Source organism: Bacteroides sp. 214 (assembly GCF_010501015.1).
Lineage (GTDB): Bacteria > Bacteroidota > Bacteroidia > Bacteroidales > Bacteroidaceae > Bacteroides.
Window position 1 is genome coordinate 57,672 of the sequence record NZ_QVML01000003.1, and the last position, 115,343, is coordinate 173,014.

83 protein-coding genes and 1 pseudogene (1 of these 84 only partly in view) are annotated in these 115,343 nt (G+C 41.1%); 49 read left to right on the top strand and 35 right to left on the bottom strand.

From position 1 onward, the window contains the following. Positions 1-142 precede the first annotated feature (142 nt). The 3 genes from D0T50_RS04140 (at position 143) to D0T50_RS04150 (ending at position 3,402) form a co-directional block, all read left to right on the top strand. Positions 143-913, top strand: coding sequence for a TlpA disulfide reductase family protein (locus D0T50_RS04140; RefSeq protein ID WP_163222243.1), 771 nt, complete (start codon positions 143-145; stop codon positions 911-913). Positions 914-1,064: 151 nt separating this feature from the next. Beyond that, positions 1,065-1,550, top strand: coding sequence for a dihydrofolate reductase (locus tag D0T50_RS04145; RefSeq protein ID WP_163222244.1), 486 nt, complete (start codon positions 1,065-1,067; stop codon positions 1,548-1,550). A gap of 16 nt (positions 1,551-1,566) precedes the next feature. Beyond that, positions 1,567-3,402, top strand: coding sequence for an ABC transporter ATP-binding protein (locus tag D0T50_RS04150; RefSeq protein ID WP_163222245.1), 1,836 nt, complete (start codon positions 1,567-1,569; stop codon positions 3,400-3,402). On the opposite strand, the gene D0T50_RS04155 is transcribed toward D0T50_RS04150, so the two are convergent. Continuing rightward, positions 3,399-4,019, bottom strand: coding sequence for a viroplasmin family protein (locus D0T50_RS04155; RefSeq protein ID WP_163222246.1), 621 nt, complete (start codon positions 4,017-4,019; stop codon positions 3,399-3,401). The genes D0T50_RS04150 and D0T50_RS04155 overlap by 4 nt on opposite strands. A gap of 111 nt (positions 4,020-4,130) precedes the next feature. Between D0T50_RS04155 and D0T50_RS04160 the strand changes: the two genes are divergently transcribed. Together D0T50_RS04160 and D0T50_RS04165 are read left to right on the top strand one after the other, a co-directional pair. Further along, on the top strand, positions 4,131-4,733 hold the full coding sequence (locus tag D0T50_RS04160; RefSeq protein ID WP_163222247.1) for a nitroreductase family protein: 603 nt from the start codon (positions 4,131-4,133) through the stop codon (positions 4,731-4,733). Between the two features lie 30 nt (positions 4,734-4,763). After that, a complete protein-coding gene (locus D0T50_RS04165) occupies positions 4,764-5,288 on the top strand; it encodes a shikimate kinase (RefSeq protein WP_163222248.1) in 525 nt (174 codons plus the stop codon). Between the two features lie 251 nt (positions 5,289-5,539). Here the strand turns inward: D0T50_RS04165 and mnmA are convergent, their stop codons facing one another. Further along, a complete protein-coding gene (gene mnmA, locus D0T50_RS04170; RefSeq protein WP_163222249.1) occupies positions 5,540-6,589 on the bottom strand; it encodes a tRNA 2-thiouridine(34) synthase MnmA in 1,050 nt (349 codons plus the stop codon). 52 nt (positions 6,590-6,641) lie between these two features. Here mnmA and D0T50_RS04175 point away from each other — a divergent pair, with 52 nt between their 5' ends. From D0T50_RS04175 to D0T50_RS04185, 3 genes are all read left to right on the top strand, one after another. Next, the gene (locus D0T50_RS04175) at positions 6,642-9,467 is read left to right on the top strand and encodes a DEAD/DEAH box helicase (protein ID WP_163222250.1); all 2,826 of its coding nucleotides are present in this window, start codon (positions 6,642-6,644) and stop codon (positions 9,465-9,467) included. A 72-nt stretch (positions 9,468-9,539) separates the two neighbouring features. Continuing rightward, a complete protein-coding gene (cysS, locus tag D0T50_RS04180) occupies positions 9,540-11,015 on the top strand; it encodes a cysteine--tRNA ligase (RefSeq protein WP_163222251.1) in 1,476 nt (491 codons plus the stop codon). Positions 11,016-11,022: 7 nt separating this feature from the next. Then, complete coding sequence (locus D0T50_RS04185) at positions 11,023-11,427, top strand: PaaI family thioesterase (RefSeq protein WP_163222252.1); 405 nt, start codon at positions 11,023-11,025, stop codon at positions 11,425-11,427. On the opposite strand, the gene D0T50_RS04190 is transcribed toward D0T50_RS04185, so the two are convergent. From D0T50_RS04190 to D0T50_RS04200, 3 genes are all read right to left on the bottom strand, one after another. Next, entirely contained in the window at positions 11,417-12,310 is an 894-nt protein-coding gene (locus D0T50_RS04190) for a DUF3108 domain-containing protein (RefSeq protein ID WP_163222337.1), read from the bottom strand. The two genes, D0T50_RS04185 and D0T50_RS04190, sit on opposite strands and share 11 nt — an antisense overlap. Continuing rightward, the gene (locus tag D0T50_RS04195) at positions 12,231-14,192 is read right to left on the bottom strand and encodes an Ig-like domain-containing protein (protein ID WP_163222253.1); all 1,962 of its coding nucleotides are present in this window, start codon (positions 14,190-14,192) and stop codon (positions 12,231-12,233) included. Before D0T50_RS04195 ends, D0T50_RS04190 begins: the two co-directional genes overlap by 80 nt. Positions 14,193-14,273: 81 nt before the next feature. Beyond that, on the bottom strand, positions 14,274-14,915 hold the full coding sequence (locus tag D0T50_RS04200) for a carbohydrate-binding family 9-like protein (protein ID WP_163222338.1): 642 nt from the start codon (positions 14,913-14,915) through the stop codon (positions 14,274-14,276). Positions 14,916-15,334: 419 nt separating this feature from the next. Here D0T50_RS04200 and D0T50_RS04205 point away from each other — a divergent pair, with 419 nt between their 5' ends. Continuing rightward, positions 15,335-16,276, top strand: coding sequence for a tRNA-dihydrouridine synthase family protein (locus D0T50_RS04205; RefSeq protein WP_163222254.1), 942 nt, complete (start codon positions 15,335-15,337; stop codon positions 16,274-16,276). Here the strand turns inward: D0T50_RS04205 and D0T50_RS04210 are convergent. Next, entirely contained in the window at positions 16,257-16,769 is a 513-nt protein-coding gene (locus D0T50_RS04210) for a DUF4348 domain-containing protein (protein WP_163222255.1), read from the bottom strand. The genes D0T50_RS04205 and D0T50_RS04210 overlap by 20 nt on opposite strands. A 22-nt stretch (positions 16,770-16,791) precedes the next feature. After that, on the bottom strand, positions 16,792-18,057 hold the full coding sequence (locus D0T50_RS04215; protein ID WP_163222256.1) for a DUF2851 family protein: 1,266 nt from the start codon (positions 18,055-18,057) through the stop codon (positions 16,792-16,794). Between the two features lie 97 nt (positions 18,058-18,154). Between D0T50_RS04215 and dapB the strand changes: the two genes are divergently transcribed. From dapB to D0T50_RS04235, 4 genes are read left to right on the top strand one after another with little or no spacing between them, the layout of a single operon-like run. Next, positions 18,155-18,895 carry a 4-hydroxy-tetrahydrodipicolinate reductase gene (gene dapB / locus D0T50_RS04220; protein WP_163222257.1) on the top strand — a complete coding sequence of 247 codons (741 nt, stop codon included), beginning with the start codon at positions 18,155-18,157 and terminating at the stop codon, positions 18,893-18,895. A 4-nt stretch (positions 18,896-18,899) separates the two neighbouring features. Beyond that, complete coding sequence (locus D0T50_RS04225) at positions 18,900-20,312, top strand: S26 family signal peptidase (protein WP_163222258.1); 1,413 nt, start codon at positions 18,900-18,902, stop codon at positions 20,310-20,312. A gap of 5 nt (positions 20,313-20,317) precedes the next feature. Continuing rightward, on the top strand, positions 20,318-21,244 hold the full coding sequence (gene lepB / locus D0T50_RS04230; protein ID WP_203558180.1) for a signal peptidase I: 927 nt from the start codon (positions 20,318-20,320) through the stop codon (positions 21,242-21,244). Positions 21,245-21,249: 5 nt separating this feature from the next. Then, on the top strand, positions 21,250-21,888 hold the full coding sequence (locus D0T50_RS04235; protein ID WP_163222259.1) for a WbqC family protein: 639 nt from the start codon (positions 21,250-21,252) through the stop codon (positions 21,886-21,888). Here the strand turns inward: D0T50_RS04235 and D0T50_RS04240 are convergent. The 3 genes from D0T50_RS04240 to ruvB are packed head-to-tail and all read right to left on the bottom strand — an operon-like array spanning position 21,878 to position 26,567. Beyond that, positions 21,878-24,004, bottom strand: a complete 2,127-nt coding sequence (locus D0T50_RS04240) for a S46 family peptidase (protein WP_163222260.1) — start codon at positions 24,002-24,004, stop codon at positions 21,878-21,880. The genes D0T50_RS04235 and D0T50_RS04240 overlap by 11 nt on opposite strands. Positions 24,005-24,029: 25 nt before the next feature. Next, positions 24,030-25,523 carry a lipopolysaccharide biosynthesis protein gene (locus tag D0T50_RS04245; RefSeq protein ID WP_163222261.1) on the bottom strand — a complete coding sequence of 498 codons (1,494 nt, stop codon included), beginning with the start codon at positions 25,521-25,523 and terminating at the stop codon, positions 24,030-24,032. A gap of 12 nt (positions 25,524-25,535) precedes the next feature. Beyond that, complete coding sequence (ruvB, locus tag D0T50_RS04250; protein ID WP_163222262.1) at positions 25,536-26,567, bottom strand: Holliday junction branch migration DNA helicase RuvB; 1,032 nt, start codon at positions 26,565-26,567, stop codon at positions 25,536-25,538. A gap of 123 nt (positions 26,568-26,690) precedes the next feature. On the opposite strand from ruvB, the gene D0T50_RS04255 reads away from it, so the two are divergent. Both D0T50_RS04255 and ybeY read left to right on the top strand, forming a co-directional pair. Further along, entirely contained in the window at positions 26,691-27,923 is a 1,233-nt protein-coding gene (locus D0T50_RS04255; protein WP_163222263.1) for a nucleoside recognition domain-containing protein, read from the top strand. Positions 27,924-27,932: 9 nt separating this feature from the next. Beyond that, positions 27,933-28,346 carry an rRNA maturation RNase YbeY gene (gene ybeY / locus D0T50_RS04260; RefSeq protein WP_163222264.1) on the top strand — a complete coding sequence of 138 codons (414 nt, stop codon included), beginning with the start codon at positions 27,933-27,935 and terminating at the stop codon, positions 28,344-28,346. 536 nt (positions 28,347-28,882) lie between these two features. Here the strand turns inward: ybeY and D0T50_RS04265 are convergent. Continuing rightward, complete coding sequence (locus D0T50_RS04265) at positions 28,883-29,065, bottom strand: hypothetical protein (protein ID WP_163222265.1); 183 nt, start codon at positions 29,063-29,065, stop codon at positions 28,883-28,885. A 128-nt stretch (positions 29,066-29,193) separates the two neighbouring features. Further along, entirely contained in the window at positions 29,194-30,867 is a 1,674-nt protein-coding gene (locus D0T50_RS04270; RefSeq protein ID WP_163222266.1) for a lipopolysaccharide assembly protein LapB, read from the bottom strand. A 393-nt stretch (positions 30,868-31,260) separates the two neighbouring features. On the opposite strand from D0T50_RS04270, the gene mnmG reads away from it, so the two are divergent. The 6 genes from mnmG to deoC are packed head-to-tail and all read left to right on the top strand — an operon-like array spanning position 31,261 to position 37,253. After that, on the top strand, positions 31,261-33,135 hold the full coding sequence (mnmG, locus tag D0T50_RS04275) for a tRNA uridine-5-carboxymethylaminomethyl(34) synthesis enzyme MnmG (RefSeq protein WP_163222267.1): 1,875 nt from the start codon (positions 31,261-31,263) through the stop codon (positions 33,133-33,135). A 47-nt stretch (positions 33,136-33,182) separates the two neighbouring features. After that, entirely contained in the window at positions 33,183-33,713 is a 531-nt protein-coding gene (locus tag D0T50_RS04280) for an adenine phosphoribosyltransferase (RefSeq protein WP_163222268.1), read from the top strand. A gap of 17 nt (positions 33,714-33,730) precedes the next feature. Next, positions 33,731-35,551, top strand: coding sequence for an excinuclease ABC subunit UvrC (uvrC, locus tag D0T50_RS04285; RefSeq protein ID WP_163222269.1), 1,821 nt, complete (start codon positions 33,731-33,733; stop codon positions 35,549-35,551). Between the two features lie 40 nt (positions 35,552-35,591). Continuing rightward, complete coding sequence (gene dtd, locus D0T50_RS04290; protein WP_163222270.1) at positions 35,592-36,044, top strand: D-aminoacyl-tRNA deacylase; 453 nt, start codon at positions 35,592-35,594, stop codon at positions 36,042-36,044. After that, on the top strand, positions 36,044-36,364 hold the full coding sequence (locus tag D0T50_RS04295; RefSeq protein ID WP_163222271.1) for a nucleotide pyrophosphohydrolase: 321 nt from the start codon (positions 36,044-36,046) through the stop codon (positions 36,362-36,364). The genes dtd and D0T50_RS04295 overlap by 1 nt, the downstream gene beginning before the upstream one ends. Before the next feature lie 4 nt (positions 36,365-36,368). Continuing rightward, complete coding sequence (gene deoC, locus D0T50_RS04300) at positions 36,369-37,253, top strand: deoxyribose-phosphate aldolase (RefSeq protein ID WP_163222272.1); 885 nt, start codon at positions 36,369-36,371, stop codon at positions 37,251-37,253. A 155-nt stretch (positions 37,254-37,408) separates the two neighbouring features. Here deoC and D0T50_RS04305 read toward each other — a convergent pair whose 3' ends face one another. Further along, positions 37,409-38,386 carry a polyprenyl synthetase family protein gene (locus D0T50_RS04305; protein WP_163222273.1) on the bottom strand — a complete coding sequence of 326 codons (978 nt, stop codon included), beginning with the start codon at positions 38,384-38,386 and terminating at the stop codon, positions 37,409-37,411. 77 nt (positions 38,387-38,463) lie between these two features. Between D0T50_RS04305 and polA the strand changes: the two genes are divergently transcribed. Next, positions 38,464-41,259 (top strand): DNA polymerase I, encoded by a 2,796-nt coding sequence (gene polA / locus D0T50_RS04310; protein ID WP_163222274.1) that lies wholly within the window; start codon positions 38,464-38,466, stop codon positions 41,257-41,259. A gap of 100 nt (positions 41,260-41,359) precedes the next feature. Here polA and D0T50_RS04315 read toward each other — a convergent pair whose 3' ends face one another. After that, entirely contained in the window at positions 41,360-41,866 is a 507-nt protein-coding gene (locus D0T50_RS04315; protein WP_163222275.1) for an RNA polymerase sigma factor, read from the bottom strand. 310 nt (positions 41,867-42,176) lie between these two features. On the opposite strand from D0T50_RS04315, the gene ychF reads away from it, so the two are divergent. Beyond that, positions 42,177-43,280: a redox-regulated ATPase YchF gene (gene ychF / locus D0T50_RS04320; protein ID WP_163222276.1), complete on the top strand. Its 1,104-nt coding sequence runs from the start codon at positions 42,177-42,179 to the stop codon at positions 43,278-43,280. 17 nt (positions 43,281-43,297) lie between these two features. Next, complete coding sequence (gene lgt, locus D0T50_RS04325; RefSeq protein ID WP_163222277.1) at positions 43,298-44,131, top strand: prolipoprotein diacylglyceryl transferase; 834 nt, start codon at positions 43,298-43,300, stop codon at positions 44,129-44,131. An 18-nt stretch (positions 44,132-44,149) separates the two neighbouring features. On the opposite strand, the gene mutS is transcribed toward lgt, so the two are convergent. Next, entirely contained in the window at positions 44,150-46,765 is a 2,616-nt protein-coding gene (mutS, locus tag D0T50_RS04330; protein WP_370520876.1) for a DNA mismatch repair protein MutS, read from the bottom strand. Positions 46,766-46,925: 160 nt separating this feature from the next. On the opposite strand from mutS, the gene D0T50_RS04335 reads away from it, so the two are divergent. Continuing rightward, complete coding sequence (locus D0T50_RS04335) at positions 46,926-48,284, top strand: Gfo/Idh/MocA family protein (RefSeq protein WP_163222278.1); 1,359 nt, start codon at positions 46,926-46,928, stop codon at positions 48,282-48,284. 71 nt (positions 48,285-48,355) lie between these two features. Here the strand turns inward: D0T50_RS04335 and D0T50_RS04340 are convergent, their stop codons facing one another. From D0T50_RS04340 to D0T50_RS04355, 4 genes are all read right to left on the bottom strand, one after another. Beyond that, complete coding sequence (locus D0T50_RS04340) at positions 48,356-48,769, bottom strand: hypothetical protein (RefSeq protein WP_163222279.1); 414 nt, start codon at positions 48,767-48,769, stop codon at positions 48,356-48,358. 427 nt (positions 48,770-49,196) lie between these two features. Then, the gene (locus D0T50_RS04345) at positions 49,197-50,477 is read right to left on the bottom strand and encodes an MBL fold metallo-hydrolase (RefSeq protein ID WP_163222280.1); all 1,281 of its coding nucleotides are present in this window, start codon (positions 50,475-50,477) and stop codon (positions 49,197-49,199) included. Further along, positions 50,474-51,064, bottom strand: coding sequence for a hypothetical protein (locus D0T50_RS04350; protein ID WP_163222281.1), 591 nt, complete (start codon positions 51,062-51,064; stop codon positions 50,474-50,476). The genes D0T50_RS04345 and D0T50_RS04350 overlap by 4 nt, the downstream gene beginning before the upstream one ends. 448 nt (positions 51,065-51,512) lie before the next feature. Next, positions 51,513-52,847 carry an ATP-binding protein gene (locus D0T50_RS04355; RefSeq protein WP_163222282.1) on the bottom strand — a complete coding sequence of 445 codons (1,335 nt, stop codon included), beginning with the start codon at positions 52,845-52,847 and terminating at the stop codon, positions 51,513-51,515. A gap of 261 nt (positions 52,848-53,108) precedes the next feature. Here D0T50_RS04355 and leuS point away from each other — a divergent pair, with 261 nt between their 5' ends. From leuS to D0T50_RS04375, 4 genes are all read left to right on the top strand, one after another. Further along, on the top strand, positions 53,109-55,943 hold the full coding sequence (leuS, locus tag D0T50_RS04360) for a leucine--tRNA ligase (protein WP_163222283.1): 2,835 nt from the start codon (positions 53,109-53,111) through the stop codon (positions 55,941-55,943). Positions 55,944-55,951: 8 nt separating this feature from the next. Further along, the gene (locus D0T50_RS04365) at positions 55,952-56,836 is read left to right on the top strand and encodes a YitT family protein (RefSeq protein WP_163222284.1); all 885 of its coding nucleotides are present in this window, start codon (positions 55,952-55,954) and stop codon (positions 56,834-56,836) included. A gap of 13 nt (positions 56,837-56,849) precedes the next feature. Next, complete coding sequence (locus tag D0T50_RS04370) at positions 56,850-57,434, top strand: non-canonical purine NTP diphosphatase (protein ID WP_163222285.1); 585 nt, start codon at positions 56,850-56,852, stop codon at positions 57,432-57,434. A 236-nt stretch (positions 57,435-57,670) separates the two neighbouring features. Next, positions 57,671-59,959: a two-component regulator propeller domain-containing protein gene (locus tag D0T50_RS04375; RefSeq protein ID WP_163222286.1), complete on the top strand. Its 2,289-nt coding sequence runs from the start codon at positions 57,671-57,673 to the stop codon at positions 59,957-59,959. A 9-nt stretch (positions 59,960-59,968) separates the two neighbouring features. Here the strand turns inward: D0T50_RS04375 and nadA are convergent, their stop codons facing one another. Then, a complete protein-coding gene (nadA, locus tag D0T50_RS04380) occupies positions 59,969-60,961 on the bottom strand; it encodes a quinolinate synthase NadA (protein WP_163222287.1) in 993 nt (330 codons plus the stop codon). A gap of 484 nt (positions 60,962-61,445) precedes the next feature. On the opposite strand from nadA, the gene D0T50_RS04385 reads away from it, so the two are divergent. Continuing rightward, a complete protein-coding gene (locus D0T50_RS04385; protein ID WP_163222288.1) occupies positions 61,446-61,970 on the top strand; it encodes an RNA methyltransferase in 525 nt (174 codons plus the stop codon). 87 nt (positions 61,971-62,057) lie between these two features. Here D0T50_RS04385 and D0T50_RS04390 read toward each other — a convergent pair whose 3' ends face one another. From D0T50_RS04390 to D0T50_RS04405, 4 genes are read right to left on the bottom strand one after another with little or no spacing between them, the layout of a single operon-like run. Beyond that, positions 62,058-63,578 carry a glycoside hydrolase family 32 protein gene (locus tag D0T50_RS04390; RefSeq protein WP_163222289.1) on the bottom strand — a complete coding sequence of 507 codons (1,521 nt, stop codon included), beginning with the start codon at positions 63,576-63,578 and terminating at the stop codon, positions 62,058-62,060. Positions 63,579-63,596: 18 nt separating this feature from the next. After that, on the bottom strand, positions 63,597-65,012 hold the full coding sequence (locus tag D0T50_RS04395; RefSeq protein ID WP_163222290.1) for a DUF4960 domain-containing protein: 1,416 nt from the start codon (positions 65,010-65,012) through the stop codon (positions 63,597-63,599). 17 nt (positions 65,013-65,029) lie between these two features. Further along, positions 65,030-66,712, bottom strand: a complete 1,683-nt coding sequence (locus D0T50_RS04400; protein ID WP_163222291.1) for a RagB/SusD family nutrient uptake outer membrane protein — start codon at positions 66,710-66,712, stop codon at positions 65,030-65,032. 11 nt (positions 66,713-66,723) lie between these two features. Next, positions 66,724-69,822 (bottom strand): TonB-dependent receptor, encoded by a 3,099-nt coding sequence (locus tag D0T50_RS04405; RefSeq protein ID WP_163222292.1) that lies wholly within the window; start codon positions 69,820-69,822, stop codon positions 66,724-66,726. A gap of 297 nt (positions 69,823-70,119) precedes the next feature. Between D0T50_RS04405 and D0T50_RS04410 the strand changes: the two genes are divergently transcribed. The 3 genes from D0T50_RS04410 to D0T50_RS04420 are packed head-to-tail and all read left to right on the top strand — an operon-like array spanning position 70,120 to position 74,028. Beyond that, positions 70,120-71,937, top strand: a complete 1,818-nt coding sequence (locus D0T50_RS04410) for a GH32 C-terminal domain-containing protein (RefSeq protein ID WP_163222293.1) — start codon at positions 70,120-70,122, stop codon at positions 71,935-71,937. A gap of 7 nt (positions 71,938-71,944) precedes the next feature. Then, positions 71,945-73,096 (top strand): MFS transporter, encoded by a 1,152-nt coding sequence (locus D0T50_RS04415; protein ID WP_370520878.1) that lies wholly within the window; start codon positions 71,945-71,947, stop codon positions 73,094-73,096. Between the two features lie 17 nt (positions 73,097-73,113). Then, positions 73,114-74,028, top strand: coding sequence for a carbohydrate kinase (locus tag D0T50_RS04420; protein WP_163222294.1), 915 nt, complete (start codon positions 73,114-73,116; stop codon positions 74,026-74,028). Here the strand turns inward: D0T50_RS04420 and D0T50_RS04425 are convergent. Both D0T50_RS04425 and D0T50_RS04430 read right to left on the bottom strand, forming a co-directional pair. After that, positions 73,997-76,714 carry a substrate-binding domain-containing protein gene (locus tag D0T50_RS04425; RefSeq protein ID WP_163222295.1) on the bottom strand — a complete coding sequence of 906 codons (2,718 nt, stop codon included), beginning with the start codon at positions 76,712-76,714 and terminating at the stop codon, positions 73,997-73,999. The genes D0T50_RS04420 and D0T50_RS04425 overlap by 32 nt on opposite strands. Before the next feature lie 27 nt (positions 76,715-76,741). Then, positions 76,742-77,347: a DUF4294 domain-containing protein gene (locus D0T50_RS04430; RefSeq protein WP_163222296.1), complete on the bottom strand. Its 606-nt coding sequence runs from the start codon at positions 77,345-77,347 to the stop codon at positions 76,742-76,744. Positions 77,348-77,470: 123 nt separating this feature from the next. Here D0T50_RS04430 and D0T50_RS04435 point away from each other — a divergent pair, with 123 nt between their 5' ends. Then, complete coding sequence (locus D0T50_RS04435; RefSeq protein ID WP_163222297.1) at positions 77,471-79,513, top strand: helix-hairpin-helix domain-containing protein; 2,043 nt, start codon at positions 77,471-77,473, stop codon at positions 79,511-79,513. Here D0T50_RS04435 and D0T50_RS04440 read toward each other — a convergent pair. Further along, on the bottom strand, positions 79,496-80,818 hold the full coding sequence (locus D0T50_RS04440) for an acetylxylan esterase (RefSeq protein WP_163222298.1): 1,323 nt from the start codon (positions 80,816-80,818) through the stop codon (positions 79,496-79,498). The two genes, D0T50_RS04435 and D0T50_RS04440, sit on opposite strands and share 18 nt — an antisense overlap. A gap of 332 nt (positions 80,819-81,150) precedes the next feature. Between D0T50_RS04440 and D0T50_RS04445 the strand changes: the two are divergent. From D0T50_RS04445 to D0T50_RS04455, 3 genes and pseudogenes are all read left to right on the top strand, one after another. Continuing rightward, positions 81,151-82,077: pseudogene (locus tag D0T50_RS04445) on the top strand (pectinesterase family protein); the annotation flags it as partial. A gap of 102 nt (positions 82,078-82,179) precedes the next feature. Then, positions 82,180-85,485 (top strand): TonB-dependent receptor, encoded by a 3,306-nt coding sequence (locus tag D0T50_RS04450; RefSeq protein WP_239058205.1) that lies wholly within the window; start codon positions 82,180-82,182, stop codon positions 85,483-85,485. Positions 85,486-85,514: 29 nt separating this feature from the next. Then, positions 85,515-87,644: a RagB/SusD family nutrient uptake outer membrane protein gene (locus D0T50_RS04455; RefSeq protein WP_163222301.1), complete on the top strand. Its 2,130-nt coding sequence runs from the start codon at positions 85,515-85,517 to the stop codon at positions 87,642-87,644. Between the two features lie 9 nt (positions 87,645-87,653). On the opposite strand, the gene D0T50_RS04460 is transcribed toward D0T50_RS04455, so the two are convergent. Together D0T50_RS04460 and D0T50_RS04465 are read right to left on the bottom strand one after the other, a co-directional pair. Continuing rightward, positions 87,654-87,815, bottom strand: coding sequence for a hypothetical protein (locus D0T50_RS04460; protein WP_163222302.1), 162 nt, complete (start codon positions 87,813-87,815; stop codon positions 87,654-87,656). Positions 87,816-87,968: 153 nt separating this feature from the next. Further along, the gene (locus D0T50_RS04465) at positions 87,969-92,390 is read right to left on the bottom strand and encodes a two-component regulator propeller domain-containing protein (RefSeq protein WP_163222303.1); all 4,422 of its coding nucleotides are present in this window, start codon (positions 92,388-92,390) and stop codon (positions 87,969-87,971) included. A gap of 224 nt (positions 92,391-92,614) precedes the next feature. On the opposite strand from D0T50_RS04465, the gene D0T50_RS04470 reads away from it, so the two are divergent. Together D0T50_RS04470 and D0T50_RS04475 are read left to right on the top strand one after the other, a co-directional pair. After that, positions 92,615-93,259, top strand: coding sequence for a LamG domain-containing protein (locus tag D0T50_RS04470; RefSeq protein ID WP_163222304.1), 645 nt, complete (start codon positions 92,615-92,617; stop codon positions 93,257-93,259). Positions 93,260-93,271: 12 nt separating this feature from the next. Next, positions 93,272-94,048: a radical SAM protein gene (locus D0T50_RS04475; protein WP_163222305.1), complete on the top strand. Its 777-nt coding sequence runs from the start codon at positions 93,272-93,274 to the stop codon at positions 94,046-94,048. Positions 94,049-94,233: 185 nt separating this feature from the next. On the opposite strand, the gene D0T50_RS04480 is transcribed toward D0T50_RS04475, so the two are convergent. Further along, entirely contained in the window at positions 94,234-95,148 is a 915-nt protein-coding gene (locus D0T50_RS04480; RefSeq protein WP_163222306.1) for an AraC family transcriptional regulator, read from the bottom strand. A 234-nt stretch (positions 95,149-95,382) separates the two neighbouring features. Here D0T50_RS04480 and D0T50_RS04485 point away from each other — a divergent pair, with 234 nt between their 5' ends. From D0T50_RS04485 to D0T50_RS04515, 7 genes are all read left to right on the top strand, one after another. After that, complete coding sequence (locus D0T50_RS04485; RefSeq protein ID WP_163222307.1) at positions 95,383-95,949, top strand: TetR/AcrR family transcriptional regulator; 567 nt, start codon at positions 95,383-95,385, stop codon at positions 95,947-95,949. Positions 95,950-95,981: 32 nt separating this feature from the next. Then, positions 95,982-97,319, top strand: coding sequence for a TolC family protein (locus tag D0T50_RS04490; RefSeq protein ID WP_163222308.1), 1,338 nt, complete (start codon positions 95,982-95,984; stop codon positions 97,317-97,319). A gap of 25 nt (positions 97,320-97,344) precedes the next feature. After that, positions 97,345-98,361, top strand: a complete 1,017-nt coding sequence (locus D0T50_RS04495) for an efflux RND transporter periplasmic adaptor subunit (protein WP_163222309.1) — start codon at positions 97,345-97,347, stop codon at positions 98,359-98,361. Between the two features lie 28 nt (positions 98,362-98,389). After that, a complete protein-coding gene (locus D0T50_RS04500) occupies positions 98,390-101,521 on the top strand; it encodes an efflux RND transporter permease subunit (protein WP_163222310.1) in 3,132 nt (1,043 codons plus the stop codon). 26 nt (positions 101,522-101,547) lie between these two features. Beyond that, complete coding sequence (locus D0T50_RS04505; protein WP_163222311.1) at positions 101,548-101,841, top strand: PG0541 family transporter-associated protein; 294 nt, start codon at positions 101,548-101,550, stop codon at positions 101,839-101,841. 12 nt (positions 101,842-101,853) lie between these two features. Continuing rightward, entirely contained in the window at positions 101,854-102,420 is a 567-nt protein-coding gene (locus D0T50_RS04510; protein WP_163222312.1) for an STM3941 family protein, read from the top strand. A gap of 274 nt (positions 102,421-102,694) precedes the next feature. Continuing rightward, the gene (locus D0T50_RS04515; protein WP_163222313.1) at positions 102,695-106,204 is read left to right on the top strand and encodes a pectinesterase family protein; all 3,510 of its coding nucleotides are present in this window, start codon (positions 102,695-102,697) and stop codon (positions 106,202-106,204) included. A 130-nt stretch (positions 106,205-106,334) separates the two neighbouring features. On the opposite strand, the gene D0T50_RS04520 is transcribed toward D0T50_RS04515, so the two are convergent. The 5 genes from D0T50_RS04520 to D0T50_RS13865 form a co-directional block, all read right to left on the bottom strand. Continuing rightward, a complete protein-coding gene (locus D0T50_RS04520; RefSeq protein WP_163222314.1) occupies positions 106,335-106,931 on the bottom strand; it encodes a hypothetical protein in 597 nt (198 codons plus the stop codon). Between the two features lie 21 nt (positions 106,932-106,952). Next, positions 106,953-107,531 carry a hypothetical protein gene (locus D0T50_RS04525; protein WP_163222315.1) on the bottom strand — a complete coding sequence of 193 codons (579 nt, stop codon included), beginning with the start codon at positions 107,529-107,531 and terminating at the stop codon, positions 106,953-106,955. Next, entirely contained in the window at positions 107,528-108,190 is a 663-nt protein-coding gene (locus D0T50_RS04530) for a hypothetical protein (RefSeq protein ID WP_163222316.1), read from the bottom strand. The genes D0T50_RS04525 and D0T50_RS04530 overlap by 4 nt, the downstream gene beginning before the upstream one ends. A 157-nt stretch (positions 108,191-108,347) precedes the next feature. Beyond that, positions 108,348-109,976 carry a tetratricopeptide repeat protein gene (locus D0T50_RS04535; RefSeq protein ID WP_163222317.1) on the bottom strand — a complete coding sequence of 543 codons (1,629 nt, stop codon included), beginning with the start codon at positions 109,974-109,976 and terminating at the stop codon, positions 108,348-108,350. Between the two features lie 891 nt (positions 109,977-110,867). Beyond that, positions 110,868-110,996 carry a hypothetical protein gene (locus D0T50_RS13865; RefSeq protein WP_255490041.1) on the bottom strand — a complete coding sequence of 43 codons (129 nt, stop codon included), beginning with the start codon at positions 110,994-110,996 and terminating at the stop codon, positions 110,868-110,870. A 289-nt stretch (positions 110,997-111,285) separates the two neighbouring features. Here D0T50_RS13865 and ahcY point away from each other — a divergent pair, with 289 nt between their 5' ends. The 3 genes in view from ahcY to metG are tightly spaced (at most 45 nt apart) and all read left to right on the top strand, a layout consistent with a single transcriptional unit that may run on beyond the window. Further along, a complete protein-coding gene (gene ahcY, locus D0T50_RS04540) occupies positions 111,286-112,704 on the top strand; it encodes an adenosylhomocysteinase (protein WP_163222318.1) in 1,419 nt (472 codons plus the stop codon). Between the two features lie 18 nt (positions 112,705-112,722). Continuing rightward, positions 112,723-115,215, top strand: a complete 2,493-nt coding sequence (locus tag D0T50_RS04545; RefSeq protein WP_163222319.1) for a YfhO family protein — start codon at positions 112,723-112,725, stop codon at positions 115,213-115,215. A 45-nt stretch (positions 115,216-115,260) separates the two neighbouring features. Next, a protein-coding gene (gene metG, locus D0T50_RS04550) for a methionine--tRNA ligase (protein WP_163222320.1) crosses the window boundary here: on the top strand, positions 115,261-115,343 show its beginning. It continues 1,954 nt past the right edge of the window; only the first 83 of its 2,037 coding nucleotides appear in the window; its start codon is at positions 115,261-115,263; its stop codon lies beyond the right edge, outside the window.

Here is a 115,343-nt window from a genome sequence, read left to right on the forward strand (position 1 = left end):
CATTTACCATTTAAATTGGTTCGAAAACACAAAGCAGTCATTAACATGTGTGAGGCGAGTCCTTTGAGTTCTGCCTTATTTTTTATAACTTGCCGAAGTTTATCAATGAACTTGGTTAAATTCAAAACAATTGTCTACGGATATGAACAAATTACTCATCACATTTATTCTCATCGGCTCTCTCCTTTTCGGAGGGATTTCTACCTCACTGGCCAACAAGCCTAAAAGAATAATGATTATAAATGGAACTTTCTACTATGAAATACCGTCGGAAATTGAAAATATAAAAGGAGTATCTGACAGAAAACTCTTCATGCTATCAACGTCCAATGGCACACGAGCAATAGGCATACAATGTCCTTCCGTTATTTTATCGAACGAGGTGCTACAGCGGTCTATCCCTATTGACGAAGTACCCGAAGGAGAAGAATTGCTACGCCGTTACCATGAAGCCATAGCGAATTTTAAAGATATAAAATCAGCTACAGAGTCAAAACCACTGATAAATGTGGGCGACACATTTCCTATGTTCACAGCAGTAGATATTCATGGCAAAACATGGACTAATGCTGACGTAAAGGGTAAAGTTATGGCGCTAAATCTTTGGTTTACGGGATGTGGACCTTGTCGTACGGAAATGCCCGAACTATCGGAATGGAAAAATGAAATGCCCGATGTAATGTTCTTCTCATCAACTTACGAAACGCCCGAAGTAGCCCGCCAAGTATTGGATAAAGTAACCTTCAACTGGATTCCTTTGGTAAACGACATTCAGTTTAAGGAACTCATTGGAACCAAGGGTTACCCTCTTACCATAGTGGTGAACAAGAAAGGTCGTATTGTAGCCTTTGAATATGGTACCTCGCCCGAGAAACGTGCGAAACTGAAAGAAGCAATTCAATCTTTAAGGTAAAAGTCTAAAAGCAGCGTAAATTCAGCCTTGATCTTTTCTTTTTTACTACCTTTTTTCTTTTGCATCAAGGCAAAAGAAGAAAGTAGAAGCCCCAAAAACATTGTCGTCTGAGAAAAAACCGTTAGTTTTGCTAAAATTATTTGATAAATAGATGAGCATAGCAATCATTGTAGCAGCCTCCGAGAACAACGTCATTGGCTCGGACAATCAAATGCCTTGGCGACTATCCAACGATTTGAAGCGATTTAAAGAGCTTACCATGGGCGGTGCCGTTATTATGGGGCGCAAAACATACGACTCGATAGGTAGGCCATTGCCGGGACGGAAGAACATTGTACTGACAAATTCAAACAGCTTCGCCCCTGCCGATGTAACCGTGGTTCACTCCGTAGAAGAAGCACTAAGAGAAGCGGCCACCGCCGAAAAAGTGTTTGTGATGGGAGGGGGCGAAATCTACCGCCTGTTTTGGTCGGTAGCCAGTAAAATCTATTTTACACGGGTACACGCACACTTGGAAGGCGACACATACATCCCTGCAATAACAAAAGAAGAATGGCAACAGGAAAGCAATGAAAGTTTTCCTGCCGACGAAAAAAACAGCTACCCATATAGCTACGAAACATATCATAGAAAATAAAACAGAGAGACACCATATGAAAGATTTTTTAGAGTTGGTTCGGCAGTTTATCATGCCGTATAAGAAATTCCTTTTTGGCGCACTGTCGCTCAACATTGTTTCGGCATTATTGAACGTATTCTCTTTCCTTGCTTTACTACCTATCCTCAACATCCTGTTTCAAACAGATAAGACCGAACAAACCTTTGAGTTTATGCCTTGGCAACTCGACGGTATCAAGGATATTGCCATGAATAATTTCAATTATTACGTTACAGGACTTATAGACACACATGGCGCTATTACTGCACTGATTTTCATAGGGGTGGGTTTCATACTGCTCACATTCTTCAAAACAGCCAGTTACTTCGCCTCCTCGGCTATCATTGTGCCACTACGCACGGGTATTGTGAAAGATATACGTACTACGCTTTACAATAAAATTATCAGTCTGCCCCTGTCGTTTTTCTCCGAAGAACGCAAAGGAGATATTATTGCCCGTATGAGTGGCGACGTAAACGAGGTAGAAACCTCTATTGCCTCCTCGCTCGATGTACTGATAAAGAACTCCATCTTTATTGTAATTTACTTTACCACATTGATTGTTACCAGCTGGGAACTTACCCTCTTTACCGTATTGGTAGTGCCCGGATTGGGTTGGGCAATGGGTATCATCGGCAAGAAGCTGAAACGCAAATCGCTTGCGGCACAAGAAAAGTGGAGCGAAACTATGACGCAGGTTGAAGAAACCCTGGGCGGACTACGTATCATCAAAGCTTTCATTGCCGAGAAGAAGATGGAAGCACGCTTTGACAAATGCACCGAAGACTATAGAAGAGCCGTAGGTAAAGTTTCTATGCGCCAGGCAGCGGCACATCCGGTAAGTGAGTTCTTGGGAACAGTTCTCATCATCATTGTACTGTGGTTTGGTGGCTACCTTATTCTCAACTCAAGCTCGGTTATCGATGCTTCGATGTTTATCTTCTACCTGGTTATTCTGTACAGCGTGCTCAATCCGTTGAAAGAACTATCGAAAGCAAGCTACAACATACCCAAAGGAATGGCATCTATGGAGCGTATCAACAAAATACTGAAAGCGGAAAATAAGATAGAGCAGGCAGAAAAGCCCATTCCGCTTACCGATTTCAAGGAGAAGATAGAATTTAAGAACATCACCTTCAGCTACGACGACAAGCGCATGGTACTGCAAAACATTAACATAGCGGTAAAGAAGGGAATGACTGTGGCGTTGGTAGGACAGTCGGGCTCGGGTAAATCTACACTGGTCGATTTACTTCCTCGCTACCACGATGTGCAGCAAGGTGCCATTTTGATTGACGGCATCGATATTAGAGACGTAAAGACGCAGGAACTTCGCGGCCTGATGGGTAATGTAAATCAGGAAGCGATACTTTTCAACGATACCTTCTTCAACAACATAGCCTTTGGCGTAGAAACGGCTACCATGGAACAAGTGATGGAGGCTGCCAAGATTGCCAATGCACACGATTTCATCATGGAAACCGAATTGGGCTACGAAACCAATGTAGGCGATAGAGGTTGTAAACTTTCGGGTGGACAACGCCAACGCATCAGCATTGCGCGTGCCATCCTGAAAAATCCGCCTATCCTTATTCTTGATGAAGCGACTTCGGCACTCGACACCGAATCCGAACGCCTGGTACAAGAGGCTTTGGAGCGGCTAATGAAAACACGCACCACCATTGCTATAGCGCACCGTCTTTCTACTATTAAAAATGCGGACGAAATCTGCGTGATGCACGAAGGACGTATTGTGGAGCGCGGACGGCACGAAGAGTTGTTGCTGTTGGGCGGCTACTACAAGAAGCTAAATGATATGCAAAGTCTTTAGCCTTTCCGCCCAAAGTCGGCAGGAATCTCTCCCCACTCTTTGGTTTCCCATTTCAGAATACGAGTAGTGTACTTGTTTTCGCGCAACCATTTTTCAGCTCTTTCTATTACCAGGAAGAGCTGTTCTGTTTCTTTATCGCGCGGAAGTTTGGTTTTGCATTTCTTTTGTTTTACCCATAAAATAGCGTTGTGGCTATCGCTGTAGATGGGCATATCATACCCATGCTTTTTGAGGTAGGCAAGCCCATGAACAAGGGCAAGAAACTCGCCAATATTATTTGTTCCCTTGGTAGGGCCGAAATGAAATAGTTGTTGCCCACTGGCTATATGGACACCTCTATACTCCATGGCACCGGGGTTTCCGCTGCAAGCAGCATCTACCGCCAAGCTATTGTCAATAATAAGTGCAGGGTTGTAGGTGGGTGCTGCCTTCTTGGCATTCTTTCCTATATAATCATAAGGAGAAGAGGCAAGTGCTTTCTCTGCTTCTTCGCGAGTTTCGAAAGATTTATATCTGGCGCCTTCGTATCCTTTGGTTTGTAGCAAACATTCTTCCCAAGAGGAATAAATCCCCGGATTATTACCAATCCATACGACGTAGAACTTCTGTTTGGGCATATTTTATCTGTATTGAGCGGTAAAAATACAAATATAAAACGGTTTCTTAATCTTTTTGTCCGTTTGTTTGTTTAATAGCAAAGAGTAGAAACAATTAAAAATAAAAGCATTATGAAGAAAAGTTTTATGGAGGTCATGAGGGATCGAAGAACCTACTATGCCATTTCCAATCAGTCGCCCATTAGCGACAATGAGATAGAAAATATCTTGAAGAGTGTTATCACTTATGTACCATCTGCTTTCAATTCACAATCGGCACGCATGGTATTATTATTGGGCGATAACCACACAAAGTTGTGGAACATTGTAAAAGAAACCCTGAGAAAGATTGTACCTGCCAATAACTTCGCTGCAACCGAAGCTAAAATCGATAATAGCTTTGCTTGTGGTTACGGCACGGTACTCTTCTTCGAAGATATGAATGTGGTAGAAGGGTTACAGAAATCTTTCCCATCGTATGCCGAGACCTTCCCCGGTTGGTCGTTGCAGTCGTCGGGCATGCACCAATTTGCCACATGGTCACTCCTCGAAGAAGCCGGCTTTGGTGCTTCATTGCAGCACTACAATCCATTAGTAGACGAAGAGGTGTGCAACACATGGAAGTTTCCGAAAACATGGAAACTTATCTCGCAAATGCCCTTTGGTATACCTGTAGCACAACCCGGAGAGAAAGAAGTACAAGATATTGCCACGCGTTTTTTTGTTTTCAAATAAACAGTAGATAATTTTCCGTACATTTGTCGGATGATTCGCATTTTCCTCATAGGTTATATGGGTGCGGGCAAAACGACATTAGGAAAAGCGTTTGCGCGCAAGCTCGACATACCATTCATTGATTTGGATTGGTATATAGAAGAGCGCTTCCATAAATCGGTACGTAGCTTATTTGAGGAAAGAGGAGAAGCTGCATTCCGTGAATTGGAACGCAACATGCTGCACGAGGTAGCCGCCATAGAGAATGTTATTATTTCTACCGGCGGAGGAACACCCTGCTTTTTTGACAACATGGAATACATGAATGCAGCGGGCACCACTGTCTTTCTCGATGTGAATCCGAAGGTATTATTCAGGCGGTTGCGTGTAGCAACACAATCGCGCCCTATCCTACAAGGCAAAAAAGACGATGAACTATTTTCTTTTATTAAAGAAGGATTAGAAAAACGCAGGTTGTTTTATGAACAAGCGAAATATATCTTTAATGGAGAAAGGCTGGATAATCGTTGGCAGATAGATGAATCGGTACGCCAATTAGAAGAAATTCTCAAATAAAACACCTTTTTAGTCATAAAAAAGCAGAGGCTGCCCAACACTGGCAGCCTCTCTTACTTGTGTAATCAACAACTTATTTATTATTTGTACCTGACCTTCAACAGGCTTGTAGTACCAAAAAAAGAAAACTGTTATTATCAAAAAAGAACTTAATTAATAACAATACAAATATAACGCATTCTTTTTTAATCTACAAGTCTTTTGAACGATTTTTGCAAGTTATTTGTAAAAAAGCTTCCACAGCGCCCACATCACACAATAATACCGCCACCTAAAACAATATCGTCCAGATAAAACGCTGCTGCCTGACCGGAAGCTATGGCTGTTAATGCTTCTTTGAGAGAGATAAGCAACTCATTTTCTGATAAAAAGGCAACTGTACAGTTGTTTTGTTGTTTGCGATAGCGAATCTTTACCACAACATCATTACTATTCAACAATAGGTTGTTGTCGACAATATGTATATGTTTCAACTTCATCTCCATCTTCTCGAGCGAAGAGAGTGGTGCTAATATAATTTCATTCTTTTCTTTAGATATTTCTTTCACAAAAACTGCCCGATTAAGATGAATCCCCAATCCTCTTCGCTGTCCAATTGTGTAGAAAGGATATCCTTCGTGCCATCCCAGAAAAGTTCCGGTTTCATCAAGAAATTGCCCCTTATTAATCCGTTCGGCAGGAACATGTTCTTTTAAAAAACGCTGGTAGTCAAACGGACAAAAGCAAACCCCAATGCTATCTTTCTTTGTAGAAACTTTGGCAAATCCTCTTTGCAAGGCATACGCACGAGCTTCTATTTTTGTGAGCTCGCCCATTGGAAGAAGCATTCGTTGCAACACCTCTTGTGATAACCCCCATAAAAAGAAAGATTGATCTTTATCCCTGTCTACCGCGCATTGAATGTAGTGTTTACCTTCAAAGAAGGTTTTGCGCACATAATGCCCGGTTGCAATATACCATATTCCCATTTCATCGGCTATTTTGGCAAGCAACGGCCATTTCAATGTGTTATTACACACCACACAGGGAACAGGTGTGCGCGCATCCATATACTCGTCGATGAAATAATTGATAATCTTATCCTTGAAAAGCTCACGAGCATCATATACGATGTGCCTGATTTGCAACGATGCTGCCAACTCTTGTGCGTCGCGCAAGTATGTGGTGTCTTCATTCTTCTCAAAGAAACGAAATGTTACCCCCACGACTTCATAACCTTGTTCTTGCAGAAGCATGGCAGCTACCGAGCTATCTGTTCCGCCACTCATCCCCAAAACCACCTGTTTGTTTGCGACATTCATACTGCAAATTTACACAAAATCTCGTATCTTCGCAGATTAAACAAAAAACACAATGACAGAAACAAACTCTTCAAGCAAAATCGTCATTGTATTGGTTCAACAACCAATACTGGGCTATTTATTGATTCCTTATACAGCTACAAAGGAAAAAGATGGAACGTATTCTTTAATTGAACAGGCTTTCCATATTTCTTCCAAGACAACTGCCGAAATAAGTAAAGCCGAGCAAGAGGCAATAAAAATAGCCTCCTCCTACACGGAGAAGAATCTAATGAAGGTTTATTCAAAAGAGAAAAATATAGCAACCTTTTTGAAGAAAACCTCCGAAGAGTACGTCAAAAACACCATCAGACCATTCATTGAAAAGAAACTCTTGGAGATGATTGCACTGATAAGAACAGAAAACCTACCGCTTTTTCAGAATCAGCTAGGAAATAAAACACTGTACAAACATCATCGCCTCAAAATTTCTGCCGAAAACACCGAACTGTTTTTCAATTTTGAAGCAGACCAAAAGCTGTTTCATTATTCACTGAACTGTTATAGAAACGGAGAACCCATCGCGCTACGCGAGAAAAAACCGGCAATAGCTATTATCGGTTACCCCGCCACACTCTTGCTTGGCTCGGAGATTTACACATTCCATGATATTCATGCTTCACGAATTTTGCCATTCACGAACAAACAAGTTGTGAGTGTCAGCATCACGTTACTCGATAAATATTTGGAGAATATAGTTATGCCCATAGCCACATATCATGCCTTTACACAACAGGGATTACCTATTTATAAAGAGCAACGAACACTCAAAGCCATACTCACACCCGAGGAATCTTTATTTTATGGGAACACGCTGCGATTAACATTTCAGTACGGTGATACAATCCTAAGGCCCGAAGACAATCCGCCTAAAATAACGCTATCCCTCCTAAAAGACGAAACCGGAACAGCACTACATTACTTCTATAGAGATCTTACCAAAGAAGTGGCAGCTACCAAATTGCTGGAATCGCTGCAACTAACACTAGTTGACTCAAACAGTTTTATGTTGAGTAAGCAATACAACCTCACAGAGTGGATACTCCAACACAAGGAAACACTCGCAAAACACTTCACACTTGCCAATCTTGAGAAAAAAAAGGAGTATGCTTTAGACGAAATTCGCATTGAGCAGGATATTGCCAAGGAGGAAGATTGGTTTGAATTGCGCATCACAGTTGTTATCGGAAATTTTCGTATTCCATTTACCCGGTTTCGCAAGCATATTGCAGAAGGGATCAAGGAATATACACTACCCGATGGGCGACTAGTGTTGCTCCCCGAAGAGTGGTTTAGTAAGTATAGCGATCTCATGGAATATGGCAACGAGGAAAATGATAAACTGAAGATAAAAGAGCGATTCGCAGGAATTGTTCATGCAATTGTTGATGACGAGCTTACCAAGAAAACTTACTTTGAAAAGACAGAAGCAACACCTCCACCCAAACTAAAAGCAACGCTTCGCAAATACCAGCAGGAAGGTTACAACTGGTTACTGCATCTGCATAGGCACAACTTAGGAGGATGCCTTGCCGACGATATGGGATTAGGGAAAACGCTGCAGACACTCGCACTGTTTCAACATCTCTATAGTGGGCAGGCAGAAAAACGACCTGCTACACTCATTGTTATGCCAACGTCATTATTGCACAATTGGCAACGAGAAATTCGCCGTTTCACCGCGCTTTCTGTCTATGAATACACAGGACACAACACACGCAATTTCAACATGGCTTACACCTTTGGTTGCCATAATCTGATACTTACAACGTATGGCATGATGCGAAATAATATGGAGGCGCTAAGCAAATATCGCTTCGAGTATGTTGTTCTTGACGAAAGCCAAAACATAAAGAATAGCACCTCCTTCACATTCAAGGCAGCCATACAACTACAAAGCAACCATCGCCTTGTCCTCACAGGAACACCCATTGAGAATTCACTGAAGGATTTATGGTCACAGTTTTACTTTCTACAACCCGAGCTATTGGGTAGCGAAAGCGACTTTACAAAGCATTTTATGCTGCCCATAAAGCAAGGCAATCCACGAATTGAGAGCAGACTCCAAAAGCTTATCACCCCTTACATACTGCGCCGAAGCAAAGAAGAAGTAGCACCCGAACTTCCCGCATTGACCGAAGAAATCATCTATTGCGGCATGACGGAAGAACAGCACGACCTATACAATAAGGAAAAGAACAAACTACGCAATCTATTACTAGAAACTGACAACAGTAAAGAGAAAAACAGAAGCCTCACTGCCCTTAATGGTATAACGCTATTGCGACAACTGGCTTCGCATCCGCGCATGGTTTTTCCCGATTATACCGGTGAATCAGGCAAGTTAGAAGAAATCATCGCTACTTTTGAAACACTGCGAAGCGAAGGACACAAAGTACTTATATTCTCCGCATTTGTAAAGCACCTCGACCTAATAGCCAACGCCTTTAATGAAAATGGATGGGAATATGCCTTACTCACAGGTTCCACTGTCAACAGGAAAGAAGAGATTGCCCGCTTTTCGGAGAATAAGAACATTCAGGCATTCCTTATCTCGCTGAAGGCAGGTGGCGTAGGCTTAAATATAACCGAAGCTGATTATGTTTTCATTATAGACCCTTGGTGGAATCCTGCTGCCGAGATGCAAGCCATTGGTCGCTCACACCGCATCGGGCAACAAAAGCGTGTCTTCGCATATCGATTTATCACCGAAGAGAGTATTGAAGGAAAGATTATCCGCCTGCAAGAAAGCAAACGCAAACTTTCGGAAACATTTATCACGGATAACAACCCCTTCCAATCGCTTACTGATAGCGAATGGGAAAGTTTATTGAAATAAAGTATTTCTATAAAACTCACTAAATTAGGATTTTATACTAATTTTGCAATCTCAAACAAATAACGTTAGATTATGGAACAGCAATTTAGTATTTACAATACCTTCGACAGAAAGAAGGAAGTCTTTACACCTCTTCACGCCCCACATGTGGGAATGTATGTTTGCGGACCTACAGTTTATGGCGATGCACACTTAGGACATGCTCGTCCGGCAATTACTTTCGACATACTTTTCCGCTATCTTATGCACTTGGGATACAAGGTTCGCTACGTCCGTAACATAACCGATGTTGGTCACTTAGAACATGATGCCGACGAAGGTGAAGATAAAGTTGCCAAGAAAGCACGTCTCGAACAACTCGAACCGATGGAAGTTGTACAATACTACCTCAATCGTTATCGTCATGCGATGGAAGCACTCAACGTACTTCCGCCAAGTATTGAGCCACAAGCGTCGGGACATATTATTGAACAAATCAAATTGGTAGAGGAAATACTTAACAATGGCTATGCATACGAAAGCCAAGGCTCTGTTTATTTCGATGTGCCTAAATACAATAAAAAGTACCATTACGGAAAACTCTCCGGAAGAAATATAGACGATTTGCTCAGCACTACCCGCGAACTAGACGGACAAAGTGAGAAACGCAACTCCGCCGACTTCGCTTTATGGAAGAAAGCACAACCCGAACACATCATGCGATGGCCTTCTCCTTGGGGAGATGGTTTCCCCGGCTGGCATTGCGAATGTACTGCTATGGGAAAGAAATACCTTGGCGAACACTTTGACATTCATGGCGGTGGAATGGACTTGGTATTCCCACATCACGAATGTGAAATAGCCCAATCCGTAGCTTCACAAGGAGACGACATGGTAAAATATTGGATGCACAACAACATGATTACTGTAAACGGAACCAAGATGGGTAAGTCACTGGGTAACTTTATCACGCTCGATGAGTTTTTCACAGGCAGTCATAGGCTATTGACACAGGCTTATTCGCCAATGACCATTCGTTTCTTTATTCTGCAGGCACACTATCGCAGCACTGTCGATTTTAGCAATGAAGCACTGCAAGCGTCCGAAAAAGGATTACAACGACTGCTCGAGGCTAAGAGCCATTTAGCAAAAATTACTCCGGCAGCCACTTCGACTATAGATGTAAAAGCATTAAGAGAGAAGTGCTACGAAGCCATGAACGACGATATGAATACACCAATTGTTATCTCTACCCTATTCGAAGGTGCTAAGATGATTAACAATATCGTAACAGGAACCAATACAATCTCTGCCGAAGATTTGGAGGAACTGAAAGCTATCTTCAACCTGTTTATGCTCGATATACTCGGACTTAAAGAGGAGGTGAGCTCATCCGATGGACGCGAAGAGGCTTATGGTAAAGTGGTTGATATGTTGCTCGAAGAGCGTGTAAAGGCCAAAGCCAATAAAGATTGGGCTACATCGGACATGATTCGTAATAGTCTTACCGCGCTTGGTTTTGAGATAAAAGATACAAAAGACGGTTTTGAGTGGAAGCTCAACAAGTAAAAACAATATGACCGTACAGGAGTTTTTCAAGAACGACCGCTTCGCTCATGAAGCGGGCGTTGAACTTCTCGAAATAAGAGAAGGATATGGGAAAGCGAAGTTAGTCGTTGCCCCACGACATCTTAATGCCGGAAACACCACACAAGGAGGAGCCATTTTTACACTTGCCGATTTAGCACTCGCGGCAGCTGCCAATTCGCATGGCACACTTGCACTCTCTACAACATCCAATATCACGTTTTTGCGGGGAAGTGGTCCGGGAGATACACTCTACGCCGAAGCCAGAGAAAGATACACCGGCAAGCGCACAGGACATTATCAAGTAGATGTAACCAATCAGGGTGGGGTGTTAATTGCTACATTCGAAGCAACGGTTTATAGAAAAGACCACCCGCTGCCGTTTACTTTGTAGGTGGAGTGGAGACAATGGAGGTAAGTGGATACTCACTCCCCGAAACCTCAATCATAGAGGCTTTTGCCAAGCCAAATTTCAGAAAGATATTCAAACAAACAGGGATGCGGTTGGCATCGTCTGTTATAGTAAAGGTAATTACCTCTTGTTCTACTCCCTTCTTTTCCTGTAGCAGCGAAAAGATTAAGCAATTATACGTCACCTTATTCTCTGCTTTGTAGGTATCGCGCCCACGGTAAATCAACACTTGTTCGTCTATACGCCTTCCGGTAGCTACGGGTATTTGTATTCTATCGCCCGCGCTGTAGCTATCAGGGTTAAGGGTACGTGCCCAAACAAGCACACTCAAGAGGTCATAAACACATCGGCTATCGGTAAATGAATACTCCTTTGTTCCTTTTTTCTCTTCCGTACGCGACTGAAGTATTTTGCTTACCCCATCTTCGTAAGAGAACGTAGCCTCGTCTACCCAATACCTTTTACCCTCAACCGCACCTTTGCGATAATAAAGTGGTTCGAGACGTTCGCTCATAACAGAAGTAAGTGTATCGCGTAGTTTGAAGAAGAGGTCGGCACGACTATTACCCACTGCAAGCAAGTTAATGCGATTGGCAGGATTCCCCGCATATTCTGTTTTGTCAAAAGAGAGTTTGGCACTTCCTGCTTTGAACCATACGAACTGCCAATGAAAAGACAGATCATACTTTATCTGCTGATTTATGGGGAAATTAGCTTCCTTTACCGCACATTGCGCAAAAGCGGGAACAGTGATTCCCCACCCTGCTACAAGCAATAGAGCAATCTTAAAAATTGCGATTGCGGTTCTGACCTTGGTTACGGTTGCGATTCGTTGTATTTGTTCTTCTTTTTTTCTGTTCATCAGGCTTCTGCTTCTTCATCTCATCAGGCTTTTGCCTATCGAGAGTTCTATCGGTTAGGTTCCAATCTTGTTCAAACTCTTGTCGTACACGCAGTTCCACTACCTGCCAGTAGTAATAGACCTCTTCGGGTTGTATGCCCGCCTCGTAGTTGCCGGTATCCCACACGCCATTCTTGTTTTTGTCAACAACTAGGCGGGCGCAATACTTACCCGGTGCAAGGAAATAGAAATCGGCTTGGTTATCAACAACCGGTCGTGTACGCACTACTTTATCTTGTCCATCGAGCAACTGCACAAAAGCATGCTCAAACTTCACACCGCTTATATTAAAGAAGATAGCCCCATAGTCTTCTTCAATCGACTTTACCTTAAAGGCTTGCTTCACCTTATCTGTATGCAGACCATACAATCCAACAAACGCGATGGAATCGAGCGAGAATTCATATTCTCCTTGCGATTTCCATTCATTGGCAGGATATACGTTATACATCTTGATATTTGCTGTGTCTTGTTCTATGTTGAACGCCACATCGTTCCAAAGCGAATCGACTTTCATCTTCAAATGGAAAGCAGCGGGGTCGTATTCTCTTATAGGTTCTTCGAAAGAGATGCTGATATGACCGAACACATCCATAGACGAAGGCACATTGGCTTTCATGTTCAGGAAGACGGTCTTTGGTGTATCATCTTCGTCATCGCCTTTCTTTTTTCGGCGACGGCGGCTTGAGTCTTCTTCCTTCTCTTTTTCAGTATCTTTATTTAAGGATTTACGAACGGTAATCTTCAATGTATCCGTGCGGGGAACCAGTTGGTTCAGCGTATCGGTATAGAGATAAGACATACTCATGGCAAGGGTATCGAGCTTGTAGACCAGCGAATCCTTTATCCAATAGTTTATCGTATCGTTGGTTATCTTCTTTTCAATAACAAAAGCATCCGTTTCATCGAAGTTAATTCCCTTTATCGTTGGCAGTGTATCTGCTTTTGCACCAAAGAACAGTGTAAATTTATTGGGAGTAAGGCGCTCTGACTTTACAAACTTCTGCACACCGTATTCTTCTTTGAATGCGCGTAGAATAATATCATCGGGCAAGTAATGTGTGTACTGCCGGGATATGATCGTGTCAATCGTAACCGAGTCTATGCGGATAGTATCCTGACGTGTACGTTCCTCGAAATGCGGGATAATAATCGAATCGTTGAAAGCAATCATTTCGCTCTTTTGCGAGAAGAAGAAGTTTTGATCAACATCTTGCAGCCCAAAGATGCGATACGAACCGGGTGCAATACCTTGTATGGTGAAGCGTCCGCGACTATCTGTTCGGCTTACGCGTTCAAGCGGAATTGTTGTAAAAGCACTATCTTCGAGGTTGCTGTGAAGTCCTATCAACATTCCTTTGATTGGTTCCAGGTTGGCGGCGTCGAGCAATGTTCCAGATACCGCCATCGTGTCAATAACATCACCGGTAGAGAAACTAAAGACAAAGTTATTCAACGGATTCCCTTCATTATTGTCTACAATCGCATCCGAGAAGTCTATGGTATAGGTGCGATCTGACTTTAATGTATCGAACAGATTTATCAATACACTCCTTCCACTGGCTCTAATCTCTGCTTGTTGCACCTGTGGAGGAGAAATAATAACCTTTTCGTTTGGTTTCTCCAACTTGATATACTCATCAAAGTCCAGTCGCAGCTTAGTACGGGTACTTTGGGTAGCGTTTAGTTTGGGGGTACTACCGATGAGTCTGGGAGGAGTTTCGTCTATCGGTCCACCTTCGGGGCGACCAATACTTGCGCACGAAAGTACAATCCCCATCACTAAAGGCACGCCGACAAAGGCTTTCCAAGTCGAACGAATGTTCTTATTTCTATCTGTTTGCATGGTGCAAAAATAAACGTTATCTATAAAACTATGACTGTTTTTACACTAATTAATCATTTTACAGGGCTTTCTATTTCCCTATTACTCAAAGAGTAACGTGCCAAAGAAGTCGGGACGATGGAAATTAGGTTTCTCCAACAAGATAGGATTCCATGAAAGATAGTGAGGCGTAACCAGTTCATCGCCGCATTTATAAAAGTTGGCGCGGATGGTTTGTCCTGCCAACGAAGTAAGTTTGTGCATAAAAAACGCCGAGAAAGGAATTACCAATGAAACTTCCCATGAGGTTTCCTCCACGCGCTCTTCAAAGGTTTCGCTACCCAAACTAGACCAGCGACCGATGGTATCGAGTGTTTCGCTTGTTGCCCGTTGCCGATTGCTCCGCCCGGCTCCACCACCCAACAATAGTGTTCCGATGCAATTACATTCGAGGTTATAATACACATCATCGCCTCCGGGAACAACAAAAAACTCCACGCAAGAATCTGTCCACACCTTGCCGTTATACTCTCCATAGCGCGCACGCACACTGTTTTCGGTTACTTTGTAGTTTAGTAAAATGGCACTGTCTGTGTAAGCAATGCGAAAATTCACTACGGGACAATAGGAAAACTGCTTCCAATTGACCGTATTAATAGCGTGAGTTTCAATCTGCTCCCTGTCCATCAAGGAAGAAAGTTCTTCCGGTTTCACCGTATTAACGGATACTTTTTTTACAATCATCTTTTTCATATCATTCGCATTTTCGGCTGATGCCGCATCACTACCCAAGTAAAACATCAGTGCCACAAAGGCAAAGAAACGGATTGTGTGCGTTCGTTGAATAATCTTATCCATAATTATCTATTAATTGAAGCAGTGCAAATATAACGTTTATACACTTACAAGAGACCTCTTTGTCAGTTCAAAATTGTTTTTATTCCTGTACCACTTTCATCTCTTCACATATGTGATGATATATCTTCACCCATGTGAAGATATATCGGCACAACTGTGAAGAGATATCATCACAGTTGTGAAGAGATAAAAATGACTATTTGAAAAGAGAAGAATTAAACTGCAAAAAAGATAAAATACCAGTGGCATAAAGCATAATAGCTAGTATTATATGTACTTTTGTCCTCTAATCAATACACACGCCTATGTCTGCAAACAAGCTCCCTGTATACTTTGCACCGCTGCAAGGATATACCGATCATCTTTACCGCAACGTTCATCAAGAGGTTTTTGGTGGCGTAACGGCTTACTATTCCCCGTTCGTCCGTTTAGAAAAAGGAGCATTTCGCAATAAAGACCTGCGCGATGTATTGCCCGAGAACAACCACGTTGCCCGACTCATTCCGCAACTTATCGCTGCAAAGTCCGATGAAATGGAACGAATTGTGGATTTGTTTGCAGAGAGAGGCTACCGCGAAGTAGACATAAATATGGGTTGCCCCTTCCCGCTCATCGCCCGAAAGCACAAAGGTTCGGGCATTCTTCCATTTACAAACGAGGCAGAGGAACTATTGAAAGTCACGGCTCACTACTCCGACATATCCTTTTCGGTAAAGATGCGATTAGGCTGGGAGTTGCCCGAAGAGTGTTTGGCTTTGCTCCCTCTGCTCAATGAGTTACCGCTTGCACATATTGCCATGCATCCGCGCATTGGCAAACAACAATATAAAGGAAGTGTAGATATGGACGGTTTCACCGCATTTTACGAAGGGTGCAAACATAACCTGATTTACAACGGCGATGTTTGTACAATGGAAGATATGGTGCAACTGGAAAAACAGTTTCCTAAACTGAAAGGTATTATGATAGGAAGAGGATTGCTCGCAAACCCTGCGCTTGCGTTGGAATATGCCAACAACAGTTTACTAAGCGAACAGGAGAAACGGGGAAAACTCCGTAACCTGCACGAACGTTTATTTGCCGGTTACTCTCAAATGCTGGAAGGTGGCGAGATGCAAATCGTTACCCGCCTGAAGAGTTTCTGGGAATATCTGCTCCCCGACAGTGCCAAGAAGCAGAAAAAGAAAATATTAAAGAGCAACAACCTCTCTGCTTACACAGCAGCAGTTAGGGATGTTCTTGGATGAATACTTTGTTCTCCTCGCCCACTTGTTGAGCGGCTTCTTGGAATTCTTCAACAGAGAGATCAAAACTATACCACAAGGTGTAGCAGTCTGTTGCATACCATTTCCCATCAATTAGCTGAAACACTACACGCAGGTCGAGTTCCGACTCTTCGTATCCTGCTTCAAACTCTTTAATGTCCGCCTCATTTACTACGTAGTGAGAAACATACATCATGCCCTCCTCTACCTCTACTCGTTCTTCCTTGAAAAGGTCGGCGCCGAGCAACACCCAGCGTTCTTTAGTGAAGGGAAACTCTACTTCTTCCTCCTTCTCGTTCAGCAAAACGATAGGACTTTCTAGCGGAAACTTCACACGAGAGTACTGAAAAGAAGCACTGGCAGTAAACTTATTGAGGAATGTGGCGAAGTCCTCGGGCTTGTTTTGCGCGTGTGCGTTGTTATTTCCACAAAGGAAAAACAAGGATAAAATCAGTAAGATAGATTTCGTTTTCATGCGAACAAGTTATTAATGATTACTATTTCTTTCGTAGATATTCGTATCCGAACCTGCAATATAAGCATTTCTTCTTATCACAGTATTCTTTTTGTAGCTGAATTAATGCTTGAGAGTCGGCAGCCGTGTGCACAGGTATTCCTATGCCATCCCACAAACGAGTGATGTGATTGTTCTCCGCTTTCAGTTCTTCGAGAAAAGATGAAGCACGTGCGCAAAGGAGTTCATTTCCTTTGTGCATACCATACGCGTAAAGAAAAGGGACGACGGTGTTAATAGCAATTAAGTCTAATGCACCTTTGCCCAGCTTTTTCTCCAATCGGGGTGCGGGTTTATAAAAACTGTAGTGCTCCTTCCAATAGTCGGAAACATCGGTGGCAAGGTTTTCGCGAACAGCGGCAAGCGTCTCTGCTTCCATCGTACGCGAGAACAGGTAATTGCGTGTATGATAAAGATATGCCAACTGTGCTATGCGGATGTGCGGAAAGTTTCCAGGTCTTAATCGCAGGAAGCGCCAGCGTGAAACATCGAGTTGTTGCAAATCAAACTTATGTTTAAGGTAAGCATATTCTTTTTGTAAAGAGTGGTAGTAAGCGTCGGTCAATTCCTCTTCGAGCAATCCGGCTTGTCCGAAAAAGAAAGCCTCTACTTGAAAAAGATTATCGCGATGCTTATCAATAGAGCGAAAAGAAAGCAGCTTTGCCCACGCTTCAAAGGCATCTCCATTAAGCCCAAAGCCAAAGTTACGGGCAAGAGAAACAAAGAAAGTATCTTCCCAATGATTACCAAACAGTTTTAACCGCTCTTTAATAACTTCGGTTTTCTGTTCAAAACGCTCGGTTTGCAAAGAAGTAAGCCAAGAATGAATTGTAAGTTTGGACAAAGAAGGAATGATTGCAAAGCAGGGTGGCTTCATATCGGCTTCCTTCAACTCTTGATAGCGCAGGCGCACATGTTCAGGGCAAGTAAGCTGCAACTGCGGAATTTCTTCGCCGTTGGTACGACAAACCGGGCAATCTACTTGTCCGGCAACATGAAGAACAACGGAATCGTAAGCCTTGTTGGCATCATGCCCATGCTTCATCCAATCCGATGAAACAGTGTGTATTTCAATATTCCCAACCCAGAGTGTTCCGTCTATCTTTATCTTTGCGTTGAAGAAGTCGGGACCCGCGTGCATATTCGGAAGTCCTGCGTCAATAACTTCGACTAAGGACCCCGAGGTAGTTCTGAGTTCTTGCAGAGGATATATTTTATGTTTCCACACGTAGTGTAACAACTGTTCCATAACTGTTAAGAAGGTATTAATTAAGCTTTTAAGCGCGCAAATGTAGCAACTAAACAGTCAAAATCGCTATCTTTGCCGCAATAAATTAATTCAAAACATGAAAATAGCATTAATCGGATACGGCAAAATGGGTAAGGAAATTGAGCAAACAGCCCTTAGCCGTGGTCATGAAATAGTTTGTATTATTGATGTGAACAACCAAGAAGACTTCCAGTCCGAAGAATTCCGTTCGGCAGATGTAGCCATAGAGTTTACCAACCCCACTGTTGCTTATGGCAATTACCTGAAAACATTTGCCGCCGGCGTAAAGTTGGTATCGGGTAGCACCGGTTGGATGAGCGAGCATGGTGAAGAGATAAAAAGGATGTGCGCTCAAGAGGGAAAGACTCTTTTCTGGGCATCTAACTTTAGTTTAGGTGTTACCATCTTCTCGGCGGTCAACAAATATCTGGCACAAATTATGAATAACTTCTCCGAATATGATGTTACCATGAGCGAAACACATCACATCCACAAGCTCGATGCACCCAGCGGAACAGCAATTACCCTTGCCGAAGGTGTTATCGAAAACCTGGAACGCAAAAACAAATGGGTAAAGGAAGAAGAAAAACATACTACAAGCGAGCTCCCTATTGAATCTATTCGCGAGGGAGAAGTATTCGGTCTACACTCCATTCGCTATGACTCTACCGCCGACAGCATCACCATAACCCATGACGCCAAGAACCGCAAAGGTTTCGCGCTGGGCGCCGTGCTTGCTGCCGAATACACCAAGAACCACCAAGGATACCTTGGAATGGACGATTTATTCCCTTTTCTAAAACAAATAAAGAACTGATAAAATGAGAAAAGCAACGAAAGCTCAGTGGATGAAATTCACTGTCGTATTATGCCTCTACCTGCTGTTTTTGTTATGGCTGAAAAGCTGGCTGGGATTAATTGTAGTTCCGTTTATCTTTGATGTGTACATTAGCAAGAAGATTCCCTGGACATGGTGGAAAGCATCCAAGTCATCGACCATGCGTAGCATTATGGGCTGGGTAGATGCCATTGTGTTCTCGTTGATTGCCGTGTACTTTGTGCACAACTTCTTATTTCAGAATTATCAGATACCTTCTTCTTCGTTAGAGAAGTCATTGTTGGTGGGCGATTTCCTTTATGTAAGTAAAGTTAGCTATGGGCCACGCATCCCGAACACGCCACTTTCTATGCCACTAACACAGCATACGTTGCCTGTGTTCAATACCAAATCGTATCTTGAATTTCCTCAGTGGGACTATAAAAGAGTAAAAGGTTTCGGCAAAGTTAAACACAATGACATTGTGGTATTCAACTTTCCTGCAGGAGATACCGTGGCACTTAATTACCAGCAAATAGATTTCTATTCGCTGGCATATATGCAAGGTAAAGAGATGTACAAGGCAGTAGATTTAAGCGTGCTTAATCGCGAACAGCAAGATGCAGTATACGATTTATATTACAAAGCAGGTAGCAATGCCATCCGTAAGAGCCCGCGCATCTATGGTGAAACAGTATTCCGCCCGGTAGACCGTCGCGAGAACTATGTGAAACGTTGTATCGCATTGCCGGGAGACTCATTGCAAATCATCGACCGTGTGATTTATCTCAACGGGGTAGCGCAAGAAGATCCCGAAGGAGTAGAGTATATCTACACCGTATTCCTTACCGGCAAGGAAATTCCTACCGAATTTTTCCGTGAACTCGGTTTAAGCCTCGAAGATTTATCCGGATACAACCGGGGGGCAAACGTGGCACACCTACCTCTTACCAAAGAAGCACATGCTAAGCTTTTGGCTCGAAAAGATTTAGTAACCGCCATTACCCCAAGTCAGATTGGTGGGAACGTGTATCCTTTGAACCTTTACACTGATTGGACAATAGATAACTATGGCCCAATCTGGATTCCATCGAAAGGCACGACTATTACACTAACTGAAGAGAATTTCCCAATATACGAACGTTGTATCCGTGCTTATGAGGGTAACAAACTGGAGAGAAAAGGCTACGATTTCTATATTAATGGTGAGAAAACAACAACGTACACCTTCCAAATGGATTATTATTGGATGATGGGCGATAACCGTCACAACTCTGCCGACTCGCGCAGTTGGGGCTTTGTTCCCGAAGATCATGTGGTGGGCAAACCTATCCTGGTGTGGCTATCATTAGATAAAGATCGTGGTTGGTTCGACGGGAAAATCCGATGGAACCGCTTCTTTAAGATGGTTCATTAACTTATATGATACAAAGAAATAGGTGGATAATATTGTTTATCGGAGCGGCAATCATTGTATTGTTGCTCCGTAACTTTCTATGCACTCCTTATTATATACCATCTTCGGGCATGGAGAACACACTTTTCTGTGGTGACCGTGTATTGGTACATAGATGGAGTTACGGATTGAGATTACCACACCTACTTTCTTCAAGTTATCAGCGGGTAAAGAGTCAAGAAATAGCATTAAGAGATGTAGTTGTATTCAACAACCCTGCAGACAAGACACAACCCATCATAGAGAAACGAAGCATTTTTATTAATCGCTGCCTTGGCAGACCGGGTGATACACTCCGGATAGATTCCATGTTTCGTGTTTCATCATGGGAAAAAGCAGGCCCCGATCGCAAAGAGCTATTTGCTTACCCTATATCGAAAGCCCGCGAACTCGATTCGCTTCTTATCACCTTAGATTTGGTAAACCCGATAAAAGCAAGTAACGACAGTGTGTTGCTACGTTCCTTCAGCCGATACGAACTCTATTTATTGGAACAAGCAGCGCCCATCACATGGTTACGCCCAGCTCTCGAGCACGAACAGGAAGAAGAATTTCTATTAGTTATCCCGGCAAAAGGAAAAACCATCGATATACATCCTTGGAACGCAACCATTTATGCCAACACCATCTTGCTACATGAATACAAGGCGGCAGAGGTACGAAATGATTCGCTCTATATTGAGAATAGAGCGGTGAGCAATTACACCTTTTGCAACGACTATTATTGGATGGCATCAGACAATGCAAGCAATTTCCTCGATTCGCGCTCATTCGGCTTTGTTCCTCACACCCACATCATTGGGAAAGCATTATTTGTTTGGTTCTCGAAAGAACCTGATACCGATTTCTTTGATGGATATAGATGGGATCGTTTGTTTAAAGCTATAAAGTAATCTGTATGAATAGTATCTATTTGTCTTCTGCCTATCTTGCTCCGGTACAATATTATGCTAAGCTGCTAACTGCCGACAATGCTTTCATTGAAGTAAACGACCACTACATGAAGCAAACATACCGCAACAGGTGCAATATTGCAGGACCAGAAGGAGTACTCCCGCTATCCATTCCCATCGTGCGTCCGGCTACTAAATGTAAGATGAAAGAGATCCAAATTTCCGACCATGGGAACTGGAGACACCTGCATTGGAACGCGTTGGAGTCTGCTTATAACAATACGCCTTTCTTTGAGTACTATAAAGATGATTTTCAACCTTTTTACGAAAAAAAGTACGCTTTCTTAGCAGATTTTAACGAGTCATTACTTCGTTTAATCCTCGGCTTACTTGACATGGATGTTCACTTGCAAAAAACATTGGAATACAAAGAGGTGTTCAACCCAAATGAAGTAGACTTAAGAGAGGTAATCCATCCTAAAAAAGATTATTTATTGACAGATCCAGGCTTCATCCCACAATCCTATTATCAGGTGTTTGAAGCAAAGAACGGATTCCTCCCTAACTTGAGTATTGTTGATTTGCTGTTCAACATGGGACCAGAAAGTTTACTGATTCTTCAGGCAAGTAACATTAGCGAATAGTAAGTTCCTCTATCAAGTGCCTGCCACCAAAATTTTCGATTAGATAGAGCATATAGCGTACATCCACACCAATGCAACGCTGCAAATTAGGGTCGTAAAGGATATCTCCACTCATAGCTTCCCAATTACCATCAAAAGCCAGCCCCATTAATTCGCCCTTTGCGTTGAACATAGCACTACCCGAATTACCTCCGGTAATGTCATTATCGGAGATGAAACAAACATTCATTCCTTTTTCATCGTTAGCATATTTACCGAACTCACCATCAGAAAAGGCTTTTAGTATGTCGGGTTGTACATAAAAATCTGTGTCCCCTTGGTGCTGCTTTACCTTTTCAAAGATGCCTTTTGTGGTGGTGTAGTAATTGTAAGTTGCTCCATCATAAGGGTTGTATCCACGTATTGTACCAAAACTCAGTCGCATAGTGAAGTTGGCATCCGGATAGAAATTACGATGGGCATACATTCTACGCACAGCCGCGTTGAAAAGTCGCTCACCCCGTACTATTTGCTCTGTAGCTTCCATAGAGGAGTTATTTATTTCATACCCTTTCATCAACACATCAAGTGCTACAGAAACCGCAAAGTCCTCGATTAAGTTGAAAGTACTGTCATTTACTATCAGTTGTAGCCCCAGCGGTGTAGTCAACTTGGAGCTGGCATACAGCGAATCGACAAAGGCTTGGTCATTACCATTATAAACGGTAGCAATTGTATTGTAAAAATCGGGCAAAAACTCCGGTTCCACATGTTCGCGATAAGTCTTTAACATAGCAGCAAAAACTTCTTTGTCAATATTCGCATCCATATTCTCGTACTGCTTTAATATCTTCTTAAAGTTAGATACGAGAGCTGTTTCTTCCGCTTCGTAATCGAAGTTAAGAATGATAGCCGCCAATTGAGTTAGTTCAGGACCATTCATAAATGCCTCACTCAAATAAGAAATGGCACGAGCAGCAGAACGGCGCTTCTTGTAAGCCAAATCCAAATCGGTTAGTAGGTGAAGAAGCTGTTCGCGTTCTGTAGGAGTTTGCCGAATCCACCGTTGTAACGTAGCCTCCATGCCACGTTTCTTTTCGAGTATTCCTAATTCACGAATGGCGTTGTTGGTACCAATACTATTCTTCCAATAGTTAGAGCTTTCATCATACTTAGCGGCATATTTTATGGCAATTTCATTGTCTTTATTCATCCAGCGTTTCCATATTTCTTGCTTCACGCCGCGCACATCAATCATAGCCTGGTTTTGCGAAAGCATCATTTCCTCAATACCAAAAGAAGATAGATAACGCTCCGTACTACCCGGATAGCCTAGCGTCATACAAAAAGAGCCTTCAGCATATCCATCTAAAGAGACGGGTGCTACATAAGGAGGATGATAGGGCACATTATCTGCACTATACCTAGCGGGGTTATTGTTCTTGTCGGCATAGATGCGAAAAACACTAAAGTCGCCCGTATGACGTGGCCACATCCAGTTATCAGTATCCCATCCAAACTTCCCGATAGAAGTTGGTGGTGCAAAAACCAATCGCACATCATCATAATCTTGATAAACCGAAAGCCAAAACTCGTTGCCTCCATAAAAAGCATCTACAATAGCAACAACGGTAGAATCTTGTTCATAAACCTCATTTTGAATAACGTATATAAGCGAGTCTGTCAACGTTTGACGCATTTCTTCACTCTCCAAGAGCGAAACCTCGCGTAAAATCCGTTGCGTTACATCTTCTGTGCGTAAAAGGAAGCGTACATATAGTTCCTCGCAAGGCAGCTCCTGAGTATAGTTTTCAGCAACATATCCATCCTTCAAGATATCACGTTCTACCGAGCTATGCTGCTGAATAGCGTTGAAACCGCAATGATGATTGGTAAACACCAATCCATCCGAAGAGACAACAACACCCGAGCAGAAACCACCAAAATTAACTACGGCATCGCTCAATGAAGGCTTTTGAGGATTATAGAGTTTATCAATATTCATTTGCAGACCAAGTTCTTTCATCGCTTTACGCGTTTGCTTATTGAGATTGGTAAGCATCCACATACCTTCGTCGGCATGGATGGAGGTAGTTATCAATAGCAGCAAAAGGAAAAATATTGTTTGCTTTTTCATGATAAGATAGTATAAGTGAAGTTAATTATTTACGAATTAGTCGACCAAGAAATGGAATTTGGCTTAACGGCAAATCTTTCTTTATAATGTAAAAGATAAATAACGCCAATAACAGAGTACGGAAAAGCAACCTTAAAACAATGTTATCTATGCAAACAAGCGATGAAATGGTATACAACAAAGCAGCAAGCAACATGTATGCACCGATCTCTTTCAGTTCATAGCGTATAGGATATTTCTTTTGCCCCACTATGTATGAGATTATTGTAATAACACCGTAGCCAACTACACCTGCCCAAGCAGAAGCCATGTAACCATACGTTGGTACAAACAAAACATTCAGCGAAACAATGATTGCACAACCTATTAATGAAAAATAGGCACCCCAACGTGTTTCATCTATCAGCTTATACCAAAAAGAGAGATTAAAATAAATCCCCATAAAGATTTCGCCAGCCATCACAATAGGCACCACCCTAAGTCCTTCCCAATAATCGATTGCAATTACATAGCGTAAAATATCTAAGTAAAACATAACCGCCAAAAAAGCGAGCAGCGCAAAAATAACAAAGAACTTCATAGCGTTGGCATAAACCATGCGTTGGTCGCTATCCCTGCTTTTGCCAAAAACAAACGGTTCGTATGCATACCGAAAGGCTTGTGTGAACATACCCATAACCATCGCAATTTTCGTTGCCGCACTGTAAATACCAAGTTGCACACGCCCTTCTTCCATGTTAGGAAATAGCGATGGAAGCACCATTTTATCGAATGTGTGGTTCAATATGCCAACTACACCAAGCACTAACAATGGGAACGAATAAGTAAATATACGCTTCATCAATGCCGCATCGAACTTATAAACAAACCCACGTAGTTCGGGAATGAAAAAGAACATCTGAACAGATGAAGTGATTAGATTAGCAATAAAAACATATCCTACCCCATAGCCAGGATCATAAAACCAAGCAATTGTTTCAGGATAATAAGTATTTAGCCACGGACAAGCAATTAAAAAAAACAGGTTCAGCCCAATACCAAAAAGGATATTAAAGAGCTTAATGAAAACAAACTTAACAGGTCGTTGCTTAAATCGTAAGTAAACAAACGGGATGCTTTGGAACACATCAAGCGCCACTACAATCGCCATTATACCGATGAATTCAGGATGTTCTGCATATCCCAATGAAGAAGCAATGGGGGTAAGAAAGCTCAGCGTAAAAAGCAAAAAGGCTAAAGAGATAGCACCAACCGAGATTAAGATACTGGAATAAACCAGCTGGCTGTTTTCGCCTTCCTTATTTGCAAAACGGAAAAAGCCCGTCTCCATGCCACAAATAAGCAGTACCTGCAACAGTGCCACAAAAGCATAAATCTGCGAAACAATACCGTATTCGCCCGAATCTGCGGCAAAAGCAGTTGTATAAAGTGGCACAAGGAGGTAGTTGAGAAACTTCCCCACAATGCTACTCAATCCATAAATCGCAGTATCTTTTGCTAATGATTTCAGGTTCGCCATGCTTTCTATTGACTATTGGTCAAATAAACTACGGGTGTTCCCTGTATGCAGGCTACGTCCTAAATGTTTATATGCCAGTTCGGTAACTTCGCGCCCACGAGGAGTACGCTTCATAAAGCCTTCTTTAATAAGAAAGGGTTCATACACTTCTTCGATGGTTCCGGCGTCTTCGCCCAGTGCAGTGGCAATGGTAGTAAGCCCTACAGGACCTCCTTTGAACTTATCAATAATAACACAAAGTATTTTATTGTCGATTTCATCGAGTCCGTACTTATCTATATTCAATGCCTCCAACGCATATTCAGCAATTTCCATATCAATACGCCCCGTTCCTTTTACTTGTGCAAAATCGCGTACCCGACGCAACAATGCATTGGCAATACGTGGGGTACCACGACTTCGCGAGGCTATTTCATTGGCAGCCTCAGTCGAACACGAAATATCCAGAATATTTGCCGAACGCTTAATAATAGTACTCAACACATCGTCATCATAATACTCCAAGTGCAAGTTTATGCCAAACCTCGCCCGCAAGGGTGCGGTTAACAAACCACTACGTGTAGTAGCACCAACCAACGTGAAAGGATTCAAATCAATCTGAATACTTCGCGCTGAGGGTCCTTTATCTATCATAATATCAATTCGATAGTCCTCCATAGCCGAGTATAAATACTCTTCCACTACAGGAGAAAGGCGGTGTATTTCGTCGATAAACAGTACATCGTTTGTTTCGAGGCTGGTAAGCAGCCCGGCAAGATCACCGGGTTTATCCAGTACAGGGCCCGATGTAATCTTAAAACCAACGCTCAATTCGTTGGCAATAATATTAGAAAGTGTCGTCTTTCCTAAACCGGGAGGCCCATGCAATAATACATGGTCAAGTGCTTCGCCACGTAGCCGTGCGGCTTTTACAAATACGCGCAAATTATCTACCACTTTCTCTTGCCCACTAAAGTCATTAAAGCTTAATGGGCGGAGAGCATTCTCGTACTCACGCTCGTTGCTGGTCAGTTTATGGTTCCGTATGTCAAAATCCTCTTCCATTCCTTTTGAGTAAGTTGAGTAGCAAAGGTATAAAACATTTCCTTTTTATACACTTTTCTGTTTGGAAACCATTGGATTTAATATCATTTGCCTATTTTTGTCTTTCTAGTTAAATCCTCTATTATGGTATTAAATTATATTTGGGTTGCCTTCTTTGTCATTGCGTTCATCGTAGCTATTGTTCGTCTCATCTTTATGGGCGACACCGAGATTTTCACCAACATAGTAAACTCCACCTTCAGTTCATCTAAAACTGCCTTCGAAATCTCCTTAGGGCTAACCGGAGTACTTGCATTGTGGCTCGGTATTATGAAAATTGGCGAAAATAGCGGTTTAATCGCAACTCTTTCGCGGTGGTTGAACCCCGTGTTAAGCAAACTTTTCCCCGAAATACCTAAGGGACATCCTGTAATGGGTTCTATGTTTATGAATATTTCTGCCAATATGTTGGGGCTCGACAATGCAGCTACCCCATTGGGGCTCAAAGCCATGAACGAACTGCAGGAACTAAATCTCAAAAAAGACACCGCAACCAACTCCATGATTATGTTTTTGGTTATGAACACCTCCGGTTTGATGCTGATACCCATTACCATTATGGTATATCGTGCGCAACTGGGTGCCGCACAACCCACCGATATCTTTATCCCAATATTGCTTACTACTTTTACCTCTACATTTGTAGGAATTATGGCAGTTAGCATTTCGCAAAAGATAAATCTATTCAATAGAGGAACACTTCTTTTCTTAGTTGGTGTAAGCATTTTCTTTGGATTAATCATTTATTTCTTCACTACAATGCCGCAAGAGTCTGTGAATATTGTCTCTACACTTGTTGCCAATGTGATCCTGTTTACGGTTATTCTCTGCTTTGTCATCAGCGGAGTTCGAAAAAAGATAAATGTATTCGACTCTTTTGTAGAAGGTGCTAAAGATGGTTTCACTACCGCTGTGCGGATTATTCCTTACTTAGTAGCATTCCTGGTAGGCATTGCAGTGTTTCGCACCTCGGGTGCACTCGACCTTTTAGTCGATGGAATCGGTGCTATCGTAGGCTTTTTAGGGTTCGACACCAGCTTTGTTGGTGCACTCCCTACTGGTTTAATGAAGTCTTTAAGCGGTAGCGGAGCAAACGGATTGATGATTGACACAATGACTCAGCACGGTGCCGACTCATTTGTTGGGCGCACAAGTTGTGTTATTCGCGGGGCTTCGGACACTACATTTTATATTCTGGCAGTTTATTTTGGCAGTGTCGGAATCAGTAAAACACGCAATGCGGTTACCTTAGGACTAATTGCCGACTTCTCGGGGATTATTGCCGCTATCTTTTTCAGTTATTTATTTTTCTACTAATACAACGCAATGATTACTTTCCAAACAATAGACGTAAATCTACCCGATATTTTGCAAAAAGAGACGGTGGAATGGATAAAAACTGTAGCAAATAGTTATGGAAAAAAAGTTGGTGATATTGCTTATATCTTTTGCAATGATGCCAAAATACTTGAGGTAAACAAAGAATACCTGCAACACGACTACTATACGGATATCATAACCTTCGATTATACGGAAAAAAACAGAATCTCCGGCGATTTATTCATTAGCCTCGACACTATTGCCAGCAATGCCGAACAGTTTAAGACACCGTTTCAAGAAGAACTTTATCGTGTAATTATTCATGGCATATTACACCTATGCGGTATAAACGACAAGGCACCTGGCGAGCGCGAAATCATGGAATATGCTGAAAACAAGGCACTTAGCATGATATTTTAAGCCATTCCAAACGTAATTACTTAAGAGTCCGTTTTTCTGTTTATGGCATTTACCCCAAGAACATAAGCATTCAGGACATCCCCAACCAACACACTTTTTGCCAGTGCATTGGCAAAGTTGTGCCAACGCACTGGCACTACTGTGCATCAACACTGGCACGACAGTGCCAACGCGTTGGCACAACCTAGCATCTGTATGTTAACGTTTTTAACAATCCTCTGCACATAAAAAAACTCGGGCGAGAAACCATTGGTTTTTCGCCCGAGTTTGTATCTAGCACTTAACAAACTTACATGAATCTGCTGGAATAGTCAGCAAATATAATATTTTCTTTATAACAAGTTGTGAAAAACTTATTTCGGAATGAATTGGATTTCTATATGATGTGCTTAGTTATCGACATTCAAGAAACGATAGCATCACAGTATTAAGGCTCAGGTTATGAAGTTTTAAACCTATTTTCAATTATTCGTTGTTGCTTACACAAACATGTCAAACGAAACCCAATTCCATTCCAAAATAAAACCACTAACTTATTATATTTGAATTGTAACGTAATCCACACTGCTCACCGCTTTATCAACGGTTGCTTCTTGTGGCATTTCCACAGCCCGTGGGCGTATGGTTGGCTTTGCCAATAAAATAATTTCTCTCAAAGATGTTGCACTCGCGTTCATTGCAAATAAAGCAATAAATAAAAATAATACTTTTGTTTTCATAATAATAAGTAATTAGTGGTATTGCAAAGATAGGAGGTAATAGGTGGGAAAAAAATAACACCACAAAGTTTTTTGCAACTGATATTCAATCAATTACATTTTTTTTTTAACAAAAACATAACAAGTACTTACTTTATGGAAGCAGAAGAACCAAATATCTCATTAAATGCATTTTCGTCAATCTTTCCTTTGATACGGTAGCGTCGTTGCGTTACAACATTGGGGTCTACACCCATAACGTAACCTATCAGCGAATTGGAAAATCCCATATACGCCAGCGTGCAACAACAGAGGTCGCCTTGCGAAAGATGAGGGAACGCACTTTGTTGGCGTTGGATGAAATCTATGTATATTTCATCCATGGATTCGAAAATTGCTTTGCGGTCTTTTTCAGAAAGTTCTTTGGGTACTTTTTTCTGCTTACGAGCAGCAACAAAATCTTGAATAGGCTTATAGCAAGGCATTGATTGAAACAGCCGTAAACAAAGATCTTTCTGTTTATCTTGAAGGAATTGGCGAATTTGTTCGTAACCTTGCCGTTCTTGTTCAAATTCTGAAGTAGATTTAGTAAGAATATTCTGCAACTGCATCAACTTAGATCTATTTTGCATTAAATCTTGTTGCAAGCCGATAAGCGTTTGCTTTTTTCTCCTATCAAATAAAAAGAAGAGATAAATACTGATAGAAACAAAGAGTAAAAATGCAATAAGCCAGTAAAGCATGAACTGGTATTGGCGCGCTGTCACTTCTTTTTTATGCGATTCCAACGCATAATCGTTCATTAAACGGGTAATTTCATCGCGTTGATTCAAGCGCTGTATAGAATCGTAATAAAGTACATATTCGTCTACATATGCCAAAGACTCTTTGTAATTGCCATTTTCTTTCTCCAGTTGATATAATGTATAAAAAGACGCAGCGTTAGCATATAAATTATCACCTTCCAAACTCTTATGCAGATAATAACCTGCAGAATCAGATTGGTGAAGGCTCAACAAAGCATTTCCTTTAAGGAAGTAATACTCTGCCAGTTCAGCATCTTTAGGAGCAAACGAGATAGCACGTGTAATGTATTCAACAGCTTTTTCATACGATTCGTGATCATTATAAAAATGAGCAATATCACATAAAGCCACCGCAGCCATCAGCGAATCGCTCTCCTCTTCTGCAACCATATAAGCCTGTTCGTAATAGTAGAGAGCATTTTCATTGTCGCCCATAGAAAGAAAAACGTTGCCTATACCTCGTAGCGGAAAGAATAAACTCTTTTTATCGTTCAGCTTTTCGCTAGCAAGATATGATTTCTTGAAAAGATCCATGGCTTTATCGTATAGTCCTTGCTCCACATAACAAGTAGCAAGATTGCTATATAATAAGGTATGAAGTTCTTGATACTCCTTCTCCCCAACTACATCAAGTGCTTTCAAAAAAGCATCTACAGCAGCTGCACTATCACCAGTATCTTGATATACGCGTCCCAAATAATAAAATGCCTGGCTCTTCTGCTTTAAGCTACCCTGATTCTCATAGTATTCAACAGCAATTCGAGCAAGAGAATCGCTTGTGTGTGGAAGATAATTTTTATCAATTGCTTTGGTTAATAATAGTGCATATTCAGCCTTTTCATACGGATACATCATTGCAAAATCCGGTTTCATTGCATACAAAACAGATAATGCGCTATCCGGATTCTCTGCCAATAGAGAGTCAATAGAAGAGAATACTTGATTTGGAGAACGGTTAGGCGTTTCTCCGCAAGAGACAATCAGTAGATATAATATAATTAAATAAAAGGGCTTCATATTTTACTACGCACAAATCGCTTTGCGCAAATGTACTCTTTCTATTGCACAATACAAAGCATTCTGAGGTATTTAGAAAGGTTTTCTGATGCATTGAAAGGATAATTTACCGATTAAAAACACAACTTTTGAATCTTTTTGGCAAGTAAATAAACGCCAAAATCAAGCTCAAACAAGCCAACACACACGATTTACAAAGAATGCTTCAACAAAGAAACAGGTAAATTTAAGGAGTTATTTGTTAATATTAAACAATCAAAAATAGTACCCAAAAAATCTATTGCCACAAAACAGACACAAGAATGCTCTCCCGATCTAAGTATTCCTTTTTCGGTTCTGTTTGCGACAAAAAGAAAATAATGACGTAACTTTGCCGAAAAGAGTTAAGGATCAATGGATTTCAAATACGACGTAATAGTTATAGGAGCAGGTCATGCCGGCTGTGAAGCAGCAGCGGCAGCTGCAAACTTGGGCTCAAAAACATGTCTGATAACAATGGATATGAACAAAATAGCCCAAATGAGTTGCAACCCTGCTATTGGTGGGATTGCCAAAGGACAAATAGTACGCGAAATAGATGCGCTTGGTGGTTATACAGGGTTGATTACTGATAAAACAGCGATTCAATTCCGAATGCTTAATCGTTCCAAAGGACCTGCCATGTGGAGTCCTCGTGCACAATGCGACCGTGGGAAATTTATCTGGGCATGGCGTGAAGTATTAGAAAATATTCCAAACCTACACATTTGGCAAGATACTGTCACTGAACTTATCGTAAAAGACAAAGAAGTTATAGGGCTCAAAACCGAATGGGATGTAACATTCCATGCAAAAACAATCATCCTTACTGCAGGAACATTTCTTAATGGGCTTATGCATGTGGGCAGAACCAAAGTCGCCGGCGGACGGATTGCCGAACCCGCATCCTACAAACTTACCGAATCCATCGCTCAACACGGTATTCAGTACGATCGTATGAAAACTGGAACACCTGTTCGAATCGATGGACGAAGCGTGCGTTATGACTTGATGGAAAAGCAAGATGGTGAAAGCGATTTTCATAAGTTTTCATTTATGAATATAGGTGAGCGCCAACTGAAACAACTCAACTGCTGGACTTGTTTCACCAATGAAGAGGTACACGAAGTTCTACGCGTAGGCCTACCCGATTCTCCCCTTTTCAACGGACAAATACAAAGTATCGGGCCACGTTATTGCCCAAGTATTGAAACAAAGATAGTGACCTTCCCCGAGAAAGAACAACACCAGTTGTTTCTCGAACCGGAAGGTGAATCTACACAAGAGTACTACTTAAATGGTTTTTCGTCTTCACTCCCACTCGATATTCAATTGGGTGCGCTAAAGAAAATACCTGCATTCAAAGATTTAGTACTTTACCGCCCGGGATATGCTATTGAATATGATTTCTTTGACCCTACACAACTAACGCACACGCTCGAATCCAAGGTTATTAGAAATCTTTTCTTTGCAGGGCAAGTAAACGGAACCACAGGTTACGAAGAAGCCGCGGGGCAAGGAATTATCGCCGGCATCAATGCACATATAAACTGCCATGGCGGAAACGCCTTTACTTTAGGAAGAGACGAAGCATATATTGGCGTACTCATCGATGATTTAGTAACTAAAGGTGTAGATGAACCTTACCGCATGTTTACTTCACGCGCAGAGTATCGCATTCTTCTTCGCCAAGATGATGCCGATGTGCGACTAACCCCCAAGGCTACCGCTATCGGTTTAGCTACAAAAGAACGCTCGGATTTATTAGCGGCGAAACAAGAAGCTATTAATAGTGTTATTGAATTTGCCGAGTCTTACTCAATTAAGCCTGCACTTATTAATGATACGTTAGAATTATTGGGCACGACTCCTCTTCAACAAGGTTGTAAACTCATTACATTGATTAATCGTCCGCAAATCACTTTGACGAATATCGCCGAGCATATCCCTGCCTTCAAAAGAGTGCTCGACAAAATCAAGGATCGCAAAGAAGAAGTGATAGAAGCTGCCGAGATTCAGATAAAATACAAAGGATACATTGATCGCGAACGAATGATTGCTAATAAACTTTCGCGTTTGGAGAACATAAAAATTAAAGGTAAATTTGACTACGCTAATCTACAGTCGCTCTCAACCGAAGCGCGACAAAAGCTAGCCAAAATTAATCCAGAGACCATTGCTCAGGCAAGTAGAATCCCCGGAGTTTCGCCAAGCGACATCAACGTGTTGCTAGTTCTTGCCAGCAAATAAAGCTATGTTTCACGTGAAACAATAAACTTAAAAATACAACAGAACAGATGAAAGAAAAGAAAGAATTGCTTCTTGCAAACCTAAGAAACATCCCCGACTTCCCTATACCAGGTGTTCAATTCAAAGATGTAACTACGCTATTTAAGAACCCGGAGTGCCTACAGTTACTATCCGACATGATGTACGAAATGTACAAAGATAAAGGCATAACCAAGGTTGTTGGCATCGAATCAAGGGGTTTTATCATGGGACCCATATTAGCTACAAGACTAAATGCCGGATTTGTGCCTATTCGCAAACCAGGGAAACTTCCTGCCGACACAATAGAAGAAAGCTACAGTAAAGAATACGGGACCGACTCCGTACAAATGCACAAAGATGCATTAACCGAAGAAGATGTGGTGCTGCTACACGACGACCTACTAGCAACTGGCGGTACAATGGTAGCTGCTTGCAAACTGGTAGAGAAACTAAACCCTAAAAAAGTTTACGTAAACTTCATCATTGAACTAAGCGATCTTAAAGGAAAAGAACTCTTCGACAAAGACGTGGATGTAGAATCGATTCTGGTTATTTAGTCATACAAGCTTTACCTATGGAGAAGCAGGGATTTCACTCCAGTGATTACCTGAAAGGAATCGTTCAAAACCTTCCTGAAACACCCGGCATTTATCAATACCTGAATGCCGAGGGGACAATTATATATGTAGGTAAAGCCAAAAACCTGAAGCGTAGGGTTTATTCCTACTTCAGCAAAGAACATACAGATGGAAAAACACGTGTCCTGGTCAGCAAGATTGCAGACATTAAGTATATTGTTGTTAACACCGAAGAAGATGCGCTCCTATTGGAGAATAATCTAATAAAGAAATATCGTCCACGCTATAATGTATTACTCAAAGATGATAAAACATACCCCTCCATCTGTGTACAAAACGAATACTTCCCGCGAGTATTCAAGACAAGAAAGATAATCAAGAACGGATCTTCTTACTATGGCCCATACAGCCACGTACCGAGCATGCTGGCTGTACTGGATTTAATTAAGCACCTCTACCCACTCCGTACATGCAACTTAAATCTTTCGCCCGAAAATATTAGTGCAGGGAAATTCAATGTTTGCTTAGAATATCACATTAAGAACTGCGCAGGACCCTGCATAGGAGCACAAACGCAAGAAGAATACGCAAGAAATATTCAAGAAGTACACGAAATACTAAAAGGAAATACCAAAGACATTTCGCGCGAATTGCTTGCTCAAATGAACAAACTTGCTGCCGAAATGAAGTTTGAAGAGGCACAAAAGCTAAAAGAAAAATACATGCTGGTAGAAAGCTTTAGAACACGTTCGGAAGTGGTAAGTAACACACTGCATAACATAGATGTTTTCTCCATTGAAGAAGATGATGAAAAATCAGCATTTATTAACTATCTGCATATAACCAATGGTGCTATTAATCAGGCATTTACATTTGAGTACAAGAAACGATTAAACGAAAGCAAGGAAGAGCTGTTGGCACTTGGTATCGTTGAGATGCGCGAACGCTATAGGAGCCGTTCTAAAGAGATTATATTACCATTCCCACTCGATATACCACTCAACGATATCAAAGTAACCATCCCTCAAAAAGGAGACAAAAAGAAGCTATTAGACCTATCTTTACTCAATGTAAAGCAATATAAGATAGACCGCCTAAAACAAACCGAAAAGCTCAATCCGGAGCAACGCAGTATTCGTTTACTAAAAGAAATTCAGCAAGAGCTACATTTGGAGAAGCTCCCGATGCAAATAGAGTGTTTTGACAACTCCAACATTCAGGGAACCGATGCAGTAGCGGCTTGCGTTGTCTTTATTAAGGCAAAACCTTCTAAGAAAGATTACCGTAAATACAACATCAAAACCGTAGAAGGAGCAGATGATTACGCATCTATGCGAGAGGTTGTTTATCGCCGCTACGAACGAGCTATCCAAGAAGAAACTCCCCTACCCGACCTCATAATTACCGATGGCGGAAAAGGACAAATGGAGTCCGTGAGGCAAGTACTCGAGGAACTTAAACTGAATATCCCAATAGCCGGCCTGGCAAAGGACAGAAAGCACCGAACTTCCGAGCTGTTATACGGTTTTCCGGTACAAACTATCGGCCTAAAACAAGGCACACCACTCTTCCGGCTGATGGAGCAGATACAAAACGAGGTACACCGGTTTGCTATTACATTCCACAAACAAAAGCGCAGCAAACGCCAAATAGCCTCTGCACTAGACGAGATAAAAGGAATTGGCGAGAAGAGCAAAACAGCACTCCTGAAGGAATTTAAGAGCCTGAAGCGCATCAAAGAAGCCTCGATAGAAGAACTTACAGCCGTAGTTGGGAGCGCAAAAGCCAAAATTATCCAAAAAACTTGGAACGAATAGCTCAATAATTACTAACTTTATCGGTTCTAAAAGTAAGGGTATGAGAGTAGTTATCCAACGGGTGCAACATGCATCTGTCTCCATAGAAAACAAATACAAATCGTCTATCCAACAAGGGATGATGATACTGTTAGGAATTGAAGAGTCTGATAATCAAGAAGATATAGAGTGGTTAAGCAAAAAGATTATCAACCTGCGCATCTTTGACGATGAAGCAGGCGTGATGAATAAATCTATCTTGGATTGTGACGGAGAGATACTACTCATCAGTCAGTTTACACTACACGCCTCTACCAAAAAAGGAAATCGTCCATCTTATATCAAGGCAGCACGTCCCGAAATAGCCATTCCTCTTTACGAACAGATGTGCAATAAACTAAGTAAAGAGCTTGGCAAACCAATCGGCACAGGCGAGTTTGGAGCCGAGATGTTGGTAGAATTGGCAAACGACGGACCTGTTACTATCTGTATAGACTCTAAAAACAAGGAATAATGACATTACAAGAGGCTCAAAAACAAGTAGATACGTGGATAAAGACGTACGGAGTACGCTATTTTAGCGAGCTAACCAACATGACGGTTCTCACAGAAGAAGTAGGCGAACTAGCACGTATTATGGCACGAAAGTATGGAGATCAATCCTTCAAAGAAGGCGAAAAAGATAACCTTGCTGACGAAATGGCCGATGTATTGTGGGTACTTATCTGCCTGGCAAATCAAACAAATGTGGATTTAACCGAAGCTTTTAAGCGCAATATAGAAAAGAAAACAAAGCGAGATAGTCAAAGACATATTAAGAATTCAAAACTCTAAAATCATGGAAATTACTAAGTATGAAGAGGCGTTGAGTAAGTACAATACCAACCTTGACGATGCTGTGGTGGTTCAAAAAGTAGCCAATATCATAGCCAATGTAAAAGAAAACAATACCCTTGAGGTAAAGAAATTACTTTTCAATTGTATAGATTTAACCTCGTTGAACACAACAGACAACGATGCTCATATCATTGCATTCACTAAGAAAGTAAACGAATTTGAGGAAGCATACCCTGATTTGCTCAACGTAGCAGCCATTTGTGTGTACCCTAACTTCGCCGAAACAGTACGGAGCACATTGGAGGTAGAAAGCGTAAACATAGCCTGTGTATCGGGCGGATTTCCTTCGTCGCAAACCTTTACCGAGGTGAAAGTAGCCGAAACAGCTATGGCAATCCTTGAAGGAGCCAATGAAATAGACATTGTAATCAATGTAGGAAATTTCCTAGGTGGCAATTACCAGGATATGTGCGAAGAGATTCAAGAGCTGAAAGATGTATGTAAGGAACATCACCTGAAGGTTATTTTGGAAACAGGAGCACTTCAAAGCGCTTCTAACATCAAAAAAGCGTCTATTTTATCTATGTATTCGGGTGCGGATTTCATTAAAACATCAACAGGTAAAACACAGCCTGCCGCTACCCCCGAAGCCGCTTATGTGATGTGCGAAGCCATTAAAGAATACTACGAGCTAACCGGTACTAAAATTGGTTTTAAGCCGGCAGGAGGCATGAGTACAGTAGAAGACACGCTTGTTTATTACAGTATCGTAAAAGAGGTATTGGGAGAAGAATGGTTAAACAATAAACTTTTCCGACTGGGAACAAGCAGGGTTGCCAATCTATTATTGTCCGAAATAGTAGGAAAAGAGACCAATTTCTTCTAAGAAAATAGCTGTTGTCCTGTGAGCCTATGGCTCACAGGTCATCAGCCATAGGCAGACGGGTCGTGAGACTATGGACGAAGGGTGATGAGACTATGGCTGAAAGAGCATGAGCCATAGGCTCACAGTCACAAAGAAACTCTTAAAGAAAAAGGGGATTATTTTGTTCGGCTGATGACGTAATCGGCGTAATGTTGCAATGACTCTTTCACGTCAGACTGGGGCAGCGTATCCAATAGTTGTACTGCCTTTTGATGGTATTCGTGCATTCGTTTCATAGCATATTCAATGCCACCGTTTTCCTTCACAAACTCCACTAATTGTGCGATTTCATCGGCTGTTGCAGTACCTTCTTTTACGTGTTGAGCCACTTCCCTACTCCATTCATTATCAATCGTATTCAAAACATGTATAGCAGGAAGTGTTATTTTACCTTCCAACAGATCATTGCCGGTAGGTTTACCAATCTCTTTGGCTGGGAAATAATCGAAAACATCATCTTTTATTTGAAAGCAAATACCAAGGTATTCGCCAAAAAGTCTTGCCAATTCACACTGTTTGGAGGTTGCATTTACAGAGTAAGCACCTATTTGTGTACACGCCATAAACAAGGCTGCCGTCTTTTTGCGGATAACTTCAAAATAAACATCTTCAGAAATGGCCTCTGCGCTGATATTTGATAGCTGCAACAATTCGCCTTCGGCAAGGTTTTTCCCAAGTACGGAAATGATGTCGATAATCTTTCTGTTGTCGGCTTTGTCGGCTTCCATCAGTGAGTTTGCCAGCATGAAATCACCCGATAAAATCGCGACTTTATTATCATATCGCGCATTGACTGAGGGCTGCCCACGACGTTGATCGCTTTCGTCCACCACATCATCGTGAATCAAGCTGGCGGTATGAAGAAGTTCTAAGGAAGCAGCAGCATGTAGGGTTTTCTCATTAATTGTGCCATAGAGCTTAGCAAACAGCAGTACCAGAATAGGGCGCATTGACTTTCCCTCTCTCTGCCTTACGTAAGTAATTACCTCGTTCAACAAAGAATTAGAGCTCTGTAACGAGGCAACCATAACATCTGCAAACTGTTCAAGTTCCGAGTGGATCGGGCGCTTTATTATTTCCAAGTAGTCAGCCATAACGGCTACAAAAGTAATAATAAAACGATTAATACGGTATTTTTTCGTACTTTTACAAGTAAAAATTAGGGTACATTATGGACAATACAGAAAAACTGTTCTTACTGGACGCATACGCACTTATTTACAGAGCTTACTATGCCTTCATTAAGAACCCACGAATCACCTCAAAAGGCTTTAACACATCGGCTATACTCGGTTTTGTCAACACGCTCGAGGATGTGCTAAAAAAGGAAAATCCAACACATATCGGTGTGGCTTTTGACCCATCAGGACCTACCTTTCGTCACGAAATATACGAAGCTTACAAAGCCCAACGTCAAGCAACACCCGAAGACATTAAGCTCTCTATACCCATAATCAAGGAGATAATTCGTGCATACAATATACCTATTCTCGAAGTTCAGGGCTACGAAGCCGACGACGTAATAGGCACTCTTGCCACACAAGCGGGCAAGAAAGGGATTACGACCTACATGATGACCCCCGACAAAGACTATGGGCAATTGGTAAGCGAAAATGTTTTTATCTACCGCCCCAAGTATGGCGACAAGGAGTTCGAAAAAATGGGTCCCGAACAAGTTACTGCTAAGTACGATCTCCAAAATCCCAAACAAGTAATTGACCTGCTCGGACTCATGGGCGACTCTTCGGACAACATACCGGGATGTCCGGGTGTTGGCGAAAAGACAGCACAAAAACTCATTGCCGAATTTGGTAGTATTGAGCAGCTACTCGAAAATACCGATCAACTCAAAGGAGCACTTAAAACAAAAATAGAAACTAACAAGGAAATGATTACATTCTCCAAATTCCTTGCTACTATAAAAACGGATGTTCCCATTGAACTAAAAATGGACGAACTCGTTCGCGAACCTTACGACGAAGAAAAGCTCCGGAAGATTTTTGAAGAATTAGAATTCCGAACATTGGCAGATCGCATATTCAAAAAAGAGAGTGCACCAGCAACTCCGCCTAAAGAAGCAAAAACCGATGCTTTTCAAGGCGATCTCTTTGGATTTTTTCCGCCCGAGGGAGAAGGAGATGAAAATTTCGGCAGCCTTGCGCGGTTAGATTTGTCCATTTCCGACTACCAACTTATTGACAATCAAGAAAAAAGGAGCAATTTATTTCAATTATTGCTTACAACAAAAAGTTTCGCTTTTGACACCGAAACGACCGGGATGGATGCCATGAACTGCGAATTGGTAGGAATGAGCTTCAGTTTTGTAGAAAACCAAGCATTTTATGTACCGATACCCGCAGAGCAATCCGAAGCGCAAAAAATTGTTAATGAATTTAAGCCTCTCTTCGAAAATGAAGAAATTTCAAAGATTGGGCAAAACATTAAATACGATTTACTCGTACTGCATAATTATGGAATCCGTGTAAAAGGAAAAATGTTCGATACCATGGTTGCTCATTATGTCATTCAACCCGAACTCCGACACGGAATGGATTATCTTGCCGAAGTATACCTTAAGTATCGAACCATTCACATTGATGAGTTAATTGGTCCTAAAGGAAAAGGACAAAGAAACATGCGCGACCTCTCGCCCGAGGAGGTTTACCATTATGCTTGCGAAGATGCAGACATAACTCTTAAACTCAAAAACATCCTTGAGCAAGAGCTTGTAAAACACAATGCCGAGAAACTTTTCTACGAGATAGAGATGCCCCTTGTACCTGTTCTTGCAACGATTGAGAGTAATGGTGTACGCATAGATACCGAAGCGTTGAAACAATCGTCCGAAGTATTCAGCAAAACGCTGCAGCAGTTGGAACAAGAAATATACGAATTGGCAGGTGAAGAATTCAATATAGCCTCGCCCAAACAAGTAGGCGAAGTACTCTTTGACCGGTTAAAAGTAGTAGAAAAAGCCAAGAAAACCAAGACAGGACAATACACCACTTCCGAAGAAGTATTGGAAAGCTTGCGTGGCAAACATCCTGTTATTGGAAAGATTCTGGAGCATCGGGGTATTAAGAAATTGCTAAGTACTTATATAGATGCACTTCCGCAACTTATCAACCCGAAAACAGGAAAGATTCACACATCTTTCAACCAAACTGTTACGGCAACCGGACGACTAAGTTCTAGTAATCCTAATTTACAAAACATACCCGTCCGGGACGAAGAAGGAAAGGAGATACGAAGAGCATTTATACCGGAAGAAGGTTGTCTGTTTTTTTCAGCAGATTACTCGCAAATAGAGCTCCGCATTATGGCACATCTTAGCCAAGATAAAAACATGATTGATGCTTTCCTTAGCGGATACGATATTCATGCTGCAACCGCTGCGAAAATCTACAAAATAGAGATTGGCGAGGTAACTAAAGATATGCGTCGCAAGGCAAAAACCGCTAACTTCGGTATTATTTATGGTATCTCTGTCTTTGGGCTTGCCGAACGCATGAATGTAGATCGCAAAGAAGCCAAAGAGCTTATTGACGGATATTTTGAAACCTACCCACAGATTAAAGAATACATGGATAAAAGCATTGAAGAAGCGCGCGAAAAAGGATATGTGGAGACTATTCTCAACCGCAAACGCTACTTGCCCGATATCAATTCGCGCAATGCGGTGGTAAGAGGTTACGCCGAACGAAATGCCATAAACGCACCTATACAAGGAAGTGCGGCAGACATTATTAAAGTCGCCATGATAAACATTGACAGAAGATTTCGTTGTGAAAACATACAATCCCAAATGATACTACAAGTACACGACGAATTGAACTTCAGTGTACTGCCACAGGAAAAAGAACAGGTAGAGTATATTGTTATTGACGAAATGGAGAAAGCCTACCGTATGCATGTACCATTAAAAGCAGACTCTGACTGGGGGAAAAACTGGCTTGAAGCACATTAAAACAACAAAGGGACTATCCAATTTTTGGACAGTCCCTTTTCATTATATCACTGTTTTAAGCAATAGCTACAGTTTTAGGTTAAAAAAATTAAGGCATACGTTATCTAAAGTCTTTCAGGTCTTCTTGCAGTTTTTGGCGTGTAAAGAAGATGCGACTTTTTACAGTACCCAGCGGCAAATTCAATTTTTCGGCAATCTCTCTATATTTAAAACCTGCAACGTGCATAGAAAACGGTATACGGTATTCTTTTGGCAATGCATTTACTATTTTTCTCATCTCTTTTAAGTCGTATGAGCTTTCTGTACTATCAAAACCAGAACCCTGAGGCAGGTTTAAGTAATACAAGTTATCTGTTTGGTCTACGTAAGTTTGTTCGCGTACAATCTTACGATAGTTATTTATAAAGATATTGCGCATAATAGTATACATCCAACCCTTAAAGTTTGTCTCGGGCATAAACTTATCTTCATTATCCAATGCTTTCAAAGTTGTTTCTTGTAATAGGTCATTAGCATCGTCGCGGTTTGATGTGAGTTTTAATGCAAAACGTAAAAGTTCATCTTGTGCTCCAACTAAGTTCTCTTGAAAATTAACACAGCTTCTCATAATTCTAATTTTTAAATTGTTTGTATTATTATTTTTTATTTGTTTCAAATCACTGAGACAAAGGTATGGCCAACCGTCAACCCGGCGGGGAGTAAATCTAACAGAAAAGAGGGGGTAAACTAACAATGGATAGTTTTTGGGTGGTATTTGATAGTTTTTGGGCTGTATTCTGGTTGTTTTCTGATGGTATTTCCTTCACAAAATACACATTTCGTAACGTTCTTCGCCAAGTAAAGAAATAGTTATCCCTTTAATAGAATAAAAAGAATAACTATCTTTGCGCCATAATCTTAAGATAAACAGATAAATAATGGCTTTACAATGTGGTATTGTTGGTCTTCCAAACGTAGGAAAATCAACACTTTTTAATTGCCTTTCTAATGCGAAAGCACAGGCGGCAAACTTCCCTTTTTGTACAATAGAACCAAATGTTGGGGTAATTACCGTGCCTGACGAACGATTAAATAAACTCGCCGAACTGATTCATCCGCAAAGAATTGTGCCGACTACTGTCGAAATTGTAGATATTGCAGGTTTGGTAAAAGGCGCAAGCAAAGGCGAAGGGTTGGGGAATAAATTTCTTGCCAACATTCGCGAAACGGATGCCATTCTACACGTACTACGTTGTTTCGACGACGAAAATGTAACCCATGTGGATGGAAGTGTAAACCCCGTGCGCGATAAAGAAATTATTGACTATGAGCTGCAACTGAAAGACCTCGAAACCATCGAAAATCGTATACAGAAAGTGCAAAAGCAGGCACAAACAGGTGGCGACAAAGTGGCCAAACAAACTTACGAAGTGCTGATGCGATTCAAAGAGGCGCTGGATCAGGGTAAGTCGGCACGTACGGTGCAGTTTGACAGTAAAGACGATCAAAAGATTGCCCGCGAAGTATTTCTGCTAACCAGCAAACCCGTACTTTATGTATGCAACGTAGACGAAGCAAGCGCTATAAACGGCAATAAATATGTGGATATGGTGCGCGAAGCAACTAAAGACGAACATGCCGAAATCCTCATCGTAGCCGCCAAAACAGAATCGGATATAGCCGAGCTGGAAACCTACGAAGACCGTCAAATGTTCCTCGAAGAGATTGGATTGACCGAATCGGGGGTATCTCGACTTATTAAATCAGCGTATAAACTCCTAAATCTGGAAACATACCTCACTGCGGGTGTACAGGAAGTACGTGCATGGACTTATCTGAAAGGTAGCAAAGCGCCACAATGCGCAGGTGTTATCCATACCGATTTTGAGAAAGGTTTCATCCGCGCAGAGGTCATCAAATACGAAGATTTTATTAAATACGGCTCGGAAGCAGCAGTAAAAGAAGCCGGAAAATTGAGCGTAGAAGGCAAAGAATACATCGTACAAGACGGTGACGTGATGCATTTTCGTTTTAATGTATAACCAATAACACAAAGAATATGAATGGCATTGTTTGGGATCCTAATCCGGAGGTTTTTTCTCTTTTCGGCATAACGCTGCGTTACTACGGATTGCTGTGGGGCATCGGGCTTATCTTCGCCTATATTGTGGTGCGCTACCAGTACAGAGACAAAAAGATTGAAGAAAAGAAGTTCGACCCCCTTGCCATTTATTGCTTCTTTGGCATTGTTCTTGGCGCACGGTTGGGACACTGTCTCTTTTATGAGCCTGCCTATTACCTCTCCCACCCCATAGAAATGATACTACCAATTAAAAACATAAACGGTAGTTGGAAATTTACCGGATATCTCGGTTTGGCTAGTCACGGTGGAACATTAGGACTTATTATTGCACTGTGGCTCTACGTGCGTAAAGTTAAGATGAACTACATGGATGTGGTAGATATGATTGCTGTTGCCACCCCTATTACGGCTTGCTTCATCCGCCTTGCTAACCTGATGAATTCGGAAATTATCGGTAAACCAACCGATGTGCCTTGGGCTTTCATTTTCGTAAAAGAGGATATGTTGCCACGTCATCCGGCGCAATTGTATGAGGCGATTGCCTATTTTATACTCTTCTTAATTATGCTGTATGTGTATAAACACTTTAGTAAGAAGGTGCATCGCGGGTTCTTCTTCGGGTTGTGTCTTACCTATATATTTACGTTCCGCTTCTTTATTGAGCTACTGAAAGAGAATCAGGTGAGCTTTGAGGATGGCATGGCATTGAATATGGGACAATGGCTAAGTGTTCCTTTTATTATTATAGGATTAGGATGCATACTTGCGGGGAAATGGTTTGATAAGCAGTTCCCGGCAATAAAGAGATAAAAAAGAAAGGGAAGTATATTACTTCCCTTTTACTATTTTTTTAATATCATTCAATTTATTCAGCGCCTCCAGTGGTGTGAGGTTATTTACATCCAGATTCAGTATTTCATCCCGTATCTGGCTTAGTATAGGATCGTCCAATTGAAAGAAATTCAGCTGCATACCTTCCCTATTCTCGCTTACTTGTGCTAGCGGCTTACCCGAAATACCTTGCTTGCGGTTATCGGTTTCTAACTGTCCCAGAATGTCATTTGCACGCTTTACGATGCTCTTCGGCATACCGGCCATCTTTGCCACATGGATACCAAAAGAGTGCTCGCTCCCACCCTTCTCCAGTTTCCGCAAAAAGATTACTTTGTTATCCAATTCTCGCACTAACACGTTGTAGTTCTTAATACGCTTAAAGGACTTCTCCATTTCGTTGAGCTCGTGGTAGTGCGTGGCAAAAAGTGTACGCGCCTGTGCTTTGGGGTGCTCGTGAATGTACTCCACAATAGCCCAAGCAATGGATATACCATCATACGTAGAAGTACCACGTCCCAGTTCATCAAATAAGATAAGGCTACGGGTAGAAACATTATTCAGAATATCTGCCGCCTCGTTCATCTCCACCATAAAGGTAGACTCGCCCAAGGAAATATTATCGCTCGCGCCTACACGTGTAAATATCTTATCGACCATGCCGATGTGTGCACTTTCGGCAGGAACAAACGAACCTATTTGCGCCAAAAGTGTAATAAGTGCTGTTTGCCGCAGCAAAGCCGACTTACCCGACATATTAGGACCGGTAATAATAATGATTTGCTGTGAATTTGTATCCAGCATCACGTCATTGGCAATGTACTTCTCTCCTATTGGTAGCTGTTTCTCAATCACCGGATGCCGTCCTTGAGATATATTCAATACATCGTCTTCAGAAATCACCGGACGAATATAGTTATTCGCTTTCGCTACATTGGCAAGTGACAACAAGCAATCCAAGCGTGCTATCTGCGTAGCATTTATCTGTATAGCAGGAATAAACTCAGTCAATGCCAGAACCAAATCATTATAAAGTTTCGTTTCGAGCGCCAGTATTTTATCTTCCGCACCGAGTATTTTTTCTTCGTATTCTTTGAGCTCCTGAGTAATGTATCGTTCGGCATTAACAAGCGTTTGCTTTCGAATCCACTCTTGTGGTACCTTGTCCTTGTGTAAGTTACGTACCTCTATATAATATCCAAAAACATTATTAAACGCAATCTTCAAGCTAGGAATGCCGGTTGCCTCACTTTCGCGTTGCTGTATATTAAGCAAATAGTCTTTCCCGGAGTAAGCAATCTGTCGCAAGCTATCCATTTCATCGTTGATTCCAGGTTTTATAACACCACCTTTGTTGATCAGCAATGGTGGGTCATTCGTTACTTCCCGGTCTATCCTTTCGCGAATGGACAAACATAAATTAAGATGCTCTCCTATCCTATTCAAACTTTCATTTTCGGCAGCCAAACAGGCCAACTTAATTGGTTCAATTGCTTGTAAAGCTACCTTAAGTTGTACTACTTCGCGCGGAGAAACACGCCCTACAGCTACTTTGGAAACAATACGTTCCAAGTCGCCAATCAGTTGCAAGTTCTCTTCGACCAATTCCTTAAAGTCGGGATGACGGAAGAAATATTCCACCACATTAAGGCGATCATTAATGGGTTTCTCATCCTTAAGCGGAAACACCACCCAGCGTTTCAGCATACGCGCACCCATCGGACTGATTGTTTTATCAATCACATCCAGCAAGCTGCTTCCGCCTTCGTTCATTGTGGAAATAAGTTCCAGGCTACGCACGGTAAACTTATCCAATCGTACATATTTATCTTCTTCAATACGCGAGAGTGAAAGAATGTGTTTGATTTGCGTATGCTGTGTAATATCCAGATATTGAAGTATAGCGCCCGAAGCAATTACACCATTCTTGAGATGCTCTACACCAAACCCCTTCAAGTTTTTAGTTTCAAAGTGTTTTAATAGTTTCTCTCGGGCACTGCTCTCTGTAAAGACCCAGTCCTCCAATTCAAATGTAAAGAATTTACTTCCAAAATTCCCTTCAAACATGCCACGCTTTCCACGTTCAAAAAGCACCTCTTTTGGTCCGAAGTTATTTAGTAATTTATCTATATAATCAAACGGTCCTTCGGCAGTAAGAAACTCTCCTGTAGAAATATCTAAAAAGGCAACACCACACGCTCCTTTTCCGAAGTGAACGGCAGCCAAAAAATTATTCTCTTTATAGTTAAGAACATTATCGTTGATTGAAACACCCGGTGTAACAAGCTCTGTGATACCACGCTTCACCAGTTTTTTGGTTGCTTTTGGGTCTTCCAGTTGGTCGCATATTGCTACACGCTTCCCAGCTCTTACCAGCTTAGGAAGATATGTATCCAATGCATGAAAGGGAAATCCTGCCATTTCTACCGTCTTTTCTTTACCGTTAGCACGCTTGGTTAAGGTAATTCCAAGTATTTCGGAGGCAATAATAGCGTCGGTGGAGTAAGTTTCGTAGAAGTCGCCACAACGAAACAACATTACAGCATCCGGGTGCTTGGCTTTCAAGTCCAGAAACTGCTTCATCATGGGGGTAAGGACTATATCGTTGTTCACAGGTCGTATTTTTTAGTGAGTATGCAAAGATAGAAAAACTTTTCAATTTTTTGGATTGGGTTAGTTTTGCATATTATACACTATTATTCCACATATTATTTCTATATTTGTTTTTCACGACAAATTCTTAATCATTTACCAACGAGAACACAGTTATTTTATGGACAGAAGAAAGTTTTTAAAGACGAGTGGGGTAGTAGCCGGTGGTTTAATGGCACACCCAGTATTTGGCTTTGAAGCCAACGATCAGGCTCCGCCAAAGAGCAAGAAAATACGTTATGCAATGGTGGGCTGCGGACATCGCGGTTCCGGGATGTGGGGAAAAACATTAGTGGATACAGGCTATAAAGAGTATATTGACTTTGTAGGACTGTGCGATATCAACCCCGGAAGAATAGAGTACACCAAGCGGGTTATTAACGAACCAAACTGCCCTGCATTCTCCAATTTCGACGAGATGCTGAAAAAAACAAAGCCCGATGTGGTTATGGTTGCTACTACAGACTCCACACACGACGAGTTTATCATTAAAGCCTTAGATGCCGGTGTGGATGTAATAACCGAAAAGCCTATGACGACTGATGAAGACAAATGTCAGGCTATCCTCGATGCCGAAAAACGTTCGGGAAAGAAAGTTACCGTAACCTTCAACTATCGTTACTCGCCACATCGCGCCAAACTATACGAACTGCTCCGTAGCGGAGAGATTGGTGACATTACTTCGGTAGACTTCCATTGGTATCTTGATACAAGCCACGGAGCCGATTATTTCCGTCGTTGGCATGGATACAAAAAGTACGGAGGTAGCCTTTTGGTACATAAGTCAACACATCATTTTGATTTACTTAACTGGTGGATAGGTTCCGAGCCCGAAGAAGTATTTGCTTATGGCGCGCTGGAGTTTTACGGTAAAAACGGAAAAATGCGTGGAAAAAACTGCCGTTTGTGCGATCATAAAACCGAATGCCAATTCTATCGTGATATTACCAAAGAACCACGTCTCATGGCACTGTATGCCGAAAATGAGAAGTATGATGGATATTTCCGCGACGGCTGTGTATTCCGCGAAGACATCGATATTTTCGACAAGATGGCGGTACAGATTCGCTATATGAACAAGGTGCAAGTAAGCTACTCGCTCACCGCATATTCGCCCTACGAAGGCTATCGCATTGCATTCAACGGAACAAAAGGACGTATCGACGCGTGGATTAAAGAACGTCAACCGTGGGAAGAGCTCGAAGATGGAGATGTAATTCGTATCACCAAGAACTTCGGAAAGTCTAAGATTATTCGTGTTATGCCCCAGAAAGGTGGGCACGGTGGGGGAGACCCTATACTACACGCGCATCTATTCAAGAATCAAGATTTGCCAGATACGCTGAAACAAGGGGCAGGTGTTCGCGAAGGCGCCATGTCTATCCTCATGGGTGTTGCCGCGCGCAAGAGTATCGATTCCGGCAAAGCAATTAAAATAGAATCGCTGACAACACTGAAACCGAAGGTAAGTACGTTATAATAACGATTCTCTATCTTATGCTTTATAATAAACGCCTCGCGAGCTTGTGGCTCGCGAGGCGTTTTGCCTTTCTACAAGAAGTTTTTTATTGTCGCGATATTCTTTTCTCGTTCAAACGAATATACTTTGCTCTTCAGATTACATAACTCATAGAGTTGAAGTGCTTTTTCCAGGTATTTCTGGGGATTATCGCAGTCAGCATGAAAACCTATTTGAGAAATATAATCTGCTAAAAGCTCAATATTATCAATGTTGAATTCAGCAAAACTTCCGATATATTCATTTGAACAATCAGTATCTATTTCCTCCAAAAATGCATTAAAATCAAAGTTCATTTCATTTAATAGCATTCCCTTTGCATCCTCAATTTGTTTTTCAAGCGTTATCGATAAGTTGTCATTACCCCCTGAAATTTTCTGCCGAATTGCACTTATTAGCACTCCTATTTTTTCGATTTGCTTCAACATGTAATCTCTTCGTTCCATATTCTTTTAAGTTTTTCAATCCCGTATCATATGACAATGGACAGATACACACATGCCGAATTGTACCATTGGCTTCATTATTGCTGTAATCAAAGGAACCAAAGGTATATAAAAAACCCGTTGGCAGAATTAATTCAGCGCTTCTTTTTTCTATTCACAGTGTATAATCCACTCCAAATGCCGTTTGAGGAAATAGGTCTTCACATTCACATATCGCTGTAAACAAATGATTGTAAGTGAGTTACGTGTGAAGACCCTCTTGTTTCGATTTCACAGTGACTTCACGTTGTAATTTCAGTGTTTTTTTATCTGCTTCTCACTGTTTTATTTCAAAAAAACACTGAGAAATGAAGTAGAAAACACTGAGAAATAAATTGCAATAAAAAGATGTTTTCCAAGGCAAAAGCACCTAGTAAAGCTTTTATCCTTAACTTAATATTATTTCTACCTTATCTATAATTCTTGAGGAGATAAGTATTCTCTGCTGTAAATGTTCTTCAATCGGCAATTTTGAATAGTTTGTAGAATTCTCACTGTGAATAGGAATAATTCCAAGAGTCGGATTTACAAGATTACACACTTCTACAAGAAATTCGGGAGAGGCATGTCCGCTTGTATGTAATTTTTCCACATGCGGAAACATAGAAACGAAGTCTATATAGCACTGCATAGCGTGTTTTCCAGTATTATTTATATACTCTTTCCACATAGAGTATATCAGCACCGTATCCTTGAGATCTAACCGAGATACAAGTGTTTGATAGTAATCTTTAAACTTATCAGTGGCCCGAACAAACATACAAAAGCCCTTATCCTCCATCCAATGAATTAGTTTTTTATTCTTAGGATTGAAATTATATACTTTGTCGAAACAAAACAACGAACTGTGATCACCCGCCGATTTAGTAAATATTTCTAATACATTCTTTTGAAAATGGTCGCATATAAGAGGTCTGTTTCTTAGATTTTTATTCGCAGCATAAAACGATGCTAGTCGCTCCATATCCGTAGAAGAACACATTACAAATACATTTTTGTATCGAGCCATTATTTCCCCTGCTTCTCTTTGCAATTCATTTTCACTCATCACTCTTTCATTAAGCCTTGAAAGCATAGTTCCTTCGGTAATCAAGAAATCGACTTTCGTCTGTGACAAAATGAGCTTCTTTATAGTAGGTAATAAACCCTTACTCAAATATCCATGTCCTCTAAAATCGCCTGTATGTAATATCCTTTTGCCGTCCGTTTCAATTAAAAACATATAAGCATCATAAGCAGAATGACTTACAAAATAGGGAGTAACTTTTATATCACCTATATTTACAGTCAGCCCAGAAATGAGAACATTCATTCTATCAAGTTTGGAAATTTCTTCTTTTGACAATTCCTCCCGACCTTTGATATATGATAACTGTTGATGCTTGCATAGGGTAACTTGTTTGGCTACTCTACCGATATATTGTGGAATGATATCCGGCACATAGTGGAATAATCCTAAATGGTCACCGTGATAATGAGTGTAGAAAATTGCATCAATGTCTTGTGTTATTTTCGCTATAGCTTCTCGGCTCGCTAAATCATCATTCACAATGCCCTCTCTATCTGGTAAGTTTTGTCCCAAATCAATTAATATTCGAACATTGTCAGTGGCAATTTCCGTTATACAGCCCCCAATTTGGTTTATACCTCTGTGAATTATAATCTTCATAAGTTATGAATAATGGTATTCCGGTCAAGAATAGTTTTAATTGAGTTGATCCTGCGAATTCGTCCGGGATTCAGATAAGAATACGGTTCTATGTATAATTCAACGTTTTCACAAAGTATATAATCATCTATATTATCTGTATCCACTAAGCTCTCTGGCAATATTTCAAGGTCGCGTTTTATCGCAAAAAGCGTTTTATAGTAGTTAGTTATCTCCTCTCCGTGGGTTTTTATGAATTGATGATATGCTTCCATTTGGGAAAGTATCTCCGGCTCCCCTTTTTCATATTCATTAGTTAAAAGTCTACCATCTTCTATGCGTTTTAACTCGATAAATATAATTTTACCATTTTCCAATTTAGTAAGATCAATACGAGTGGTTAAGTAGGCAAACTCCGAATCAATATATTTTGCACTAGGATCACATATAAGCCTTGCTTTAATACCGTTTTCAGAGGTAGCATTATATTTGGATGTTATTCTTTTCTTTATTTCATCTACGTCCATAGGCAGGCGGTCTAATTCATAATCAATATATTTAGATCCTGCTATACCCAAGTAATATTGATGTATTTTACCTTTAATCAAACCTTTAGAGAAAGTGATTTTAAGCAGTGAACCTCCATTATAGTAGACATTTAAAGAATTATCCTTGCGGATATCTACATAAAAACCTCCCGGCTTAATATTCTCTTTTACAAATTGCCACCAAATCGGATTATTCCCTTTTAGTTTTTAAACAATTCATTTTTAGAATTTAATGAAGTAAAATGTTTATTTCTCATGATTTTCAAAGAAACTACCTATCCATTAAGTGGATGAACAACTTCGGTGCAAATTACGCAAAAATATTGAAAATATTGCAATTAGTAGAGAAAGTAAGATGAATCAGACTACATAGCACCCAAACCATCCTAGTGGTAACCACAAAGACCACTATTGGTAACCACTGTGAATATCCGTGGTAACCACTTAGGCTAGCAGTGGTAACCACTCTTACTCTAAGTGGTTACCACAAAACCAGCTATTAAGGCTATTATCTTTGAGTTATGATTTTCTCTATTTGCCCTGCATAATAATAAGGCAAGTTATACAATCGAAAAACTTTGCTCGAGGGAGTTTTTACTTCATCAATAGAGAATGGATTTGTCCAAAATCGTATAGCAATATCGTGGGGTGCTTTCTCCATATACTGATGAAGAGAGCGTAACTTGGCATTATTGCCCGACTTTACTTCAATAGGAATAATTTTATCTCCCATTTGAATAACATAATCAACCTCAGAAGATGCCGCGTTATTTTCTCTTACCCAGAAGAATCTTTTTTGCGAAAAACGATTGTTTGTTGCGAGTAATTCCTGCCCCACGATTTGTTCCGCTATCCTTCCTCGCCAAGCATCGCTAATATCCTTCACTCCAAATAATTCTTTTTGCAACCCGGCAGCGTAGTTCACTAAACCGGTATCAATCCACAACAATTTGGGCGATCGCTTTGGTTCAGGAGAGAGAGGAATTTCGCAAGAGGTAGTAGGATAAGCTAACTCCAGCAACATCGTCTTTTCAAGAGTTCTGAAAGCTTCTCCCATTTCACGCGAACGATAAGAAGAATTTCCAAATCGTTCAAATGTAATGCGTTGTGCAGCATACCCCCAACCGTTGGTCAATATATGACGTAGCACATTTCGTATGGTTTCTCCCGTCGCATATTTTTCTACATCATCCCGATAGCCTGTAAGAAGCGTTTCGTATAGGTTTTGTAGGGATACGATATCTTTATTTTTTGAATAATCGTCCACTACTTCGGGCATACCACCGATAAGTGTATAAGTATTAAACAGCCCTATCATTTTAGAATGTAAGGCGTGAGGAATTTCCGCTCTTGCATGAGCTTCCTTTATTTCATTTTGCCCTATTGCACCAAGAAATTCATTGAAAGAACAGGGTCGAACAGCCATATATTCCACCCTGCCAACAGGAAAAGAAATGTGCTTATCAATCAAACTCTCGAGTAAAGAACCAGCGGCAATAACATGAATGTATGGCACGTCTTCATAAAAATATCTGAGTTTGGCCACTGCTTTTGGTGAGTTCTGAATTTCATCAATAAAGAGTAATGTCCGTACCTGCTTCTTAGATTGATTGTTCAATAAGTATATGGCAGTAAGCAATTCTTCCATCTCTATATTATCCTCGAAGAGATTAAAATCAGTCTCTCGCTCCAGGTTAAGCTTAAGATATACTTCAAAATCTTTGGAAAATTCATTAACCAACGTTGTTTTACCAACCTGCCTAGCCCCCCTTAGTACCAAAGGTTTGCGATTTTCTCTATCTGCCCACTCTCTCAAATAGGCTATTGCATTTCTATAAAACATAATCAGTGCGCTTGATATAGTACAAAAACAGTTACTTGTAACAAAACATAGGCAAACATAGCTATTATTTGTAACAAAACATAGGCAAAAAACATATTTTTTTGTAATAGAATATAGGCAAACAAACTTCCGGCTACTTCGTGGTATTAATAATAGCAATCAATTAAAATAATTATTCCACATTCTTTCATTATCTTTGCCCCGCAAAAATAACGCGCTCCGTAAGCGCATTAACTGTATCATTAGTAAAGGATTACCGCTATGGAATATAATTTCGGAGAGATTGAGAAAAAATGGCAAAAAAGATGGGAAGAACAAAAAACCTATCAGGTAAAGGAAGATAAGACAAAACAGAAGTTTTATGTATTAAATATGTTTCCTTATCCATCGGGAGCGGGGCTGCACGTTGGTCACCCACTGGGATATATAGGGTCGGACATATATGCACGCTTCAAACGCCTGCAGGGATTTAATGTGCTCAACCCCATGGGGTATGATGCCTACGGACTACCCGCTGAACAATATGCCATTCAAACCGGACAACATCCTGCTATTACTACCGAACAAAACATCAAAAGATATCGCGAACAATTAGATAAAATAGGATTCTCGTTCGACTGGAGTCGCGAAGTACAAACCTGCGACCCCGTATATTATAAATGGACACAGTGGGCATTTATCCAAATGTTCAACAGCTACTACTGCTTTGATAGCGGGCAAGCACGTCCTATCTCCGAACTGGAAGAAGCCTTCCCAAAATATGGCAGCAGCGGCATGAACGTGGCTTGCAGCGAAGAACTCGAATTTACCGCCGAAGAGTGGAACGCTTACGACGAACAAAAAAAGCAAGAGGTACTGATGAACTATCGTATAGCTTACTTGGGCGAAACCATGGTGAACTGGTGCGAAGGTTTGGGAACCGTACTTGCCAACGACGAAGTGATAGACGGACTCTCCGAACGTGGCGGATTTCCTGTAGTACAAAAAATGATGCGTCAATGGTGTCTGCGCGTTTCAGCATACTCGCAACGTTTGCTCGATGGACTCGATACCATCAACTGGACTGATTCACTGAAAGAAACGCAACGCAACTGGATTGGTCGTAGCGAAGGAGCAGAGATGAAGTTTTCGGTAGCCGATTCGGATATTGAATTTACCATCTTTACTACCCGCGCGGATACTGTTTTCGGCGTTACCTTCATGGTGCTTGCGCCCGAGAGTGAACTTACTCCACTGCTGACTACACCTCAACAACAAACCGAAGTAGAGGCTTACCTGCAACGTACCAAAAAACGTACCGAGCGCGACCGCATTGCTGACCGCACCGTAAGTGGTGTATTCTCGGGAAGCTATGCTATCAACCCGCTGACTAACGAAAAAATACCTGTATGGATCAGCGATTATGTATTGGCAGGCTATGGCACAGGAGCTATCATGGCGGTTCCTGCACACGATAGTCGCGACTATGCTTTCGCTAAACACTTCGGGTTGGAAATTCGTCCGCTGATAGAAGGTTGTGATGTATCTGAAGAGAGTTTCGATGCCAAAGAAGGTATTATGATGAACTCTCCTCGTCCCGGAGCTGCCGAAGGCGGACTGGTACTGAACGGACTCTCGGTAAAAGAAGCTATCGCTAAAACCAAACAATACATTGAAGAAAGCGGCTTAGGAAAGGTAAAAGTAAACTTCCGCTTGCGCGACGCTATCTTTTCGCGTCAACGTTATTGGGGCGAGCCATTCCCTGTTTATTACAAAAATAATATGCCCTATATGCTTCCCGAAGAGTGCCTGCCACTAAAACTTCCCGAAGTAGACAAATATCTGCCTACCGAAACAGGCGAACCACCATTGGGCAATGCCATCGTTTGGGCGTGGGATACTATTAACCAAACAGTGGTTGAAAATACAAAGATTGACAACGTAACCATCTTCCCGCTCGAACTCAATACCATGCCAGGATTTGCCGGTTCGTCGGCATACTACCTACGCTATATGGATCCTAAAGATAACGATTACCTGGTGGCACCCGATGTAGCAAATTACTGGGAAAACGTAGATTTATATGTAGGGGGTACCGAACATGCTACTGGTCACTTAATTTATTCGCGTTTCTGGAATAAGTTCTTGTACGACATCAAGGTGTCAATTAAAGAAGAGCCATTCCAAAAACTGATTAACCAGGGAATGATTCAAGGAAGAAGTAACTTTGTGTATCGCGTAAAGAACAGCAATACCTTTGTTTCACTAAACAAAAAAGACCAATACGATGTTACGCCATTGCACGTAGATGTAAACATTGTATCTAATGATACACTGGATCTTGAAGCATTCAAAGCATGGCGTCCCGAATTTGAAACGGCAGAGTTTATTCTTGAAGATGATGGAAAATACATTTGCGGTTGGGCAGTAGAGAAAATGAGTAAGTCCATGTTCAACGTGGTAAACCCCGATATGATTGTAGAAAAATATGGTGCCGACACATTACGTATGTACGAAATGTTTTTAGGTCCGTTGGAACAATCCAAACCGTGGGATACCAATGGTATTGACGGGGTATATCGTTTTATCCGCAAATTCTGGTCATTGTTCTACGATAGAAACGGTTCGTACATCGTAACTGAAGAAGCGGCTACCAAAGAAGAATTGAAATCATTGCACAAACTGATAAAGAAAGTTAGCTGGGATATTGAGAATTTCTCATTCAATACTTCCGTAAGTGCCTTTATGATTTGTGTGAACGACCTCAATGCTCTGAAATGCTACAAAAAGGAAATACTCAACCAATTGATTATTGTTCTTGCTCCTTTTGCGCCACACATAACCGAAGAGCTTTGGGAAACATTGGGCAATAGCGGAACCGTATTTGATGCCACATGGCCCGTATGCAATGAAGAGTATCTGAAGGAAGATGTGATTAATTATACAGTCTCTTTCAATGGAAAAGCACGCTACAATATGGAGTTTGCCGCCGATGCAACAAACGAACATATTCAGACAGAAGTATTGAATGATGAACGCTCCGCCAAATGGATGGACGGTAAAGAAGCCAAGAAGATTATCATTGTTCCCAAGAAGATTGTAAACATAGTTATCTAAGCAACAATATGAGCATGAAGCTTACCAAGTCTGATGCGATCAGAGAAATTAAAGATATATTTTTTATCACACTGGGATTAATGTGCTACGCGATAGGGTGGGCGGCTTTCCTTCTTCCTTATCAAATCACCACGGGAGGTGTTACAGGTATTTCGGCAATTATATTCTATGCCACCGGATTTCCTATTCAATACACCTATTTTATTATTAACGCGGTATTGATGCTCTGCTCATTCAAAATTCTCGGATTCAAATTTACTCTGAAAACAACGTATGGCATCTTTATGCTTACATTTTTACTGGGGTTCTTTTCCGATTTAATTGGTACGCAACAAATTATTGGCGAGGGACAAGAATTTATGGCGTGTATGGTTGGAGCGGCATTATGTGGTATAGGACTTGGTATTGTATTTGCCAATAACGGCAGTACAGGAGGAACAGATATTATTGCCGCCGTAATCAACAAATATCGTGATGTAACTTTTGGAAGAATGATATTGTATTGCGATATCATCATTATTTCTTCGTGTTACTTTGTATTTGAAGATTGGAAACGCGTAGTATTTGGTTTCGCCACCTTGGTAGTTATCAGCTATGTACTGGACCTTATTGTGAATAGCGCCCGCCAATCTGTGCAATTTATGATATTCTCCAAAGAATATGCGAAAATAGCCGATCGCATTATATCCGAAACACATCGTGGTGTAACCGTACTTGATGGTACAGGATGGTATAGCAAAAACGGTGTGAAAGTATTGGTTGTTATGGCAAAGAAAAGCCAGTCAGTCAGTATTTTCCGCTTGGTGAAAGATATTGACCCTAACGCGTTTATCTCTCAAAGCTCTGTTATCGGAGTATATGGCGAAGGATTCGACCGTATTAAAGTAAAATAATAACTAAATAAACATGCCACGTAAATTAGTATTTGCTACCAACAATCAGCATAAACTGGAAGAAGTTTCGTACATATTAGGAGATCAAATAGAGTTGCTTAGCCTCAAAGATATAGGTTGCGATGTAGATATCCCTGAAACAGCCGACACACTGGAAGGTAACGCTTACTTAAAAGCAAAATATGTAGTAGAAAACTATCATTTGGATACTTTTGCCGATGACACCGGCATGGAGGTGGAAGCGTTGAACAATGCACCGGGTATTTATTCTGCCCGTTATGCTGGCGATACTAAAGACTCGCAAGCCAATATGAATAAAATACTAAACGAACTACAAGGCATTGAAAACCGAAAAGCACGTTTTCGTACTGTTATTTCACTTATTCTGAATGGTAAAGAATATCTCTTCGAAGGAATTATAAACGGAAGAATTATTGAAGAAAAACGTGGAGAAACAGGATTTGGATACGACCCTATCTTTATGCCCGATGGCTATGAGCAAACTTTTGCCGAAATGGGTAATGAAGTAAAGAATACAATTAGCCACAGAGCTTTGGCAGTGCAGAAATTGTGCGAATTTCTACGTTCCATACAATAAATAGGAGAGTAAGTAGGTTATATAAAGGGGAGTAGTGTTTTATTATAATTGCCGTCGGTTTTAACCGACGGGTACAAAGGTTATTCTTAACACGGCTTTAGCCAAACTGTTTTTTGGCTAAAGCCTAATATAAAAACACTATAAATCCGGCAGCTAAAGCAGCCGGCAATTGATGATTTACCATACAAAATGGAAGATTATATTTTTAATGTACTTTCTTTTTAGTTTTATAGAATATGAAACATATATCCTGCCTCATTTTACTTTTCTTCGCTATACAAGTTCACGCCCAACAAGCTATTGGCACTTGGCGTACACATTTATCTTACCACAACGTTACCCAAACCGAACCTGCCGGAGACATTATTTACGCACTGGCAAACGGTGGACTTTTCTCGTATAATAAAGAAGATCAGGAAGTATATCTTTTCGACAAAATAAACAAGCTAAACGATACAAACATCACGCGTATAGCTTACAATAAAGAGTATAAAACATTAGTTATAATTTATTCTAATGCCAACATAGACCTATTGGTAGAAGATAAAAAAGTATATAACCTGCCCGATTTCATGAATAAAATCATGACGTATAGTAAAGAAGTAAACAGTATACGTTTTCATAATGAATATGCTTATTTATCAACTTCATTCGGCATACTTGTTATCAATCTCAATAAAAAAGAAATAGCCAATACTTATACTTTACACAAAGTAGTAAACGACTGTACGATAGACAATCAAACCATTTATGCTGCTACACAAGAGGGATTATTTGTAGGAAAACTTACCGATAATCTTTTGGATAACAGTAAATGGAAAAAAACATCTGATGATGTATTTGAACATTTTGTATTATACGATGATATATTAATGGGTAATATTGCTCAAAGTGGAATTTATAGAATAGACAAAGAAACCTGTGTGGCTACCATGTACCTGCAAGGAAATTACACCATGATGAATCCATACGAAGACAAACTACTATGTGGAAACAGTTATATATTTTTGCCTTTTCATACAAAAGACACATGGAATTACATGGAACTAGGCAGAGAGGTAAATCATATGTCGTACGCAAACAATACTTACTGGGGAGCATATAAAGAGAGTGGATTAACAGGACAAAAACTCACGGATAACAAAATGGAAGACATTATGTCGGGGGTTATTCCAAACAGTCCGGTAAGAAATTTACCTCACTACATGAAATTTGAAGGCGAACGCCTATTTATTACTGGAGGAGGTATTCATTACGATCGTTTCGATAATCCGGGAACAATTGCCATGTTTGAAAACAATAAGTGGAGTAATGTAAATGAGAAGGCAATAGCCGCTTCTATCGGGCAATCGTTTAGAGATATTACCTCCATCGCCCAGAACCCGAAAGATAACGAACATTTTTTTGCTTCATCGGCAGGAGAAGGATTGTATGAGTTTAAAGAAGGAGAATTCATAAAACTTTATACGATGGATAATAGTCCGCTTGAAACTATTATTCCCGATAGCCGTAATTACATCCGTATCAATGGACTGAACTACGATACTAATAATAACCTCTGGATGTTAAGCAGCGAAACAAAAAATAGTGTTCATGTATTGAAAGAAGATGGCAACTGGGTTAGCTTTACTTTCCCTGAAACAACAAAATTGACCAACTTTGAAGAGAGCCTTTTTGATAGGCGTGGCTGGTTTTGGGCTACTTCACATTGGATTATTAATTCGGGAATATTCTGCCTGAACACCAATAATACATTAGAAGATGCGAGTGATGATAAGTATAAATTCCTGACTCGCTTTACCAATCAGGACGGTATATTACTTGACAGAACCAATATTAATTGCATAGTTGAAGATAAAAACGGTGCAATATGGGTTGGTACGGATAAAGGACCGGTGATATTCAATAACCCATCACGCTTTTTCGAGAGTGATGTACGCTGCACACAAATTAAAGTACCCAGAAATGACGGAACCAATCTGGCAGATTATTTACTCGTAAACGATATTATCAATGCCATTGCAATAGATGGTGCAAACCGCAAATGGATTGGTACAGAAACAAATGGTATTTATCTGATTAGTGAAGATGGATTAGAAACGATAAAACACTTCACAGAGAAGAATAGTCCGCTACTCTCTAACAATATACTTTCCATTGCTATACATCCACGTACCGGCGAAGTATTTATCGGCACAAACAAAGGATTGATTTCTTATCAAAGTGATGCCACCGAAGCCGAAGAAGATTTTGCAAGCGAAATATATGCGTATCCAAACCCTGTAAAGCCTTCGTATGACGGTATTATTACTGTTACCGGACTAGTTCGTGACAGTGATGTAAAAATAGCCGATGCAAGCGGAACGGTTATCTATTCGGGAACATCCGTAGGCGGACAGTTCACTTGGGACGGAAAGAATAGAGAGGGTAGGAGAGTAGCTTCGGGCGTTTACTTTGTATTAGCCGCCGACGCAAGTGGAAAAGAAGGAATTGCTACAAAAATCTTAGTGATAACAGGGAAGTAGGAATTACTCCTACATCCCTAATTTTTCCGAAATATCCAGCATTCGTTTTATAGGCTTCACTGCTTCTTTTGCTATTTCAGCATCTACCTCTATCTCCGGATATTCATATTTCAAGCAATTATAAAGCTTCTCGAGCGTATTTAGCTTCATAAAAGAACAATCATTGCATCCACAAGTACTATCATTGGGAGGCGCTGGAATGAACGTTTTATGAGGTGCTTGTTTTTGCATCTCGTGTAGAATACCCGATTCGGTAGCCACAATAAACTTATTTTTATCGCTATTTATACTATACTTCAACAATGCTGCTGTAGAACCTACAAAATCTGCCAATGCCAATACCGTGTTTTTACACTCTGGGTGAGCTAATACAAGTGCATCTGGATGAGCTGCTTTCAGTTCTACAATTTTCTCTACCGAAAACTGTTCGTGCACATGGCAAGCACCATCCCATAATAACATATTCCGGTTAGTAACCGAGTTAATATAATTTCCTAAGTTTCTATCCGGACCGAAGATTATTTTCTCATCTTTGGGAAAACTTTCTACTATCTGTTTTGCGTTAGTAGAAGTCACTACTATATCGGTAACAGCTTTGACTGCCGCAGTAGTATTTACATACGAAATAACGGTATAACCTGGATGCTCTTTGACAAATTTACCAAACTTATCTGCCGGACAGCTATCAGCAAGTGAACAGCCTGCATTGAAATCGGGTATCAATACCTTTTTATCAGGAGAGAGTATTTTAGCTGTTTCGCCCATAAAATGAACACCACAAAGCACAATGATATCCGCTGTTGTTTTAGCCGCCCATTGTGCAAGTGCTAAGCTATCACCTACATAATCGGCTATATCTTGAATTTCGCCTGTCTGGTAATAGTGTGCCATAATAACAGCATTTTTCTCCTTTTTCAATTCATTGATTGCTTTAATCAAATCGATATGCGCATCAATAGGTTCATCGGCGAAACCTTTTATTAACCATTCCTCTTTTTTCATTATTATATTTTTGTTTTAGTTTTAAATAATTGAAAATATATGATGATTATAATAGGGTGTTGAAACTGTCAATATTTTCATGCTCTAAAACTTGCGTATAAAGGTATTAGTTTGAGAAAAACTGTTATACCTACTCTATTAACAACATTAAATTATTCTATTTGTTTGATAATAAAGTAGATGTATACTGTTATTAACAAACGGTTGATAATTGGCAAAGTTAAAAACTTTGTTAGAGAATTAGGTTATTTGATACTGAAAAATGTGTTTAAGTAGCTATAGAAAAAAAGGATTAAAAAATTTGCATTGTTAATTCAGTAGTGCCGTATAAATAGTTTTTATATTTCGTGGTTTATTCCCGCTGAAAATGTGAATTTGTTTTGGATAAGTTTTCCACTGTTATTAACAATCTTTTCCACATAGATGTTTATTGCTTTCCATCACAAAGGGTTACTTTTGTAATTAAATCATAGAATTATATATTATGCGTAAACTGAAAATTACCGAATTGAATAGAATTACTGCCGAAGAGTATAAAGAAGCTAAAAAAATTCCATTGGTTGTGATACTTGATGATATACGCAGCTTGCATAATATAGGTTCGGTTTTTCGCACGGCAGATGCTTTTCGGGTATCGGCTATTTATTTATGCGGTATTACGGCAATACCTCCACACCCCGAAATACACAAAACAGCACTTGGAGCCGAGTTTAGTGTAGATTGGTATTACTCTAAAGATACTGTAGAGGCTGTTAAATCACTTCAGGAAGATGGTTATTTTATATACTCTATTGAACAGGTAGAAGGTAGTGTGATGCTTAACGAGCTTCAACTTGATAAAACAAAAAAATATGCGGTGATACTTGGTAACGAAGTAAAAGGTGTAAAACAAGAAGTTATTGATGCTTCCGATACTTGCATTGAAATACCACAATACGGAACAAAACACTCATTAAATGTTTCGGTTACTGCAGGGATTGTTATTTGGGATTTGTTTAATAAACTGTAGATATATACGAGGAGGATGTATCAAGCTTTTATTCTTGACACATCCTCTTTTTCTATTTCTCTAAGTTGTACTACTGTACGATATGTTTTATTTGAACATTTCTACGTTAAATGTAGCATCGCCTTCTTCGGCAAATATAGCCCACGGATTTTGTGTCATCTGATAAATACGGTTTGACAAGGCTACTTCATTATTAATATATGCCACACATACCGAATTTTCTACAACTACTGTAATTTGGTATTCGCCGTTTATGGTTGCAGGTAATACTGCTTCAGTCAACGTTTTGTCTACATTTTCGTTTACTACATAGTTGAGTTTTACCTTTTGTGCTTCGGTATCAATGGTAAGATCGTATACATATTTACGACTTCCGGCTGCACCAAACTCAATACCAAACCGTTTAGCACTTGTTGCTTTCACTGTTGCAGTAATCTTGTTTACAGCACCTTTGTCGAAACGTGGAAATACAACAATAGCTTTTTGGTTTGTGCCTTTCAACGCATATGAGTTGCCGCTTACTGCAGCTTCTTTAATAATTTCAGCTTTTAGGTTCACTTTGTTACTTAGCTTCTCATTGATAGATTCGGGAATACTCAAACGAAGTTCGCCGGTGGTTTGTTGCTCGATGCGATGCACTACCAAAGCGCCCGCCCAACTGTAATTATTATAGTCTGAAGCATCGTCGCGTGTAGGACACCAGCCGAAAAGATAACGGTTTGTGCCATCGGTAGCTGTTTTGGCTGCATAATAGGCATATCCATCCAGAAAATTATTCGACGGAACCGTCCATTCTTGGGTGCCGATAGTGCGATATACATAATGTACTCCACGTCTGTCATTTTGCTCCGAGAAGATAAGGTATTGGTAATTACCTATCGTAAATACATCTGCACACTCCAGGTTATTTGTCTCTGCGCTGTCGTAAAAAGGTTCACGACGTTGCCACCCTTCGGTTAGTTTATCAGAGGTGTATTGTGTGAGTACAGCACGCCAAGATCCTTTATAGTCGGCACGGGTAGTTACAAGCATGGTATATGTACCATCGGTGTTTTTCATGATGAACGGATCGCGAAAATCATTGCGGTCGTATCCGTCGCCCCAACCATTGAGTACATAACCCTTCTTTTCCCATGTTTTGAGGTCAGTTGATGTAGCTAAGAATATCTCTTCTTTAGGGTCCATTTCGCTGTTATGAGCGGTATAGAAGAAATAGTATGTATCCCCTTCTTTGAACACAGATCCTGTACCTAGAGCATCTTCCCTGCCTCCATCTTCTCCATAAGCAATCATTTCACCACTATCTTCGTAACTCATGAAGTCTGTTGTTACGGCTTTGTAAATCGGATGAAATGTGGGTGCACCATCGCGTGCGTCTTGTAGATAGAATATATGAAACTTTCCATCTTCGAAGAAAGGCATCGGGTCGCCCACCCACCCTTGGGCGGGTTTAAAGAAGGTTGAGTAACTGAGGTTTAAATCATTTACGTCGTACATAGCTGGTGTGCCGGGTGCGGCTGTGGGGTCATTGCTGACGTATTCGAGGTCACTGCACGCACTAATATTCAGGCTGGCGATGAAAGCTATGATTATATATTTTGTTTTCATGATTATATCAATTAGAATTTATTTGGTTAGATAATTGAGAATATTGTAGGTTAGCTTCTCTATATTATCGTGATATTTATTCTCCGGCGAGTTGTCTTCGTGATACCAGTCGTAAGCCTCTGTTCCGGTGGTTATCACTGCTCCTCTATTGTCGGTAGCTTCATATTCGGTAATTACACAACGTTGGTTCATATCGTCATCCCAATGTACAGTGGCCAATTGTTTACCTCCGGTTATGTTTTCCCAAGCAGTCACATCTCTACCCCATCCTGTCCAGTCTTCCGATAGGTTCCATATTACATTGTGTCCTTTTACTTTGCTACCATTACTTATTGTCCAGAATCGATTTGTTTCTCCTGTTGCCATGCGCAATCCATTGAATATTTCGTGGTTGCGTGTAATACGCATGCCCCATCCAATACCATTGCCGTCGTTCAGCGTTGATGGACCATTTTCAAAGCCCCATGCATTGTTCCACATACCTCTATCTTTGGCTATGTTCAATACATTCCCTAGCGTGAGTCCAGCCGAACTAAGGAACATACTTCCTCCTTGCGCCAGATAAGTTTTTAGTGCATCTATTACTTTGCTATCATTAGCATCGGCATGTATTATAGGGTCACCACCTTTATCATACGAATCGTAGTGATACCATATTACAGCATAATTGTTCAACTCTTTTCCCTCTTTGATATCTTTGAACGACACGTATTCTGTTATTGGGAAATTATTGACAAACCATTCATAAGCAGTTTTCTCGTCCATATTGGTAATATCTCCGGCAGTAGCAGGCACGCCAAGGAAGGCCATTGTGCGAAAATCTACTAATTCTACTGCTACTGTATAAGTAAATGTTTCGTTTAAGTATTCGATGGTATACTCTATCGGGTTGGTGAAGTTATGGGTAGTTCCGATGGGTGATATCAGTTTAGCCCCTTCCGATAGTAGATAAGATGGTGCTAGTGCTGTTACATCCGAACCGATTGGTAGTTTTACCACCACTTTACGTTCTTTATTGTTAATAGTACCTTTGTATATCCCGATATTGAATTGTTCAAAATAGGTTACATCACTCACATGAGCCGATATAATTTTGTAGTCGTGATAAAGATTTCCATTGACAATGGTGTAGGTAACTGTATTCAAGAAATCAATCGGACCGTTTGGCATTTCCGGTGTTTTCACTTGTGCTCCTTCTGACAAGGTGAAAGAGGGAGTTACCTGACTTAAGTCCGTTCCTGTTTTAAACACTAGGTTGATAATCGAATTCTTCTGATCCAATGTTTCCTGCACGGCGTTGGCAGTAAAGGTTAATATCTTGACTTCGCCCGTGTTGTCTATTTCATTGTATTTATCGTCATCGCAAGCCATAAAGCAACTAATTGCTACAAATGCCAGCAGCGATGTTATCGTTTTGCATATATTCTTTTTCATTCTATTTGTTTTTAAATTTATTGCCATCCGTAATTCTGTTTATATATTCCTTTCACAAATGCAATTTGTTGTTGTGGAATAGGAATAAATTCATCTTTGTTTTTTGTAAATCTGGCCGATGAGTAGTACGATCGTTTATTCTTTTCTGTATCAAAATATTCGTTCAACACAGTGTCAGCAATACCCCAGCGCACAAGGTCGAAGAACCTGTTTCCTTCCATAGCCAATTCTAAACGACGTTCCCAACGCACTGCCTCCCGGGCATAGCTATTGCTCCACACACAGTTTACTCCGTTTTGATAAAGGGCAATGTTTAGGTTTGTGGCGTATGGGATAAAAGTGGTGCTTTTCTGTGCTCTTTCACGTATCTGGTTTACCAGTGGCAGTGCTTCTGTTTCACGGTTTAGCTCTACTAATGCTTCGGCTCTCATCAACACCACATCAGCATAACGTATAACGATGCGGTTTTTAGAGTTTCCGTAGAATGGGGATACATTTACGAAGCAGTCGCACGATGGATCTACATTCTCCTTGAGCGATGCGTAATAACCATATACATTGGGGTTGCGATTCCAGTTATCTTCGTAGATAAGCTCTTCGTTGTATTTGTACGGATATCCGGGTAGTGCCACGGTATGGTACAACCGAGGATCTGTTTTATCTTCACTGTCGTTATAATCGTTTTTATTGTAATTGGCAAAGTCAGGTAAACCATTTTGTGTTTTGAAGGCATTTACTAAGTTTTGGCTGGGTTTGTGGAAGTCACAACAACCTACTCCCATAGGTACAGAAAGTACATCTCCCCAGTTGAGTCGACCAAACATTGTACCGTCGCTAGTAGAATACTGTACGGCAAAGACTGATTCTTTTCCATTTTGGTAAGCTCCCGGCAAGAAGTTGCAGGCAATGTCGGGTTCAAGACCGTACGATGAGTTCATAACGATTTCGGTATATATCAACACATCTTTTAGATCATCTTCGTTGATGCTTGTTACGTTATTTCTTTCGTCTTGCCTATAGGCTTTGAACAGGCGCGCTTTGGCTAAGTAAGCAGCGGCAGATATCTTATTGGAACGTCCCACCTGTGATTGACTTACAGGTAGCAAGTTGTAAGCCCGTTGAAAATCGTTTACTATGAATGCCCATTGGTCGTCGTTTGGCAATTTATTGTCTATAAAATCGTACTCCTCGATGGGGGTATCCTCATCTACGAAAGGTATATGTCCAAATACTTCTTTGAGCATAAAGTAGAAGTGTCCGCGCAGGAAGTACATTTCGCCCATGCGTGTTTCTTTCAGCGGGAAATCTGCAGCTTCCACGGTTTTCAGCACAGCAAGTGCCGAGTTTATGCGCGAGATAGCTTCGTAGGTATAGAACCATAATCCGTCAGCTTCACCAAAATCTGTTTTTACGTTTTGATTTATTTCATAGAAATGAAAGGCTGAGATATCTGTTTCATCGTTTCCACCTTTATACGCATCGTCGGATCTCACGTTACCATAAGGCCAAAGGCTGAATGGCTTGTCATAATGGTCGTTGCCCAATGAAGAATATGCGGCTGTAACAAGCCCCTCTACCTGTTCGGCACCTTTTACCTCTTCTTCGCTGAGGATGCCTTGTGGAATTTCGTCAAGAAAATTACAACTATTCATTAGAATGGTTGTGGCTATTGCTATGAGTGTATATTTACTATTTTTCATTGTTATATCTGTTAGAAAGAAGCGTTAATACCAAAAGTTACTGTTAATGGAATGGGATATCCCCAAGCCGGATTCTCGGGATCTACACCGGTAAAACTCTTGCTCTTGATAGTGAACAAATTTTGTGCACTTACGTAGGTGCGGAAAGAACCTACTTTGATTTTCTGCAACCATGCTTTTGGTAGGTTATAACCCAGTTGTAAGTTGCGTAGTTTCAAATACGATCCATTCTCTACGAAGTATGAAGAGAAGCGTTTTTCGTCGGCATGGTCAGCGTACGATAAGGCAGGAATATTTGAATTGGGATTGGTAATAGGATCCCATGCGTTGAGTAGTCTTCGTCCTTTATTAGAACGTGTGTCGGATACACTCCAGAAATCGCTAGTGTACTTTAGCTGATTGATAATATCTACATTGTGTATACCTTGTAAATAAATGGTAAGATCGAAGTTTTTATATGCCAAATTGATGTTGAGTCCATAAGCAAAATCGGGAAACGGATCGCCAATCCATGTGCGGTCGTCGGAAGTAATTACCCCATCGTTATTCAGGTCACGGTAACGGATACGTCCCAATCCTTTGCCATCTTGACGACAGTGTTGGTCGAGGTCTTCTTGTGATTTGAATATTCCATCGGCGACATATCCGTAGAATGAGCCCAGCGGACGACCAAGAATATTGTCGAACGTTTGATTACCACCATACGAATTCTTTACCGATTCCGGCAGGTAAGTTACTTTGTTGTCATTGGTCGATATGTTGGCAGTTACATCGTATTCGAGACCAAAACCAACTTTTCCGCGATATCCTAATGAGAATTCAAAACCTTTATTCTCGATAGAAGCACCATTGTAGTACTTATTGGCCCCTTCACCTTTGATAGCTGCGTATCCTGGCAGGAAGAGTATATCCTCTGTTTTTTTGATATAATACTCTGCCGAACCGTAGAGTGCTTGATTGAACAACCCGAAGTCGAGACCAATATTAGTTTGGGTTGTTGTTTCCCATTTAAGGTCGGAATTCTTGAGTTGTGTCCGCTTAAATCCTGATGGTAGTTGTCCGCTTCCATTTCCATTAAAATCATAGGATGTTCCCCATACGGCATCCCAAGTCGGATCTCCTTTTCCATAGTCACTCACGTAGATATCGTAGATGGCGGTATTGGCCATCTCTTGATTACCGGTTTGTCCCCAGCCAAATCGTAATTTCAAGTCCGACATCCAGCTTTGTGAGCTCTCCATGAATGGTTCTTGGCTGATTTTCCAACCGGCATTGAATGCCGGAAATACTCCCCAACGGTTGTTGGATCCGAAGCGCGATGAGCCGTCGCGACGAATGGTAGCCGAAAGCAGATAACGGTCGGCATACGAATAGTTTATCTTTCCAAAGAAAGAGAGTAACGAGTAAGCAGTAGATATACCTGTTCCTTCGCTAGTACCTGTGCCCAGATCGGGCCACATATAGTTGGGTGTTTCCAATGCGAAGCCTTCGCGAGAAGCTGCAAAGTTGATATCTTCCTGACGAAACATTTCCATACCTGCCATGGTTTCAAATCGGTGGTAGCCTATTTTAAAGTCATACGTGGCTACATTACTCCATGTCCATTTTAACCAATGCGCTTGTTCCATAACAGATTTTGTACGGTCGCTTTCCAAGAATCCGGTCTGATAACTGTACGTAAGCGAACGTTTGTAGAAATTACCATAGTCTAATCCAAAGCTAGAGCGTATATTCAGTTTCTTTAATGGTTGTATGTTTAGATAAGCATTACCAAACATACGCCAGTAGCGATAACGATTGTCTTTGTTGTCTTCTATCAGACGAGCAGGGTTCTGGCGGTCGGGCAGTCCATTGATGGGACCTCCCCAGTTTTTGCCGTTTTCGGTGCGAACGGGTATAAATGGAACAGCAATCAGCGCTGCTTCTACAATCTGGTAAGGTTGTGTTACTTCGCTAGTGTGATTCAAACTAAAGTTTTCTCCTATGGTAAGTATATCACCCCATAATTTGTATTCGCTGTTCATGCGTGCCGATATACGTGAAAAGTCCGTTTCCTTTACCAAGCCTTCGTTATCGTAATAGCCCAGCGAAAAAAAATAGTTTCCTCTTTCGGTTCCGTTGCTTACCGATAAATTATATGATTGAGCTACCCCTGTACGTGTTACTTGGTCAAACCAGTCGGTATTAGCGGGTTTCATTGTTTGAGCGGCATCCAGATATTCGGGGAAATAAACAGCATTGAGCTTATTTACCCCATCCGCTGTGGTGTAATCGTATCTGATGCCCAAGTTATTGTCGTTTGGATTGATACCTGAATTGACAGATGCTTTCCACATGGCTTCGGCATACTCTTTTGAACTTAGCACATCAATCTTATTGTGATATTTGCTCATGGTAACGTATGCGTCGAAGTTTACACGAATATCTCCTTTCTTTCCTTTTTTAGTGGTTACAACAATAACTCCGTTTGCTGCGCGCGAACCATAGATGCTTGCTGCTGAAGCATCTCGAAGCACCTGAATACTTTCAATGTCGTTAGAATTCATTTCGTGCATGCCCGATGTGGTAGGTACTCCGTCGACAATGTAAAGAGGATCGTTATTGTTCAGCGTACCGATACCACGTATTCGTATGGTTGCCGAACCGCTCGGGTTACCGTCGGAAGTAACCTGCATGCCGGCTATACGTCCTTGCAATGCTTTCATCGGATTATTTTCGGCAGCCGACATCATATCGTCTATCTTTACTACAGAAACAGCTCCGGTAAGATCTGCCTTGCGTTCTGTTCGGTAGCCAACAGCCACAACTTCATCAAGAACAAGCGACGATTCTTTTAAATTCACATTAATAACCGTACGTCCATCCACCAGAATTTCCTGTGTGTCGTATCCTATAAAAGAAAAAACGAGTGTAGCATTAGTAGGTACGGATAATGAGTAGTCTCCATCCAGACCAGTTATTGTTCCGGCAGACTGACCTTTAATACTGACATTGACACCTATTATGCCTTCAGTTTCCGTGGTCGATTTTACAATTCCTTCTACTGTAATGTTCTGTGCATATACTATTCCGCACAAAGGTAAAAGGAGAATAATAATTAGGTTCCTCATATTACATGATAGATTTTAGTGTTAACAATTTGGATTAGTTTCACAAGATGCTTTCCGGGCCTCTTAGATTTCCTGCTTGCAAAGTAAAAGGAAAGAGATTGTTGGAACTGTAATTTTTGTTTCAAATCTCCCTAAATTTGTAACACCCAATAAATAGCATTTTTGAAACATATTGCGATGTAACAAAAATAGTAGTTATTGAAACATTTATTATGTATTGCAACCATTATATTCTGTTATTTTGCCAACAGCTTTCCGGCAATCTTATTTAAATGAATTTAATACCAAACAACGAACATGAATTATATCAGGAACCTACGTAAACCATTTACGTATATATTTTCTCTTTCCTTTATAGGAATGATAACCGTGCTCTTTTCGTGTAAAACACCCAATCCGTCTTTCGAAATACAACATTTGGAAAATGAACAGAGCATTGTACGAATAGAAAAGGCACAGAAATATTTGTTATTGCCCATAGAAGAAGCTTCCGGCGAGTCGCAACTATTCGTTATAGTAGATAATGGCGTGGTACAAACTCTGCATGTGAGACTGGCTGTGAACAATATCGATTATTTTGTACCTATTGACCTATCGGTATTTACAAGCAAGCACATTTCATTTAAAATTCAGCACATTGTCGACTCGGCTATCTGTTGGAATGAGATAAAACTCTCCGACACTTTCGACACCGCTAATCGCGAACCCTTTCGTCCCACTTACCACTTCTCTCCTCCATATGGTTGGATGAATGACCCCAATGGGATGGTATATAAAGACGGTGAGTATCACCTTTTCTATCAATACAACCCTTACGGATCTATGTGGGGCAATATGCATTGGGGGCATGCAGTAAGTAAAGATCTTGTTAGTTGGGAACATTTGCTTGTAGCCATTGCTCCCGATAGTTTGGGAACAATCTTTAGTGGTAGTGCTGTTGTTGATAAAGACAATACAGCAGGATTTGGTGCTGGAGCTATCATAGCAATCTATACTTCGGCAGGCGAACGGCAAACACAAAGCATGGCATACAGCCTAGACAATGGGCGGAACTTTACAAAATATGATTGTAATCCTATTATTATCGCTGATATACCCGACTTCCGTGACCCGAAAGTGTTTTGGCATACTGAAACAAACAGGTGGATTCTGATTCTAGCAGCAGGACAAGAGATGCAGCTTTATTCATCTTCTAATCTCAAAGAATGGACTTATGAAAGTAACTTTGGTGTAGGAGAAGGTGCACATGGTGGTGTTTGGGAGTGTCCCGATTTAATCGAACTTCCTGTAGAAGGTAGTAATCAAAAAAAATGGGTTTTGATTTGTAATCTGAATCCGGGAGGTCCTTTTGGCGGATCTGCAACCCAGTACTTTGTAGGCAGTTTCAATGGAAAGAGTTTTATTAACGAATCGCCCCAAATAACCAAGTGGATGGACTGGGGTAAAGACCATTATGCCACTGTTACTTGGAGCAATGCACCCGATAATCGCAGCATCGCTATAGCATGGATGAGTAACTGGCAGTATGCAAACAATGTTCCTACACAACAATTCCGAAGTGCCAACTCCCTTCCGCGCGATCTTACTCTCTACACCTTTAATGGCGAAACTTACTTGCGAAATGTACCTTCAGCGGAATTAGAAACACTACGAGGAAAGGCGGAAAATAAAAGATCATTTATAGTAGATCGTTTATACAACATAGATAAGCTAATGGACAGCAACACGGGTAGCTATGAAATAGAGATAAACATCACTAACAACAATGCCGAGGTTATCGGATTCCGTCTCTTTAATAGTCTTGGAGAAGAAGTGGATTGTTACTACAATCTGTTAGAGAAAAAATTCTACATGGACAGAAATACCAGCGGCACAATCAGCTTCAGCGAAGATTTCCCCGCAATAACAGAGGCTCCTGTTACCAGTGGTAAAGAGATGAAATTACGCTTATTTGTAGACAAATCAAGTATCGAAGCCTTTGGTGACAACGGACGCTTTGTAATGACCAACCTCGTCTTTCCGTCGGAATCATACAACCGCATCAGTTTTTACGGAAAAGGAGGTACGTATGAGGTTTCCACATTTAATGTTTATCCATTATCCATAACAAAATAGGTACAAAATGATGAAACAAAATAATCTCCTAAAACTAGTTCCCATTATGTTAGCATTCTTCGCTATGGGGTTTGTTGATTTGGTTGGAACTGCTACCAATTACGTTAAAAATGATTTGAATTTATCGGATACGATGGCCAATATATTCCCCTCTATGGTGTTCTTTTGGTTTTTGATTTGTTCGGTACCAACAGGTATGCTAATGAATCGTATCGGTCGTCGCAAGACGGTACTTTTGAGTTTGACGATTACTGCTACTTCTTTGCTAATTCCTATTATTAGCTACTCGTTTGTAGGGATGCTACTTTCATTCTCATTGCTGGGCATAGGTAATGCTTTGATGCAAGTGTCGCTCAATCCGTTGCTGTCGAATGTTGTAAATGGCGATAAACTGGCCAGCTCTTTAACTTTCGGTCAGTTTGTGAAGGCGATAGCCTCGTTCATAGCACCGCTCATTGCCAGTTGGGGAGCCTTGCAGTTCCATAATTGGCGCATACTATTCCCTATATTCATGGTTATCTCCGTATTAGCTATTTTTTTCTTGGGTATTACCTCAATTGAAGAAGAGAATACGGCAACTCAAAAAAGCTCTACATTCACACAATGTTTTGCCTTATTGGGCGATAAACTAATCCTGCTCTCTTTTTTAGGTATTGTTTGCCATGTAGGTATTGATGTTGGTACAAACGTTACTGCTCCCAAAATATTGATTGAACGTTTAGGGGTTTCGGTACACGATGCCGTTTATGCTACCAGTGTGTATTTCTTATTTCGTACTGTTGGTTGTTTCTCGGGAGCTTTTATTCTGGCACGGTTCTCCTCTAAAAAATTCTTCGGCATCAGTGCGTTTTGTATGCTGCTGGGTATGTGTGGCCTTTTCTTTTTCGATACAAAGATGATGATTTATGCTTGTGTTGCCCTTATTGGATTTGGCAATTCAAATATTTTCCCTATTATCTTCTCAGCTGCTTTGCTAAATAAACCGGAAAAGAAGAACGAGGTATCCGGATTGATGATTATGGGCCTTTTTGGTGGAACCATCTTTCCACTTATTATGGGAATTGCATCCGATGCCATAAATGCACAAGCTGGTGCCGTTGTCGTTATGCTGACAGGGGTTATCTACCTGTTATATTTTATTAGAAAGATTGCCAACTAAGTATTAAAACGAATAGTATGAATAATATAATTGTAGGAATGGGCGAAGCATTGTGGGATATGCTTCCTGAAGGAAAGAAAATTGGAGGTGCCCCCGCCAACTTTGCATACCACGTATCTCAGTTTGGGCTGAACAGTCGGGTAGTTAGTGCTGTGGGCAATGATAAGTTGGGTGAAGAGATAATGAGTGTATTCCAAGAAAAAGCACTTCAATGTTGTATAGAATGTGTTAATTATCCCACAGGAACTGTTCAGGTAACACTCGATAGTGAGGGCATTCCTTGTTATGAGATAAAAGAAGGGGTAGCGTGGGATAATATTCCTTTTACCGAAGAACTTAGACAACTGGCACTCAACACTCGTGCTGTATGTTTCGGGTCGTTGGCACAGCGAAGCGAAGCAAGTAAGAACACCATCAACAAATTTCTTGAAACGATGCCTAATACAGAAGGGCAACTTAAGATTTTCGATATCAACTTGCGTCAACACTTCTATAATAAGGAGATTTTGGCGCACTCATTGGAGCAATGCAATGTATTAAAGATTAATGATGAAGAGTTAGTTATGATTGGTCGTATGTTTGGATACCCTGGCACCGACCTACAAGAGAAATGCCAAAAATTACTCTCTGATTATAATTTAAAGATGCTTATTCTAACCTGCGGCACTAATGGAAGTTATGTATTTACGCCCGATGCTATTTCATTCAAAGAAACACCGCTCGTAACCGTAGCCGATACTGTTGGAGCAGGCGACTCCTTTACCGCTGCTTTCTGCGCTTCCATCCTTGCGGGTAAAAGCATTAGCGAAGCACACCAACTAGCAGTTGATGTATCGGCTTACGTATGCACACAAAGTGGCGCGATGCCTATATTGCCAGATGTGCTAAAGGAAGAAGTCTCTATTGTTTTTTCTTCTTCAAGAAGTCGGTAGGTGTTTCGCCATATTGCTCTTTGTAGCATTTGGAGAAATAGGAAGGTGAGGTAAATCCTACCTCATAGCAGACTTCTGCAATACTTAACTCTGTGGATGACAACAAAGAAATAGCTTTTCGAAGACGTGTAGCCCTCAACAATTCGTTGGGGGCGTAGTTTGTCAGCGATTTGATTTTGCGATAGAGTTGCACTCGGCTTAACCCCATTTGCTTACCCAGATCCTCTACATTCAAAGCGGTGTCGTTTAGGTTCTCTTCGATTAACCTCTTGAATTTCTCCACAAAATCTTTATCCATATCACATACATTCTCTCGTACGCTTATCTGGTTGTCGTTCAGTACTTGTTTGATACGTTTGTTGGAGTCAATCAAATTTTTGATGCGCGACTGTAATACCTGTGAGCTGAAAGGTTTGGAAATGTATGAATCGGCACCACCATTATAACCTTGTATGCGTTGTTCGTCAAGTGAGCAAGCCGTTAGCAGGATAATGGGGATGTGACATGTTTGTAGTTCTTTTTTTAGGCGGCGGCAACACTCTACCCCGTCTATCCCCGGCATCATTACATCGGATACAATTACATCGGGCACGTATTTCATGGCTTTACGTATTCCTTCCATACCGTTTGAAGCCTCCAATATGGAATATTCATGCTGGAGTAGTCCACGTATGTACATGCGAATGTCTGCGTTATCATCAATAACCAGTAAGGAAAGTTTAGTAGGGTCGTATGCCTCTTCTTCAGGTAGATCACCCATAGAGAAATCGGGTAATGAGATACTCTCAACTGCATGGGTATCGATAGTTGCTAGTTCGCTTTTTATCGTAGGAAAATTGAGTGTAAATACGGTACCCGCTTTCTCGTCGCTTTCAACAGTGATAGTTCCTTCATGCAATTCCACAAAAGCCTTAACAAGTGCAAGTCCGATGCCGGATCCCGAATGGTGTCTGTCTATTTTATAAAAACGATCGAAGATGCTGCGTATATGTTCGGGCGAAATTAGGCTACCTGTATTGGCTATTTTCAGCAGAAAGCGATTCTCGGCTGAGATGAATGAAAGGGTTACGGAAATTTTTCCATTCTCGGGTGTGAACTTAAGGGCATTAGAAAGAAGATTATAGTAGATGCGTTCTAGTTTTTCCACATCTGCAAGCATTAAGTAATTAGTAACATCCGCTTGTACATCAAATGAGAAGTGAATATGCTTCTTTTGAGCAACCGTTAGAAACGAACTATTCCAACTTTGCAGCACCTCGGCCAAATTAACCTGTGAAGGATGAAACTCTAATTTACCATTTTCAAACTTGCGGAAGTCGAGGATTTGGTTTACCAATCGCAATAAGATATTTACGTTGCGTTTTACTAATTGCAATAGTTGCGATTGTTCTTCTGAAAGCGATTTATCTGCCAATAGATAATCTATAGGGTCTGCAACTAGTGTTAGTGGCGTTCTAAAATCGTGCGAAATATTGGTAAAGAAGACGAGTTTGGCATGTGTGGCTTCTTCGAGTTGCTTAGAAAGATCAATCAACTGGTCACGTTGTTGTTCCAATTGCTCCTTCTGGCGAGAAAGTTCTTTATTCAGTCGGTTCTTGGCACGTAGTGATTTAATAACCATAAGCAATAATCCTGCAAATAAAGCCAATATGAGCAAACTGCCATAAAGTAGGATTTGCTGCGTTGAGTAACGAGACAAGTAAATATCTATCTTGCCATTCAGCGTGCGGATTTTATCATCTAATGCAGATATTTGATGTGTCTGTAAAGTCATAACGCGTGCATTTGTGTGGTCAACCACGGCAGTGTTTAAGATGGTTTCGCGTGGAAAGTCGCGTCCTTCGAGTATATCCATGGCTATTTGAATAATTTTATCTCCACCGGTAGGATAGATAAAAGTAGCATCAAGTACTCCTTTTTCTACTAAGTCAAGTCCATATCCTTCGCCAGGTAAGGCGTCAATCCCAATGAAATTCATATCGCCTTCTCGCTTGTGTTGCAAAGCAGCAGCGTATGCGCCTGCTGCCATGCGATCGTTTTGTGCATATATTACATCAATGTGGTTAAAGCGTGAAAGTATAATATTCATTTTTTCACCCGCAGGTTCGCGAAGCCAGCCTGCATCTTCTTGGCACAATAACTCTATGCTTGGGTAATGGCTGATAGCACTCATAAACCCTTGATGACGATCTATGGCCGGTGTTGAACCAGCAAGACCTGTTAGTTCGGCAACTCGTCCCTTACCTTCAAGCATGGAGGCAATGTAGTTACCTACACTCTTACCTATTTCGTAGTTATCGGCTCCTACCCATGCCGTATATTTATCGGATAAGATATTCCGATCGAAAACAATGATTGCAATACCTTTATCGTAGGCTTCTTCAATGATGGCGGTCATGGGAGCAGCTTCGTTTGGAGCAACGACGATCAAGTCAACAGCTTGATCTATGAAATAACGAATATCTTGCTTTTGTGCTTCGGTATCGTCTTTTACAGTACGTATTTCTACGCTTACACCATCATAGAACATGGATTCGCGTATTATTTCTTGGTTTACTTGGTGTCGCCATTCATCATCGCTACATTGTGATACGCCTATTCTGTAGCGAGAAGTTTCCTTTGCACAACCAGAAAGAAAGAGAATTAAGAAAGAAAGTAATAGTATCAGGTAGGTAAATCGTGTCATTCAGTGTGTTTTTAATAGTTCCATAAATTATATCTGCCCATTCTCCACCAATATAACCACTCGTTCAATCAATTTGTCTTCTCCTTTCGGGTCATACTGCTTTTTTAAACTTGCGCCAAATACCGATGCGAATGCCTGGTAAAAGCCAGCTTTAAAAGGGCCCATAAACGCTTTCAACAACTGGTACGAACTTTGATTACATTCTCTATCTACTAATTTGATGAGCAGTTTGCCTTGTGTAAACGAGAGTTTCTTCATTTTGGAAGTGTATTGTTCCTTAATACCTTTCTCTACACGTTTTATATGGCGTTCTTTAGATTTTTCGTTGGGTAGTGTTTGCAAATACTCGTAAGTTTCGAGGGTAATGCGGTAAATATCCTTTGAGTAAGGAAGTGTTATTTTTACATTCCGAACAAGCCGATCGTATTCTCGCTGTTCTTTTTTATTCTTAAAAACAAGTGGTTTGAAAATATGAACTTCGGGCAAGTTGATGTACGGAATAGTATCGCCTTGATAAACACACATCGGGACAAGAAGAATTTCCTTGTCTTTCTCTTTTTCCTGTGCATTGCCAAAAGCAGGGAAAGTGATTAATAGTGCTGTAATAATCAGCATGTTAAGCCATCTCCTCATAGTGCAAAAGTAATAGAATAAATCGATATGCAAACAACAGGAATATAAATATGCTTGTAGCATTAACTTTTTTAACTTACCTTCGACCGCTTATTATGTTGAAATAAATTAAACTACGACAAAATGAACTTAAAAAAGATTCCTGTCTTTTTCTTTTTATCTATTGAAATATCTTTTTCTGGTTTGTTTGCTCAAAATAAAAATGTAATTGCTTGGGAAGATGTATTAGAGCAATTATCCATTGATAACGAAGAAGGGTATACTTGGGAAAATGAAATAGAAGAGCTGCATGAGCGTATTAAAGAACCCATTAACTTAAATAGTATTACGAAAAAGGAACTGGAAGAATTTCCTTTTTTGAATGATAAGCAAATAGAGAATATTCTTGCATACCTATATATTCATGGACAGATGCAAACCATTTACGAACTACAGTTGGTTGGCGATATGGATAAAGAGACTATTCAATACCTGCTCCCTTTTGTTTATGTAGGCGTTGTAGAAGAAAAACAGTCGCTACCTACACTGAAGCACATAGTAAAGTATGGAAAGCAAGAGTTAACCACTCGTTTGGATATTCCTTTCTATGAACGGAAAGGCTATAAAGGTACTGTCGAATCGGAAACGACTTACTTAGGACACCCCATGTATCACTCTGTGCGTTATGCATTTCGCTACTCAAACCATCTATACATAGGCGTAACTGCCGAAAAAGATGCAGGAGAACCGCTCTTTGCTTTGCACAACAAGAAAGGATATGATTATTATTCGTTCTACGCTTATCTGCGCGATATTGGGCGGTTGAAATATTTGGCGTTGGGCAATTACCGTTTGTCGTACGGACAAGGCTTAGTCATCAGCAATGATTTTATTATAGGAAAGAGTACGTCTGCCAACTCCTTTAGCCTCAATAGTAATCATATAAAGAAACACTCTTCTACCGATGAGTATAATTACTTCACTGGTATAGCTGCTGCTTATCAATGGAATAATTGGGTGTTTTCGGGCTTTTACTCTTATCGAGAGATGGATGGAATTGTAACTAATGATGCCATTACCTCTATTCTGAAAACCGGATTACATCGTACACGTCGCGAAGTGAACCGGAAAAATGTATTTGCTTTACAACTAATGGGAGGGAATGTGAGCTATACCAAGAATAATCTCAAACTTGGAATAACTGGTATTTATTATTTTTTTGATCGACCTTATGAACCGCAGCTTCGCGAATACTCCAAATACAACTTGCAGGGTAACTATTTTCATAATACCGGTGTGGATTATAAATATCGGCTGAACAACTTTTCATTTACAGGCGAAACAGCTATCAGTAAAGGAAACAACATAGCTACTGTCAATACCATTCACTATTCTCCATCATCTTTGTATAGTTTCTCGGTGCTTCATCGTTATTATAGCTATAAATATTGGGGGCTGTTCAGTCGCTCTTTTTCAGAAGGAGGTTATGTGCAGAATGAGAATGGGTGGTATTTCTCGGCAACCATGCTGCCCATTAAGTATTGGAAATTCTTTCTTTCGGTCGATTTCTTTTCATTTCCATGGTGGAGATATTTGGTAGACGCTCCTTCGCAGGGGATAGATTTTCAACTTCAATCTACCTATACGCCCAATAAGAGTGTGAGTATGTATGTGCGCTATCGTTACAAGAAAAAAGAAAAAAACTATACTGATGAGGATAAAGTAAAAACCGTGCGTCCCATTCACCACCACAAACTAAGATACCAATTATTGTATGCACCACCACATAGTATCTCTTTTCGTACCACGGCAGATTACAATCACCTGCATACTCAAGGAGTTTCCGCTAATCAAGGATTTTCGATTACGCAAACTGTTTCTTACACACCTTCTACACTACCGCTCAAGATAAATATACAAGGAACATATTTCCATACCGACGATTACTTTACTCGTGTCTACGCATACGAAAAGGGCTTATTATATAGCTTTTATACCCCTTCCTTTTATGGACATGGTTTTCGCTATTCTGCTTATATCCGTTGGGATATTGCTGAGAATTGGATGGTTATTGCCAAGTATGGCTCAACGGTTTACGACGATAAGAACGAAATCGGTTCGGGGCAAGATCTTATTGAGGATAACAAGAAACGAGACTTGCAATTACAACTACGGGTGAAGTTTTAACTGCTTCTTAATCCACGCCATTTGTTGATAATGCGTTTCCATGGTTGTCCAATGCTCATTAATGGGTGTAATTAATGCCTCTTTGGGAGATGAAAGTACATTATATACCGCATAACTTGTTGTGGGTGGACAAACATTATCATTAAAGCCCCATGTAAGAAAAACCGGTACGGTTATACGGCGAGCAAAGTTAACCACATCATAATAAGACAGCGTATTAATAACTTCAGGTGTCAATTGAATATTTTGATACTTACGGCCAAAATGTGGATATCCGCCTGTTCGTCCAATTTCTGCATATCCTGCCATATCCGAAAGTGCTGGATGATTGGCTACACAGGCTGTAATGCGCGAATCGAGTCCTGCTAACATCAATGCCAATGCTCCACCTTGGCTCCCGCCTTGTGTGGCTAAATTAATTCCATCCCATTCGGGCAAGGAGCAAAGGTAGTCTACTGCCCGTACACAAGCCAGATAAACTCTTTTCAAATAGTAGGTATCGCGTGTATGGATTCCATTTGCCAAATATCCGTTTGCATTATGTCCACCAAAGGTGGCTGAAATGTTTTTGTAAGACTCTGCATCCATAGCTGGATTTATGCCATGTATTTCCATATCAAAGCGGATAAATCCATTTTCGGCATAAAAGATTGTTTTTAGTGGATTCATTGGTTTAATACCTGCTCCCGGAGGTGATACAACAACAGGGTATTTACCTTCTTTTTTAGGTTTGGTCAGGTATCCATACACGTACTGTCCGGGTTTATAGCATTGTAATTTTACTAAATAGCAATCAATTTTATCTGATGAGAATTCTTCTACAAATACCACCTCCGGTTTCATGGGGAGGATAGCTTGTTGCTCAAGATTTTCTTTCCAGAACAAGTCGAAATCAACAGGCATAGTTGTATATGGAGTTATTTTTTCGGGCGAGAAGCCAACTTTCACATGGTGATTATAGGTATTTCCATTGCGTTTTATCGTTAAGTTACAATCTCGGAAACCCGGTTTTTTCATCGTTCCAATATTTATTTCCGCCTTCCCGTTTTTTAGTTTTATACTGCCTTTTTTGTCAGGCTCTAAGCAATCATTGGCAATGGTAAATATTACTTCTTGCCCATCCAGCGGAATACCATATTCATAGACAGATAGAGATATAGTCGCTGTTTCGCCTGTTTCATACAACCAGTCACTATGGTTAGGAGTGGTTACCCAAAGTATGTTGCTGCGATAAGGGTAATTTTCGGCAATTGCTTGCAGATGTAATAAAATAAAAACGCAGGTAATGATAGAAATCCTTTTCATGCTGAAATTAATAATGGGTTTGTATTTGTTAGCAAATATAATGAACCTCTTCCTTTATTTTATGCAACAACTCATAAAGTATAAGTAAACGACCAAAAAGTATACAAAATAAAACAAGGTGAAAAATTGGTTTAGAAGCGGATGAATCCCCAATCAAATATTTAACCACAATGAGTTGTTTTTACACCTGTCTTTATGGGCTTCTTATTAATCTTGCACATCGAAATTATAAAAATAAAAAAATTATGAAAAGTAAGTTTGTGTACTTATCGTTGCTGTTTTTATTGTTTACATCAATGAAAAGCGACAGTAATAGTAATATATCACAGCACGTTTGCAACTACGATATGATAGTGGATAAAGATGGAGGCAGTGATTTTTGTTCCGTTCAGGAAGCTATCAATGCAGTGCCCGATTTCCGCAAAAATATTCGTACCACTATCTTGATACGCAAGGGGGTGTATAAAGAAAAAATCGTTATTCCCGAAAGCAAAATAAATATTTCATTAATAGGTGAAGACGGCACAGTGCTTACTTATGATGACTATGCGTCAAAACCCAACCGCTTTGGCGAAGAAATGGGAACATCGGGTTCATCGAGTTGCTATATCTATGCTCCTGATTTTTATGCGGAGAACATAGTTTTCGAGAATTCGGCTGGTCTTGTAGGACAAGCGGTGGCTTGCTTTGTTAGCGGTGAAAGAGTTTTTTTTAAGAACTGCAAGTTCTTGGGATATCAGGATACGCTTTATACTTACGGAAAGAGTAGTCGGCAGTACTACGAAGATTGCTATATAGAAGGTACGGTAGATTTTATCTTTGGTTGGTCTACCGCACTATTTAATCGTTGCACTATTCATAGCAAAAGCGATGGTTATTTGACTGCACCCTCTACAGATAAAGGTAAAAAATATGGTTACGTATTCTATAATTGTAACCTCACGGCCGATGAGGGTGTTAGCGGTGTTTATCTTTCCCGCCCATGGCGGCCATATGGACAAGCTGTGTTTATTAGCTGCCACATGGGTAAACATATTTCGCCCGAAGGTTGGGATAATTGGGGGAACAAAAAAAATGAAAAGACAGCATTTTATGCCGAGTATGATAGTAGGGGAGAGGGTGCAAACCCTCAAGCGCGTTCAGCATTTTCTCACCAACTAAAGAACCTGAAAGGCTATGCAATAGAAACCATATTATTGGGCGAAGATGGTTGGAATCCTGTAGAGAAAGGAAATGAACTGATTCATGTGATAAGATGAACGTATGAAAAACATAAATAGAAAAAGGGATGTACAAAACCAAGTTTTTAATTTTCAATCTAATAGTTTAAGTTTATGAATGACAGGAAAAAAACTATGTTAATGTTTGGAGCATTATTTTGCTTCAATTTAATGGCTTTCTCTGAGGTAGTTCATGCCGGAGTAGATTATATTTCGGATGGGCAAACAACAGAAGAGCAGCAACAAGTAACAAATCAGAAAAAGCTAAAGATTTCTGGTATTGTGAAAGACACAAATGGCGAACCGGTTATCGGTGCTACCATTATGGAAAGTGGTACCTCAAATGGTGTAGTTACCAACATGGATGGTAACTTTACAATGGATGTTGCCTCAAACGGTGTGTTGAAAGTTTCTTATATCGGCTATACCGAACAAGAGGTATATGTAGGTGGTAAGAGTTTTTTTAATATCATATTGGTCGAAGATACCAAGTTGTTGGATGAGGTTGTAGTTATTGGGTACGGTACGGTTAAGCGTCGCGACCTGACCGGTGCTGTGGCTTCTGTGAAGAGCGAAGATATTACAGCCAATCCGGTGTCGAATGTGGCACAGGCTCTGCAAGGGCGTTTGGCGGGTGTAAATGTAACTTCTCAAGACGGACGCCCTGGGGCAACTATCTCTGTCCGTGTGCGTGGAGGAGGTTCAATTACACAGTCGAACGAACCGCTTTATGTGGTAGATGGACTTCCTGTGGGAGGTATCAGCGATATTCCCGCTTCGGAAATTGAGTCTATTGACGTGTTGAAAGATGCTTCATCTACAGCTATCTATGGTGCAAGAGGAGCAAATGGTGTAATCTTAGTTACTACAAAAGGCGGTAAACAAGAACGGGTTAGGGTATCTTACGAAGGTTATGTACAAGCCCGGACAGTAGCCGATAAATTGGAAACACTATCCGCACAGGATTATGTACTGAATAGCTGGAGCTATGCAGCTTCTCGCGGAACTGCCAATAAAGATGCTGTAGAAAAATATTTTGGTTTAGGTAGCAACTACGGCAATCATTATGCTGATTATGCTAATGTTAAGGCACATGATTATACTGACGATGTGTTACGTACTGCATGGGCGCATAGCCATTATATAACTATTTCGGGTGGCAATGAATCAACCAAAATCAGTAGTACAATTGGTTTTATTGATGAAGAAGGAATCAAGATTAACTCTGACTATAATAGAATGAATGGTTCATTCAAACTTCAGCAGAAGTTATCTAAGAGGTTGAATTTGGATTTTGATGTTCGCTACACCGAATCCAACTCTTCCGGTGGTAAAGACAACGGTGCGGCTACTGCCTATACATATCGTCCGATAGACAATCCGTTGGGAGGAGTTCATTTCTCCGAAGTGGCATCGGGTTTCAGCTTTGGTATTGCGAATATTGACGATAAGCACAATCCGGTAGAGCTCATTAATGACATCACAAGCAAGTCTTTGTCGCGTTCATTGAGAGCCTCGGGTGCTTTATCTTGGGAAATAATAGATGGATTGATAGCTCGCAGTGAAGTAACCATGTCACGTGGATCTTCTAAAAGCTCATATTACGAAAATGGCTATACCAATGGTGACAAACGCGCCACACTATCTCGTGGATTAACCGAAGGTCTCCATTCTGTTTCTACATTGAACTATAGCTTTGACTTGGGCAGCAACCATGTCTTTTCTGTGCTTTTGGGTAATGAAGTGTCAAAATCGAAATCAGAATCCAGTAGAATGGATGGTCGTGGTTATCCTGATACGTTTGATTATAAAAAGACAATGGGACTTATTCATACGGCAACCTACTCTTATTCATCGACCAATTCTATTGGGGTTCCGTCTCATTCGGTTTCTTTCTTTGGGCGTGCAAATTATACATTGATGGATCGCTATTTGTTTACAGCAACATTCCGTGCCGATGGTTCTTCTAAGTTTGCTCAAAACAATCGTTGGGGATATTTCCCCGCCGGAGCTTTTGCATGGAGAGTTTTTGACGAACCTTTTATGGAGAGCACAAAAGATTGGTTGTCTAATTTGAAACTTCGATTGTCTTATGGTACTTCGGGTGCGGATAATATCAGTTCTAACTTGTGGCGCGAAACATGGTCTAGCCTTGGTTTGAGCAGCAATCATACACCGATTAATGGAGAGCTTATTTCGTTCTATCGCCCCGACGGATTGCTTGCAAACCAGGATTTGAAATGGGAAACAACTATATCTCGTAACCTTGGTATTGATTTTGGCATTTTAGACAATCGTATTAATGGTAGTATTGAGCTTTATTGGAATACTACAAAAGACTTGTTGATGGCTGTGCCGGTAGATAATACAACAGGATATTCTTATCAATATCAGAACTTCGGACAGACTTCCAATCGTGGTATTGAGTTTTCAGTAAATGCCGATATCATAAAAACGAAAGATTTCAGATTCAATATGGGAGTTATTTATAACTACAACCGCAATAAGTTGGATAAACTGGATAACGCGGATCAATACCTATATTCATCGAATTGGGCTTCTTCGGCTCTTGTTCCAACAAACGATTTTATGTTTATAGTGGGTAAGCCAATCGGGCAAGTTCGTGGATTTATCAGTGAAGGAGTTTACACGGTAGATGATTTCAATTATACAAACGGACAATACGTGTTGAAGGAAAATACGTCCGATCTTACAAAGGCAATCACAGCCACTTATATGCACCCATTTAATATACCTTCGGGTCAAACGGCTTTCCCGGGTGCTCCTAAATTCCGCGACGTAGATGAAAGTGGAAAGATTGATATGGATGACGCTACGAATTTGGGTGCACTGTTGCCAAGTCATACAGGAAGTTTTCAACTAAATTTCAACTACAAGAACTTTGATCTTTCATCAAATTTCACCTGGGTTGCAGGAGGCAAAATCTATAATGTAGCCGCTATGGGAAATATGCAGGGTAACGAGTTTGTTGGTATCGGTCAACAGCGTTCAAGCAAAGTTCGCAATGCTTATAAGGCATACAGTGTAGATGCATCCGGCAATCTTTATCCGGTAACCAATCCTGATGAGTTAAGAATATTGAATGCAGGTGCCAAGTACGAGTTACCTTACCATCAAAGTGGTATAACTTCTTCCGAATGGATTGAAGATGGTTCTTATCTGCGTTTGCAAACGCTAACGATAGGTTATACGTTGCCCAAATCGTTATTGCAAAAGATAGGTGTAAGCAATGCGCGTTTCTACCTTACGGGAGCCAATTTATTTACAATTACCGGTTATTCGGGGTTAGATCCTGAAGTAAGTGTTACACCGACAGGACGATCGGGATACTCTGGCAATCTAAGCGTTTTCCCAACTCCGAATATGGATAATGGGGCTTATCCTCGTGCAAGAACATTTACACTGGGTGCAAACATTACGTTCTAACCCGAATAATAATTAAAACAGAGAACAACATGAAAAAGATAATAAATATAACTCTTGTGGCATTGATGCTGTTTACGGCTACAAGTTGCAAAGATTTTCTCGATACGGCATCTCCGAGCGTACTCGACCGTGAATCTGTATTCTCAAGCGAAGAATCTGCACGGGCAGCGTTGTATTATGGTTATGAAACCTTAAGGGCGAACAGAAGTCTGCACTCTACCGGATTCTTTTGGCATCCGGTGTGGGGATCGGACATTGAAGACTCGCAAGACACGTACAATGAAGGCAGCGCAGGTATTCTTCAGAAGTGGTTCTATCCATTAGGAACAAGTACCTACAATATAAATACGGGCGAAGGAACAGAAGTGTTTACGAAGCTGTACGAAACAATTTCTGTGGCCAACTCATTGATAAGTAGTTTTGAGTCATTGAGTAATTTTGGAACAATTATGAGTGGAGAACCCAATAGCCTTTCGGATATTTACGGTCAGGCTGTTGCGCTGCGGGCTACTTGTTACTGGGAGCTTTGCCGCTGGTATGGCGATATTCCTCATGTACTGAATGCGGGCGAAAAAGCTCAGGGCCTTACGTCTCGTTATGCCATTTACGATTATCATGTGAGTAAGCTCATAGAGGTTGAACCGCATATGTTCCGGCCGGGCGAGGGTATTAATCGCGCAGATGTTATGAATCGTACATACGTACAAGGATTAATAGGCAGAATATGTTTGTACAATGGAGGTTATGCTACACGTAGAACCGATCTTGGAGCAGATTTCTATACTGACGCAAAAGGCAATGTGCTCTCTTTCGAAGATTGGAGTGTAGAAAAGAACCAAGCAATTTATGGACGTAGAAGTGACTGGAAAGAAATCTTTGCCATTGCTAAGCAATACCTGAAAATGTGTGCCGATAATCCTGGTTCGGTTGTTCTGCATACCACCGACCCTCGTGGCGAAGGCGCAAATGGCGAGGTGTATAATAATCCGTTTCAGTACACCTTCCACCAGATGCATGCCGGCGACAATGTGACGCTTGCCGATGAATCTATCTATGAAATACCTTACGAAGCCTTAGGCGGATCCGATCGCCCGGCTTACATCGGTCGTCCTTCGACCGGAGGTAATGGACAAGCACCTTGTATTGCTTGCGGGCAAGATCGTATTCAGGCTCATTTCTACTATGGTTGGTTCGACAATGAGGATATGCGTCGCGATGCTTCTGTTGCTGTTACCGGTAGTACGGGGCAAGGAGAAGAATTGATACAGTCGTTCGATCGTAGCGCATGGGGAAAAGGTTCGGGACCGGGTACCAATAAGTGGGACTGGAACCGGATTGCTACTCCAAACACCCAATCGTATGGAAACTCCGGAATTAACACCTCTTACATGCGCATTAGCCATGTATATTTAATGTTGGCCGAAGTTTACGCTGCCCTTGGCGAGGATGCTAATGCAAAAACCTATCTGGGTATGGTTCATCATCGTGCGTTTCCGGGTAATAAAGATGCTAACTTTGACCAGTATATCGCCGATTGCGGTTCAATCTATAAAGCTGTAATCAAGGAACGCGCACTGGAGTTCAGTGGCGAAGGTATGCGTCGTTTCGATATTATCCGCACAGGTATTCTTCCGGAAGTAGCTGTTGAAAACCGCAAAGTAATGAAAACTATTATCGACGGTATACGTGCAAACGGCTACTATACGTTCGATAACGGTAATCAGTTCCCGGCTTATATCTGGACAAAGATGGTTGATGCCAAGGCGGAGTATGGTTACCGCTTGACGGCGCAAACTCCTGCCGATAAAGAAGATGACCCGGTTCTGTTTCCCGGCTGGCGCGGTCAGCATAACAACTGGGGTGGTATTATACCTGCTTACGCGAATCAAAACATGACAAACGTAGCCATCAAAGGCTTGTTTAAGCATATAGCTCCCGGTAGTGCCGAGGCGCTGGCGCTGGAAGCCGATGGATATGTACAAACCAATTGGGGTATTGATATGTTGAATTACGAAGATTCGTATGCCAATAAGTTGTTTGCCGGTTATTCTGATGCCGACTTTGCCGCCAAGAATCCTCCTATCCATTTGCTTCCCAATACGTATCAGGTGCTTTTGAACTCTGGTATCACTAATGGTTATGGGTTTAGACAACAATAGTGTTTTATATTAGGTAAGAAGTTGTTTTAGTAAGTTTGGGGCGGTTGTTTTATGACCGCCCTTTCTTTTTATCGCATTGTAGAGGGCTATAATCCACATTTCTCTTCCGTCGTAGTACTTCGACGACATGAACCTCTGCAGGTTTGCTTCGTCCGGGCACTCGGTTGACATGAACCTCTGCAGGTTTGCTTCGTCCGGGCACTCGGATGAGATGAACCTCCGCAGGTTTGCTTCGTCCGGGCACTCGGTTGACGTGAACCTCCGCAGGTTTGCTCCGTCCGGGCACTCGGTTGAGATGAATCACCTCTTTTTCTTGCGTGCTGTTTACTTCCGTGTTTCTTTATACTCGGTGGGTGTCATGGAGAAAACCTGTTTAAAGCATTTGCTGAAATAATGCGGGTCGTTGAACCCAACCATATAGGCAATTTGTGCCATGTTGTTTTCGCCTTCTTCAATGAGTTTGGCTGCTCGTTTCATTCTGACCTCCTTAATGAATTCTACAGGAGATAACCCAATGAGCGATTTGAGTTTCTTGAAGAAAACCGAGCGGCTCATGTTGAGGCTACCGGCAAGATGCTCTACCATAAGAGTGCCATTGTCCATGTTTTCGTTCATCAATTTCATTAGATTGTTCATGAACTTTTGGTCGTATGCAGATAGGGTAGGAGTCTGTATGTCGGTTGTTTCCTTTTCTGCTTGTTCGTCGTTCGTATGGGTAATGAGCGAGGCGCAGTATAGGGCTTGGAGTTTTTTGCGCTGCTCCAGCAGGTTGAAGATACGCGCCTTGAGGTAGGTGCCGCTAAAGGGCTTGGTGATGTAGTCGTCGGCTCCAAGCTCCATGCCCTCTATCTTGCTTTCGATATTCGATTTGGCTGTAAGCAATACGATAGGAATATGGCTGGTATTCATATCGGCACGTAGCTCTTTCATCATTTCGATGCCATCCATCTGGGGCATCATAACATCGCTGATAATGATATCGGGGGTGTATTCTTTAGCCTTCAGCACTCCTTCCTTTCCGTTTTTAGCCTCAATGATGTTGAAATAGTCTATAAATATGGTTCTCAGGAAGAAGCGGAGTTCCTCATTATCTTCGACCAGCAACATCGTTTCTTTATTCGTGTTTACCTCTATCTCCTCTTCAATGTGCATTGTTGCTATTTCCTGATATGCTTTTAGAGGTTTTTGCCCGGATACGTAATCGGTTAGTATAAACTCGATGTCATCGTCGAAATGCTCTTTGCCTTTAGGAAGTATTATCGTGAAGTTGCTTCCTGCTCCGAGTGTGCTATCGAGAGTAATTTCTCCTTTGTGCATCTCTACCAGCTCTTTTACCAAGGAAAGACCAATGCCGGAAGAGGGCTGATTAAAGAGATTTCTGTCTACAATGTTTTCGAACCGTACAAACAATGATTTTTGTTTGTTTTCGGAGATGCCGATGCCTTTATCTTGTACGCTGATAAGGAGTTGTTTCTCGTTCTCGGTTATGATAACCGCTATTTGCTTGCCTTGAGGGGTGTACTTAAATGCGTTGGATAATAGATTAAAAATAACATTCTCCAGTTTGTCGGCATCTGCCCATATATAAATCGATGTTTGTTTGCTTTCCAACTTAAAGTCAATTTGCCGTTCGTCGGCTATGGCATAAAAATTCTCCATGATACTGCGAACAAATGCCACTGCATCGATTTGCTGTACTTGCATCTTCATTTTATTGTTCTGTATCTTTCGGAAGTCCAATATCTGATTTACAAGGCGAAGCATCCTACCGGTGTTTCTTTCTACCAGTAATAGCTGTTCGCGAACCTCGTTACTGAGTCGGGAGTTACTCAGAATTTGTTCAACGGGTCCGGCTATTAGAGTCAATGGTGTGCGAAGCTCATGCGAAATATTGGTAAAGAAGCGCAGCTTGAGGTCGGATACTTTTTGTTCAATGACAACTTCGTTCTTTAATCTGTAAAAAGAAAACAAGATATATACGGTGGTTAAAACAATAGCGATGAGCCCTAAGGTATAAATAAGTATTGCCCATGGTGTTTCCCAGAAAGAAGGAAGAATCTCGATAGACAGGGATCGATCGTTTTCCATCCAAACTCCGTCGCTATTGGTTGATTTTACGATGAATGTATATTCTCCCTTGGGCAGGTTGGTGTAAGTTGCGATGCGTCTTTTATTTACGTAGTTCCACTCTTTCTCAAACCCTTTTAGTGTATAGGCGTAGAGTATATCTTCGGGAAACCTCATGTCGAGCGCGGCATACTGTATGCTGATTGCGTTGTTCCTGTGCGAGAGTGTAAGCTTGTGGGTATCGTCAATGTTAACCTGCAGAATTCCGCTTTGGTCGGTGGGCAGAATAACCTTGTCGCCCAGTTGAAGCTGAGAAAGAGTAATCTTAGGCGTATAGTTACTTTTATAGATAGAGTCCGGATGAAAGGCAAATATTCCTTTGTTGGTGTTCAAGAGAATATCTCCTTGCTGGTTTCGCACAGCCGCTCCTTCATTGAAGCGAAGTCGGGTAGGAAAGAATTTTGCAGCGTAGCTTTCTGTAATCATGGTTTCGGGGTTGAATTTACATAATTCCTCTTCGGTAGTAATCCAAATATTGCCATGTGTGTCTTCTTCTAGTGAGAGCAAAATGTCCGAGGGCAGACCATCTTGTGTTGTGTATGTTTGAAAGTGGGCTTTTTCATCATCGTATAGTATGAGTTTACTTAATCCACCACCGAATGTCGCAATGTACAGTTCTTCTTTTTGGGTAAGATAGATGCAGTGAACGTCGCCATTACCAAGACTACTTAAGTCGCCCGGGATGCGGGTATAGCGGTTAAAAGTAATTCTTTCGGGCTCAACGAAATCATCCTTAAAAGTAAGTAATCCGGCGGTTGAACCTATCCAAATGTTTCCTTTACGGTCTGACGTAATGAAACGGGTACGCGAGCATTGGTTAATCGGGTAATTCTTTAGGTGGTTGCGGTGATTGATAAAGATTGTTTCATTGTGTTTGTCGTAATCTACATAATTTAATCCGCCGCCATAAGTTGCTATCCACAGTTTTCCTTTTGTGTCTTCGTATACGCAATATATGTTGTTATCGCTGAGGCTGTATATGTTATCGGCGTTGTGTGTATAGAATTTCAGCCGGTATTGCTTATCTTTTATTGGGGTTGCCGATATTAATCCATTTCCTTTGGTTCCTATCCATACTACGCCCTTATGATCTTGCGTAATAGAATATGCCATACCAAGTGTCTCTTTAATGGTTGCAGAGATGTTGCCCGATTGGGTTAGGTAACCAACAAAATCAAGGTTTTTATCGAAAATGCGTATAATAGCATCTTTGCTTCCAGTCCATATAAATCCATTGTTGTCTTCGAACAAAGCGCGAACTTCGTTCTCGGTCGATTCATAATCATTGAGATTTATTGGATGTGTTTCGAAAGCGCTATAATTGAATGTAACCTTTTCAATGCCGTTGTTTGCTGTTGCAAGCCATAGATTGCCCTGATTGTCGGAAAAAGCAATGGACATTTTGTTGGATGATGTCCAACCGGATTGTAGTTGTTTGTTGAAGAATGGAACTAATTGCTGTTTCCCCCGGTCATAGTATGAAAATCCCCCGCCAACAGGATGAACCCACATATTGCGATAAATATCTTCGAAGAGAAACACACCTTGTTGCGTGTTAATCCACTTCCCGCTATGAGAATCGGTAATGACATGGTGGGCGATTTCTTTTGTCAGCGGATTGAAATGCGTAATACCCAACTCGTCAAGTTGCATCCATATTTCGTGATAGCTGTCTTGAAAAACAGAGAGTACTTTATTGCTTTTAAGCTGGTGGTTTGTATGAGTATTGTAATGCTCGCTTTTTTGACTTTCCATGTCGTATATAAAGAAACCATCATCTTCTGTACCCAAAAACAGTCTGTTATCAGAAAGTGAATCTATAGTGATAATGTGCGAATTTGTGGGTGTTTCAATTAAAGAGAATCGTCCACCCTGCTTTTGATAACGCCATATCCTGCCATGACGAGAAGTAAAGAGAATATCTTCTTCTCGTTCGAGCATACTATAGAATGGTTGTTTTTGTTCTTGGTTACTTTGTTGGTTTTCGACGAAGAAGGCAACCGGGCTATTTGAATTCGGAGGTAATTGATAAATTCCGTTATTGGTAAGTACCCATTGATTGTGTTGTCTGTCTTGTGCTATGCGACTAACGGATTCGATGTTGGGTATGTTGTTGGCGTGTGAGAAGTTTTCGGCTGTCAGGCTATGATCTTCCGGATTGGTTTTTATATGAATGAGCCCTTCGTACTCTGTACTAATCCATACATCTCCGGCAGGCAATACATAGCATGCTATGGTACGATATTTATTGTACGGTATAGATTGAAACTGTTCGGTTTGCGGATTAAATCGAAATATCTGGCCATCATAGTTTAGTATCCAGATATAGCCATATTTATCTTCGGCAATATAGTCGATGCGGTTATTCGTTAATCCGATAAAATCACCTAATGAGGCTTTATAGTTTTTAAAAGTGTATCCATCAAATTTGCTAATGCCGTCCCATGTAGAAAACCAGAGATTTCCTTTATGATCCTGAATAATGTGGGTTACTGTTTTTTGCGAAAGACCGTCTTTTGCCGTATACTGTGTAAATACATGCGGTGGCTGGGCATATATGCTCGTGGTTATGCATATCACAAATAATGGCAGTAGCAATCGGAGTATTGAGTTTTTCATACACAAATATATATGGATGTTTTGCTATATTGGTGTAAAATATGACCTTAATGCTGGAAAAATTAGATTTTAATCTTCATATTCGATAGGGACAGTTTACAAAATTGATTCAAAAAGCTCATTTCACTCTCAATCTGTTGCAAAATCTCCAATATTTCCCGTAATTTGTGCTGAAGTTATTCATGTATTTAATTACGTGAGATACAATTAATAATATTTGAATTATGAAACGACTATTGTATCTTTTTTGCCTCTTAGTTTCTTTCTCTGTTTCAAAAGGAACGGCTTTTGCTCAAAACTGGATTTTGAGTGAGTTTATAGAAAACCAGTCCGAAGGGGTTCATTATAAAGGAAACCCTGAAGTTGTTGATTCTCCATATGGGAAGGCTGTTTCCTTTGATGGGATAGATGATGGGATTTTTTTAGATCAAATGCCACTGGCAGGTTTAGAACAGTTTACCATCGAAGCTATTTTTAAGCCCGAGAGTGGAGGCAACTTTGAGCAACGCTTCTTTCACACTGGTGAGGTTCGGGGAGACAGAGTGTTGTTTGAACTTCGCGCAACTGAGACCGAATGGTATTTCGATGCCTATATTAAATGCGGGGACAATCCAAAAGCCTTAATTGAACCGGAGCTTAAACACCCGCTCGATCAATGGTTTCACGTAGCCTTTGTTATCGATAAAGGGAAGTTGACCACTTACGTTAATGGTAAAAAAGAACTTGAAGGTGCCATTGATTTTTCACCGATTAAAACAGGAAAGACTTCGTTTGGTGTTCGTCTCAATGAGCAATCATGGTTTAAGGGAGTAATTAAGCAAATAAAAATTACGCCCAAAGCACTTGACTCTGAAGAGTTCTTAATGTAAAAAAATATACCTATGGCAACTGTTATCTACCCTTCCCCTATATTTGGTCCTGTTCATTCGCGTCGATTAGGTGTTTCTTTGGGAATAAACCTACTCCCGGGCGATGGCAAGGTCTGTTCATTCGACTGTGTTTACTGTGAGTGTGGATTCAATGCCGATTTCAAAACAAAATCGCCGCTACCTACGCGCGAGGAAGTACGTACCGCCTTGGAACAGCGCCTGATGGAGATGAAAAAGAATGGTCCTACTCCCGATGTATTGACCTTTGCTGGTAACGGAGAGCCAACAATCCATCCGAATTTTGCTCAGATTATAGACAATACGCTTGCTTTGCGCAATACCTATTTCCCAAATGCTAAAGTTAGCGTGTTGAGCAATGCTGTTCATATTACCCGGCCGGAAGTATTCGAAGCACTTAGCAAGGTAGATAACAATATCCTTAAACTGGATACGGTAGACGAAGCATACATCCGCTTGCTCGATCGTCCGGTTGCCCGCTACTCTCTTCCCGAAGTTATTGAGCGTATGATTGCTTTTAGTGGTAATTGCATCATTCAAACTATGTTTTTGAAAGGAACTTATTTGGGTAAGGATGTTAATAATACCACCGATAAGTATGTTCTTCCGTGGATTGAAACATTGAAAAAGATAGCCCCCCGCCAAGTAATGATTTATACCATAGACCGCGAAACACCCAACCAAGAGCTACAGAAAGCATCGCCCGAAGAACTTGATCACATCAAAGAACTGTTGTTGGCAGCAGGTTTTTCTGTTTCGGTATCTTACTAAAGAAGAAAGCCGTTGAGAAGAACGCTTTCTTGTCAACGGCTCGAAGAAACACCATTTTTAATCATCAACTAACTGAGAGGATCTTTTTTGAACTGCAATGATACATACGATTCCCATTCCTATAAAACAAAATATATGAATGGGGCTTTTTTATCTACGAATGGATTAGTTTTCGGCTTTCCGTACTAATTTATTGCATGCACCTTCTTTCTATATTCCAGTGGCGATACTCCAGTGTGCTTTTTAAAAAACTTGCCAAATGCCGACTGGTCCGAGAATCGTAGCTCTTCCGAAATATCCTGTATAGAAATATTATGCCTGCGCAATAAGATTTTTGCTTCGACTATACGAGCTTCATTTAACCAGTCCATAACTGTTTTGCCTGTAACGGCTTTTATGGCGCGCGAAAGATAGACAGGTGTAACACAAAGTTCTGTGGAGTATTGCGATACCTCGTTCCACTCTTTTCCATTGGAAACCACCAAATGCATAAATTTCAATGCTAACTCCTCATTGTGGGTGGTCTTATAGTCAGTTTTGATCGTTTTTATGCGTTGAATTTGAATGTTTGTCATTTCCATGATGAAGTTACTTACTTCATTTAATACCACGCCTCGATGAAAAAAGTGCTCTTTCTCTTTAATATTATGCTGCAATCGCTGTAGAATGGTTACCATAAGAGCGAAATCTTTCGCATCTAACTTTGTTATTGGGCTGAAACGTTTATTTATGATAAACTCATTGGGTAATGTAGAGAGTTTATGCGAGAGCTCTTTCAGTAATTCGCGTGCGAAGACAACGTAGTATCCTTTTGCATCGTGTGATAGCTGAATAGAATTTAGTAAGTGTTTGTGAGTTAGCTCTAAAATAGTATGCTGCGTTACGCGGTACGGCAAATAATCTACTGTTATTACAATTTCTCCTTTGACTACAAGCAACACGGCAAGCGCATCCAACCGTATCAGTAAATCACTTCCTTTCCGTTTGAACTCTTGATTACCGTCTATCTCTACAACGATAACTTGATCTTGAAATATATCAGCAGAACTCTCTACTACCTGCAGAAGATTATCAAACGATACACTTATTTCTCTTCCCATGCACTTTTGGGTTATACTATGGGCTACAAATATAAGGGGGATAAAATCAAAAATAGAACAATATTGGTGAGAAAAGAACCAAATCACACTCATAAAATAGGTTAATCGTCAAAAATGAACCAATAAAACTACAATTCCACCAAAAGTTTTGTTGGTTTCGTCTTGCAACTTTGCAAAGTCTAAGAGAAGATGTGACCTCGTAGCAAATAGAAATAAAACAAATAGATAAATAATATGGTAAGAGAAAGAATAGTACAAACAGCCAGCAGCCTTTTTGCAAAGTACGGTATTAAGAGTGTAAGTATGAACCACATAGCCGAAGTATTGCATATATCAAAGAAGACTATTTATATAGAGTTCTACAGCAAGGAAGAGGTGCTGTTGGAGTGTTTCAGGTATGAGGAAGAGCGCATACGTAAGATTATTAAAAAGAATGAAGAAGAAGCAAGCAACTCATTGGAAGCACTTGCTATGAGCATGTCGAGTTTATATCATTATAATGCCACAATGTGTCCTGCATTCTTCAAAGACCTCAGACGCTATTCAGTTGCTCAGGATGCGTTGCTGGTTAATAAAGCAAAGATGCACGATTTACTTTTAAAATATTTCAACCGTGGTGTAGTCGAAGGCTACTTTCAATCTTCGTTTATGTACGAACCCCTTGCGTCACTTTGTCTGGAGTTATTAAGCAGTAAAGGAAATCGGCAACAACCGCAGGTTGTACTTACATTTTTGCGTGGTGTATGTACCAAGAAAGGTATAGAAGTGCTAAATAAGTTTACGGTAACAGATATGAATTAAACAGGTATTAGTAAAATGAAAAAAGTGAAAAGATGAAAACAGTAAATGAAAAAACAAGGCGATTGATAAATGTCGTGCTGGTTGGTTGTGTAGGGTTACTACCAGCACGGGCACAGTCATCGCAAGAAACGCTGAAACTGACACTGGAAGATGCATTGGAAGTGGCATTGAGCGAAAACCCAACCATTCGCGTAGCCGACCAAGAAGTAACCAAGAAAGGTTATGCAAAGAAAGGAACTTATGCCGCACTGTTTCCGCAAATAGACTTGGTGGGAAACTATCAGCGCACCATTGAAAAACAGGTGATGTACATGGGCGATCAATCCATTGCAGTAGGTAGAGATAATACATGGTCGGGTGGACTCTCTGCTTCTATGCCGCTTATCTCTATATCTACGTGGAAAAGCTTGAAGATATCCGCTTATGATGTGGAGCTGTCGGTTGAGCAAGCTCGTTCGTCGCGCATTGAATTGATAGACCACGTGAAGCGTGCTTTCTATAGCGTGTTGTTGGCTGGCGATGCATACGATGTATATAAAGAAGTTTATGACAATGCTATTTATAATCATCGCGAGATTAAGCAGAAGTATGAACAAGGACTTGCGGCCGAGTACGATCTTATTCGTGCCAATGTAAATGTGAAGAATGCCGAACCCAATCTTTATGATGCCGAGAACTCTATTATTTTAGCGCATTGGCAACTCAAAGCATTGCTTGGATTGGATTTGGAGAGTAATATAGAATGTATAGGTAGATTGTCCGATTACAAAGATACGCTACTTGCCGACTTTGTTGGTACAACAACAGATTTGACCGAAAATACCGATCTGAAACAGTTGGATATACAAAGGTTGCAGCTCGAAAAGACCAAGCAAATGCAAATAGCCCAATACTATCCTTCGTTGAGTGCGTCATTCAACTATCAGTGGAACTCTATGGCTAATAATTTTAAATTAAGTAAATACAAATGGGATCCTTATTCAACGCTGGGCGTGAATCTGACAATTCCTATTTTTTCGGGAGGCAAGCGATATAGTAATGTAAAGCAAACGCAGATATCACTGAAGCAACTCAGTGACCAACGAGAAGATATCGAGAGCAACCTTCGTCTGTCGGTAAAACAATATACCGATCAAATGAACACCTGCATCAAACAATATAGTGCAGCCACTGCGGGTGTTGCCGAGGCGGAAAAAAGCTACCTTATTACCATGAAACGGTATGAAACAGGCGAAGGTACGTTGCTCGAAATAAACGATGCGCAACTATCACTCACGCAGTCGCAATTGAATCTTTCACAATCTATCTACAATTATCTTGTAGCTAAATCATCGCTTGAGAAGGTATTAGGGAATGTAACCGCAAAATAGAATAGCAAATAAAAAAAACAACGATATGAAACAGAAAAACCTCAAAGGGGCAATGCTCCTGACATTAGTAGTGATATTAACTGCATGCAACAGCAAAGAAACGATAGTCGAGAACGTGCAAGAGCGGGTAAAAGTACAAGCGGTAACCGTAGGTTCGCATGACGTAGACCAGTTGGGTACTTTTACAGGAACCGTAGAGGCTGAAATACTCAACAACATTGCTCCGCAAAATAATATGCGTATAAAAAAAGTGTATGTAGAAGTAGGAGACCATGTGCGAGCCGGACAGAAAATGGCGGAAATGGATGCTGTGAACCTCAACCAGATTCGTCTGCAAATGGAAAACGACAAAGTGGAGTTTGAGCGTGTGGACGAATTATATAAGGTAGGTGGTATCTCAAAATCTACTTGGGATGCAAGGAAATTGGCGTACGAAATATCTCAATCCAACTACGACAACCTGCAGGAAAATACCTTCCTTACCAGCCCCATCAGCGGATTAGTGACTAAGCGTAACTATGACAGTGGCGATATGTATAGCGGTGGAATACCTATCTATGTAGTTGAGCAGATACAGCCGGTAAAATTACTGGTTGATGTATCCGAGGTGCTGTACACCAAACTAAAGAAAGGTATGGATGTGGAAGTGAAGCTTGATGTGTTTGGTAATGAAGCCTTTCAAGGAACCATAAAATTGATTCATCCTTCTATTGACCCCGCTACGCGCACCTTCCCTGTAGAGATTCAAATACCCAATAAGGATGAACGTATTTTACCGGGAATGTTTGCCCGTATCACATTCAACTACGGAACCGAAAACCGTGTTATGGTACACGATCGTGCCATTGTAAAACAAACAGGCTCTGCCGATCGGTTTGTATATGTATGCAAGGATGGCGTGGCGTACTACCGTAAAGTTATCTTGGGACAGTTGGTAGGCGATCAATATGAAATCCTCGAAGGGCTGCAAGCAGGAGAGGTAGTAGCTACCACATCGCTCAACCGGTTAAACAACGGTACGGAAATCGAAATAGTGAATTAGAAGTTATAATCTCAAAGAATAATTTAGTATGAGTATTTATTCATCAGCAGTAAAAAAACCGGTAACAACAGCTCTCTGCTTTGTTGCCATTATTATACTCGGTATATTTTCGTATATGCAATTGGCTGTAGACCTGTTGCCGCAAATAGACGAGAATACCATTATGATTATGACTTCCTATCCGGGAGCCAGCGCTAGTGATATAGAGATGAATGTATCCAAGCCTTTGGAGAATGCCTGCAATGGTATCAGTGACTTGAAACATATTACCTCTGCTTCTCGCGAAAACATATCCGTTATCACGTTAGAGTTTGAGTATGGTGTGGATATTGCCACGGCAACAAATGATGTACGCGATAAATTGGATCAGGTTAAATCCAGTTTACCCGATGATGCCAATACACCCATTCTGTTTAAGTTTGGCGCAGATGATATTCCTATTATCATTCTATCTGTAGTAGCCGACGAAAGTACCAACGCGCTCTATAAAATTCTGGATGATAAGGTAGCCAACCCGTTGGCACGTGTAAGTGGGGTAGGTACAGTATCTATATCGGGTACTGCGAAGCGCGAAGTAAATGTTTATTGCGACCCGTATAAGCTAGATGCCTATGGGTTGACCATTGAGAATATATCGCAAGTTATCGGTATGGAAAACCGTAACACGCCGGGTGGTAGTGTGGACTTTGGTTCGAATACACTCTCGCTTCGTGTGCAAGGAGAGTTCAGTGATGCAAACGAAATGCTGGATCTTGTAGTAGGTCATAAAGATAGAAAAGCCGTGTACCTGCGCGATGTGGCTCGCGTGGAAGATACAGTGGAAGAACGCTCGCAAGAATCGTACACCAACGGACAGCGTGGTGCTATGGTTATTATTCAGAAACAATCGGGAGCAAACTCCGTGAATATAGCCAAAGAGGTACATAAGCGTTTGCCTGAATTACAACGTACCCTGCCGTCTGATGTACAGCTTGGTGTCATCATTGATACATCCGACAATATCAACAATACGATGGACTCGCTCATCGAAACAATCCTGACGACACTTGTTATTGTTATGATTGTGGTGTTCGTTTTCTTAGGGCGTTGGCGCGCTACGCTTATCATTGTAATAACTATTCCGGTATCGCTCATCGGGGCATTTATCTATTTGTTGGTAAGTGGCAATACGTTGAACATCATCTCTTTATCGGCGCTTTCGCTGGCAATTGGTATGGTGGTTGATGACTCTATTGTAGTACTCGAAAATATTACTACGCACATTAACCGCGGTAGTAAACCTGTGCAAGCGGCTATCTTCGCTACAAAAGAGGTGTCACTCTCAGTAATAGCCTCAACGCTTACCATGTTGGCGGTATTCCTTCCACTTACCATGGTAAGTGGTATGGCTGGTGTGTTATTCGAGCAGTTGGGTTGGATGGTTAGTGTTATCATGATTATCTCTACCACTGCCGCGCTTACGCTTATTCCGATGATGAGCTCTAAGATGCTGAAACTCGATAATAAGAAAGGCAAACTCTATACCCTGTTCTTTACGCCGATTGAAAGAGCACTTGGTGCACTCGATAAGTGGTATGGGATGTTACTTAGTTGGGCGGTACATCATCGCAAAACAGTTATTGTGTTGGCAATAGCTCTTTTTGGAGGAAGCATGATGTTGGTACCTCATATTAAAACAGAATTTTTCCCGGCTATGGATAATGCGCGTATAAGTATTACCGCCGAAATGCCGATTGGTACACGCCAGGATATTACCCGCGATGTAGCCTACCGTATTACCGAAGAATTCAAAGTGAAGTACCCCGAGATAAAGGTGTTGAACTACTCCTTCGGGCAAGCAGACTCTGATAATACATTCTCCAATATGAGCGAAAACGGAACGTATATTATCAAGTACAATATCTCCTTGATAGGTATTGAAGAACGTGACCGACACATGACGGAGATAGCCGACCTTATGCGCCATGACCTTGCCAACTATACCGAGTTGAAAGAGTTTACCGTATCTGCCGGTGGTGGTATGTCTATGGGTGGAGAAGCCAGTGTAGACGTTGAGGTTTATGGATATGACTTTGCGCTAACCGATGCTGTAGCCGCCGAACTTACCGAACGGCTCCGCAATCAAAAAGAGTGTTCGCAGGTGAATATTAGTCGTGGCGATTATACTCCCGAAATACAGATTGACTTCGACCGTCAGAAGCTGGCACTCAACGGGTTGAATGTTACCACTGTCTCTTCTTACTTGCGCAACCGCGTGAATGGTTCGGTAGCATCTTACTTCCGCGAAGATGGCGAAGAGTATGACATTCGTGTGCGCTATGCTCCCGAGTATCGCGAAACGATAGAAGATATTGAGAATATTATGGTATATAATAATGCCGGACAAGGTATTCGCATTCGCGACATAGGCGAAGTAGTGGAACGTTTTACCCCACCTACTATTGAGCGCAAAGACCGTGAGCGTATGATTACTGTGTCGGGTGTAGTAGCAGATGGATCTGCGTTGAGCGACTTGGTAACCAAAACAGAGCAGATCATAGCAAGTATGGATTTGCCGACGGATGTATCTTGCAGCATAGGTGGTACATACGAAGACCAACAAGATACTTTTGCAGACCTGATTACGCTCATGGTGCTGATTATAATCTTGGTATTTATAGTGATGGCTGCACAGTTCGAATCGTTAGTAGACCCGTTTGTGATTATGTTTTCTATTCCGTTTGCATTTACGGGAGTGTTTACGGGGCTATTTGTTACCAATACACCGTTGGGCGTAATGGCAATGGTAGGTATCTTAATTCTTATTGGAGTGGTGGTAAAGAATGGTATTGTGTTGATAGACTACATTATTCTTTGTCGTGAACGGGGCATGAACATCATAAACTCGGTGGTAACGGCTGGAAAATCTCGTTTGAGACCTGTATTGATGACTACTCTTACTACCGTGCTCGGTATGATACCGATGGCTATTGGTACCGGTGAAGGTGCCGAGATGTGGAACTCTATGGGGATGACTGTGGCTTGGGGGCTTTCGGTATCAACCGTGGTAACACTTGTATTGATTCCGGTGATGTATTGCATCTTTGCCGGTGGAGGCGTGAAACGTCGTCGCAAGGAGTTAGCAAATATGGATGTATTGGAACTTAGGATTGAAGAATAAGAGTAAATTAAGAAATACAGAAAATTATGAAAGCAATATTTATATCATTTAATCAAGCGTCCTACGAGATGATTCTACAGATAATGGATAGAGAACAGCTACATGGATTTACCTATTGGGAGAGCGTAGCGGGACGAGGTTCCCACACCGGCGAACCACATTACGGAACGCACGCCTGGCCTACAATGAACGGCGCTATACTTACCATGGTTGACGATGCTAAGGTGGAGCGTTTTATGAAGTTATTACATAAATATGATATGCAATCCGAATCACAAGGGCTACGCGCCTTTGTGATTCCGGTGGAGCAAACCATTTAATACACTACGGTCATGACAGATAAATTACCTGTAAAAACGTTTATGCTACGATCACAGAAGAAGTATGGCCCCGTTGTGGGGGCTATACTTTTCCTGTTTGCGTCATTTTTCTTCTTCTGGATTGGCATGGGTTTGGAGAGAGTGACAGGGAAGTTCCTTTGTTTGATACTCTCCACCGCTTCGATAGGAGTGCTTTTCTTTTGTGTGGTGAGCTTTGTACATCTCAAAAGGAGTAAGTTCCTTGGCTTCTTTATTTCGAGCGACGGATTTAATGATAATTCCACAGGACATGGCTACGGCATGGTCCTATGGAAAGATGTGGTAAAAATCCGTATTGTAGACGACCTTGAACATGGGTGGAGGTATATTTGCCTGAAGGTAAAGAATCCTTATGAATATATTGGTCGCGAACCGTTACAACACAAACGGCGATCGCTCGAACTAAAATTCCAATACTACGGTTCGCCCATTTGCTTTTCCAATCGTGGGCTGGATTGTACATTCCAAGAATTGGAGGATACAATACGTAGCTATTATGGAAATTATTTACAGAGAGAGAAAGAAAAGGATGTATCATAAGTTCTTTTTGATTTTATTGGCGAATCAGCATCATCAGCATGGTGCTGATTCGTTGTTTGAAAGCTTGGTAGATGGAAAAATTGATTAATCGGTGGAAAAAATAATCAATCATTAATCGTGTGGAATATTTGAGGAATAAACATTTGATTGTATGAAGTATTCTTTCCAAATTTGGTTTGATTTTACAAAAGCTAAAGAGGACTTCGGCTTTTGTTTTAATTAAAAAAACACGACAAACAATTATTAGAAGTCCCACTAACAATCAATTTTAATCATGAAGAACATTTACAAAAGACTTTCAGTCGTTGCCCTGGCATCAGCCACTCTTATGTCAGCTTGGGCGGCAAGTGGGGATCCGGTGGCAATCCCAACAACAGCAGGAGAATACATCAACTGGGGAGATGCAACAATAACTGCTGCTAAAGTTGAAAACGATGGTGCAAATATTGGTAGCACGGGAGAGAGCACAATAATTGTATTCAATCTTGCTAATAGCAAGGCGGGCGACTACACCATGACATTAAGCACCGGACATAAGGAAAGTGCAACCGCAACCATAAACCTTGCAATAGCAGATGCAAGTGGTGCTGCACTGTATAATGGAACTCACTCTGTGATAGGTACCGGATCTTGGAGTAATTTTTCTCAGACATCAACTCACATTATTAAAAACTTACCTGCCGGAAATCTAACTCTTACGATGTCAGTTTCCGATCTTACCGGTAATAAATATGCCGGCAACTGGAGTAAACTTGCCATCTATGAAGGGATAGTGGATAACAGGGATCATATTCCCGGTACTCTTTCACTCGACAAAGGTATTTATTCGCATGGTCAAATGAACGAAGGCACTAATATCGGTTGGATAACCGATGGTCGTCATGCAAGTTATGACTTTGTTTGCGACGAAGCCGGTGTGTATGAAATGAGTTGGGAAATAGCTCGCTATGCCTCCGACAAAGTTCGAATCACTGTAACAGATAAAGCTACCAGAGACGAAGAGCTTGATATGGTATGGGATTTGACCGATGATATTCCTGGCGATTACACGCTAAAATCATTCAACCTTGAGGGCGAAATAAGCGAAGGCGAGAAGACTATTAAATACCTCTTCTATTCAGAGTCGGGCAATACAAGTTTTATTTGTAACTACAAAGCTCTTTCATTCAAGAAAATTGCTGAGCATGCTGCCAGCGTAAAGAGTGTGACTATAGAGGGCCAGACCGTTGCAAAAGGCGATGGTTACGACTGGGCTTGCGTACTTCCCGAATCTTATTCGGCAGCTACAACCACTCTGGACATCAAGAGTGTATGGAGCACAATTGCTGTTAGTGCTAAAAATGGCGAAGAGAATGTAGCGGTAACCAACAAAGGTAATGGCCTTTTTGAACTTCCTACCCCTGCCGCTGGTGCAGAGACTATTGTTACTATCAATGTTACAGCCGATGCGGCAAGCGGAGCAATGCTATTCAAAGAAGCGTATACCGTTCGTTTGTTCCGTATAGGTGATGTCGAAATAGCTACCCTGAGTATCGGTGGACAAAGTGCCGGTGAAACTATCATTAATACTCTTAATGGCGCAGGTGCTACTGCTTCTCTTACCGGTAATATCTATACCGCTCTTCCCGAGGTGAAAGCTACTTTCCTCGACGGCTCAACAGCTACCGGCGAAGGTACAATCTCAGGTACTACCGCTACTTACAAATTTACAGGTAAGAGTGGCGAAAAGAGTAAAGAATTCACCTTGAATGTGGAAGGCATCCATATTTACGCTCCTTCTGATAAAGATGAATCTTTCTCCATTCGTTTTGATGGCGCTCTCAATCAGCCCGATGGATCTTGGAGTGATGGTTCTTACACCTTCACTGGCACTAATGGTTTTGATGGTTGGGGAGGAACTCAGTTCAAGTTTAAGACCAATACAGACTACACACTCTCGGTTCCATCCGATGTAGTGCTTAAGCAGGTTAAATTTGTAGGTCTTTACGATAACTATGCAGCCGGTGCAGTTGGTACTTTCAAGGCCGAAGGCGCTACCGTATATCTTCCTACCAATCGTTCTTTCAAATCGGGTGGCCCCGGATACGAACTGATTGTCAATATCGAGGGTAACACCGCGGGAAATCCGATCGTATTTAATTTTGCATCAGGAAGTCAGCCCGTTGCATGGTTTGATTTAGTGTATGAAAAAGTAAGCCTTACCTCAGAACCCAAGTTGAATTCCACTTCATCTACATCAACTGAGCATAAAAACCATGCTGTGGTTACACTCAATTTTGATCGTAAGATGAAGGATATGGAGGCTACAATCAATGGAAAAACTGTTAAGGCAGAAGGTGGATCAAGCTCCGTACGTTTTGCCCTTTGGGATCTTCCATACAATACAAAAAGCTCGCTTGTAATAGCTGCGGGTGCGGCTCAAGATACTTATGGTAATGTTAATGCTGCTCCAATTTCGGTTGATGTTGTAGTAGGTAGCGAGGAGGTAGTCGAAGCCATCGGAACAGGTAACTTATACATCGTTTCTACCGTAGCCGAGTGGAAAGAAGCTATTGCTGCTGTCAATGCATCCAACACAAAAACCGACTCGCCTCGTAAAGTAATTTTTGTTCGTAACGGAGATTATGATTTTGGATCTGAAGAACAGACACTACGCGCTCATAATGTGTCGATTATTGGCGAAAGTCAAACTGATGTGCTTATTCACGGAAAACGCGAAGGCATATCCAATCCTGTATTTTCAACCCGCAATGCAACCAACACATACATGCAGGATTTTACCGTGCGCAACGACTTTAACTTCGGCACTGATAATTACCGGGGAGTTGCAGTAGCTCATTACGGAGGTAAAAAAGATATTATGAAGAATATGATACTCCAAAGCTATCAAGACACTCAGGTTACAGGCGAGAGTGGTTATTATGAAGATTGTACCATTCATGGAACAGTTGACTTTATTTGTGGAGGCGGAGAACATTTCTACAACAACTGCGACCTTATAGTTGAAGATGCGGGTGCAATTGCAGCTCCGGCTACATCGGCAAGTCACAAACATGGCTATGTATTCCAAAATTGCACCATCTCGGGCAAATCGGGATATACACTTGGTCGTCCTTGGCAGAATGAACCCAAAGCGTTCTTCCTTAACACGACAATGGAAGCTCTTCCTACAGATGCTGGTTGGGGTAGTATGGGAAATCTGCCTACTTATTTCTTTGAATATAACTCAATGGATACCGAAGGAAAAGCAATTGACCTTAGCAAACGAACAAATTCGCCAACAAGCACCAATCAATATTCTCCTATTCTTCCGGCGGAATATGCCGACTATTTCACTGTACGCAATGTTCTTTGCGGCACAGATAGCTGGTCGCCAGTTGAAGGAGCAGAAACAATGGATGCTCCAATTGAGGTTAAGATAGACGGAAACGGTACAATTACCTGGACTCCTGTTGCAAATGCGCTTTATTACGCCATCTATTCTAATGATGCGTTGGTAGAAATCGTTGCCGGAAACAGCTACGATACGAAACAAGCAGTTGTAAGAGCCGAAGGCGACCCTGCTTATACAGTTCGTGCTGCTAACCCTCTTGGTGGACTTGGCAAAACTTCATTGGCAGCCAGCCCTGTTACAGGCATCAAAGATGTAGTTGCTTCGGAAGTTGTGTCAGTAAGGTATTATAACCTTCAGGGAGTAGTCGTAGACAAAGTATCGAAAGGCATCTATATTAAGGTTAGCAAACTGTCCGACGGAAGCGAAAAGGCAGAGAAAGTAATATTCTAAGCATCTTAGTATAAATCATATAGTTGCAGCTGCATCAGTTCACACTCTCGTTGGTGTAACCTGTGCAGCTGCAATATTTTTGAGTAGGTTATTCTTTGGTCAGGTCGTTGATATAACGTCTATTAGTAGCTCAGAAAGAACGTTTAATTGATATACCAAACAACTTCTTTTCGGGCAAATTCAACATCTCAAAATACGCCCCAATCGCAGCTTTTTTGCTAATAGCATATTCATAAGAAGCCTTGAACGCATAATCAAAAACCTCAAAAGTCATATCATGAGCCATGATTCTCTTTTGTCCGGCTACTGCGCTTTGGAAAACGTTCTTCCTGTGGTGGCAGTAACTTGGGCCCACTCCAATACCAAGTTTCAATGCATGTTTTGACTCTTTATCAATCAGCAAGTTAATAACATCTACACTGGCATTCAACATGAAGGATAGGTTCAGCTTTCCGTCCAGATTATAGTTGCTCTCTTTTCCCCAAACAATGTCTTGCTCTTCGTCCTGTTCAAGAGCCATGTAATCGCTTTTTAGCGGAAGAGAATTATAAAAGCTCAGTGACAAACTAAGCTCCAACCAGTTGTAGGATTTACCATATTCTACTTTTGCACCATAACCTTCCGAGAAATCAGATCCGATATTGAAGCGTATAAAGTCATTGCGCTGTTGGGCGCTGGAAGAGATAGCCAAAGTGGCTAATAAAACTAGAATTAGTTGTTTTTTCATGGTTTTGCTGTTTTATATGTTCTAAAAAATAATTCCTACAGATAGTGCCAAAGAATGTCTCCACTGACTTGCTTTATAATAATCTACTACCACTTCGTCTCCTTCATAAATTCCCCTCCAATGAGTACCTCTAAGCTGTTTTAAGTTATATCCTACTTGTGCTTTGAGTCCAAAATGCTTACGGAACATCCATAGATGCCCAACCCCTATTCCCCACAGGAAGCCCGCTACCATCTCTCCTGTCTTTAGTCCGGCTCCCACATCGGTATATACATATCCTTTGGGTAGTGAAGCTACTGGCGAGTATCTTACTGTGGCAAAAATAGGTAGTGTATTGTATCCGGGGTTTTCGTACCGTTCCAGTCCAATACCCAGACCTACCGACAGTGGGTCGGAAAGACGACAAATAGCGGATAAGCGCAAAGAATTAGTGTACATCTTGTACTCGCTTCGCTTTATGTTATAAGCATCACCTTTTTCACTAATTCCAATCATATAACCATAATCGAGTTCCAGGTGAAGTTTAGATTGTGCGAATACTGTTTGAACTCCCCCAATAACCAATAAGGCAAATGCAATAATTACTTTTCTATTATTCATAAATCTATTAATTTAAGTGATATTCTATAATATGCTTTGTTGCGAGTAACATACTCTTCCAAGCGTTGTTTGTCAATTGTGCAATGGCGAAAAGCTGAGTATACATCATACCATCCACAACCAAAACCCAGAAAGAGCTTTAATCTGTTTTCTTTTTTATTCAAGTTGCAATATAAACCTATTTCTGAGAAAACTCCGGGAGAGAATCTGGAATATTGTAACTTGCTTACCGTTTTGGTTTGTTCTCCCTCTGCTCCATAGGTCGTTTTATCTAAAGAAACAGACTCTAACGGTACAGGCTCAAAGAAAAAAGAATTATGATTATACAAACCAATTGTTTTAGATAGGGGGAGCAAGAAAAAGAGTGATGAAGTGATGTTGATATGTTTATAGTTTTCATCATCCAGTGAATAATATATGTTCTGATTACTTGCTTGCCAGCCTATTCCATCTACTTTATAGTGATATATCATAGCACCAACAGAAGTCCCAATATATTTATTAAGCATCCAGTTGTAATTGACTGCGTAATGAAATCCAACCTCATCCTTATTGCCGTACAAACCTATGTCGCCACTAAAACCTCTTCGCTTTTGAGCAGAGGATTGTTGGGGACAGAGAAAGGGTAAAATCAGTAAGATTAAATAATAATACTTCATATGTTGATGTCGTTCTTAAAACGAATAGTGATTTCACAAAGTAACAATTACTTTTGCTAACAACACCTAAATATGATGTCACGAAAATGTCATGTTTTTCAATAGGACTGTCACAAATGCATCACAACAGCGTTACAAATAGCTATAAATCAATATGTTACTCAAACAAATAGCTAAAGACCTTTTCTTCTATTTTCTTCTTTACAATATGTTTTCTATTGCGTACAGCACCGCTACCTACACCCCAAAATGCAGTAATGGCTTGTGGAGAAAACCCAAGGCAATGCAGCAAACAATAGTCAACATCCTTTGTTGAAAGAGAAAATCTCTTTTTTAGTCTATCCGATACTTGGAAAAACGTGGCATATATTGAACCCATTATTTCGTTTCTTTCTGTACTCTTTAGGTTAGACCCCTCCAACTCTACTTTTGCCACAGCAGCCATTGCTGTTTTGTAGGCATCAGTGCTTTTATATAGATTCACAAAGAATACCAGTTCGTCCTTTAATTCTTTATACTCAGCGTGTAAATTATCTTTCTCCTCGTTTCTCTTAGCGTCAGTCATTAAAGTTTTTGTTTGAATCTCTACTAACTTGTTTTGCAACTTAATGATTCGTTTTTTTCTTGAGCGGTCAATGAGTAAGAGAATGAACAGACCAAACAATAACAGAAACACAAAGACGCTCCCTATAAATGTCAGATTACGCTTTTGCCTATTTTCTAATTCAGTAGTACGAATGGACAGTTCATGCTCATTCATCAACATTAAGGTTTCTACACGTCGGTTGTTTTTGTAAATGGAGTCCGCAAGTAAACGATAATGATCCATATACTCTAAACATTTTTCAATATTCCCTACTTTCCTTTCCAATTCAAATAAAGAATGGTAACTTGATGTCTGCACATAGATATTATCGCTACTTATGCCATACATTAAATAGTGTCGGGCAGAATCACTATTCCCTAGTTTGTACAGAATCTCTCCTTTAGCAACAGATGCAGTAATGCTGTCAGACTTATTTATGGAAGCGCGTAGAGCTAACGTAGCATAATTCTCAGCAATTTCTAGTTCCTGATTAAGTTTGTACACATAAGCCAAATTTGCTAAAACCGTAACATATGGTTTCTTTTCTGCAATTTTCTCAATAATCTCCAATGCTTGCGTGTAGTACACAATTGAGCTGTCAACTCTATCGTCATATAAGAACAAATGTGCTATACTTTTTAATGTATAAACAAGATCAAGGGAATCATTTCGAGCTATACAGTTGGCGTATGCCTTTCTACTCTCTTTTACAGCATTAGGATAAACACTTTGCATTTCATAGGTTAGCGATAGTCCATCATGAATCAGAAACCATAACCGATCATTATCTCTATCCTCCGGCATTGCCCGCTCCGCCTTCAAAAAAGCATCAACAGCCACCGTACGCATACCTAATTCCCGATACACACTACCTAAATAATAATACGCCAACGCACTTTTATATCTATCCGAACCACCCTTATAATAATCTACCGCCACCTGTATCAACGAGTCGCTGGTATGTTCTATATAGTTTTTATCATCAGCTTGCGTACGTAGTAGCGCATAATAGGCACGTTCGGCTTTACTCATTTTTTGCGGTTGGGATATTTCCTGCAAGAGCTGCAACGCACTATCCGGACAACACTCCATCAATGAATCTGCACGAAGCAATAAGGGATTAGTAACTGTTCTCTGTGAACAAGAGATGAACAGCAGAGGCAAAAAAGAAAGGAAAAGTAAGCGTTTGTATGTTTTCATGTAACAGATAAAATAGAACATTTTGACAAAGGTATAGTAAAACAGGGAAAACGCAAACATTTTTACAATTTTCTATTCAAGGATTTGAAATAGTTGCGAATTGTCATGGTTAAAGCCCATAGGGCTTATATTAGTTACAAATTGAAACTAAGATGGAAACGAGTTGAAATGAACCGAAAAAGGAGAAAAACAGAGTAAAACAACCTCCCCCCTAACCTCTCGGAACCTCCCCATCCTTGTCCTCTTTTTTTACGAAAAACAGCCAAAATACGTTAAAATAACCTCGAAAAAATAAATAATTAGGACACGAAAATGGAGGTTCAAGAGGTTAAAAAGAGGTGTTTTGGCACTAAAAAAACAGAGCACTATATAAGAACGCGCCCGGGCGCCCGCTTTACCCCCTTTAAAGTTTCGTTTTTTGAACCTCTATAGAGGTAGGTAACTACCCTCCGAAAAGAGGCTAAAAAAAGAAATAATATATATATAGTTTAAAGAAAATGCTGTTTAAACGCTGAGTTGCGCGGAGGGGTAGGTGAAATTCATTTTACCACGGAGTACACGGGGTTATACAGAGTTTTAGTTACGATGCCGTGTAGAGGGCGCAGGTTGTCCTCCTTTGGAGGAGGTGCCCGAAGGGCGGAGGAGGACGAGGCAGCGGGTTTAATTAATATCAATTGCCGTCGGTTTTAACCGACGGATGTAGGCAATCATCACAAGCAATGGCTTTAGCCAAAAGCAGAGGTTTGGCTAAAGCCAATTCAGAAAACACCTCACAGGTCCGGCAGCTAAAGCAGCCGGCAATTGATGCTAAAGAACAGCTAAAGCAGCCGGCAATTGATGCAGAGTTGCACGGAGGGTGATTTCCTATGCGGCATCGAAAAACTAAAAACTTTAAAACTTAAACCCTCCGCGTAACTCGCGTAACTCCGCGTTTAACCTGAATTCATTTAATCCGTAAAGCATTGCATTATTTCCATAACTCAATGCATTAGCACCATTAAAGCATTGCATTATCTGCATAACTCAATGCTTTAGGATTGCATGGAGTTCAACCCCACTACGGGGTTGCTGCCGGGGTGGATACTGATTGCCACGGGTTTCCCCCGTGGTTATAGACATTTCACCCCTACGGGGTTTAGTTAGCCGGTGCTGTAGACAACACATCATTGTCGAATAGTTGCATCTGAAGCATTACCTTCTGAAATGTCTTTCCAAAATGGGTTATTATTTTGCAAAAAACTCCACCCCGTTTTGTCCTGCAATAGAGAAACTTATATCTTTGCGAGATATTATTAAATCATATCAAAACATGTCTAAAGAATTGTTCTCTACGCTGCCCTACAAAGTGGCAGATATGTCGCTTGCGGATTTTGGACGCAAGGAAATCGAATTGGCAGAAAAAGAAATGCCGGGGCTAATGGCCATACGCGAAAAGTACGGAGACAGTAAACCGCTGCGTGGAGCCCGTGTGATGGGCTCGTTGCACATGACCATTCAAACGGCGGTACTTATCGAAACACTTGTGGCACTGGGCGCGGAAGTGCGTTGGTGCTCTTGCAATATTTATTCTACGCAAGACCATGCGGCAGCAGCTATTGCGGCTACCGGTGTGGCGGTGTATGCGTGGAAAGGCGAAACACTCGAAGAATACTGGTGGTGCACACTGCAAGCACTGAACTTTGCGGGTGGCAAAGGTCCCAATGTAATTGTAGACGATGGAGGAGACGCTACCATTATGATACATTTGGGCTATGAGGCAGAAACCAATGCTTCGGTTATTGCCAAAGAAACCGGAGCCGAAGATGAGGTGGAACTCAACCGGATATTAAAAAAAGTGTTGGCGGAAGACAAAGACCGCTGGCATCGCATCGCTCCCGAAGTGCGTGGTGTGTCCGAAGAAACAACCACCGGTGTGCATCGTTTGTACCAGATGAAAGAGGAAGGCAAGTTGCTTTTCCCTGCTTACAACGTGAATGATTCGGTTACCAAATCTAAGTTCGACAATCTGTATGGCTGTCGCGAGTCGCTTGCCGATGGTATAAAGCGTGCTACAGATGTGATGATTGCCGGAAAGGTAGTAGTGGTGTGTGGCTATGGCGATGTGGGTAAAGGTTGTGCCAACTCTATGCGTTCGTACGGAGCGCGCGTTATTGTTACCGAGATTGACCCGATTTGTGCGCTTCAGGCGGCAATGGAAGGATTTCAGGTGATGACGATGGAGGATGCCTGCAGCGAAGGGAATATATTTGTTACCACTACCGGAAACATTGATATCGTTCGCATAGACCACATGGAGAAGATGCCCGACCAAGCTATTGTTTGCAACATCGGACACTTTGATAACGAAATACAGGTGGAGGCATTGAAGAATTACAACGGAATAAAACGTGTAAACATCAAGCCACAAGTAGATCGCTATTTCTTCCCCGACGGACATTCTATTATTTTGTTGGCAGATGGTCGCTTAGTAAACTTGGGCTGTGCAACGGGACATCCTTCGTTTGTGATGAGCAACTCATTTACTAATCAAACATTGGCGCAAATAGAACTCTTCAACAAAGAACATGCGGTAGATGTGTATCGCTTGCCTAAGTACCTCGACGAAGAAGTGGCGCGCTTGCATCTGGAGAAGATTGGCGTAAAGCTAACCAAGCTTACTCCCGCGCAAGCCGAGTATATCGGTGTGCAAGTAGACGGACCCTACAAAGCAGATCATTACAGATATTAAATCTCAATACGTATTATCATGAAAAAGTTCCTCCCCGACGTTATCGCAGTTATACTGTTTATAGTTATATCTTTCACGTATTTCTTCCCGGCAATAACCGAAGGTCGGATACTTTTTCAACATGATACGGTAGCCGGTGCGGGCGCCGGACAAGAAGCAATAGAGTATCTTGAACGTACGGGCGAACGATCGCGTTGGACGAATTCTATTTTTGGCGGGATGCCTACTTACCAAATTTCGCCTACCTACGACTCTACTGTAACGCTGCGCTTTATGGAGAAAGTGTATCATTTGTTCCTGCCCAACTACGTTTGGTGGGTTTTTGTGATGATGCTTGGCTTCTATATTTTGCTGCGCGCGTTTGGTATGTCGCCTTGGCTCTCTACGTTGGGTGGCATTATCTGGGCTTTTTCGTCCTACTTCTTTATCCTTATCTCGGCAGGGCATATCTGGAAGTTTATTACCCTTGCCTACATACCGCCCACCATTGCGGGAATGGTGCTTGCCTACCGCAAGCAATATCTGCTAGGGGGAGTTGTTACAGCCTTCTTTCTTGCTCTGCAAGTCATCTCGAATCATGTGCAGATGACCTACTATTTCCTCTTCGTGATGCTATTCATGGCAATTGCTTACGGGGTAGAGGCCTATAAAGAGAAAGAACTTCCGCATTTTTTCAAAGCAACGGGTGTGCTCATTGTTGCCGCGCTTATTGGTGTATCAACCAATCTTTCGAACCTTTATCACACCTACGATTACAGTAAAGAGACTATGCGTGGTAAGAGCGAGCTTACCTTTGTGGGAGATGCCGCCAAGCAAACCAGTAGCGGACTCGATCGGGATTACATTACCCATTGGAGCTACGGCATTGGCGAAACATTTACTTTGCTTGTGCCCAATGTAAAAGGTGGCGCTTCTGTGCCGTTGGCGCATAATGAAAAAGCGATGAAAAAGGCAAATCCTACTTACCGGGGGCTTTATTCGCAACTGGGTCAGTACTGGGGCGACCAGCCCATGACTTCGGGTCCGGTTTACGTAGGAGCATTTGTATTGATGCTTTTTATCATAGGATTGTTTGTGGTGAAGGGACCGATGAAATGGGCGTTATTGGCAGCTACGCTGTTTTCTATCTTCCTTTCGTGGGGAAAGAACTTCATGGGGCTTACCGACTTCTTCATTGACTATGTGCCGATGTATAGTAAATTTCGCGCGGTAAGTTCTATCTTGGTCATAGCCGAGTTTACCATTCCGCTGCTTGCCATCTTGGCGTTGAAGGAGCTATTGACCAAACCCGCCCTTCTCAAAGAAAACCTGAAATATTTCTATATCAGTTTCGGGCTTACGGGAGGTATCGCATTGTTATTCGCTATCGCGCCCCGTCTCTTCTTCTCAAGCTATATACCTGCGGGCGAAATGGCTGCTTTGCAAAATGGGCTGCCCCCCGAACATTTAACCGCTGTTATCTCTAATCTGGAAGAGATGCGTGTTGCACTCTTCACTGCCGATGCGTGGAGAAGTTTCTTTATTGTTGCCGTTGGTGCACTGATACTACTTATACATAGTACCGGTAAGCTAAAGTCCGTGTGGACGGTTGCCGCTATTGCTGTATTATGTCTTTTCGACCTTTGGGATGTTGATAAACGCTATCTCAGCGATAGTCAGTTTGTGCCCGCCTCCGTTACTACCGATACCTTTAAGAAGAGCAAAACAGATGAGCTTATCTTGCAAGACCAGTCGTTGGATTATCGTGTGCTCAATCTGGCTACCAGCACTTTCTCGGAGAATAATACCGCCTACTGGCACAAAACGGTGGGAGGTTATCATGCTGCCAAACTTCGTCGCTACCAAGAGATGATAGACCGCCACATAGGAAAAGAGATGCAAGCCCTCATGAGCGAGCTGCAAACTACCGGTGGCAACATGGAACAGGTTGACCCCGCCAGGTTCCGCGTGTTGAATATGCTGAACACCAAGTACATCATTATTCCTACGCAAGGTGGCGGAACGGCTCCGATAGAGAACCCATACGCTTATGGTAACGCTTGGTTTGTAGATAATGTGCAGTATGTAGGCAATGCAAATGAAGAAATAGATGCTATTAACCACATCATTCCTACCGAAACTGCTGTGGTTGATGCTAAGTTCAAAGATATGCTGGGTGGTGTAGCTACTACGCAAAAAGATTCGCTTGCTTCCATTCGCATTGTAAGCTACGAGCCCAATCAGATTACTTACGAAAGTAACTCAAAGGAAGACGGTATTGCTGTCTTTTCCGAAATCTATTACCCGCGTGGGTGGACGGTTACTATCGATGGTAAAGAGGTGGAAATGGCACGTGCTAACTATATTTTGCGCGCGCTACCTGTTCCTGCCGGGTCGCATACCATTGAAATGACTTTCAAGCCCAGAAGCATCAAAATAACCGAAAACATAGCCTACGCAGGCTTGATACTGCTCTTCCTTGGCGTAATTGCACTATTGTTGCAATATAGGAAGAATATGTTTTGTAAATAAGCATTATCTTTGCACTTTACAAGCTGATTAAAACAAATACATTATATGAAGAATTTCAAAAGAACAACTGTAACTTCGGCTTTGCCTTATGCGAATGGTCCGGTTCATATCGGACATCTGGCGGGTGT

What these genes read in the sequence shown, in the direction of transcription:
- ruvB (WP_163222262.1), bottom strand. Translation starts at nt 26,567, where the DNA reads ATGGAAGAGGATTTTGACATACGGAACCATAAACTGACCAGCAACGAG.
- D0T50_RS04515 (WP_163222313.1), top strand. Translation starts at nt 102,695, where the DNA reads ATGAAGAACATTTACAAAAGACTTTCAGTCGTTGCCCTGGCATCAGCC.
- D0T50_RS04545 (WP_163222319.1), top strand. Translation starts at nt 112,723, where the DNA reads ATGAAAAAGTTCCTCCCCGACGTTATCGCAGTTATACTGTTTATAGTT.
- D0T50_RS04315 (WP_163222275.1), bottom strand. Translation starts at nt 41,866, where the DNA reads ATGAGAAGCTGTGTTAATTTTCAAGAGAACTTAGTTGGAGCACAAGAT.
- cysS (WP_163222251.1), top strand. Translation starts at nt 9,540, where the DNA reads ATGGAACAGCAATTTAGTATTTACAATACCTTCGACAGAAAGAAGGAA.
- D0T50_RS04520 (WP_163222314.1), bottom strand. Translation starts at nt 106,931, where the DNA reads ATGAAAAAACAACTAATTCTAGTTTTATTAGCCACTTTGGCTATCTCT.
- D0T50_RS04265 (WP_163222265.1), bottom strand. Translation starts at nt 29,065, where the DNA reads ATGAAAACAAAAGTATTATTTTTATTTATTGCTTTATTTGCAATGAAC.
- D0T50_RS04305 (WP_163222273.1), bottom strand. Translation starts at nt 38,386, where the DNA reads ATGGCTGACTACTTGGAAATAATAAAGCGCCCGATCCACTCGGAACTT.
- D0T50_RS04470 (WP_163222304.1), top strand. Translation starts at nt 92,615, where the DNA reads ATGAAACGACTATTGTATCTTTTTTGCCTCTTAGTTTCTTTCTCTGTT.
- D0T50_RS04385 (WP_163222288.1), top strand. Translation starts at nt 61,446, where the DNA reads ATGCGTAAACTGAAAATTACCGAATTGAATAGAATTACTGCCGAAGAG.
- D0T50_RS04165 (WP_163222248.1), top strand. Translation starts at nt 4,764, where the DNA reads ATGATTCGCATTTTCCTCATAGGTTATATGGGTGCGGGCAAAACGACA.
- D0T50_RS04450 (WP_239058205.1), top strand. Translation starts at nt 82,180, where the DNA reads ATGTTTGGAGCATTATTTTGCTTCAATTTAATGGCTTTCTCTGAGGTA.
- D0T50_RS04150 (WP_163222245.1), top strand. Translation starts at nt 1,567, where the DNA reads ATGAAAGATTTTTTAGAGTTGGTTCGGCAGTTTATCATGCCGTATAAG.
- mnmA (WP_163222249.1), bottom strand. Translation starts at nt 6,589, where the DNA reads ATGAATGTCGCAAACAAACAGGTGGTTTTGGGGATGAGTGGCGGAACA.
- D0T50_RS04200 (WP_163222338.1), bottom strand. Translation starts at nt 14,915, where the DNA reads ATGATTGTAAAAAAAGTATCCGTTAATACGGTGAAACCGGAAGAACTT.
- nadA (WP_163222287.1), bottom strand. Translation starts at nt 60,961, where the DNA reads ATGAAAAAAGAGGAATGGTTAATAAAAGGTTTCGCCGATGAACCTATT.
- D0T50_RS04155 (WP_163222246.1), bottom strand. Translation starts at nt 4,019, where the DNA reads ATGCCCAAACAGAAGTTCTACGTCGTATGGATTGGTAATAATCCGGGG.
- D0T50_RS04400 (WP_163222291.1), bottom strand. Translation starts at nt 66,712, where the DNA reads ATGAAAAATAGTAAATATACACTCATAGCAATAGCCACAACCATTCTA.
- D0T50_RS04365 (WP_163222284.1), top strand. Translation starts at nt 55,952, where the DNA reads ATGAGCATGAAGCTTACCAAGTCTGATGCGATCAGAGAAATTAAAGAT.
- D0T50_RS04455 (WP_163222301.1), top strand. Translation starts at nt 85,515, where the DNA reads ATGAAAAAGATAATAAATATAACTCTTGTGGCATTGATGCTGTTTACG.
- D0T50_RS04195 (WP_163222253.1), bottom strand. Translation starts at nt 14,192, where the DNA reads ATGCAAACAGATAGAAATAAGAACATTCGTTCGACTTGGAAAGCCTTT.
- D0T50_RS04405 (WP_163222292.1), bottom strand. Translation starts at nt 69,822, where the DNA reads ATGAGGAACCTAATTATTATTCTCCTTTTACCTTTGTGCGGAATAGTA.
- dtd (WP_163222270.1), top strand. Translation starts at nt 35,592, where the DNA reads ATGAGAGTAGTTATCCAACGGGTGCAACATGCATCTGTCTCCATAGAA.
- D0T50_RS04500 (WP_163222310.1), top strand. Translation starts at nt 98,390, where the DNA reads ATGAGTATTTATTCATCAGCAGTAAAAAAACCGGTAACAACAGCTCTC.
- D0T50_RS04495 (WP_163222309.1), top strand. Translation starts at nt 97,345, where the DNA reads ATGAAACAGAAAAACCTCAAAGGGGCAATGCTCCTGACATTAGTAGTG.
- D0T50_RS04240 (WP_163222260.1), bottom strand. Translation starts at nt 24,004, where the DNA reads ATGAAAAAGCAAACAATATTTTTCCTTTTGCTGCTATTGATAACTACC.
- D0T50_RS04530 (WP_163222316.1), bottom strand. Translation starts at nt 108,190, where the DNA reads ATGAAGTATTATTATTTAATCTTACTGATTTTACCCTTTCTCTGTCCC.
- ychF (WP_163222276.1), top strand. Translation starts at nt 42,177, where the DNA reads ATGGCTTTACAATGTGGTATTGTTGGTCTTCCAAACGTAGGAAAATCA.
- D0T50_RS04205 (WP_163222254.1), top strand. Translation starts at nt 15,335, where the DNA reads ATGTCTGCAAACAAGCTCCCTGTATACTTTGCACCGCTGCAAGGATAT.
- lepB (WP_203558180.1), top strand. Translation starts at nt 20,318, where the DNA reads ATGATACAAAGAAATAGGTGGATAATATTGTTTATCGGAGCGGCAATC.
- D0T50_RS04460 (WP_163222302.1), bottom strand. Translation starts at nt 87,815, where the DNA reads ATGTCAACCGAGTGCCCGGACGAAGCAAACCTGCAGAGGTTCATGTCG.
- D0T50_RS04390 (WP_163222289.1), bottom strand. Translation starts at nt 63,578, where the DNA reads ATGAAAACAAAATATATAATCATAGCTTTCATCGCCAGCCTGAATATT.
- D0T50_RS04505 (WP_163222311.1), top strand. Translation starts at nt 101,548, where the DNA reads ATGAAAGCAATATTTATATCATTTAATCAAGCGTCCTACGAGATGATT.
- D0T50_RS04175 (WP_163222250.1), top strand. Translation starts at nt 6,642, where the DNA reads ATGACAGAAACAAACTCTTCAAGCAAAATCGTCATTGTATTGGTTCAA.
- D0T50_RS04295 (WP_163222271.1), top strand. Translation starts at nt 36,044, where the DNA reads ATGACATTACAAGAGGCTCAAAAACAAGTAGATACGTGGATAAAGACG.
- D0T50_RS04395 (WP_163222290.1), bottom strand. Translation starts at nt 65,012, where the DNA reads ATGAAAAAGAATATATGCAAAACGATAACATCGCTGCTGGCATTTGTA.
- D0T50_RS04425 (WP_163222295.1), bottom strand. Translation starts at nt 76,714, where the DNA reads ATGACACGATTTACCTACCTGATACTATTACTTTCTTTCTTAATTCTC.
- D0T50_RS04140 (WP_163222243.1), top strand. Translation starts at nt 143, where the DNA reads ATGAACAAATTACTCATCACATTTATTCTCATCGGCTCTCTCCTTTTC.
- D0T50_RS04280 (WP_163222268.1), top strand. Translation starts at nt 33,183, where the DNA reads ATGAAAGAAAAGAAAGAATTGCTTCTTGCAAACCTAAGAAACATCCCC.
- D0T50_RS04435 (WP_163222297.1), top strand. Translation starts at nt 77,471, where the DNA reads ATGAACTTAAAAAAGATTCCTGTCTTTTTCTTTTTATCTATTGAAATA.
- D0T50_RS04420 (WP_163222294.1), top strand. Translation starts at nt 73,114, where the DNA reads ATGAATAATATAATTGTAGGAATGGGCGAAGCATTGTGGGATATGCTT.
- D0T50_RS04245 (WP_163222261.1), bottom strand. Translation starts at nt 25,523, where the DNA reads ATGGCGAACCTGAAATCATTAGCAAAAGATACTGCGATTTATGGATTG.
- polA (WP_163222274.1), top strand. Translation starts at nt 38,464, where the DNA reads ATGGACAATACAGAAAAACTGTTCTTACTGGACGCATACGCACTTATT.
- D0T50_RS04480 (WP_163222306.1), bottom strand. Translation starts at nt 95,148, where the DNA reads ATGGGAAGAGAAATAAGTGTATCGTTTGATAATCTTCTGCAGGTAGTA.
- leuS (WP_163222283.1), top strand. Translation starts at nt 53,109, where the DNA reads ATGGAATATAATTTCGGAGAGATTGAGAAAAAATGGCAAAAAAGATGG.
- ahcY (WP_163222318.1), top strand. Translation starts at nt 111,286, where the DNA reads ATGTCTAAAGAATTGTTCTCTACGCTGCCCTACAAAGTGGCAGATATG.
- D0T50_RS04160 (WP_163222247.1), top strand. Translation starts at nt 4,131, where the DNA reads ATGAAGAAAAGTTTTATGGAGGTCATGAGGGATCGAAGAACCTACTAT.
- D0T50_RS04440 (WP_163222298.1), bottom strand. Translation starts at nt 80,818, where the DNA reads ATGAAAAGGATTTCTATCATTACCTGCGTTTTTATTTTATTACATCTG.
- ybeY (WP_163222264.1), top strand. Translation starts at nt 27,933, where the DNA reads ATGATTACTTTCCAAACAATAGACGTAAATCTACCCGATATTTTGCAA.
- D0T50_RS04215 (WP_163222256.1), bottom strand. Translation starts at nt 18,057, where the DNA reads ATGGAACAGTTGTTACACTACGTGTGGAAACATAAAATATATCCTCTG.
- D0T50_RS04340 (WP_163222279.1), bottom strand. Translation starts at nt 48,769, where the DNA reads ATGGAACGAAGAGATTACATGTTGAAGCAAATCGAAAAAATAGGAGTG.
- D0T50_RS04225 (WP_163222258.1), top strand. Translation starts at nt 18,900, where the DNA reads ATGAGAAAAGCAACGAAAGCTCAGTGGATGAAATTCACTGTCGTATTA.
- D0T50_RS04510 (WP_163222312.1), top strand. Translation starts at nt 101,854, where the DNA reads ATGACAGATAAATTACCTGTAAAAACGTTTATGCTACGATCACAGAAG.
- D0T50_RS04525 (WP_163222315.1), bottom strand. Translation starts at nt 107,531, where the DNA reads ATGAATAATAGAAAAGTAATTATTGCATTTGCCTTATTGGTTATTGGG.
- D0T50_RS04270 (WP_163222266.1), bottom strand. Translation starts at nt 30,867, where the DNA reads ATGAAGCCCTTTTATTTAATTATATTATATCTACTGATTGTCTCTTGC.
- D0T50_RS04535 (WP_163222317.1), bottom strand. Translation starts at nt 109,976, where the DNA reads ATGAAAACATACAAACGCTTACTTTTCCTTTCTTTTTTGCCTCTGCTG.
- uvrC (WP_163222269.1), top strand. Translation starts at nt 33,731, where the DNA reads ATGGAGAAGCAGGGATTTCACTCCAGTGATTACCTGAAAGGAATCGTT.
- D0T50_RS04375 (WP_163222286.1), top strand. Translation starts at nt 57,671, where the DNA reads ATGAAACATATATCCTGCCTCATTTTACTTTTCTTCGCTATACAAGTT.
- D0T50_RS04235 (WP_163222259.1), top strand. Translation starts at nt 21,250, where the DNA reads ATGAATAGTATCTATTTGTCTTCTGCCTATCTTGCTCCGGTACAATAT.
- D0T50_RS04490 (WP_163222308.1), top strand. Translation starts at nt 95,982, where the DNA reads ATGAAAACAGTAAATGAAAAAACAAGGCGATTGATAAATGTCGTGCTG.
- D0T50_RS04465 (WP_163222303.1), bottom strand. Translation starts at nt 92,390, where the DNA reads ATGAAAAACTCAATACTCCGATTGCTACTGCCATTATTTGTGATATGC.
- lgt (WP_163222277.1), top strand. Translation starts at nt 43,298, where the DNA reads ATGAATGGCATTGTTTGGGATCCTAATCCGGAGGTTTTTTCTCTTTTC.
- D0T50_RS04430 (WP_163222296.1), bottom strand. Translation starts at nt 77,347, where the DNA reads ATGAGGAGATGGCTTAACATGCTGATTATTACAGCACTATTAATCACT.
- D0T50_RS04415 (WP_370520878.1), top strand. Translation starts at nt 71,945, where the DNA reads ATGATGAAACAAAATAATCTCCTAAAACTAGTTCCCATTATGTTAGCA.
- D0T50_RS04475 (WP_163222305.1), top strand. Translation starts at nt 93,272, where the DNA reads ATGGCAACTGTTATCTACCCTTCCCCTATATTTGGTCCTGTTCATTCG.
- D0T50_RS04355 (WP_163222282.1), bottom strand. Translation starts at nt 52,847, where the DNA reads ATGTTTTATAGAAATGCAATAGCCTATTTGAGAGAGTGGGCAGATAGA.
- D0T50_RS04255 (WP_163222263.1), top strand. Translation starts at nt 26,691, where the DNA reads ATGGTATTAAATTATATTTGGGTTGCCTTCTTTGTCATTGCGTTCATC.
- D0T50_RS04370 (WP_163222285.1), top strand. Translation starts at nt 56,850, where the DNA reads ATGCCACGTAAATTAGTATTTGCTACCAACAATCAGCATAAACTGGAA.
- D0T50_RS04145 (WP_163222244.1), top strand. Translation starts at nt 1,065, where the DNA reads ATGAGCATAGCAATCATTGTAGCAGCCTCCGAGAACAACGTCATTGGC.
- mnmG (WP_163222267.1), top strand. Translation starts at nt 31,261, where the DNA reads ATGGATTTCAAATACGACGTAATAGTTATAGGAGCAGGTCATGCCGGC.
- D0T50_RS04410 (WP_163222293.1), top strand. Translation starts at nt 70,120, where the DNA reads ATGAATTATATCAGGAACCTACGTAAACCATTTACGTATATATTTTCT.
- D0T50_RS04210 (WP_163222255.1), bottom strand. Translation starts at nt 16,769, where the DNA reads ATGAAAACGAAATCTATCTTACTGATTTTATCCTTGTTTTTCCTTTGT.
- dapB (WP_163222257.1), top strand. Translation starts at nt 18,155, where the DNA reads ATGAAAATAGCATTAATCGGATACGGCAAAATGGGTAAGGAAATTGAG.
- D0T50_RS04185 (WP_163222252.1), top strand. Translation starts at nt 11,023, where the DNA reads ATGACCGTACAGGAGTTTTTCAAGAACGACCGCTTCGCTCATGAAGCG.
- D0T50_RS04345 (WP_163222280.1), bottom strand. Translation starts at nt 50,477, where the DNA reads ATGAAGATTATAATTCACAGAGGTATAAACCAAATTGGGGGCTGTATA.
- D0T50_RS04335 (WP_163222278.1), top strand. Translation starts at nt 46,926, where the DNA reads ATGGACAGAAGAAAGTTTTTAAAGACGAGTGGGGTAGTAGCCGGTGGT.
- D0T50_RS13865 (WP_255490041.1), bottom strand. Translation starts at nt 110,996, where the DNA reads ATGCAGATAATGCAATGCTTTAATGGTGCTAATGCATTGAGTTATGGA.
- deoC (WP_163222272.1), top strand. Translation starts at nt 36,369, where the DNA reads ATGGAAATTACTAAGTATGAAGAGGCGTTGAGTAAGTACAATACCAAC.
- D0T50_RS04485 (WP_163222307.1), top strand. Translation starts at nt 95,383, where the DNA reads ATGGTAAGAGAAAGAATAGTACAAACAGCCAGCAGCCTTTTTGCAAAG.